The 95,725-nt window shown below is 73.6% G+C and carries 74 protein-coding genes and 1 pseudogene; 29 read left to right on the top strand and 46 right to left on the bottom strand.

Annotation, left to right across the window (positions count from 1 at the left end; genetic code table 11):
• Positions 1–2 precede the first annotated feature (2 nt).
• Complete coding sequence (locus K7787_RS15665; RefSeq protein WP_223001787.1) at positions 3–1,154, bottom strand: prephenate dehydrogenase/arogenate dehydrogenase family protein; 1,152 nt, start codon at positions 1,152–1,154, stop codon at positions 3–5.
• A gap of 5 nt (positions 1,155–1,159) precedes the next feature.
• Positions 1,160–2,209 carry a methyltransferase gene (locus K7787_RS15660; protein WP_078512129.1) on the bottom strand — a complete coding sequence of 350 codons (1,050 nt, stop codon included), beginning with the start codon at positions 2,207–2,209 and terminating at the stop codon, positions 1,160–1,162.
• 163 nt (positions 2,210–2,372) lie between these two features.
• On the opposite strand from K7787_RS15660, the gene K7787_RS15655 reads away from it, so the two are divergent.
• Positions 2,373–4,841 (top strand): excinuclease ABC subunit UvrA, encoded by a 2,469-nt coding sequence (locus K7787_RS15655; protein ID WP_223001786.1) that lies wholly within the window; start codon positions 2,373–2,375, stop codon positions 4,839–4,841.
• A gap of 42 nt (positions 4,842–4,883) precedes the next feature.
• Here K7787_RS15655 and K7787_RS15650 read toward each other — a convergent pair whose 3' ends face one another.
• The 19 genes from K7787_RS15650 to K7787_RS15560 form a co-directional block, all read right to left on the bottom strand.
• Positions 4,884–5,426 carry an alpha/beta fold hydrolase gene (locus tag K7787_RS15650; RefSeq protein WP_223001785.1) on the bottom strand — a complete coding sequence of 181 codons (543 nt, stop codon included), beginning with the start codon at positions 5,424–5,426 and terminating at the stop codon, positions 4,884–4,886.
• A 13-nt stretch (positions 5,427–5,439) separates the two neighbouring features.
• Positions 5,440–6,531 carry an SAM-dependent methyltransferase gene (locus tag K7787_RS15645; protein WP_247720930.1) on the bottom strand — a complete coding sequence of 364 codons (1,092 nt, stop codon included), beginning with the start codon at positions 6,529–6,531 and terminating at the stop codon, positions 5,440–5,442.
• 133 nt (positions 6,532–6,664) lie between these two features.
• Positions 6,665–7,708, bottom strand: a complete 1,044-nt coding sequence (locus K7787_RS15640; RefSeq protein ID WP_164387959.1) for a methyltransferase — start codon at positions 7,706–7,708, stop codon at positions 6,665–6,667.
• 37 nt (positions 7,709–7,745) lie between these two features.
• Positions 7,746–7,943 carry an MbtH family protein gene (locus K7787_RS15635; protein ID WP_019985359.1) on the bottom strand — a complete coding sequence of 66 codons (198 nt, stop codon included), beginning with the start codon at positions 7,941–7,943 and terminating at the stop codon, positions 7,746–7,748.
• A 64-nt stretch (positions 7,944–8,007) separates the two neighbouring features.
• Positions 8,008–10,359, bottom strand: a complete 2,352-nt coding sequence (locus K7787_RS15630) for a M20/M25/M40 family metallo-hydrolase (protein WP_223001784.1) — start codon at positions 10,357–10,359, stop codon at positions 8,008–8,010.
• Entirely contained in the window at positions 10,356–11,471 is a 1,116-nt protein-coding gene (locus K7787_RS15625) for a 3-methyl-L-tyrosine peroxygenase-related protein (RefSeq protein ID WP_223001783.1), read from the bottom strand. Before K7787_RS15625 ends, K7787_RS15630 begins: the two co-directional genes overlap by 4 nt.
• A 3-nt stretch (positions 11,472–11,474) precedes the next feature.
• Positions 11,475–15,935, bottom strand: a complete 4,461-nt coding sequence (locus tag K7787_RS15620; protein WP_223001782.1) for a non-ribosomal peptide synthetase — start codon at positions 15,933–15,935, stop codon at positions 11,475–11,477.
• Positions 15,932–19,264 (bottom strand): non-ribosomal peptide synthetase, encoded by a 3,333-nt coding sequence (locus tag K7787_RS15615; RefSeq protein ID WP_223001781.1) that lies wholly within the window; start codon positions 19,262–19,264, stop codon positions 15,932–15,934. The genes K7787_RS15620 and K7787_RS15615 overlap by 4 nt, the downstream gene beginning before the upstream one ends.
• Positions 19,265–19,299: 35 nt before the next feature.
• Complete coding sequence (locus K7787_RS15610; protein ID WP_223001780.1) at positions 19,300–24,537, bottom strand: non-ribosomal peptide synthetase; 5,238 nt, start codon at positions 24,535–24,537, stop codon at positions 19,300–19,302.
• 151 nt (positions 24,538–24,688) lie between these two features.
• On the bottom strand, positions 24,689–25,741 hold the full coding sequence (locus tag K7787_RS15605; RefSeq protein ID WP_247720929.1) for a methyltransferase: 1,053 nt from the start codon (positions 25,739–25,741) through the stop codon (positions 24,689–24,691).
• Positions 25,742–25,956: 215 nt separating this feature from the next.
• Positions 25,957–27,231, bottom strand: coding sequence for a methyltransferase domain-containing protein (locus K7787_RS32120; RefSeq protein ID WP_223001779.1), 1,275 nt, complete (start codon positions 27,229–27,231; stop codon positions 25,957–25,959).
• Positions 27,228–27,725, bottom strand: a complete 498-nt coding sequence (locus K7787_RS15595; RefSeq protein ID WP_009191810.1) for a pyridoxamine 5'-phosphate oxidase family protein — start codon at positions 27,723–27,725, stop codon at positions 27,228–27,230. The genes K7787_RS32120 and K7787_RS15595 overlap by 4 nt, the downstream gene beginning before the upstream one ends.
• Before the next feature lie 105 nt (positions 27,726–27,830).
• On the bottom strand, positions 27,831–28,301 hold the full coding sequence (locus K7787_RS15590; protein ID WP_223001778.1) for an ester cyclase: 471 nt from the start codon (positions 28,299–28,301) through the stop codon (positions 27,831–27,833).
• A gap of 114 nt (positions 28,302–28,415) precedes the next feature.
• On the bottom strand, positions 28,416–28,868 hold the full coding sequence (locus K7787_RS15585; RefSeq protein ID WP_169436204.1) for a pyridoxamine 5'-phosphate oxidase family protein: 453 nt from the start codon (positions 28,866–28,868) through the stop codon (positions 28,416–28,418).
• Positions 28,869–28,897: 29 nt separating this feature from the next.
• Entirely contained in the window at positions 28,898–30,325 is a 1,428-nt protein-coding gene (locus K7787_RS15580) for an FAD-binding oxidoreductase (protein WP_247720928.1), read from the bottom strand.
• Positions 30,326–30,512: 187 nt separating this feature from the next.
• The gene (locus tag K7787_RS15575) at positions 30,513–31,964 is read right to left on the bottom strand and encodes an MFS transporter (protein ID WP_223001776.1); all 1,452 of its coding nucleotides are present in this window, start codon (positions 31,962–31,964) and stop codon (positions 30,513–30,515) included.
• 28 nt (positions 31,965–31,992) lie between these two features.
• Positions 31,993–33,522: an FAD-binding oxidoreductase gene (locus tag K7787_RS15570; RefSeq protein ID WP_223001775.1), complete on the bottom strand. Its 1,530-nt coding sequence runs from the start codon at positions 33,520–33,522 to the stop codon at positions 31,993–31,995.
• Entirely contained in the window at positions 33,519–35,075 is a 1,557-nt protein-coding gene (locus K7787_RS15565; RefSeq protein ID WP_223001774.1) for an FAD-dependent monooxygenase, read from the bottom strand. The genes K7787_RS15570 and K7787_RS15565 overlap by 4 nt, the downstream gene beginning before the upstream one ends.
• Positions 35,072–36,481, bottom strand: a complete 1,410-nt coding sequence (locus tag K7787_RS15560) for a cytochrome P450 (RefSeq protein WP_247720926.1) — start codon at positions 36,479–36,481, stop codon at positions 35,072–35,074. The genes K7787_RS15565 and K7787_RS15560 overlap by 4 nt, the downstream gene beginning before the upstream one ends.
• A gap of 264 nt (positions 36,482–36,745) precedes the next feature.
• On the opposite strand from K7787_RS15560, the gene K7787_RS15555 reads away from it, so the two are divergent.
• Positions 36,746–38,074: an FAD-binding oxidoreductase gene (locus tag K7787_RS15555; protein WP_223001772.1), complete on the top strand. Its 1,329-nt coding sequence runs from the start codon at positions 36,746–36,748 to the stop codon at positions 38,072–38,074.
• 110 nt (positions 38,075–38,184) lie between these two features.
• On the opposite strand, the gene K7787_RS15550 is transcribed toward K7787_RS15555, so the two are convergent.
• Positions 38,185–41,403 (bottom strand): AfsR/SARP family transcriptional regulator, encoded by a 3,219-nt coding sequence (locus tag K7787_RS15550; protein ID WP_308036368.1) that lies wholly within the window; start codon positions 41,401–41,403, stop codon positions 38,185–38,187.
• Between the two features lie 196 nt (positions 41,404–41,599).
• Between K7787_RS15550 and K7787_RS15545 the strand changes: the two genes are divergently transcribed.
• Both K7787_RS15545 and K7787_RS32115 read left to right on the top strand, forming a co-directional pair.
• Positions 41,600–43,318: an asparagine synthase-related protein gene (locus tag K7787_RS15545; protein ID WP_223001771.1), complete on the top strand. Its 1,719-nt coding sequence runs from the start codon at positions 41,600–41,602 to the stop codon at positions 43,316–43,318.
• A 105-nt stretch (positions 43,319–43,423) separates the two neighbouring features.
• Positions 43,424–43,993 (top strand): helix-turn-helix domain-containing protein, encoded by a 570-nt coding sequence (locus tag K7787_RS32115; RefSeq protein WP_009191798.1) that lies wholly within the window; start codon positions 43,424–43,426, stop codon positions 43,991–43,993.
• A gap of 47 nt (positions 43,994–44,040) precedes the next feature.
• Here the strand turns inward: K7787_RS32115 and K7787_RS15535 are convergent, their stop codons facing one another.
• The 3 genes from K7787_RS15535 to K7787_RS15525 all read right to left on the bottom strand — a co-directional run bounded on the left by K7787_RS15535 (position 44,041) and on the right by K7787_RS15525 (position 46,870).
• Positions 44,041–44,856, bottom strand: a complete 816-nt coding sequence (locus tag K7787_RS15535) for a hypothetical protein (protein WP_223001770.1) — start codon at positions 44,854–44,856, stop codon at positions 44,041–44,043.
• 596 nt (positions 44,857–45,452) lie between these two features.
• Entirely contained in the window at positions 45,453–45,995 is a 543-nt protein-coding gene (locus K7787_RS15530; protein ID WP_239115906.1) for a hypothetical protein, read from the bottom strand.
• Positions 45,996–46,177: 182 nt separating this feature from the next.
• A complete protein-coding gene (locus K7787_RS15525) occupies positions 46,178–46,870 on the bottom strand; it encodes an SDR family oxidoreductase (protein ID WP_223001769.1) in 693 nt (230 codons plus the stop codon).
• Between the two features lie 179 nt (positions 46,871–47,049).
• Between K7787_RS15525 and K7787_RS15520 the strand changes: the two genes are divergently transcribed.
• The gene (locus tag K7787_RS15520; protein ID WP_223001768.1) at positions 47,050–47,979 is read left to right on the top strand and encodes a helix-turn-helix transcriptional regulator; all 930 of its coding nucleotides are present in this window, start codon (positions 47,050–47,052) and stop codon (positions 47,977–47,979) included.
• Between the two features lie 111 nt (positions 47,980–48,090).
• Here K7787_RS15520 and K7787_RS15515 read toward each other — a convergent pair whose 3' ends face one another.
• A complete protein-coding gene (locus tag K7787_RS15515) occupies positions 48,091–48,621 on the bottom strand; it encodes a MarR family winged helix-turn-helix transcriptional regulator (RefSeq protein WP_164390751.1) in 531 nt (176 codons plus the stop codon).
• A gap of 58 nt (positions 48,622–48,679) precedes the next feature.
• Here K7787_RS15515 and K7787_RS15510 point away from each other — a divergent pair, with 58 nt between their 5' ends.
• Positions 48,680–49,624, top strand: coding sequence for an amidohydrolase family protein (locus K7787_RS15510; RefSeq protein WP_223001767.1), 945 nt, complete (start codon positions 48,680–48,682; stop codon positions 49,622–49,624).
• A 128-nt stretch (positions 49,625–49,752) separates the two neighbouring features.
• Here the strand turns inward: K7787_RS15510 and K7787_RS15505 are convergent, their stop codons facing one another.
• The gene (locus K7787_RS15505; protein WP_223001766.1) at positions 49,753–50,718 is read right to left on the bottom strand and encodes a pirin family protein; all 966 of its coding nucleotides are present in this window, start codon (positions 50,716–50,718) and stop codon (positions 49,753–49,755) included.
• 225 nt (positions 50,719–50,943) lie between these two features.
• Here K7787_RS15505 and K7787_RS15500 point away from each other — a divergent pair, with 225 nt between their 5' ends.
• Complete coding sequence (locus K7787_RS15500; protein ID WP_197073867.1) at positions 50,944–51,234, top strand: tetratricopeptide repeat protein; 291 nt, start codon at positions 50,944–50,946, stop codon at positions 51,232–51,234.
• A gap of 123 nt (positions 51,235–51,357) precedes the next feature.
• On the opposite strand, the gene K7787_RS15495 is transcribed toward K7787_RS15500, so the two are convergent.
• Together K7787_RS15495 and K7787_RS15490 are read right to left on the bottom strand one after the other, a co-directional pair.
• Positions 51,358–52,350 carry a M56 family metallopeptidase gene (locus tag K7787_RS15495; protein WP_223001765.1) on the bottom strand — a complete coding sequence of 331 codons (993 nt, stop codon included), beginning with the start codon at positions 52,348–52,350 and terminating at the stop codon, positions 51,358–51,360.
• Between the two features lie 509 nt (positions 52,351–52,859).
• Positions 52,860–53,231, bottom strand: a pseudogene (locus K7787_RS15490) (BlaI/MecI/CopY family transcriptional regulator); the annotation flags it as partial.
• A gap of 132 nt (positions 53,232–53,363) precedes the next feature.
• On the opposite strand from K7787_RS15490, the gene K7787_RS15485 reads away from it, so the two are divergent.
• On the top strand, positions 53,364–54,011 hold the full coding sequence (locus K7787_RS15485) for a peptide deformylase (RefSeq protein WP_223001764.1): 648 nt from the start codon (positions 53,364–53,366) through the stop codon (positions 54,009–54,011).
• A 10-nt stretch (positions 54,012–54,021) separates the two neighbouring features.
• On the opposite strand, the gene K7787_RS15480 is transcribed toward K7787_RS15485, so the two are convergent.
• Positions 54,022–55,449: a dihydrolipoyl dehydrogenase family protein gene (locus K7787_RS15480; RefSeq protein WP_223001763.1), complete on the bottom strand. Its 1,428-nt coding sequence runs from the start codon at positions 55,447–55,449 to the stop codon at positions 54,022–54,024.
• A 96-nt stretch (positions 55,450–55,545) separates the two neighbouring features.
• On the opposite strand from K7787_RS15480, the gene trxA reads away from it, so the two are divergent.
• Positions 55,546–55,977 (top strand): thioredoxin, encoded by a 432-nt coding sequence (trxA, locus tag K7787_RS15475; RefSeq protein WP_372456646.1) that lies wholly within the window; start codon positions 55,546–55,548, stop codon positions 55,975–55,977.
• Between the two features lie 263 nt (positions 55,978–56,240).
• Here trxA and K7787_RS15470 read toward each other — a convergent pair whose 3' ends face one another.
• Positions 56,241–57,275, bottom strand: a complete 1,035-nt coding sequence (locus K7787_RS15470) for a LacI family DNA-binding transcriptional regulator (RefSeq protein ID WP_169436243.1) — start codon at positions 57,273–57,275, stop codon at positions 56,241–56,243.
• A 220-nt stretch (positions 57,276–57,495) separates the two neighbouring features.
• Here K7787_RS15470 and K7787_RS15465 point away from each other — a divergent pair, with 220 nt between their 5' ends.
• Both K7787_RS15465 and K7787_RS15460 read left to right on the top strand, forming a co-directional pair.
• Positions 57,496–58,185, top strand: a complete 690-nt coding sequence (locus tag K7787_RS15465; protein WP_164390504.1) for a TetR/AcrR family transcriptional regulator — start codon at positions 57,496–57,498, stop codon at positions 58,183–58,185.
• A 191-nt stretch (positions 58,186–58,376) separates the two neighbouring features.
• Complete coding sequence (locus tag K7787_RS15460) at positions 58,377–59,516, top strand: FAD-dependent oxidoreductase (RefSeq protein WP_223001762.1); 1,140 nt, start codon at positions 58,377–58,379, stop codon at positions 59,514–59,516.
• 101 nt (positions 59,517–59,617) lie between these two features.
• Here the strand turns inward: K7787_RS15460 and K7787_RS15455 are convergent, their stop codons facing one another.
• A complete protein-coding gene (locus K7787_RS15455; RefSeq protein WP_247720924.1) occupies positions 59,618–60,358 on the bottom strand; it encodes a TetR/AcrR family transcriptional regulator in 741 nt (246 codons plus the stop codon).
• Positions 60,359–60,501: 143 nt separating this feature from the next.
• On the opposite strand from K7787_RS15455, the gene K7787_RS15450 reads away from it, so the two are divergent.
• The 4 genes from K7787_RS15450 (at position 60,502) to K7787_RS15435 (ending at position 64,318) form a co-directional block, all read left to right on the top strand.
• Positions 60,502–61,065: an NAD(P)H-dependent oxidoreductase gene (locus tag K7787_RS15450; protein WP_009191782.1), complete on the top strand. Its 564-nt coding sequence runs from the start codon at positions 60,502–60,504 to the stop codon at positions 61,063–61,065.
• 289 nt (positions 61,066–61,354) lie between these two features.
• Positions 61,355–62,332: an alpha/beta hydrolase gene (locus tag K7787_RS15445; protein WP_223001761.1), complete on the top strand. Its 978-nt coding sequence runs from the start codon at positions 61,355–61,357 to the stop codon at positions 62,330–62,332.
• A 124-nt stretch (positions 62,333–62,456) separates the two neighbouring features.
• Positions 62,457–62,675: an NfeD C-terminal domain-containing protein gene (locus K7787_RS15440; protein ID WP_169436247.1), complete on the top strand. Its 219-nt coding sequence runs from the start codon at positions 62,457–62,459 to the stop codon at positions 62,673–62,675.
• Between the two features lie 134 nt (positions 62,676–62,809).
• Complete coding sequence (locus K7787_RS15435; protein WP_223001760.1) at positions 62,810–64,318, top strand: SPFH domain-containing protein; 1,509 nt, start codon at positions 62,810–62,812, stop codon at positions 64,316–64,318.
• A 13-nt stretch (positions 64,319–64,331) separates the two neighbouring features.
• On the opposite strand, the gene K7787_RS15430 is transcribed toward K7787_RS15435, so the two are convergent.
• Together K7787_RS15430 and K7787_RS15425 are read right to left on the bottom strand one after the other, a co-directional pair.
• Positions 64,332–64,769 (bottom strand): hypothetical protein, encoded by a 438-nt coding sequence (locus tag K7787_RS15430; protein ID WP_019985403.1) that lies wholly within the window; start codon positions 64,767–64,769, stop codon positions 64,332–64,334.
• Positions 64,766–65,614 (bottom strand): helix-turn-helix transcriptional regulator, encoded by an 849-nt coding sequence (locus K7787_RS15425; RefSeq protein WP_223001759.1) that lies wholly within the window; start codon positions 65,612–65,614, stop codon positions 64,766–64,768. The genes K7787_RS15430 and K7787_RS15425 overlap by 4 nt, the downstream gene beginning before the upstream one ends.
• Positions 65,615–65,721: 107 nt before the next feature.
• Between K7787_RS15425 and K7787_RS15420 the strand changes: the two genes are divergently transcribed.
• Positions 65,722–66,282 carry a cupin domain-containing protein gene (locus tag K7787_RS15420; RefSeq protein ID WP_223001758.1) on the top strand — a complete coding sequence of 187 codons (561 nt, stop codon included), beginning with the start codon at positions 65,722–65,724 and terminating at the stop codon, positions 66,280–66,282.
• A 113-nt stretch (positions 66,283–66,395) separates the two neighbouring features.
• Positions 66,396–66,842, top strand: a complete 447-nt coding sequence (locus K7787_RS15415; RefSeq protein ID WP_019985406.1) for a type II toxin-antitoxin system PemK/MazF family toxin — start codon at positions 66,396–66,398, stop codon at positions 66,840–66,842.
• 85 nt (positions 66,843–66,927) lie between these two features.
• Here K7787_RS15415 and K7787_RS15410 read toward each other — a convergent pair whose 3' ends face one another.
• Positions 66,928–67,734 (bottom strand): TIGR02452 family protein, encoded by an 807-nt coding sequence (locus K7787_RS15410; RefSeq protein WP_223001757.1) that lies wholly within the window; start codon positions 67,732–67,734, stop codon positions 66,928–66,930.
• Between the two features lie 390 nt (positions 67,735–68,124).
• Here K7787_RS15410 and egtA point away from each other — a divergent pair, with 390 nt between their 5' ends.
• Genes egtA through egtD form a run of 4 tightly spaced genes read left to right on the top strand, consistent with a single transcriptional unit; the run spans position 68,125 to position 72,591 of the window.
• Positions 68,125–69,465, top strand: a complete 1,341-nt coding sequence (gene egtA, locus K7787_RS15405) for an ergothioneine biosynthesis glutamate--cysteine ligase EgtA (RefSeq protein ID WP_223001756.1) — start codon at positions 68,125–68,127, stop codon at positions 69,463–69,465.
• The gene (gene egtB, locus K7787_RS15400) at positions 69,462–70,841 is read left to right on the top strand and encodes an ergothioneine biosynthesis protein EgtB (RefSeq protein ID WP_223001755.1); all 1,380 of its coding nucleotides are present in this window, start codon (positions 69,462–69,464) and stop codon (positions 70,839–70,841) included. Before egtA ends, egtB begins: the two co-directional genes overlap by 4 nt.
• Entirely contained in the window at positions 70,841–71,632 is a 792-nt protein-coding gene (gene egtC, locus K7787_RS15395) for an ergothioneine biosynthesis protein EgtC (RefSeq protein ID WP_223001754.1), read from the top strand. The genes egtB and egtC overlap by 1 nt, the downstream gene beginning before the upstream one ends.
• The gene (gene egtD / locus K7787_RS15390) at positions 71,629–72,591 is read left to right on the top strand and encodes an L-histidine N(alpha)-methyltransferase (RefSeq protein ID WP_223001753.1); all 963 of its coding nucleotides are present in this window, start codon (positions 71,629–71,631) and stop codon (positions 72,589–72,591) included. Before egtC ends, egtD begins: the two co-directional genes overlap by 4 nt.
• An 88-nt stretch (positions 72,592–72,679) precedes the next feature.
• Here the strand turns inward: egtD and K7787_RS15385 are convergent, their stop codons facing one another.
• The gene (locus tag K7787_RS15385) at positions 72,680–73,939 is read right to left on the bottom strand and encodes an extracellular solute-binding protein (RefSeq protein WP_169436255.1); all 1,260 of its coding nucleotides are present in this window, start codon (positions 73,937–73,939) and stop codon (positions 72,680–72,682) included.
• Between the two features lie 264 nt (positions 73,940–74,203).
• Between K7787_RS15385 and K7787_RS15380 the strand changes: the two genes are divergently transcribed.
• On the top strand, positions 74,204–74,419 hold the full coding sequence (locus tag K7787_RS15380; protein WP_027758690.1) for a dodecin: 216 nt from the start codon (positions 74,204–74,206) through the stop codon (positions 74,417–74,419).
• 57 nt (positions 74,420–74,476) lie between these two features.
• On the opposite strand, the gene K7787_RS15375 is transcribed toward K7787_RS15380, so the two are convergent.
• A complete protein-coding gene (locus tag K7787_RS15375; RefSeq protein ID WP_009191770.1) occupies positions 74,477–74,968 on the bottom strand; it encodes a phosphatase domain-containing protein in 492 nt (163 codons plus the stop codon).
• Positions 74,969–75,108: 140 nt separating this feature from the next.
• Between K7787_RS15375 and K7787_RS15370 the strand changes: the two genes are divergently transcribed.
• From K7787_RS15370 to K7787_RS15350, 5 genes are all read left to right on the top strand, one after another.
• On the top strand, positions 75,109–75,342 hold the full coding sequence (locus K7787_RS15370) for a hypothetical protein (RefSeq protein ID WP_043261583.1): 234 nt from the start codon (positions 75,109–75,111) through the stop codon (positions 75,340–75,342).
• Between the two features lie 108 nt (positions 75,343–75,450).
• A complete protein-coding gene (locus K7787_RS15365; protein ID WP_223001752.1) occupies positions 75,451–76,449 on the top strand; it encodes an LLM class flavin-dependent oxidoreductase in 999 nt (332 codons plus the stop codon).
• Between the two features lie 99 nt (positions 76,450–76,548).
• The gene (locus K7787_RS15360) at positions 76,549–78,540 is read left to right on the top strand and encodes a serine/threonine-protein kinase (protein WP_223001751.1); all 1,992 of its coding nucleotides are present in this window, start codon (positions 76,549–76,551) and stop codon (positions 78,538–78,540) included.
• A gap of 70 nt (positions 78,541–78,610) precedes the next feature.
• Entirely contained in the window at positions 78,611–79,705 is a 1,095-nt protein-coding gene (locus tag K7787_RS15355; protein WP_308036367.1) for a DNA polymerase III subunit beta family protein, read from the top strand.
• A gap of 123 nt (positions 79,706–79,828) precedes the next feature.
• Entirely contained in the window at positions 79,829–82,207 is a 2,379-nt protein-coding gene (locus tag K7787_RS15350) for an ATP-binding cassette domain-containing protein (protein ID WP_223001750.1), read from the top strand.
• Here K7787_RS15350 and K7787_RS15345 read toward each other — a convergent pair.
• From K7787_RS15345 to K7787_RS15325, 5 genes are all read right to left on the bottom strand, one after another.
• On the bottom strand, positions 82,165–83,133 hold the full coding sequence (locus tag K7787_RS15345) for a lysophospholipid acyltransferase family protein (protein WP_223001749.1): 969 nt from the start codon (positions 83,131–83,133) through the stop codon (positions 82,165–82,167). The two genes, K7787_RS15350 and K7787_RS15345, sit on opposite strands and share 43 nt — an antisense overlap.
• Complete coding sequence (locus K7787_RS15340) at positions 83,133–83,918, bottom strand: GNAT family N-acetyltransferase (RefSeq protein WP_009191763.1); 786 nt, start codon at positions 83,916–83,918, stop codon at positions 83,133–83,135. The genes K7787_RS15345 and K7787_RS15340 overlap by 1 nt, the downstream gene beginning before the upstream one ends.
• 243 nt (positions 83,919–84,161) lie before the next feature.
• On the bottom strand, positions 84,162–84,911 hold the full coding sequence (locus K7787_RS15335; protein WP_019985419.1) for a succinate dehydrogenase/fumarate reductase iron-sulfur subunit: 750 nt from the start codon (positions 84,909–84,911) through the stop codon (positions 84,162–84,164).
• A complete protein-coding gene (locus K7787_RS15330; protein ID WP_164387776.1) occupies positions 84,908–86,857 on the bottom strand; it encodes a fumarate reductase/succinate dehydrogenase flavoprotein subunit in 1,950 nt (649 codons plus the stop codon). Before K7787_RS15330 ends, K7787_RS15335 begins: the two co-directional genes overlap by 4 nt.
• 1 nt (position 86,858) lies before the next feature.
• On the bottom strand, positions 86,859–87,530 hold the full coding sequence (locus tag K7787_RS15325; RefSeq protein ID WP_019985421.1) for a succinate dehydrogenase: 672 nt from the start codon (positions 87,528–87,530) through the stop codon (positions 86,859–86,861).
• Positions 87,531–87,649: 119 nt separating this feature from the next.
• On the opposite strand from K7787_RS15325, the gene K7787_RS15320 reads away from it, so the two are divergent.
• Positions 87,650–88,537 (top strand): LysR family transcriptional regulator, encoded by an 888-nt coding sequence (locus tag K7787_RS15320; RefSeq protein WP_164387777.1) that lies wholly within the window; start codon positions 87,650–87,652, stop codon positions 88,535–88,537.
• A gap of 314 nt (positions 88,538–88,851) precedes the next feature.
• Here K7787_RS15320 and K7787_RS15315 read toward each other — a convergent pair whose 3' ends face one another.
• Complete coding sequence (locus tag K7787_RS15315; protein WP_223001748.1) at positions 88,852–89,748, bottom strand: NAD(P)H-binding protein; 897 nt, start codon at positions 89,746–89,748, stop codon at positions 88,852–88,854.
• A gap of 175 nt (positions 89,749–89,923) precedes the next feature.
• Between K7787_RS15315 and K7787_RS15310 the strand changes: the two genes are divergently transcribed.
• On the top strand, positions 89,924–90,760 hold the full coding sequence (locus K7787_RS15310; RefSeq protein WP_223001747.1) for a LysR family transcriptional regulator: 837 nt from the start codon (positions 89,924–89,926) through the stop codon (positions 90,758–90,760).
• Positions 90,761–91,051: 291 nt separating this feature from the next.
• On the opposite strand, the gene K7787_RS15305 is transcribed toward K7787_RS15310, so the two are convergent.
• From K7787_RS15305 to K7787_RS15295, 3 genes are all read right to left on the bottom strand, one after another.
• Positions 91,052–93,193 (bottom strand): putative bifunctional diguanylate cyclase/phosphodiesterase, encoded by a 2,142-nt coding sequence (locus tag K7787_RS15305; RefSeq protein ID WP_009191758.1) that lies wholly within the window; start codon positions 93,191–93,193, stop codon positions 91,052–91,054.
• Positions 93,190–94,002: an SAM-dependent methyltransferase gene (locus K7787_RS15300; RefSeq protein ID WP_164387780.1), complete on the bottom strand. Its 813-nt coding sequence runs from the start codon at positions 94,000–94,002 to the stop codon at positions 93,190–93,192. The genes K7787_RS15305 and K7787_RS15300 overlap by 4 nt, the downstream gene beginning before the upstream one ends.
• Before the next feature lie 342 nt (positions 94,003–94,344).
• Entirely contained in the window at positions 94,345–95,307 is a 963-nt protein-coding gene (locus K7787_RS15295) for an SCO0930 family lipoprotein (protein ID WP_223001788.1), read from the bottom strand.
• Between the last annotated feature and the right edge of the window lie 418 nt (positions 95,308–95,725).

The following is a 95,725-nucleotide window of genomic DNA, read 5'->3' as shown; positions in this document are numbered from 1 at the left end:
CGTCACGTCAACTCCTTCAGGGGATCGGGCCGGACGGGGGCGGAGCGCGCGAGCCGCGCCGGCCAGCCGCGGGCGCGCAGCGCCGCGGCCAGCTCCGCCGCCCGGGCGGGGCCGACGAGCAGTTCGGCGGTGCCGAGCAGGTGGTCGGGCCCGTGCTCGATCGCGACGTCCCTGACGCTGACGCCCTCGGCGGCCACGTCCGCGAAGAGCCGGGCCAGTTCCCCGGGGGCGTCGCGTACGGTGACCGCGACCGTGCCGACGGCGCGCACGGGCGTCGGCGCGGGCCGTTCGGCTCCTCTGGCGAGGAGGGCGTGCAGACGCCGCAGGGCCGGCGCGGCGCGCTCGGCGTCGGTCTCGGTCTCCGTCTCGGTCTCGGTACCGAGGCCGGTCTCGGTACCGGCCTCGGCCGAGGCGAAGGGCTCCAGCGCCGCCATGGCCTCGTGGATGCCGGCGTCCAGGGCGCCGAGGTGGCGCAGGACCGCGTCCGCGTTCCCCGCGAGGAGGGCGCCCCAGGGCTCCGGGGCGGGAGACGCCGGGCGGGCGGGAGGGAGGCCCCGGTCGGCGAGCGGATGGCGAACGGCCGCGTCCTCGGACATCAACTCCTGCAGCAAGTAAGGTAGGTGTATAGTCCTGGCGACGATGTCGTCATGGCGCGCGGCGTCCACGAGGACGGGTGTCGCCCCGCAGAGGGCGACGAGTTCCAGCACGTCGTTCAGGGCCCGGGTGCCGGTGGCCTCGGTGGGCGTGAGCGCCCAGGGCCGGTCGCGGAGGAGGTCCTCGCGGGCGGCCAGCGCTCCGGTGTGCTCCGGTTCCGCCATCGGGTGGCCGCCGACGTAGCGGGTCATGTCGCAGGAGGCCCGCAACGCCTCGCGCTGGGGCCGCAGTTTGATGCCCGCCACATCGGTGTACGACCGGGCCGCACCCGTCTTCTGCAGGCGGCCGAGGGTCGGGGCGACGTCGTCCGGGGGCACGTCGAGCACGGCCACATCGGGCGGTGCGGCCGGCGGTTCGGCGGAGCCGGCGCCCAGGGAGACGGCGACGCGCAGGGCGTTGCGGTCGCCGTCCGCGAGGTGCACGGTCACGCCCGCCGCGCGCAGGGCCAGCGCCACGGAGGTGCCGACGCAGCCGGTGCCGACGATCAGCGCCGAGCGCACCGGCCTCAACCGGCCTTCGGGAAGCCCGCTTCGACGCAGGCCATCCCGCTCGGCAGACGGCGGACGCGGACGTCGACGCAGCCCGCGGACTCCAGGAGCCGGACGAACTCGCCGCCGGTGCGCTCCCGGCCGCCGTGACCGCCGAACAGCGACATCATGTACATGTCCAGCAGACCGCCGTACTCGTAGCCCTCGGCGCTGTCCCCGTGGTCGCGCAGGACCAGGTCGACCACGATCAGCCGGGCGTGCGGCGGCGCGGCGGCCGCGCAGCGGCGCAGAACGGCCCGTGCGTCGTCGTCGCCCCAGTCGTGCAGGATGTGCGAGAGCAGATAGACGTCGCCGCCGGCCGGGACGGCGTCGAAGAAGTCGCCGGCGACCACCGTGCACCGCTCCGCCAGGTCCGCTTCGGCGATTCTCCGCTCCGCCAGTGCGGCGGTTCCGGGCAGATCGAAGACGATTCCGCTGGAATCCGGAAACCGTTTCAGCGCCTCGACGAGAAACGCCCCGTCGCCGCCCCCGACATCCACGATACGGGCGCCGCCGAGATCGAGGGCCGACAGGATCTCGTCCAGTTCCAGCGCCAGCCCCTGGGCCTGGGAGTCGCCGAACGCCGCCCGTACCTCCGGTTCCTTTTCCAGGTACTCGAAGAAATCGGCACCGAATACGTCGCGGAACGCGGGCTCGCCCCGCCGGACGGTCTGCGGCAGCCGCGCCCACACGGCGCCGACGACGCCGGAGACCAGGAGGGCCGAGGGGCGCGCGGAGGCGGGCGCGTCCCGGCACAGGGTCCGGCCGAGCGCGGTCAGTTCGAACACGCCCTCGGCGGGCTCGGCGAAGACGCCGTACATGGCCAGTCCCCGCAGCAGACGCCGCAGGGAGGAGACGTCCGCGTCCGCGGTGGCCGCCAGCTCGGCCACGTCCTTGGGGCCGTCGGCGAGCAGGTCCGGGACGTCGAGCCGGACCACCGTGCACAGGGCGCTGGACAGGAGGTGCCCGAAGAGCATCTGCCGCATGCGCCGGGCGTCGTCGACTTGCTGCTCCGTCAGTATGCGCACGGGCCCTCCCGTCGTACGGCTGCGGTGTCCGGCCTTCCCCAGGGAATCTGCCTGCCCGGCGCCGGGACCGGTGGATGACCGAAAGACTCCTGACAGAATCGACGCCCTCCCTATACTGGGCCTCCGTCGGATCCGGCCGCTTACAGGGAGAGTTGAGGACGGCGTGGTCGAAGTAATTCCGGAGGACCAGATCACCGAATGGATCACGGTGACCGGGGCGCGTACGCACAATCTCCGCGGCGTCGACGTCCGTATTCCGAAAGGAAAAATCGTCGCGTTCACCGGTGTCAGCGGAAGCGGGAAATCCTCGCTCGCCATCGACACCCTGCACGCGGAGGCACAGTTACGGTATCTGGAAGGCATCTCGCCGTTCGTGCGGCAGTATCTGGCGCCCAAGGACCGGCCGCAGGTGGAGCGCGTGGCGGGGCTCTCCCCCACCCTGGCGGTGGACCAGCGCAAGCTGAACCACAACTCCCGGTCCACCATCGCGACCATGACCGGCCTCGACGCCTATCTGAGCCTGCTCTTCTCGCGCATCCCGCACTTCGCCGCCGACCGGCCCGCCGACGCTCCCCCGGTCTCCGGCAGGTCCTTCGACAAGAACACGCCGGAGGGCTCCTGTCCGGACTGCCTGGGCGCCGGCGGCGTCCCCTACCCCGATGTGGACCTGATCGTCCCGCGTCCCGAACTGCCCCTGATGGAGGGGGCGTCGCCCTGGTTCGGCAAGCTGATCTCCCCCGAGCAGGCGGCGGTCCCCTCGCTGGCCCGGCACTTCGGCGTCGATCTGTCCGTGCCCTGGCGCGAGCTGCCCGAGCGGTTCCGGGACGCGCTGCTGTACGGGACCGGTGACGAGGCGATCCGGGTCAGCGTGAAGGTGTCCGGCAAGAACTCCAGCGCCTCCTGGACCTGGGACAACCAGCAGCCGCTGCGCGGGGCCGTCGCCGAGGTCGAACGGCTCTTCCGGGCGGCGAAGACGGAGACCGCCAAGCAGCGCTATCTGAAGTTCATGCGGCAGGTGCCGTGCGCCGCGTGCGAGGGCACCGGGTACGGGCCGGTGGCGCGCACCACGCGGCTCGCCGGGCTGTCGTTCGTGGACGTGACGGGTCTGCCGGTGGCCGATCTGCGGTCCTGGACGGACCGGGTGGGCCAGGGGCTGGGCCGCACCCAGCAGGAGATCGCCGAGACCCTGCTGCCCGAGATCGCGGCCCGGCTCGATCTGCTGTCCCTGCTGGGGCTCGGCCATGTGCAGCTGTCCCGCAACGCTCCCTCGCTCTCCGGCGGGGAGCTGCAGCGGGCGCGGCTCGCGGCGCAGCTCAGCACCGCGCTGACCGGGGTCGTCTTCGTTCTGGACGAGCCGAGTTCGGGGCTGCATCCGGCGGACAAGGAGCCGCTGTTCGCGATGTTCGAGCGGCTGCGGGACGCGGGGAACACCGTGTTCCTGGTGGAGCACGACCCGGAGCTGGTGGCGCGCGCCGACTGGGTGGTGGACCTCGGTCCCGGGGCCGGTCAGCAGGGCGGGGAGCTGATCGCGTCCGTGCCGCCGGCGGAGCTGGCCCGGCATCCGCGCTCGGTCACCGGCCGCTATCTCGACCCGGCGGCCCGGCGCGTCGTCCGCTCCCCGCGCCCGGTCGGCGACGGCACGCGCTGGCTGACCCTGGAGAAGGTCGCCGTCCACAATGTGTCGGTGGACCGGGCCGCGTTCGCGGTGAACCGGCTCACCTGCATCACCGGGGTGAGCGGCAGCGGCAAGAGCAGTCTGCTGCACGGCGGTCTCGCGGCCGGGGTGCAGGCGGCGCTGGCCGGTGAGGCGTGCGAGGCGGTGGGCGCGATCGACGGGCTCGACGCGGTCTCCTGGAGCGTGGTGGTCGACCAGGAGCCGATCGGGCGCACCCCGCGCTCCAACCCCGCCACGTACACCAAGGCGTTCGACGGGATCCGCAAGCTGTTCGCCGGGACGGACGCGGCCAGGGCACGCGGGCTGACCGCCACGTCGTTCTCGTTCAACGCGGAGGGCGGCCGCTGCGAGACGTGCCAGGGGCACGGGCAGCGGCAGGCGGACATGCACTTCCTGCCGTCGCTGTGGGTGACGTGCGAGGCCTGCGACGGGCGGCGGTTCGGGTCGGAGGTGCTGGCCGTCTCCTACAAGGGGCACACGGTCGACCAGGTGCTGGACCTGACCGTGGACACGGCGGCGGAGCTGTTCGGCGACGACGCCGGGGTGGCGCCGGCGCTGCGCGCCATGCGCCAGGTCGGCCTGGGCTATCTGCGGCTGGGGCAGAGCGCGACCGAGCTGTCCGGGGGCGAGGCGCAGCGGCTGAAGCTGGCGACCGCGCTGATGCGGGGCGCCAAGCGGCTCAGCCGGGGGCTGGTGATCCTGGACGAGCCGGTGACCGGGCTGCACCCGGCGGACATGCAGGTGCTGGTCGACGCCTTCGAGGTGCTGCTGGACGGCGGCAGCACGGTGGTCGTCGCCGAGCACGACCTGCACTTCGCGGCCTGCGCCGACTGGATCCTGGACATGGGTCCGGGCGGCGGCGCGGCGGGCGGCCGGCTGCTGCACCAGGGAGACCCGCGCGGCGGGCTGGACTGGGACAGTCCCACGGCCCGGCATCTGGCGCGGATCGCCCGCTGACCGCGTCGCGGGAACACCGCCGGGCGGTGTTCCCGCGACGGGTCACCCGTAGGTCAGCCGCAGGTACTCCAGCAGTTCGGGGAACTCCCGCTGGTGCAGGAAGTGCCCGCCGCCGGGGATCTCGAAGGCGACCGCGTCCAGTGCCTCGACCACGGTCTCGAACTGGCCCTGCGGGATGAAGGGATCGCGGTCGCTGTGGAACACGGCGACGTCCTCCTGGTTGGACCGCACGGCCGGCCAGTCCCAGGGTTCGTCGAAGTAGCCGCTGCCGCGCTCCAGTTCGTCGTCGAGACGGGTGTACGGGCACACCAGGACCGAGCCGCGGATCTTCTCCCGCTCGGCGTACCGGATCGCCGCGACCGCGCCGGAGGACCAGCCGAGCAGCACGTCGTCCGGCCCGGCGCGCAGATGGTCGCGCAGGAAGGCCAGCCAGTACTCCCGGCGGGCCGCGATGGAGTCCGGGAAGGTCTGGAACTCGGTGGCGAAGCCGAGGTTGCGCAGCTCGTCCCGCAGCCACGGGGTCCAGGCCGTGGCCCAGTGCATGGTGCGGTTGCCGTGGATGTAGATGATGCGTGGCCGCGCCATGTGCCCTGCCCCCCTACTCCCCCTCGCGCGGCGAGCCGAGGACGAACAGCCACTCCAGCGGATGCCCGAACTCGATCTCGCTGAGGACGGTGAACCCGGCGTCGGCGAAGTGCCGGCGCTGTGCGGCATGGGTCTGCAGACCGATGCCCATGACGTCGTGGAACAGCTCGTAGGCCAGGGTGAACAGCGGGGTGACGGGCGCCCGTTCGCCCGGCTCCTCGGTGAACCCGTCGGCCACGACGACGTGCCGGGCCGCCGGGAAGGCCTCCCGGAAGGCGGTCAGGAAGGGCCTGCCGCCGACCTCGCCGCCCACGAAGTGGTGCAGGATGAAGTAGGAGGTCACCAGGTCGGCCTCGGCGACCTGCGGGTAGGCCGCCGGGTCGGAGACGACGTCGAGCATGTCGGCCTGGACGATGGTGATCCGGTCGTCCAGGCCGGCCCGCTTGACGTTCTGGCGCGCCAGCTGGCAGGCCTCGGCGTTGACGTCGACGCCGATGCCCGTGGTGCCGGGCCGGGACTCCACCAGGTGGATCAGCCGGGTGGCGGCCCCGCAGCCGATGTCGGCGGCGTGGGTGAAGGCCAAACCGGCGGTGGCCTCGTCGAACAGGGGCTTCTGGAAGGTCCAGTTCTGCGCGCAGCCCAGGGCGGTGAGGTGGCCGTCCTGGAGGGCGCCGCTCGCGAAGGAGTCGCGGCCGAGGGCGAGCGAGTCCAGGCTGCGGAACACGTCCCCGAACCCGCCGACGGTGGCGGTGAAGTAGCCGCGCACCCGGTGGGCGTGCCGGCCGCGCGACGTGGGGGCGACCTCGGCGCGGGCCGGGTCGTGGGCGAGGAGCCCGGCGCGGTCGGCGGAGCGCAGCAGCGGGACGAGGACGTCGGGGTCGGTGCCCGTGTCGGCGGCCAGCCGTGCGACCGGCACCGCGCCGCCCCCCGCCGCGCCCGGGCCGTCGTACAGGTGGTCGAGCACTCCGGTCCTGATCAGCGAGTAGAGGACATAGGTGCCGATGAAGCCGTTGAGCAGGTCGGCCACGGCGGCGTCGTCCGCGGCCGGTGCGCGGGTCGGGGCGGGCGTCGGGGTACGGGTGGGTGAAGCTCGGTGTGGTGACATCGAAGGGCTCCCATCGGGCGCTTGCTCGCAGCGCCTCGGGTCGGGGCACGCCGGGGCGACGACTGGCCGGCCGTGCGGGGATCGGGTGCGGGCCGGGGTGGGGCGGGGCGCTCCCCCGCCCCACCCCGGGCGGTCACTTCACGGCCGTGATGATGCCGTGCGGCGTCCATCCCGTGTCGGCCTTGCGGGTGATCTTCGCCCCCTGGAAACCGGCCTCCTGGAGCCACTGCTCGTACTGCTTCCAGGCGTAGATCATGCCGCCCTTGGCCGGCAGCGCGGCGAAGTAGACGCTGTCGAGCGCGGCCATCAGCGGCCCGTCGCCCTGGTCGTCGGAGACCGAGCTGAAGATCACCAGCCGGCCGCCGGGGGCGAGCGCCTCGTACGCCTTCTTCATCAGGGCGATGTTCTCCTCGGGCTCCCAGATGACCATCTGGTGGGAGAAGAGGACGCAGTCGACGCCCTGCGGGAACGGGTCCTGGAACATGTCGCCCTCGTGGACGGTGATCCGGTCGGACAGGCCGTTCTCCTCGATGCGCCGGCGGGCGATGGGGCCGGAGGCGGGGATCTCCATCACCGTGATCTTCAGGTGCGGGTGGGCGTGGGCGAGGGCGATGGCGTTGACGGCGTCGCCGCCGCCGGCGTCCACCACCGTGCGCACCGAGCCGAAGTCGCCGTTCTCCAGCAGGAACGGGTTGGACAGCTCCGACCAGGAGCGCATGTAGCGGTAGAAGACGCGCTCGATGTCGGGGTTCTCGTGGAAGCGGTGGTACAGGTCGCGGCCGACGCCGCGGATGCGCCGCAGGCCCACGTTGGTGTTCTGGCGCAGGGACTCGGTGAAGTCGGCCTGGGCCTCGTAGACGATGTGGGCCTCGAAGGCGACGACGCTCGCGAAGATGGACCACTGGCCGTCGGTGAACAGCTTCTCGATCACCGGGGCGTTGCGGTAGCGGCCGTCCTCCTTGACCGTGATGCCGAGGGAGGTGGTGCCCAGCAGCAGGATGTCGGTGGCGCGCTCGGCGAGCCCCAGCTCCTGGCGGATGTCCTCCTTGGCGAGGTCGGGCTTGTCCTGCAGCAGCTCGAACAGGCCGAGTTCGCAGCCGGCGTTGAGGTACTGGAAGGAGGCGTGCCCGAACAGGATGGGGGTGAGGCCGTCCATCGTCAGCGGGGTGGCGGTCATGTCGTTTCCTTTCGGATGAGAGGGCGGGCGTCGGGTGTCAGCGCAGGGACTTGGGGCGCATGTCGGTCCAGATCTCGTCGATGTGGGCCAGGCAGTCGGCGCGGGGGCCGGTGAAGCCCTCGTCGTGCCAGCCGTCGGGGGTGTCGCGGTCGACGGGCCAGACGGAGTACTGCTCCTCGTCGTTGACGACGACCTTGCAGGGGACCGTCGAGTTCTCTTCCAGGAAGCCGGGCACGGCTGTTCCTCCTTGGGCCGGTCGGTGGGGGTTCGGTCGGGATGTCCCGCGGGGCGGGCGCGGATCAGGCGAGGGCCGTCGAGGCGCTGACCCAGGTGGCGTTGCAGAGCATGCCGCTGCCCAGGGCGGGTGCGGGCAGGGCCGGGCCGGGCGGGCCGTCGCCGGGCGGCAGCGCCCCGGGGGGCACGCCGTCGGTGCGGTCCATCAGCCGGAGCCGCAGGGGTCCGTCGTCCGCCACGGTCACCGTGACGGTGCGCCCCTCGGCCGGCAGTCCGTAGAGCCACAGGCTCCAGTCGTCGTCCTCGCCGCCGCGCCCTTCGCCCGGGCAGCCGTCGACCTCGTAGTGCAGGACGCGGGCGCCGTCGAGGAAGAGCACCGCTTCGGCGGCTCCCCGCCGGGAGGCGAGGCAGAGGGTGACCGTGCGCCGCCCGGCGGAGGCGTCGGTACTGGTCACCACCGCGGCCGGGGCGGCCAGTTCGGCCGGGGCCGTCTCGGCGTGGAAGTACCGGTGGTCCTCCTCGCCGAAGAACTCGGGCAGCGGGCCGTGCTCGGGAGCGCCGGGCGCGCCCGGGCCGGCCACCGTCTCCGGCTCGACCGAGGCGAGCACCGCCCGGCCCCGGTCGGCGTCGAGGGCGTAGAGCACCCCGCGGTAGCGGGCGCGGTCGCGGCCGGGCCGCAGTCCGGCCGCCGCCAGGGCGAGCGCGGCGACGGCCAGGGCGGCGGGCAGCGGCCGTCCCAGGGCGGCGGTCAGCGCGCCCAGCGGCGCGTACAGCGCCATGCACACCCAGGAGGTCACCAGCGAGGGCACGGCCGACAGCCGCTGCGACAGGGCCGTGTAGGTCAGGGCGACCAGCGGGCCCATCAGGCAGACCGGGCCGGCCGTGACCAGCGCCAGCCCGGCGAGGGCGGAGGGCAGCGGCCCGTGGCCGATCAGCGCGAGCCCGGCGGCGCACCCCAGCAGCGGCCAGCTCAGCAGATAGCCGAGGCAGGGTGCGGCGCGGGCGGTGAGCAGCATGGGCAGCAGCCACCACACCGTGGCGCCGGCCGCGAGTTCCAGCGGGTGCCCCGTCCGGCCGAAGGCCCACGCGAGCAGGGTGTGGGCGGCGAGGTTCGCGGCGACGATCCCGCTCAGGAAGAGCCCGCCGAAGCGGCTGGGGTGCCCGTAGTACGCGAACTCCGGGCGGCGCGCCCCGAGTCGGGCGCCGGCCGTCTGGGCCGCCAGGGCCACGGCCGCCGTCGGCAGCAGGGCCGCCGCGGCGCCGAGCGCGGTGATCCCCGCGTCCAGGGCCCGGCCGCGGACCAGCAGCGCCAGGGCGGCGAGCCAGATCACGGCCGTGGCCGCGGCCAGGGGCACGGTCCAGCGGGCCGGGTAGCGCACCAGCCGCCCGGTGGGCAGGGTGAAGAAGACGGTCTCCTCCCCCTCCGCGCCGCGCAGCGCCGCCAGGTCCGCCTCGCCGAGCCGGCGGGCCAGGGTCAGCGCGTACGAGCCGTGGTGCTGGAGGGTCTGCGGCTCGACTGCCTCGGGTGTGTCCGAGGCGCTGTGGTAGTGCGTGTAGCCGCCGATGTGGGCGAAGTTGAACCCGGGCGCCCCGGCCCGCTCGAAGACGCTGAAGTCGGTCGCGTTCGGCATCCGCTTGTACACCTCCCGGAACAGCGAGGAGGTGTACTGGTGGGCGGCGGCCCGTTCGAGGTGCCGGTAGGCGGCCCGGGCGTTGCGCCCGGTCTCGAACATCAGGGCGGGGCCGCGGCTGCCGCGCGCCTCGAAGTTGAGCACCACGCCGATCCGTTCGCGCAGTTCGTGCCGTTCGACGAAGGCCCGCGCGCCGAGCTGGCCGATCTCCTCCGCGTCGGTGAACAGGAACACCACGTCGTTGGCGAGCTTGCCGCGGGAGCCGGCCAGGGCCCGCGCGGTCTCCAGCAGGGCGGCGACCGCGACCGCGTTGTCGTTGGCGCCGGGGCTGGCGGGCACCGTGTCGTAGTGCGCGACCAGCACCACCGCGGGGCGCCGCGAGGCGCCTTCGGCCCCCGGCAGCACGGCGACGACGTTGGCCACGTCGGCGGCGATGCGCACGGTGGCGCCCGGGCGCATCCCGTCCGACTCGTCCACGACGGTGGCCCGCTGGACCTCGCAGGTCAGCCCCAGCCCGGTGAGTTCGCGGACCAGGTGCGCGCGGACCCGGCGGTGTTCGGCGGAGCCGAGGGGGCGCGGCGCGCGGGCGATCTCCCGTACGTGGCGCAGGGCCCGTTCGGCGGAGAACGCGTCCCCGGGGGCCTCCTCGGGAGCGGCCTCCGGGCGGCGCAGCATGCCGGCGGCGAGCAGTGCGGCGGCTCCCAGGAGGGCGGCCGCCGCCCCGGCGGTGGCGCCGAGGGGCGCCAGCGTCTGCCCGGCGGCGGCCGGGGCGGGCCACGGGCTCACGGCTGCTCCTCCCGGCGGCCGCCGCGGGGGCGGCGACCGCTGACGAGCTGGCCCCGCGAGCGCCTGAAGCGTTCCAGGGTGGCGACCGCGGACTCGTTGGTCCGGTCGGCCATGAGCACGCTGGAGGTGTCGCTGCCCACGAAGTGCGAGCAGACGCTCTTGTGCGCCTGGTACGCCTCGTCGAGGGCCTCGGCGAGCCGCCGGTGGTCGGCCGCGAGCAGCGGGGGCAGGTCGCCGAACAGCGGGCGCAGGTCGCTGAGCACCCGGATGAGGTACTCGTGGTCGCGCCAGCGCAGGCCCGTCATGTCCGGCGGTGCGCTGGGCGGGATCAGGGTCGGGCGCACCCGTACCGTGTAGGCGGAGTACGGGAAGTCGCCGGTGAAGGTGAGGGCGGCGCCGGAGCCCCGCATCAGCGTGGTCGCCAGGGCGAGGAACTGCCGGGCGCGTTCCGGGTCGCCGGCGCGCAGCCGGTCGCCCATGCAGTGGCAGGCGACGACCATGCCCTGGACCAGGGCCATGAACACGCGGTGGCCGCGGGTCCAGCGGCGCAGCGCGTCCGCCTCGCCCATGGTGTGCGCAGGCAGCGGCCGGGGCGCCCGCGGGGTGCCTTGCGCGGCCTCGGCCCGGTGGACCGGCGTGCCGGAGTACAGGGCGAACAGGGCGCCGAAGGCCAGGTGCAGACGGTGCAGTTGCGCGGCGGGCAGCGAGGTGCCGGTGGTGCTCTCCTCCTCGCACAGGACGAGGTAGGCGTGCGCGGTGGAGCGGCGCAGCAGGTGCAGCGCGTCGCCGCGTACCCGGACGATGGCGAAGGCCTCGTCGTTGGCGCGGTTGCCGGGGGACTCGTCGGGGTCCGTGCCGACGGGCTCCGGGTCGGGCAGGGCTTCGTCCAGGAGGGCGACGGCCTCGCGCGCCCGGTCCTGGGTCTTCTCGTCGGGTCCGTCCAGGAGGGCCTCGGCGAGCGCCGCGAGCTGCGGGGCGGCGGGTCCCGAGGCGGTGTCGCCGAGTTCTTCCACCGTGCGCGGCAGGTCCTGCGGGCGGAGCAGGTGGAAGGGGGTGAGCGGCTGCATCCGGGTCTCCTCCTCTCGCGGGTCGTCAGGTCGGTCGGTGGGCATGGGTCACACGCTCCGGCCGTACTTCGCCCGCATCTGCTCGGGCGATTCGAGGTGGCCCTGGTCGATCAGGTACTGCAGGACCAGGTGGGCCTGCTTCTCGTCGGCCGGCGGGCAGACGACGTCGCTGCCGCGCAGGGCGCGCAGGGTGTTGCGGCATTCGACCTCCGGCTGCACCAGGTGGATGAGCCGGGGGTCCAGCGACTCCTGCGGGTCGGCCTCGGCGTCGCGGATGAGGGGGACCATCGAGTACAGCGGGTGTCCGGGCGGGACCTCCAGGGCCCGTTCGCGGGCGTCCTCGAAGGGCACGATGTCGAAGTCGTAGCCGAAGGTCCTGATCCAGTCGCAGAACTTGCGGATGCTGACCGGCGCGGGGTTGAACAGGTGGTAGAAGTCGCCGATGGCGTCCGGCTGGAGCGAGATGTGCACGGTGGCGTCGGCCACGTAGTCGACGGGCACGGCGTCGAGGATGCGCGGGTACTCCGGGACGATGCCCATGGCGGCGAAGCCGCGGAAGGAGACGACGAGGTAGTCCTCGGCCTGGGTGGCGCCGGTGGCGGTGTGGCCGAGGATGAGGCCGGGCCGGTAGATGCTGACGGGGACGCCGCGTTCGCGGGCGATGTCGGCGATCTTCTCGGCCACCCACTTGCTGCCGGTGTAGCCGCCGGGGTCGTCGTTGGGGCGGGCGAGGGCCGTCGCGTCCTCCAGGAGCGGGCGCGGCATGTGCGAGGCGAGGACGACGTCCGCGGTGGAGATGTGGTGGAAGGCCTTGAGCCGGGTGGTGCAGGCCAGCCGCAGCAGTTCCTGGGTGCCGCCGACGTTGGGCTTGCGCAGCGCCGAGTACGGATAGACGAAGTTGACGGTGGCGCCGCTGTGGTAGACGGCGTCGAGGGTGCCGGCGAGTTCGGTCCACTTCTCCTCGGAGAGCCCGACGCGGGGCCGGCCGAGGTCGCCGGGCAGCGGCCGGATCCGGGCGGCGTAGCTCTCGTCCCAGATCAGGTAGCGCTGCATCGTCTCGCGCAGCCGCCCGAGGGCGGCGGTCTCGTCGGCGGCCCGGACCAGGCAGTACACGTCGGCGCGGGTGCGCCGCAGCAGCGACTGGAGCATGAACGCCCCGAGGTAGCCGGTGGCCCCGGTCAGCAGGACGGCGCGGGGGTCGAAGCACCGCGCGTGCGGGAGGCCGTCGGGCCGGATGTCGTCGGCGAGGACGGCGTCCTTCTCCAGCATCCGGATCTGCCGGTCGACCAGGGCCTCGCGCAGGTCGCCGCTGCGGTGCTCCTGCACGGCCGCCGCGACGCCCTCGACGGTGGGCGTCTTGAACAGCTGGTGCACGGGCAGGTCGATCTCGAACCGGTTGACGAGCTGGGACGCGAGCCGGGCCAGCATCAGCGACGAGCCGCCCGCCTCGAAGAAGTCCTGGTCGACGCCGACCGCCGGGAGCTGGAGCGCCTTGGCGAACAGGGCCGCGATCTCGGTCTCCAGCTCGGTGCGCGGCTGGGCGAGGGCGCCGGTGTCGACGGTGCTCACGTCGCCGGGGGCGGGGAGGGCCTTGCGGTCGATCTTGCCGTTGGGGGTCTTCGGGAACTCGTCCAGGACGACGATCACGGACGGCACCATGTAGGCGGGCATGGACTCGGCGAGGTGGGCCTGGAGGGTGTGCGGGCGCAGCTCGCTGCCGCGGGTGCGGGCCACGTAGCCGATGAGCCGGCGGTCGCCACTGGCCTCCTCGCGGGCCACGGCCACGGACTCGCGGACCTCGGGGTGGCCGGTCAGCGCGGTCTCGACCTCGCCGAGTTCGATCCGGTAGCCGCGGATCTTGACCTGGGTGTCGGCCCGGCCGAGGAACTCGATGGTGCCGTCGGCGGTGTACCGGCCGAGGTCGCCGGTGCGGTACAGGCGCCGGCCGGGGGCGCCGAACGGGTCGGGCACGAACCGGTCGGCGGTCAGTCCGGGACGGCCGTGGTAGCCGCGGGCGAGGCCGACGCCGCCGACGCAGATGTGCCCGGCCACTCCGGGCGGCACCGGCTGGGCGTTGTCGTCGAGGATGTAGGCGGTGAGGTTGGCGACCGGCCGGCCGATGGGCGCCGCCTCGGGGTCCTCGGTGCGCTCGCACACCCAGGCGGTGGAGTCGACGGTGGTCTCGGTGGGGCCGTAGAAGTTGATGAGTTCGGCGTTCCTCACCCGGGAGAAGACGCTGCGCTGGAGGGCGCCGGTCAGGGCCTCGGCGCCGCTCTGGACGTAGCGCAGTTTGGTGCAGCGCTCGATGCCGGGCTCCTCCATCAGCACGGAGTTGAGCGAGGGCACCGCCGCGTAGACGGTGATCTCCTCCTCTTCGAGGAGCCGGACCAGGGCCTTGGCGTCGTACTTCTGTCCGGGCGGGGTGATGATCACGCTCGCGCCGGCGAGCAGCGGCCAGAAGGTGGCCCACAGGGAGGGGTCGAAGCTGAAGGAGTGGTTCTGCAGGACCCGGTCGTCGGGGCCGAGCGGCCAGCGGCGCTGCCGCCAGGTGAGGTTGTTGACGGCGCCGCGGTGGGTGAGCATCACGCCCTTGGGGCGGCCGGTGGAGCCGGAGGTGTAGATGAGGTAGGCGAGCTGCCCGGGGTCCACCTCGACGTCCGGGCGGTGCCGGGGCGAGCGGGCGATCCGCGGCCAGTCCTCGTCGATGAGGACGCGTTCGCGGTCGAAGACGAGGCCCCGGGTCAGTTCCCACTGGGTGATGAGGACCTGGGTGTCGCTGTCGGTCAGCAGATAGCCGAGGCGTTCGGCCGGGTACTCGGGGTCGAGGGGCACGTAGGCGCCGCCCGCCTTGAGCACGGCGAGCATGGCGATCACCATCTCCACGGAGCGTTCCAGGCAGATCGCCACCCGGGACTCGGTGCCGACCCCTCGGTCGCGCAGGTGGTGGGCGAGCTGGTTGGCCCGTTCGTCGAGGTCCCGGTAGGTGACAGAGACTCCGCCGCAGCTGACGGCGAGGGCGTCGGGAGTGCGTGCGGCCTGCGCCTCGACCAGCTGGTGGATGCCCAGGTGTGCGGGGAATTCCTCCTCGGTCCGGTTCCAGGTGTGCAGCACCAGCTCGCGCTCGTCGGCGTCGAGCAGGGGCAGTTCGGCGACCGGCCGCCGGGGGGCGCGCACGGCCTCGTGGAGCAGGGTGGTCAGGTGGGAGAGCATCCGGCGGACGGTGCTCGCGTCGTGCAGGTCCGTGTTGTAGTCCAGGCGCAGCAGCAGCCCGTCCTCGTCGCGTACGGCCTGGAGCGCGAGGTCCACGACGGTCCGTCCGGCGGGCAGCGCCCGGGGGGTGACGGTCAGGTCCGGCGCGGCCAGCGACCAGCGGGCGTCGCGGAAGTCGAACATGGCCTGGAAGAAGGGGGTGCGGCTGACATCGCGGGAGGAACTCTGCAGTTCGTCCACGAGGGTGCCGAACAGGATCTCGGCGTGCGCGCCCGCCTCGGTGCGGGCCCGGTCGGTGAGGCGTACGGCGTCCTCGAAGCCGGGTTCGCCGGACAGGTCGGTGCGGATCACGAGGGTGTTCGCCGCGGGGCCGGCGAGGTCCGGCCAGCGCTCCCCGCGGACCGAGGTGCGCACGCCGACGGCTATGTCGGACTGCCCGGCGTACCGGGACAGCAGCGTCTGGAACGCGGCGAGGAGCACGGACTCGCCGTCGGCGCCCAGCCGCTCGGCGAGCCGGTCCAGGTCCGCCGCGGCCGCCGGGGACACGGCGGCGGTCACCGAGTCGCCCGGGTAGGTCTTGGCCGGGGGACGGCGCCGGTCGGTGGGCAACTGCAGGACGGGGACCCCGGCGAGCCGCTGCCGCCAGTGGTCGAGCTGCCGCGCGGTCTCCGGGGCCTCGGTCCGCTCCAGCCGCCAGCGGGCGTAGTCGCTGTACGGGGCGGCGGCGGGCGCGGGGGCGTCCGCGCCGCCGGTGAGGACCCGGCGGTACTCGGCGACGAGGTCGCGGATCAGCAGGTCCGGGGTCCACTCGTCGGCGATCAGCTCGTGCGCGGTGAGCAGCAGCACATGGTCGGTCGCCGAGGTGCGCAGCAGGAGCACCCGGAGCAGTTGCCCGGCGAACGGGTCCAGCGGGGTGTCGAATTCGGCCCGGGTGTGCCGGGCGAGGAACTCCTCGGCGGACTCGCCGGCCGTGGGGGTGTGCTCCACGAGGCGGGCCTCGCTGACGGTGTGCACCACCCGCACCACGCGCCCGGCGAGTTCGGTGAAGGAGCTGCGCAGCAGTTCGTGCCGGCCGGTCAGGGCGGCCAGGGCCTGCTGGAGGGCGGCGACGTCGAGGGCGCCGCTCAGCCGGTAGCCGCTGACGCGGTGGACCGGCATCCCCGGCTCCATGTTCATGAGCATCAGCAGACGCCGCTGCTCCGGGGAGAGGCTGGCCGCGTGCTCGACGTTCTGCGAGGACAGTAACCGGGCGAGGAGTTCGCCGTGGGCCTGGTTCGGCTCGTCGATGGATGTGGTCACTTCTCTTCCTCCTGCGAATGGTCGAGCGACTCGCGCGTGACGGACGCGTATGCGTGGAGCAGCCGGTCGAGCTGTGTGTCGTCCACCTCGTCGAGGAACGACTGGATGCGACGGGACTCCTCGTCGGCTCCCAGCTGTTTCTGCCGGCCCTCGGCGATCAGGGCCGCGAACCGGGCCGGGGTGGCCTCGGTGAACACCTCGCGGACGGGGACGCGGACCCGGAATCGCTCACCGAGGATGTGGGCCATACGACCGGCGAGAAGGGAGTCCCCGCCGAGTTCGAAGAAGTTGTCGTGGACGCCGATCTGCTCGGCCGGGAGATCGAGAAGGCCGGCCCAGATGCGGAGCACTTCCTCCTCGGTCTCGTCGCGCGGGCCGACCCGGTTTCCGGAGACGACGGTCAGGCGTTCCGCCGAGGGCAGCCGGCCTCGGTCGATCTTTCCGTTCGGGGTGCGCGGCAGCCGGTCCAGGAAGACGAACCCCGCCGGGACCATGTAGGCGGGAAGCCGCTGCGCCAGGAACTCCCGCAGGGCGCGGGCGAGTTCCGTGCCGGTGGGAGTCGTGCTGGTGGGGGCCGTGCCGGTGGGAGTCGTGCTGGTGGGGGCCGTGTCGGCCGGTACCGCGTATCCCACGAGCCGGTCGCCGGTCGGGCCGTCGGACCGCACCTGGACGACGGCTTCGCGCACCGCCGGGTGGGCGTTCAACTGGGTCTCGATCTCGCCGAGTTCGATGCGGAAGCCGCGTACCTTGACCTGATGGTCCGCCCGGCCCACGAACTCCAGATGCGTGGCGTGCTGACGCACCAGGTCACCGGTCCGGTAGAGCCGAGCGCCCGGCTCGTCACCGAAGGGATCGGGCAGGAACCGCTCCGCCGTCAGCGACGGACGCCCCCGATAGCCACGGGCGACCCCCGCACCACCGATGCACAACTCCCCCAAAACCCCGAACGGCACCGGCCGCATCGCCGAATCCACCACGAGAACATGGGTGTTGTGGATCGGCCGGCCGATCGGCACCGGGTCCAGCGTCCCCTCACCCAGCTCCGCACCCGTCGAATACGTCGTCGTCTCCGACGGACCGTACAGATTCAGCACCCGCCCCACACCCAGCGAGCGCAACCGGCCCACCAACTCCGCCGCGAACGGCTCCCCCGCCATACACACCGTCCCCACACCCGCAGGAAACCCACCCCCCGCCACCAACTCCGCCACCGCCGACGGCACCGCATTCACCAACGACACCGGCACACTCACCGACGACAACTCCAACGCATTCCCCACCAGCACCACCGACCCACCCGACGTCAACGGAGCGAACAACTCGAACACCGACAGGTCGAAACACACCGACGTCACCGCAGCCACCGCCGACAACTCGCCCGCGTCGAACGTCTCCCGCGCCCACGCCAGCAGATTCAGCACACTCCCCTGCGCGATCTCCACACCCTTCGGCACACCCGTCGACCCCGACGTGTACAACACATACGCCAGATCGCTCCTGCCGACCGCGACTCCCGGAGCAGCCACCGAGGCGGAGAAGTCCACCTCGCCCAGCAACACCACCGGACACCCGGCCTCCACACCCGCCGGCATCACACCCGCACGCGACACCACCACCGAAAGCCCCGCATCCCCCACCACCGCCACCGTCCGCGCCGCCGGATACACCGGATCCAACGGCACATACGCCGCCCCCGCCTTCCACACCCCCAACAACACCGCCACCAACTCCACCGACCGCGGCAGACACACACCTACGACATCCCCACGCCCCACCCCACGCGCGGCCAGCATCCCCGCCACACCCGAAGCCCACGCATCCAACTCCCCATACGACACCACACGCTCACCATCACGCACCGCCACCCGCCCCGGCCAAGCAGCCGCCACCCCCTCGAACACCCCATGCACCGACACCCCACCCACCGACGCCACCACACCCCGACCACCGGCCACCACCACCCCGCACTCCCCCTCGCCCAGGAGGGAGAGGTCGCTGACCGGGCGGTCCGGGTTCTCGGCGACGAACTCCAGGGCGCGCCGGTAGTGGCGGACGAGGCGTTCCACGCCGGCCCGGTCGAAGAGGGCCGTGTTGTACTCGGCGCGCAGGGCCAGCTCGTCCTCGCCGTCCACGACGAACAGCGAGAGGTCGAACTTCGCGGTGCCGCTGTCTCCGTCGATCCGGGTGAGTTCCACTCCGCCGAGGGAGAAGGTCGTGTACGCGCTGTCCTCCAGCGCGAACAGGGTCTGGAAGAGCGGGTTGTGGCCGGGGGTCCGCTCGGGGTGGAGTTCGGCGATCAGGTTCTCGAAGGGGACGGCCTGATGCGCGTAGGCGTCGAGGCAGGTGCGCCGGGTGCGGGCGATGAGTTCGGCGACGGTCGGGTCGCCGTCGAGGTCGCTGCGCAGCACCACGGTGTTGGCGAAGAACCCGATCGTCTGCTGGAGTTCGGGCCGGGTGCGGTTGGCCATCGGGGTGCCGACGAGGAAGTCGCTCTGGCCCGTGCTGCGTTCCAGCAGGAGTTGCAGCGCGCTGTACATGACCATGAACAGGGTGCTGTCGTGCTCTTGGGCGCGGCGCCGCAGGGCCCGGGAGAGGCCGGCCGGGAGGATGTCGCGGACGGTGTCGCCCTGGAAGGTCTGGACGGCCGGCCTGGGGTGGTCGGTGGGCAGGTGCAGCAGGGTCGGCGCGCCGTCGAGCCGCTCACGCCAGTGGTCGAGCAGGCCCCGGAACTCCTCGCTCTGCTCCCACTCCCGCTGCCAGACGGTGAAGTCGGCGTACTGGAGGCCGAGTTCGGGCAGTCTCGGTTCCTCGCCCGCGCTGATGGCCCGGTAGCTCTCGGCGAGTTCGGCCAGGAGCAGGGAGACGGACCAGGCGTCGGCGACGATGTGGTGCAGGGTGGCCAGCAGGATGTGGTGGCCGTCGGGCAGTTCGAGCAGGGTCATGCGCAGCAGCGGACCGTGCTCCAGCGAGAAGGGCCGCCGCGACTCGCGGGCGGAGATCCGGTGGGCCTCGGCGCGTCCGCCGTCCCCGTCGCGGTCCTCCACGGCGACCACCGACACGGTGACCTGGGCGCCGGGCACCACGGCCTGCACGAGTCGTCCCTCGTGGTGGACGATCCGGGTCCGCAGGGACTCGTGGCGGGCGACGACGTGGTTGAGGGCGCGCTGCAGCACGACCCGGTCGAGGCGGCCGTCGGCCTCGAAGGCGGCGTGCAGGTGGTAGGCCGCGCCTCCGGAGGCGTCGAGTTCCCGGAGGAACCACAGCCGTTCCTGGCCGGAGGAGGCCGGGAAGACGAAGGTACCGGTCAGGGCGTGCTCCGTGCTGCTCATCGTGGCGTTCCTCTCTGCGACGGATGCGGCTGGGGTCACCGTGGGGAGGCGCTGGGCCGGAAGGGCGTGCGGGCGGCCCGTGGGATGACCGCCGGCGGGGCGGTGGCGGTCCGGGCGTAGCGCGCGAGCTGTTCGACCGTCCGGGCCTCGAAGACGGCCCGCAGGGAGGCCTCGATGGCGAACTCCTTGCCGAGGAGCGCCGCGAGACGGCTGGCGAGGAGGGAGTTCCCGCCGATGTCGAAGAAGTTGTCGTGGACGCCGATCTCGTCGGCCGGGAGATCGAGAAGGCCGGCCACGATGCGGGTCACCCGCCGCTCGGTGTCGTCGCGGGGCGGGACGCGGTCACCGGAGCCCACGGTCAGGCGCTCGGCCGACGGGAGCCGGCCTCGGTCGATCTTTCCGTTCGGGGTGCGCGGCAGCCGGTCCAGGAAGACGAACCCCGCCGGGACCATGTAGGACGGGAGGCGCTGGGCGAGGAAGTCCCGCAGTTCGCGGGCGAGATGCCCGTCGCCGCTGCCGCCGGCCGGCACGACGTGACCCACCAGCCGGCGCCCGGCCTCGCCCTCGGCGCGGACCTGGACGACGGCCTCGCTCACGGCGGGATGCGCGCCGAGGACGGTTTCGATCTCGCCGAGTTCGATGCGGAAGCCGCGTACCTTGACCTGATGGTCCGCCCGGCCCACGAACTCCAGATGCGTGGCGTGCTGACGCACCAGGTCACCGGTCCGGTAGAGCCGAGCGCCCGGCTCGTCACCGAAGGGATCGGGCAGGAACCGCTCCGCCGTCAGCGACGGACGCCCCCGATAGCCACGGGCGACCCCCGCACCACCGATGCACAACTCCCCCAAAACCCCGAACGGCACCGGCCGCATCGCCGAATCCACCACGAGAACATGGGTGTTGTGGATCGGCCGGCCGATCGGCACCGGGTCCAGCGTCCCCTCACCCAGCTCCGCACCCGTCGAATACGTCGTCGTCTCCGACGGACCGTACAGATTCAGCACCCGCCCCACACCCAGCGAGCGCAACCGGCCCACCAACTCCGCCGCGAACGGCTCCCCCGCCATACACACCGTCCCCACACCCGCAGGAAACCCACCCCCCGCCACCAACTCCGCCACCGCCGACGGCACCGCATTCACCAACGACACCGGCACACTCACCGACGACAACTCCAACGCATTCCCCACCAGCACCACCGACCCACCCGACGTCAACGGAGCGAACAACTCGAACACCGACAGGTCGAAACACACCGACGTCACCGCAGCCACCGCCGACAACTCGCCCGCGTCGAACGTCTCCCGCGCCCACGCCAGCAGATTCAGCACACTCCCCTGCGCGATCTCCACACCCTTCGGCACACCCGTCGACCCCGACGTGTACAACACATACGCCAGATCGCTCCTGCCGACCGCGACTCCCGGAGCAGCCACCGAGGCGGAGAAGTCCACCTCGCCCAGCAACACCACCGGACACCCGGCCTCCACACCCGCCGGCATCACACCCGCACGCGACACCACCACCGAAAGCCCCGCATCCCCCACCACCGCCACCGTCCGCGCCGCCGGATACACCGGATCCAACGGCACATACGCCGCCCCCGCCTTCCACACCCCCAACAACACCGCCACCAACTCCACCGACCGCGGCAGACACACACCTACGACATCCCCACGCCCCACCCCACGCGCGGCCAGCATCCCCGCCACACCCGAAGCCCACGCATCCAACTCCCCATACGACACCACACGCTCACCATCACGCACCGCCACCCGCCCCGGCCAAGCAGCCGCCACCCCCTCGAACACCCCATGCACCGACACCCCACCCACCGACGCCACCACACCCCGACCACCGGCCACCACCACCCCGCACTCCCCCTCGCCCAGGAGGGAGAGGGCGGAGGTGCTGGAGTCGGGGGCGGCCACGGCGTGCCGGAGCAGGTGGGTGAACTGTGCGGCGAGGCGCGCCACGGTCGTGCGGGTCACCTGGGTGTGGTCGTAGGCGAACGTGCCGCGCAGGCGGTCGCCGACCTTGGCCATGGTGAGGGAGAGTCCGAACGGCGCCGGTGCGGGCGTCACGGGCACCGTTTCGGCGTCGTGGCCCGCCCACGCGGTCAGCGGGCCGGGGACGTTGAGGGCCGCCGGGGCCAGGTCGGCGCCGGCGCGGCTGCCGCCGCGGTACATCCCGAAGGAGACCTGGACCAGCGGTGTGCGGCCCGGGCGCCGTTCGGGGGCGAGCCGTCCGACCAGCAGGCCGAAGGGGAAGCGGTGGTGTTCCAGTGCCCCGGTCACCACGCCCGCGGTGCGCTGGAGCAGGGTGCGGAAGGCGGGGTCGTCCGTGAGGCCGACGCGCAGCGGGACGGTGTTCAGGCTGTAGCCGACGGCCGTGTCGGCGCCCGGCCAGGTGCGGTCGGCGACATGGGTGCCGACGACGAGGTCGTCCATGCCGGTGGTGCGGTGCAGGAGCGCGCAGAAGGCGGCGAGCAGGGTGGCGAAGACGGTCGTCCCGTGGTCGCGGGCGCATCGCTCGATGTCGGCGGTGAGGCGCGCGGGCAGCTCCACCTCGTGCACCGGGCCGGTGTCCGTCCGGCCGGCGGCGTCCGCGTGGTCCTCGGGCGCGGCTTCGGCCGGGAAGCGCAGCTCCGGCAGGGGGCCGGCCAACTGCCGCCGCCAGTAGGCCCAGTCGTCCTCGGCGGCGGGGCTGTCGAGGTAGTCCCGCTCGGCTGCGGTGTGGCGGCTGTGCGGGGTGGCGGGGGCGAGAATGGGTTCCCGGCCGTCGCGGGCCGCGGCCAGGAGTTCCGCCAGTTCGTCGGTGAGCAGGCTCAGCGACCAGTGGTCGGCGACGATGTGGTGCACCGCGATCAGCAGGACGCGGCTGTCGGGGGTCTCCTCGAACAGGGCGGCGCGCAGCAGCGGCCCGCGGGCCAGGTCGAAGGGGGCGGTGGCCTGGCGCTCCAGGAACCTGGCCAGTTCCTCGGGTCCGCCGGTGGCGGTCGTCCAGGCCAGGTCCTGGTGCGGGCGGACGACGCGTATCGGTTCGCCGTCGGCCGTGTCGAACACGGTGCGCAGGGCCTCGTGGCGGTCGGTCAGCCGCTGGAGGGCGTGCCGTACGGCCTCCGGGTCGAGCGGGCCGCGCAGCCGGACGGCGCGGGCGATGGTGTGGGCGGGGTCGCCGGGGTGGAGCCGGTCGAGCAGCCAGAGCGCGCGCTCGCCGTGCGTGACGACGGGGGTCGGGGCCCGCCCGGCCTCGGTGTCGTCGCCGGGGCGCGGTGCGCTGTCGGTCGTGGGTGTGCGCTCGGCCTGTTCCACCCGGTCGGCGAGGGCCTTGAGGCTGGTGCAGGCCATCAGGTCGGCGAGCGGGACGCGGACGCCGAGGTCGCTCTCCAGCCGTTGCCGGAAGGCGACGACGGCCAGGGAGTCGAGTCCGTGCTCGACCAGTCCGCCGTCCGCGTCCCCGGCGGGCGCGACGCCGCCGAGTTCGGTGATCAGCGCCGTCAGCCGGCCCCGGACTCCGTCCTCGGCGGGGCGGGGGCGGGCGGCGGCGGGCAGGAGCCGGGGCAGCGTGTCCTGCTCGTAGGCATCGCGGGTGGCGCTGCGCTGGATCTTTCCGCTGGAGGTCTTGGGCACCGAGCCGCGCTCGACCAGGACGACCTCGTCCAGGGCGAGTCGGCAGGCGGCGGTGACGGCCGCGCGGACGGCGTCGACGAGCGCCGGGGCGTCGGCGGGGGTGACCGCCGGGCGGACCTCGGCGACCAGGACGACACGGCCGTCCGCGGTCTGGACGGCGGCGCTGCAGCCGGGGCGCAGGCCGGGGTGGGCGGCCTCGGCGTTCTGCTCGACCTCCTGCGGGAAGTGGTTGCGTCCGCGCACGATCAGGACGTCCTTGCGGCGGCCGGAGACGAACAGCTCCCCGTCCGAGCGGAAGCCCAGGTCGCCGGTGCGCAGCCAGCGGACGCCCGGCCGGCCGGGCAGCGCGGCGCCGAAGGTGCGTGCGGTGGCCTCGGGCGCGTTCCAGTAGCCGCGGGCGACGCTGTTTCCGGTCACCCAGATCTCGCCCACCCGTCCGTCGGGCAGGGCGGCGCCGGTCTCGGGGTCCACGACGGCCACGTCGAGTCCGGGCACCGGGGCGCCGACGCCGACCAGTTCCAGCGGTCGGGGGCCGTCGGCCGCCGGTGCGGGCTGTGCCCTGACCGCCTCGTTCCGGGTGAGGGCGGCGCGGTCGAAGAGGGCCGGGGAGCGCTTCGCGCCCTTGGCCGGGCCCGCCACGATCAGGGTGCTCTCGGCGAGGCCGTAGCAGGGGTAGAAGGCGCTGCGGCGCAGGCCGGACGGCTCGAAGGCGCGCAGGAAGGCGTCGATGGTGTCGGGGCGGATGGGTTCGGCGCCGCAGAAGGCGAGTTCCCAGGTGCTGAGGTCGAGTCGAGCGCGCTGTTCGGGGGTGGTGCGGCGGACGCACAGCTCGTAGGCGAAGTTCGGGCCGCCGCTGCACGTGGCCCGGGTGTCGGAGATCAGCTTGAGCCAGCTGACGGGGTCCTGGAGGAAGTCCTGCGGGGACATCAGGCCGACGGGGAAGCCGCAGCGGACGGGGGCGAGGATGCCGCCGATGAGTCCCATGTCGTGATACGGCGGCAGCCAGATCGCCCCGCGGCTGCCGGAGTGCAGGGCGAAGGCGTCGGCGATGGCCGCGGTGTTGTGGAGCAGGTTGGCGTGGGTCAGGACGACGCCCTTGGGGTCCGCGGTGGAGCCGGAGGTGTACTGGAGGAAGGCCGGCTCGTCCGGCCGTACGTCCACCGGGGTCCAGGAGGGGTCCGGGGAGTTCTCGGCCTCGGCGGCGTCGGGGGTGCCCAGCCAGGACAGTTCCCGCAGCTCGGGAAAGTCCTGGCTGAGCGTGCGGACGTCGGCGACGAGGTCCCGGGTGGTCAGCGCCAGCCGGGCACCGGAGTCCCGGGCGATGGCGCGGATCCGGCCGAGCGACCGCTCCCAGCGGGCGAGGTCCGGCGGGTAGACGGGCACCGCGAGCACCCCGGCGTACAGGCAGCCGAAGAAGGCGGCGACGTACTCGGGGCCGGGCGGGTAGAGGAGCAGGGCCCGTTCCCCGCGGGCGTCCCCGAGCTGCTGTGCGACCGCGCGCGCCGCCCGGTCGAGTCCGGCGTAGTCCGTCCGGTGCGTGTCCGGCCCGCCGGTGGCGCCGGCGGCCCGGTGGAAGGTGAACGCCTCGTCGGCCGGGCGGGTGCGGGCCCGCTCCTGCAGCAGTTCGGAGAACGTCAGCACGTCAACCTCTCAGGAACGTTCGAGTCGTTGTCCGTCACGGAGGACGGCGCGGCTCACCTGCCGGACGAGCGCGCCGGGCCGGATCAGCGGGAGCAGTCCCGGATGGCGGCTCGCGTACCGGAGGAACCGGCCGGCGAGCCGGGCCGCGGTCTCACGCCTGGTGGCCACGGCCGGCCGCGGAGTACCGGATCAGGTACATGTGGGAGTAGCCGGTGGGTGTGGTGGCGGTCAGGTCCAGGCCCGCCGCGCGCCCGATCTCGCGGAACTCCTCGAGGGTGCGCTCCTTGCCGCCGAGCAGCAGCAGGATGCGCAGGTTGGCGTCGGCGACGTGGATCTGGTGCTGGTCCTCGGCGGAGAGGATGCGTTCGAGGACCAGGACGTCGCCGTCGGGGCCGGCGGCCTCGGCGCAGCGGCGCAGGATGCGGATCGCGTCCTGCTGGTTCCAGTTGCGCAGGATGTTGGTGAGGACGTAGACGTCGCCGCCCTGCGGCATGGGGTCGAACAGGCTCTGCCGGACGAGGGTGCAGCGGTCGCCGATGGGGCCGAGGGAGCCGGCGGCCGAGGTCGCCGTCTCGCGCGGGTCCTCGACCAGGATGCCGCGCATGTCGGGGAAGTGGGTGAGGAGTTCGTGCAGGAGGGTGCCGGCTCCGGTGCCGCCGCCGACGTCCACGATGAGCTTGTGCGCGCCCCAGTCGAAGGAGTCGCGGATGTCGGGGCCGAACCAGCGGGTGTGGTCCGCCATGAGCGTGTTGAAGGACAGCTCGGGGTCGGGGTAGTCGTCCTGGTCCTCCCAGAACCGCCGGCCGAACACGTCCTCGTAGACGGTCCTGCCGGTGCGCACGCCCTGTTCCAGGCGGGCGGTGACGGCGTCCAGCTTGGCCCCGAAGCCGTTCTGGTCGAGGAAGCGGCGCAGCTTCATGGGGTGGTCGTCGCGGAAGAACTCGCCCAGTTCGGTGACCTGGTACTCGCCGGGGGCCTCCTCGCAAAAGACGCCGAGCACGGAGAGGTAGCGCAGCAGCCGGCCGAGGACGTCGGGGTCGCTGCCGGTGAGCTGGGCGAGTTCGGACACCTTGGTGGTGCCGGCGGCGATGTGGTCCGGCAGCCGGAGGGTCGAGGCGACCCGGACGGCCCACGGCCCCATCAGACTGGAGATCTTGGCGACCTCATTGGCCAGTTCCTGGTCCACAGACTGCTGTTCCGTCATCCGCTGCCTCCGCATGTCGGGCCGTTCCCGAAGGGGCCGTTGCCTTTCCTCTGGAATGGTGGCGGGGAAAGCGGCGCCCGCGGGGACCGCGGACAGAAAGGCGACCGAGAATCCGGGGGGAATGGAAAAGAGGGCCCGCCACGGAAGTGACGGGCCCTCGTGGGGCGGCCGGTGAGAAAGCCGGGACGCCCGAAGAACATCAACCGCGCGCCGGATCAGCGGGGTTTGCGTCCGGATATCAGCAGGAATCCCATTTCCTGGAGATCGTCGGCCTGTTCGGTGACCGCGATGACCTCGTCCAGTTCCTTCTCGCCCATGACGGGGGCGAGGGCGTCTCGCGACGCCCTGAGCAGCCGGGCGTAACGGGCGCGGGTGGGCCACACGTGGGGGCTGATGTCCTCGGTGCCGGCCGGTTCGATGCCCGCCGCCCTCAGTTCCGCGAGATACGCGTCGAGGTCGGTGAGGGTCTCCACCATGGCGATGCGGCGCAGGTCGGCCAGGATCGGTTCCTTCTCGTGCGGCACCGGCGCGCGCAGATAGAAGTCGGAGCCCTCGAAGCGCCCGCCGGGCTTCAGCACCCGGCTGATCTCGCGCAGCGCGAGCGGCCGGTCCGGGATCTGGTAGAGGAACTCCATCGAGCAGACCGCGTCGAAGGAGTCGTCGGGGAAGGGCAGCGCCATCACGTTGCCGTAGCGGAAGGAGACCCGGTCGGCGAGGTCTTCGGCGGCCGCGGCGGCGTTGGCGAGTTCGATCTCCGACTCGGTGATGGACACCCCGACCACGGCCGCCCCGCTCGCCTTGGCCAGCCGGATGCCGGGGGCGCCGATCCCGCACCCGAGGTCGAGCACCCGCTCCCCGGGCCGGGCGTCGATCCGGCCGATGAGCAGGTCGGTCATCCGGTCGGCCGCCTCGGTGATCGGGGCGTTCGGCGGGAGGTCCTTCCAGTAGCCGTGGTGGAGGGTCGATTCCAGCGCGCGGGACACCTCGGTGTAGGAGCCGGCCCAGTCCTCGTCGCCGCCCTCCCCGACGCCCTCGTCGCCGTCGCCGGTCCGTTCCCCGCCGGTCAGGTCCCGCCTGACCTTGCGCGCGATGGGTTCGAGCGCGGGCCAGGGGAAAGTGTCGGGCACGCTCAGGCCCCGGTCGGCGAGGTAGCGTGCGGCCGCCCGCTCGACCTGGGCCACGTCCCCGTGCATCCGGGAGATCACCCGGGCCGGGCGGAACGCCCAGCCGCCGTCCTCGCCCACCAGGTCACCGGTGACGGCCAGGGTGTGCTGGACGTCGAAGTTGTCGTCGTGGGTGTGCCAGAGCAGCCAGGCCGGTCCGGCGACGGCGGGCACGCCCTCGGGGATCTGGACGTGGAAGAGGTCGCGGGCGCGGTCCTGGCGCGCGTACGTCCGGACGCTGAAGGGGAATCCGTCCGGGTCGCGGAAGCTCAGCACGGGGCGGGCGAAGAGGTGCAGGTGTGCGTCGATCTCGTCCCACAGGTTCACCGCACACGCTCCAGTCGCTGGTCGCCGTTCGGGTCGTGCCGCAGGGTGAAGACGCGTTCGGGGGCCACCGTGATCCGTACGCGCCACATGAAGGCCGGCGAGATCGACGCGTGGGCGTCCGGGCTGAGCGCCAGCGCCTCGATGGCGTAGGGCTTGCGCCGGAAGAACTCCTCCCAGAAGTCCTCCAGTCCGCTCACCCCGAGGACTTCCTCGCCGACCGTCGCGCGGCCCTGCACGAGGACGTCGGGGGGTGCGTGCAGTCCGCTGCCGGCGAATTCGGAGAAGAGCAGCGAGACCCGGTCGTCCCGCCGCATGTTGTAGATCTTCTTCGGCAGTCCGATCCCGGTGACGAGGTGGAACTCGGTGTTCTCCGGCCGCCACATGGCCATCACGGGGAAGGTGACCGGCCCGCCGTTCTTTCCGACGGTGGACAGTTCACAGGACAACGCTTTCTCGAATACGCGGGTGACTTCCTCGGGAAGACTGGCGGGCATGCGCTCTCCCAGGGCTGCGGACGGGCACGGGGCGGTGGAGCGGGTGGGAGCCGGGGGGACCGAGAGGCGGCGCGGGAGCGCCACCGTCGGCCCCGCAAGCCCGGATCAGGACCCGGCCGCGTTCTCCTGGAGGAACCACTGGCAGCCGTTGTAGCCGGCGGCCTCCAGCTGCTTGAGGCCCTCGACCTGGTCGGAGTTGGCCCACAGCTCGGCGACCTTGCCGTCCCGCAGGCGCAGGATGTCGGTGTGGTAGACCCGTATGAGCTTGCCGAGGGGGGCGCCGACGTCGGGCAGACCGCCGGCGTAGCGGCCGCTCATGAGCCAGCGCGCCGAGATCAGGTCGCCGTCGACGATGGGCCCCAGGACGAGGGTCGCCGTCAGGTCGTCGAAGAACGAGACGCCCTTGGTCCACCATTCGGTGAGTTCCTCGGCGCCGTTCACCTCGCGCTCGGGCCAGTGCCCGACGAAGTCCGGGGTGACGAGTTCCTCGATCGATTTCCTGATGGTCGGGGCGTCGCCGCCCCACACGTCCTGGAGCCAGCGAAGGTAGAGCTCCTGTGCGACTTCCCGCGACATGCAGGGTCCTCCTCGGGAACAGCAGGCAAGGGGGTTGCCCGATTCAAATCCAATCTAGCCAGCGGGAATTGCCGTCCCAAGGAATCCGTCGGAGTTCTGTCGGCCCTTTCGCCGTCACCTGCGGCGGCGGCGCAGTCCGCGGTCCGGGTGCCAGGTCTCCAGGACCAGATGGTCCTCGGTGGGGGCGATCGTGAGGTAGGTGATCTCGGTGACGGCGATGCGGAACCGGTGGCTTCCGCCGGGCCGGTCGGGGTCGGTCGACTCGTGGGCCACACCGGCGAGTTTGGCGTCACCGACCCATGCGCCCTGATGGGTGTCGGGGATGTCGATCGTGCCGCAGTGCAGGGCCAGTCGCGGATCGCGGCGCAGATCCCGGGCTTTCACGGAGCCGGCGATGCAGCCGAGCCAGAGTTCGTCCTCGGCGAAATCCAGCTCGGTGGCGCTGATGCGCGGGGCGCCGCTCTTTCTGATCGTCGCGAGCGTGCACTGCTTGGTCTTCTGGAAACGCTGACGGACCCGTGCCGCGAACTCCGGTTCCCGGGCCGTCACTTCGTGCCACCACATCATGCCGGGATCATGCCACAGCCGGGCGGGCGTCAGTCGCCGATGCTCTGCGGATAGCGGAAGAAACGTTCCGGGTCGTAGCGGCGCCGCACGTCGCGCAGCCGCGGGTAATTCGCGCCGTAGTAGCTGCGGTGCGGATCGGGCAGGTCCGGGTCGGGGAAATTCACATACGAATGGCCGTTTGCATACGGGTCGATGACGGCGAATCCGCGGTGCACCCAGGCGAGCGCGGCGGCCGTCGTCTCGGCGGGGCTCGCCGAGTCCAGGAAGCCCGCCGCGTACCCGGCGTGGAAGAGCGCGTCGCGGTGCGGGTAGGCGGTGTCCCCGGGTGCGGGGACGTTGGCGGCGCCGCCCAGCGCCCGGAAGGTGAGGGCGCGGAAGAATCCCGGCGGGCTGTCCGCCTCCAGCACCTCCAGCGCCTGGCTCACCGCGCCGCCGGTCAGCGGGGCGGCGAGCATCCGGCTGCGGTCCCGCGCGAAGGCGTGCCGGGGGATGGCCGCCTCGGGGTTGTGGCCGGCCAGATGGGCCTGTGCGGTCGTCCAGCCCTCGCAGCCGAACTGCCGCATCATCGCCGCCCGGTACGGCAGCTCCTCGTACGCCGTCGTGGCGGGCGGCCGTCCGGCCGCGGCGATCAGCGCGGCCAGCTCCCGCTCGAACTCCCCGGCCGGGCCCAGATATCCGCCCTGCACCAGGAGTTGCGGCGGCGCGCCCTGCCCCGCGTCCAGCGACAGGGCCACCAGCGTGGACGCCAGCCAGTCCGGGCCGTGCACGGTCCACCGCTGCCAGGCCTCGACCACCTCCACGGCGTGCTCCCACGGCCAGGACAGCTCGTAACAGACGATGCGGGGCACCGGGTTGGGGCGTATCTCGAGTTCGGTGACGACGCCGAAGTTGCCTCCGCCGCCGCCGCGCAGCGCCCAGAACAGGTCCGGGTGGTTCTCCGCGTCGCAGCGCAGGACCCGGCCGTCGGCGAGCACCACCTCGGCCGAGACCATCCGGTCGCTGCCGAGCCCGAACGCGCGGGTCTGCCAGCCGGTCCCGCCGCCGAGGCAGTAGCCGGCCAGGCCGACCGAGGCGTCGGAGCCGGCCGCGATCTGCAGTCCGTGCGGGGCGAGTGCGGCGATGGCGTCGACGGCCTGGAGGCCGGGGCCGACGCGCACCGTGTCCGGCCCGATCCGCACGTGGTCGATCCGCGAGACGTCGACGACGAGTCCTTCGGTGGTCGACCAGCCCGCCAGGCTGTGGCCGCCGCTGCGCGGGGTGGCGTGGACGCCGTGCTCGCGGGCGAACAGCAGGCAGGTGCGCACGTCCTCCACCGTCGCGCAGCGGGCGACGGCCGCCGGGCGGATGTGGTCGTACTGGCCGAGGGCGACGCGGGCGGCCTGCCGGTAGTCCGCGTCGTGCGGCAGGACGAGACGGCCGGACAGATGCGAGCGCAGCCCCGTCCAAGCCCGCGACATCGTGGTGCGCACCCTGTTCCCCGCCCTTCGTCCGCGCTCGCGGCGGCCACTCCTGCGGCCGTCCTCGTACGCCGACCCTAGGAAGGAGCGGTGCGCGGCGGCGCGACGGCGACAGAAGGCCGACAGGTGACCGGACGTGAAGGAACCGCCGGACCGGGTCCGGCGGTTGCCTGGAGGACGGCTCAGGTCAGGAGGAGGCCTCCTGCGCCTCGCCGATGTCCTGGGGTTCGGCCGGTGCGGTCTCGGCCGGCTTCCGGATACGGACCGCCAGCGCCGCGATGGCGACGGAGACCAGCGGCATGACGACCGCGCCCCGGTATCCGGCGTGGTAGCCGGACAGGAGGTCGGCGCCGCCGGTGTGGCCGTCGCCGGTGACGGTGGCCGCCACGGTGACGAACGCCGCGAGTCCGAGGGTGATGCCCACCTGCTGGGAGGTGCTCACCAGACCGGAGGCCAGGCCCTGTTCGGACGGGTCGACGCCCGAGGTCGACACGATCATGGACGGGGCGAAGGCGGTGACCGAGCCGAGGCTGGTCAGGATGATGCCGGGCAGCACGTCGACGGCGTAACTGCCGTCCAGCGGGGCGCGGCTGAGCCACAGGGCGCCGATCGAGGCGCTGATGCCGCCCGCGATCAGCAGGGCCTTCGGCCCGATCTTGTTCATCAACGGCCCGGTCTGCCGGGCGAGTACGGCGCTGAGCACGGTGACCGGCGCGAAGGACAGACCGGCCTGCCACGGGCTCAGCTCCAGGATGTTCTGGAGGTAGAGCGAGGTGAAGAAGATGACCGCGGCGGGCGATGCCGCGTTGATGACGCTGATCACGTTGCCGGCGACGACGTTGCGGTTGCGGAAGATGCCGAGCCGGACGAGCGGGGCGCTCTGGCGGCGTTCGACGACCGTGAAGACGATCAGCAGGATCACGCCCGCCGCCGCGACGAGCAGCGCCGGCCCGGTGCCGTTGGCCTTCGCCGAGGTGACGGCCAGGATCAGGAGGATCATGCCCGCGGTGAGGGTGACCGCGCCCGCCAGGTCCAGTCGTTGGCGCTCCGGCGGCCGCTGCTCCGGCGCGAGCCGGCGGGTCAGCACCAGGCACACCACGCCGATCGGCACGTTCAGCAGGAACGCCCAGCGCCAGCCGAGCGTGTCGGTGACGACTCCGCCGAGGGCGTAGCCGGTGACGGCGCCCAGGGAGGCGACCGACCCCCAGATCGCCATCGCGCGGTTGCGTGCGCGGCCCTCCTCGAAGGTGGTGGTGAGCAGGGCGAGCGAGGACGGGACGACCAGGGCCGCGCCGAGGCCCTGGAGGCCGCGCGCGGCGAACAGCTGCCAGCCGCTCTGCCCGGCCGCGCACAGCGCCGACGCCAGGGTGAACAGGGTGAGGCCGGCCAGGAAGATCCGCCGTTTGCCGAGGAGGTCCGCCGCGCGGCCGGCGAGCAGCAGGAAGCCGCCGAAGGCGACGGTGTAGGCGGTGGTCACCCACTGGAGCTGGACGGGGTCGATGCCCAGGCTGTCCTGGATGTGCGGGTAGGCGATGGTCACGACGGTGACGTCGACCGTCACCATCAGCTGGGTGATGCTCAGGACTAAGAGAGTCGCGCGCTGCCCGAGTCGTGCGGGCCCCGGCGCCTTCGTTGACACAGTGTTCTCCTTTCGGGTCACCGGTCTCTCACAGTTCGATGCTCTGCGGCCGGTGGAAGAAGGCATCGGGATCATAGTGGCGCTTGACCCTGCGCAGGCGCGGGTAGTTCGCGCCGTAGTAGGACGTCTGCCAGTGCGGCAGTTTCAGGTCGGGGAAGTTGATGTAGGCCGGTCCGCTGCGGTGCGGATCGATCACGAGCATGCCGTCGTCGACCCAGCGCTCGGCGGCGGCATGGCTCTCCTGGAAGTCGTCGGCGTGCAGGAAGCCGGCCGAGTATCCGGTGAAGAACCGGGCCGAGCGGTGGACGAAGGCGGTCTCGTCGGGGCGCACCCGGCCCGCGGCGCCGCCGAGCGCGTACATGGACAGGTTGTGGAACTGGCCCGCGTGCCGGCCGCCCTCCAGCGCGGCGAGGGCGGCCTCGGTGTCGGTGGCGCCGAGGGGGTCCGCCAGCAGGCGGCCGGTGGCGACGATGACCTCGTGCCGTGGCACGGCGGCGACGGGGTTGTCGCCCTCCAGGTGGCATTCCGCGGCCGTGCCCGAGCAGCCCCACAGGCTCATCATCTCGGCCTGGTAGCTCTGTTCGCGGGTCTCGCGGGAGGTGGGGGCGGACCCGACGAGGGAGCAGAGCTGGTCCAGCAGGGTCTCCAGCTCGGCGCGCGGACCGGCCAGGAAGCCGCCGACGAGGGCGAGCGGCCGGACGCCCTCGGCGGCGTCGGTCAGGAGCAGGTCCAGGGTGCCGCCGAGGGCGTCCGGGCCGTTCGCGGTCCACTCCTGCCAGGCGCGGGTGACGTCGGCGGCGCGGTCCCAGGGCCAGGCGAGGTTGTACCCGGCGACCCGCTGGATGCGGGTGGGGCGCATCTCGAACTCGCTGACGATGCCGAAGTTCCCGCCGCCGCCTCCGCGCAGCGCCCAGAACAGTTCGCTGTGGCGGTCCTCGGAGCAGTGCACGACCTGCCCGTCGGCGAGCACGACCCGCGCGGACACCAGCCGGTCGGCGCCGAGTCCGCCCACCCGTGTGGTCATGCCGATGCCGCCGCCGGTGACGAATCCGCCGGGGCAGACGGTGGCGCACAGTCCGGCCGGTATCTGCATGCCGTGCGGGGCGAGCGCGGCCAGGATGTCCACGGCCTGCGCGCCGGGTCCCACGCGGACGGTGTCGGCGCCGGGTGTCACATGGGCGATCCGGGAGAGGTCGATGACCAGGCCGGTGGTGGTCGACCAGCCCGCCAGGTTGTGGCCGCCGCTGCGCGGGGTCACCGGCAGGGCGTGGTGGCGGGCGAAGAGGACGCACTCGCGGATGTCGTTCTCGGTCGCGCAGTAGGCGATGGCCTGCGGGCTGACCGCGTCGAACTGGAGCAGGGCCAGGTGCCGGGCCCGCGGGTAGTCGGGGTCGGTGGGCAGCACCAGGGAGCCGCGCAGTCTGCGCTCCAGCCGGTTCCACGGCACCCGGGCCGCCCGGTCCGTCCCGGCCGCCCAGGACGGCGCGAAGGACAGTCCGACGGTCCCCGCGGACACCAGTCCCGCTCCGGCCCGGAGCACATTCCGCCGGCTGATCATGCTGTTTCCTCCATCGCGTCGTCCATGGTCCGTTCGGGAAGTCGGGGCTCCGGGCGCTGCGGCGCCTCACCCACCCAGGTGTGCAGCGCGTCGCGCAGGCCCTCGGGGCGGGCGCCGTCGCCGGACCAGGCCACATGGCCGTCCGGGCGCAGGAGCAGTGCGGTGGGCCAGCGGCGCCGGCCGCCGGCCACGGCGCGTACGGTGCGGACGGGGCCGGCCCAGTGTCCGGCGACGGCCGCGGCCCGGCCGTCGGGGCTCTGGTCGACCAGGAGGAAGCGCTGGTCGCGCAGTTGCTCGTACAGGCGGGTGACCGAGGGTCCGGCGCCGTACAGGGGCGTGTCCGGCAGGCGTCGTCCGGTCATCCGGCCGGTTGTCGCACCGGAGGCGGGCCGGTAGCGCAGGGTCAGTCCGGCGAGGTCGTCGATCAGGGGGCGTTGCAGGGGGCGGACGCGCATCAGGCGCATGCCGGCCCAGCGGGCGGCGTTGGCGAGGGCCGAGCGCGAGGTCTCGAAGCGGAAGGCGCGGTCGGTCTGGCGCAGCACGCGCCGGGCGACGGGGGCGCGTTCGGCCTCGTAGCTGTCCAGCAGTGCGGCCGGGGCGCGGCCCTGGACCTCGGCGGCGAGTTTCCAGCCGAGGTTGAAGGCGTCCTGGATGCCCATCTGGAGGCCCTGGCCGCCGGAGGGCAGATGGGTGTGGGCGGCGTCCCCGGCGAGCAGGACGCGGCCCTCGCGGTAGCGGTCGGCGAGGCGCTGGTCGCTGCGGAAGCGGGAGGCCCACACCACCTCGCCGACGCCCAGGTCCTCCCCGAAGACGGCGAGCACACTGTCCGTCAGTTCCTGGGGCGTGACCGGCTGTTCGACCGGCAGCCGCATCCGGTCGCGGTCGAGGACGACCAGCCGGAAGACGCCGTCGTCCAGGGGGAAGACGGCGACCAGGCCGCGGGGGGCGATCCGCGCGTCCACCAGGGCGGCGGGCGGTGCGGTGAGGCGTACGTCGGCCACGACCAGCGACTCCCGGTAGGAGCGGCCGGTGAAGCCGATGCCGCTCAGCTCGCGGACGCGGCTGCGCACGCCGTCGCAGCCCACCACGTAGGCGGCGCGTTCGGTCCGGCGGTGGTCGGGTCCCCGCACCTCCAGGGTGACGCCGGTGTCGTCCTGGGTGAGGCCGGTGAGTTCGGCGTCGCGGACGATCTCCGCGCCGAGTTCGACGGCCCGCTTCTCCAGGAGTTCCTCGGTGTGGTGCTGGGAGAGGATCAGCACGTAGGGGAAGGAGGTGTCGAGCAGCGCGTAGTCGAGGTGGTGTGCGCGGTCGCCGAGCGGCTGGAGCCGCCAGGGGCGGCCGCGGTCCACGAAGGGCTCCGCCATGCCGCGCATGTCGAACATCTCCAGGGTGCGCGGCTCCAGGCCCATCGCCCGCGACCAGGCGACGCGCCGGGGGCGTTTCTCCAGCACCCGGCAGTGGACGCCGGCGGCGGCCAGTTCGCAGGCCAGGGCGAGTCCGGTCGGCCCGGCGCCGATCACGGTGACGGTCGCGGCGGCGGGGTCGGCGCTCATGCGAGCCTCACCGACTCGGTGATGTTCCCGCGTACGGGGACGGGCTCGGGGCACGCGCCGACGGGGTGGAGCACCATCGGCATGCCGTGCTCGGGCACGAACGAGATCCGCATGGCGCGGTCGACACGTGTGCCGGGGGCGAGCGCGGGGCGGAACCGCTGGAGCAGGAGGGCGAGCACGGTCTTGATCTCCAGGAGGGCGAAGTGCTTGCCGAGGCAGTGGTGGGCGCCGGCGCCGAACGGCAGGTACTCGTAGACGGCCGGCTTCAGGTCCCGCCACCGGTCGGGGTCGAAGCGCAGCGGGTCGTCGTAGAGTCCGGGCAGCCGGTGGGTGACGTAGGGGCTGTAGAAGAGCAGGGCGCCGGAGGGCAGGCGGTAGGGGCCGAGGTCCGCCTCGCGGGCGGTGTACCTGAGGAGCATGGGGGCCGGGGGCAGCAGCCGCAGCACCTCTTTGACCACGGCGTCGAGGTAGTCGAGCCGGTCGAGGTCGTCGGCGGTCGGCGCGGCGCCGCCGAGGGTGTCGCGGAGTTCCGCGGTGAGCCGGTCCAGCACGTCGGGGTGGCGGTCGAGCAGGAAGAGGGTCCACGTCAGGGTGGAGATGTTGCTGTCGTGGCAGAACGAGGTGTAGGCCTCGGCGACCAACTCCTCGTCCGTCAGGGCCGTTCCGTTCTCGTCGCGGGCCGCGATCAGCGCGGTGAGGACGTCGGAGCCGGCCGCGGTGCGCCGCTCGGCGATGAGCGCGCGCAGGCTCTCCTCGATCCGCTCGGACACGCGCAGCGCGGTGCGGAAGGTGGTGCCGGGCAGGTCGTAGGGGAACAGGAGGGTGGCGGGCGAGGCGGCGACGGCCAGGAGCCGGTCGATGAGGCGCTGAAGGCGGTCCGCCTCGGCGGGCGCGTCCACGCCGAGGATCGTGCGCATCGCCGTCCGGGTGACCAGCCGGCCCATGTCCTGGTCGATCCGGCGCGTCTCGCCGGTGCGCCAGCCGGCGAGCATTTCCTCGGTCAGCTCCGCCATGGTGTCCCGGTAGCGGACGACGCGGCGGGCGTGCAGGCCGTGCTGGACGACCCGGCGATGGCTGCGGTGCGTGTCCCCGTTGAGGCGCAGCAGGCCGTTGCTCAGCCGCAGGAAGGAGGAGTCGGCCGGCATGCGGATTTCCCGGAAGGCGTCCACGATGAACACCTCCGGTTCGGCGAAGAGCAGCCGGAGGTATTCCGGGGAGAAGACGAAGACGTGTTTGGGCCGGGTGGCGTCCCAGGCGCTTATGCCGCCGAATCTCCGGTACTGCCGCAGGAAGTATTCGGTCGGGTCCTGGAGCATCCGCAGCCCGCGGGCCTGCCACCCTCCCACCAGCGGGACGCGCGGTGGGGCGGGGAGGCGCTGTCCTGCTCCCACGCCGACTGCGGACATGGCCCCTCCCCTGGTGCGGAATCGGTGAACCCGTCGCACGCTAAGGCCGGCCGAGGGCCGGCGGCGCGGCCCTGACAGATCCCTGACCGTGTGCTTTGCAAGCCCTTCGGACGCTGCCATGTTGGGAACACTTCGACGGACGTCCGACGAGCGAGGGGTGGGGCCGTGCATTCGGCACATGTCGATTGGGACGCACTGCGACGCGGAATGGAAGGCGACATACTTCTCCCCGGCGATTCCGGATATGACCGGGCCCGTGGTCTCGTGCTCAAGCAGTTCGACGACATCCGTCCGCGGGCGGTGGTGCGCTGCCGCAGCGCCGAGGACGTCGCCGAGGCGGTCGGCTTCGCGCGGTCGCACGGCATCCGGTGCGTGGTCCGCAGCGGCGGCCACAGCTTCGCCGGCTACTCGACCGGCGCCGGCATGGTGATCGACGTGTCGGGGCTGCACCGGATCGAGGTCGCCGGCGACGTGGTGCGCGCGGGGGCGGGTACGCAGCTCGTGGACTTCTACGACGCGACGCTGCGGCACTCTCTCGCGGTGCCGACGGGCTGGTGCCCGACGGTGGCGCTGGGCGGTCTGGCCCTCGGCGGTGGCATCGGGCTGGAGACCCGCAAGCACGGCTTCACCGTCGACCACGTGCTCTCCGCGACCCTGGTCCTGGCCGACGGCCGGACGGTGACCTGCGACGAGCACCGCCACCCGGACCTGTACTGGGCGGTGCGCGGCGGGGGCGGCGGCAACTTCGGGATCGCGGTGGAGTTCGCCTTCCGGCCGGTGCCCGTGGGCGATCTGCTGGACTACCGGCTGACCTGGCCGTGGGAGGACGCGACGGCCGTGGTGGACGCGTGGCAGCGGTGGGCCCCGGACGCACCCGACGACCTGGCCTCGGTGATCAACATCGGGGTCGAGGACGCGGGCGGCGAGTCGGCGCCGGACCTCACGGTGGCGGGCGTGTGGCACGGTGAGCCGGCCGCGGGCGAGCGGCTGTTGCGGGAGCTGACGGACCGGGTCGGCCGTGAGCCCGCGTCGTGGTCGGCGACCGTGCGCGACTACCGCGCCACGATCATGGACTGGTTCGACTGCGACGGATTCACCCCGGCCGAGGCCCACTTGGTGGGCCACAACCCGGCCGCGAGGATCGAACGCTACGCCTTCTCGGTCAGCCGCGGCGGGTTCTTCGACTCCGTCGTGCCCGCGGCGGGGCTCAAGGAGCTGCTGGCCGCGGTGACGGACCGTCCGTTCGCGGGCCAGCGGCGGGATCTGAACTTCATCGCGCTGGGCGGCGCGGGCAACCGGGTGGCCCCGGACGCGACGGCGTTCGTGCACCGCGGGTCCCGCTTCTACGCCGGGTACTCGGCGGACATGGACCCGGTCGTCCCCGAGCACGGGCCGCAGGCGGCCCGTGCCTGGATCGACGGGGCGTTCGGGACGCTGTCCCGCTGGTGGTCGGGGCGCAGCTACCAGAACTTCATGGACTCCCGGCTGGCCGACTGGAGGCGGGCGTACTACGGGGAGAACCTGGCGCGGCTCCAGCGGGTCAAGCAGCGGTACGACGCGGAGCGCTTCTTCGATTTCCCGCAGGCGATCTGAGGTCCGACCTGCCCCCTTACCGTGCCGGGAGGGGTGCGGGAACGCGGCGGAACAGCCCCGGGAACGGCCTTCGCCACCATCGAACGCGTCGGTTCCGTTCACCGTTTCCGTCAGGAAGGCACCCCATGGTCAGGTTCACCGCCTTGGCGTTCGCTCTCGCCGGTCTCTTCCTCGCCGCGTCCCTCGCCGCCGGCCACGGTCTCTCCGCGCACCCCTCCGGCGGCGCCGGTCACCGGGTGGTCGCCGGCGACCAGGGGCCCGGGCTGGTGGGGCACTGAGCCGCCGGGTTCCGCGCGCCGGGTCCCGTCGGGCGTGAGGCCCATCAGGGTGAACAGTTCCTCCGCCTGACGACGCCGCCGCGCCGCCCGCACGGGATCGCCCAGGGCCTCCTCGGCCTCGGCCATCCCGTGCAGGGCGCGGGCGGCCTCCATCCGGTACTCGATGGAGAGGGCGCGTTCACAGGCCCTCTCGTGCAGTTCCCGGGCGCGCCGGTGCTCGCCGCGGTGGTGGTGGAACCGGCCCACGATGTTCTCCACGGCGGCCTGCCGCAGCACCGTCGCCTTGCACCCGACCAGCGACAGCGCGCGTTCGGCGTCCTGGCGGGCGCGTTCCCCGTCCCCGCAGCGCTGGCGGGCGGCGGCCGAGAGGGCCAGCACCAGCGCGACGTTCTCCGGCATCCGGGTCCCGTCGAGCAGCTCCCGCGCCCGCCGCAGGCAGTCCAGGGCGCCCGCCGGATCGTCCAGGCCCATGCGGGCCACGGCCAGGTCGGTGTACGCGACGGCCTCGTGCTCCGGGATGTCCAGCTTCCGGTTGAGCCGGATCGCCTCCTCGGCCGACGCCGCCGCCTCCTCGTGGCAGCCCTGCCAGGACTGGACCGTGCTGAGGTTGCTCAGCGCCTCCGCCAGCTGGCGGTCGTAGCCGGTCGAGCGGTGCAGCCGGATGCCCTGCTCCAGGTTGCGGCGCGCCTGCGCGAGATGGCCGAGCGCGCTGTGCAGCAGGCCGAGCAGATCGAGGCAGAACCCCTCGCCGGCCGGGTCCCCGATCCGCCGGGCGATCTCCAGCCCCTCCTGCGCCATCCGGATGCCCTCGCCGAACCTGCCGAGTTTCCAGTCGGCGACGGCGAGATTGCTCAGGCTGATCCGCAGGCCCTTCGGGTCCGCCAGGACGCGCGCCGAGGCGAGCGCGAGCGTCCCCATCCGGTGGAAGTCCTCGAAGTTGCCGCGCAGGTTGAGGTAGAAGCTGGTGTTGCGCGCCAGATGGACGGTCTGGGGGTGGGCGCCGAGCCGGTGGCCGGCGGCGACCGTCTCCAGGAGGGCGTAGTGCTCCTGGTCGAACCACGCCAGGGCGCGGTCGCAGTTCAGCAGCGCGGGCGTACGGGCGTCCGTCCCCTCCCACGGGCCCGCGGGCAGCGGGACCCGCCCGGGGAACAGCACCTCGCAGGCCTGGTCCGTGGCCACGCAGTAGTAGCCGACCAGACGCCGCAGCGCGGCGTGCCGCTCGTCCGGGGCCATGCCGTCCGGGGCTCCGGCGGTCCGGCGGGCGAAGCTGCGCACCAGGTCGTGGAAGGCGTAGAAGCCGCAGTCGTGCGGCTGGAGCAGATGGGCGTCCACCAGCTGTTCCAGCACGGTCTCGGCCTGCCTGGGGCCCGTCCCGAGCAGCGCGGCGGCCGAGTGGACGTCGAAGTCGCGCGCCGGGTGCAGCCCCAGCGTCTGGAAGGCGAGCCGGGTGCCGGGCGCCAGGGCCCGGAAGGACAGGCTCAGCACCACCGCCACGCTGCGGTCGCCGGCGGTCAGCTCGTCCAGCCGGGCGTCCTCGTCCCGCAGCCGCTCGACCAGGTCCCGCACCGCCCACAGCGGTCTGCGCCGCAGCCGCGCCCCGGCGATGCGCAGCGCCAGCGGAAGCCGCCCGCACAGCTCGGCCAGCGCGGCCGTGGCCTCGGGTTCGGCCGTGGTACGGCCCTTGCCGACGGTCTCGGCGAGCAGCGCGACGCTGTCCTCCAGGGACATCTCGCCGACGGCGGTCCACTCGGCGCCGTCGAGGTGGATCAGGACCCGGCTGGTGACCAGGGCCAGGCAGCCCTGCGAGGCGGGCAGCAGCGGGCGCACCTGGGCGGCGTCGGCGGCGTTGTCGAGGACGAGGAGCACCTCGCGGCCGGCGAGCAGCATCCGCCACAGCGCGACCCGTTCGTCCAGGCCGTCGGGTATCCGCTCGCCCGGGACGCCGAGGATGCGCAGCAGGCAGTCGAGCACCGTGCCCGGGCTGGACGGCTGCTCCTCGCAGCTGAAGCCGCGCAGGTCGACGTAGAGCTGGCCGTCGGGGTAGCGGTCGGCCAGGGCGTGCGCGGCGCGGACGGCCAGCGCCGTCTTGCCGGAGCCGCCCATGCCCTCGACGGCCAGGACCGCGGCGGCCGTCCGGCCGACGGCCGCGCCCCGCTCCAGCAGCCAGGCGAGTTCGGCGTCGCGGCCGGTGAAGTCGGTCAGGTCGTTGGGCAGGGTGCACAGCGTTCCCCAGGCGGGGGCCGGGCCGCGGACGGCGGGCACGGCGGCCGGGGCGGGGCCGGACGCCGCGAGTTCGGCGGCGCCGCCCCGCAGGATGTTCTCGTACAGCTCGGTCAGGCGCGGCCCGGGATCGACGCCGAGTTCCTCGGCCAGCAGGGCGCGCGCGTGCGCGTACTCCTCCAGTGCCTCGGCCTGCCGGCCCGACTGGTGGAGGGCGAGCATCAGCAGGCCGCGCAGCGTCTCGCGCAGCGGGTGGGCGGCGACGAGTTCCCTGAGGTCGCCGACGAGTTCGCCCGCCCGGCCGAGGCGGAGGCGGATCTCCAGGAGCTGTTCGGTGGCGGTGAGCCGGCGTTCCTCCAGGACCGCCGAGGCGGCCGCGATGGCCCGGCCGCCGTCGCCTCCCATGACCGGGCCGCGCCACAGGGCCAGGGCCGCGGTCAGCTCCTCGGCGGCCTGCTCGGCGCGCCCGTCGGCCAGGGCGGCCCGGGCGCGGCGCAGGCCCTGGAGGAAGAGTCCCAGGTCGGTCTGGGAGGGGCGGACGACGGCCCGGTACCCCGTCCCCTCGGTGATGATGAGCCGGTCGCCGCCCGGCAGGCAGCGGCGCAGCGCGGCGACGGACTTGCGGATCTGGTGCGCGGCGGTGGCCGGCGGGTCGTCGTGCCAGGCGGCGTCCACCAGCCGGGACACGGACACCACGCTGTTCGCCTCGAGCAGCAGCATGACCAGGACCCGCTCCTGGATGGCACCGCCGAGCCGGATCCGCTTCCCGTCGTACCAGCATTCAAGAGAGCCGATCAGTCGTACGCAGACATGACTGGCATCGTCTTCCACGGTTACCCCCTCTTCCGTGCTGTGCTCCAGGTCACTTGGCGTGACATCCGAGCACACGTTCCCGGGGACGCACCAGATGGCGTACCGGCCGACGTGGAACGGCGCTCGGTGCGGCCGGGAGCGACGCGGGAACGGTTCGGGAACGCGCCGTGCCAGATTGACGGCCGTTGGTACGAGCCACCTTCCCGGAGCACTGATGAGCCAGCTCGGCACCGCGGGGGGCGATCGCCTCCGAGGATCCTTCAGCACCCGCGCCGACGGCCGGCCCGACCGCGCGACGGACGACATCGCCGTGTGGGTCGAGGGCCGGATCCACAACAGCGCCGAGATCCGGGCGAAGCTGGCCGGGCGCGGCGGGGACGGCCGCCCCTCCTCCGGCCTGCGCTGTCTGCTGCGGTCGCTGTACCTCGCCCACGGCGCGGACTTCGCGCGGGGGCTCGACGGCGAGTTCGCGGTCGTCGTCGCCGACCGCCGGGGGCCGCGCAGGCTGGTGGCCTGTACCGACCGGTCCGGTGTGCGGCGGCTCTACTACACCTGGCGGCCGGAGGAGCAACGCGTGCGGTTCGCCACGGAGTTGCCCGCGCTGCTCGGCATGGCCGGGGTGGACGTCGCGGAGCACGAGGGCGCGCTGGACGCCTACCTCGCGGCGGGCGCTCAGCTCGGCGAGCACACCATGTTCCGGGGTGTGAAGGTGCTGCCGCCGGGGGCCGCCCTGCTGGTCTCGCCGGACGGGCCGCGGCTGCGGACGCGGCCCGAGGAGGACACGGAGCCGGCCCGCGCCGACCCGACGCGGCGGCCCGGCGCCCGGCTGCGGGCCCTGCTGCACGAGCAGTTGCTCGGCCTGCCCGCCGCGGACCCGGTCGCCGTGATCACCTCCGGCCGGCCCGGCGCCGACCTGCTGGCGAGGGTCGCGGCGGCCTCGGGGCGGCCGTTCCACGTCTTCCACGGCGGCTGGCCGTCCGCCGCGCGGGGCATCGCCGGGGTGCCCCGGCCCGGCCGGACGCCGCGGACCATCCACCACTGGGTGGAGGTGCGGCCGGACACCGTCCCCGACCGCCTGTGGCGCCCGCTGGGGCAGCTCGGCCAGCCGCACGCCGACCCGGAGCTGCTGCTCACCCACGTCCTGTGCAGCGCGGCCCAGGAGGCGGGCAGCCGCACCATCGTCGCCGGCGGCGGGGGCGACGAGCTGTTCGCCGGTCACCCGCGGGTGGCGGACGCGCTGAGCGCTCCGGCGGGCCTGGCCTGGGTGCCCCGCTATCTGGACCAGCTGGCCGCCGTACCGCGCGCGCTGCGGACCCGGCTCTACACCGCCGAGTACGCCTCGTCCCTGCGCCGCCACGGGCCCGCCCTGCCCGCCGGCCTGACGGAGCTGCTCAACGACGGGGAGCACGGCCGGGCCCGCCGGGTCCTCACCGCCGAACTGCGGTACGTACTGCCCGCTCAAGGCCTGCGCGTCCTGCCCCCGCCGGCCCGTTCGGCCCCGGTGCTGCCGTACTGCCGCCCCTCGGTGGTCCGGCTGGCGACCTCGCTCGCGGACCGGGACGCGACAGCGCCGCGGCCCGCCCAGGTGCTCGCCGAGGCCGCCCGCGGCCTGCCGCTCCTCGGCCCGCCGCGCCCCGCACCGGAGATCTTCAGCCCGGAACTGACCCGCGCGCTGGTCCCCGGCCGGCCCCTCGGCGACCTGGCGCGCGACGTCCTGTCGGACGCGGACCTCAGGGCCGACGGCCGGCTCCGTCCGGACCGGGTCGCCGCCCTCTTCGCCAGGCAGCGCATGCAGCCGACCGCCCTGGTGGCGCGCACCCTGTGGGCCCTTCTGGTGCACCGGCTGTGGCGGCACCGCTTCTTCGGCCCGTCCCGCTACCCCCAGGACGCCGGCGAGGCGTCCGCCGTCTCCCCGCTCGCCCCCGGTCCCTAGAACCTCTCGCCCGTTCGGGCCGGGCCCGCGGGCCCCGACCTGGCCTGAACCGAACGGAACTCCCCGTCCCGCCCGATCCGCCCCGCGCAGAGAGGACGTACCGCCATGACCGCTGCGCCCAGCAGCGCGCCCGTCGAGATACAGCACCCTTCCCTGAAGAAGGACGTCAACATCCTCAGGTGGCCTGCCGAGAGGCAGTTGCGCGAGCAGTGCCGCAGGCTCGGTCTGCTGCGCCTCCTCGTGGTCGAGCGCAACCACGAGCCGCCCACCTGTGCGGACGTGCGCGAGGACTGGATCCGGATGCCGGCCACCCCCAAGGACTTCCAGGCCCGCATCACCGCCCTCCAACTGCGCGGCGTCTCCCACACCGTTCCCCATCTCGACCAGGACGGCATCCTGCGCATGGGAACGGCCGCCGTCGCGGTCTCGCCCCGGGAGGCCCAGCTGCTCCAGGTGCTGATCCAGCGCTTCGGCCGGACCGCCGCCCGCGAGGAGTTGCGCGCCCATCTGTCCGAGGACGGCAAGGAGGCCAGCCGCAACGCCCTGGACCTGCACATCAAACGCCTGCGCCGCCGGGTGCGCCCGCTCGGCCTGTCCATCCGCACGGCCTGGGGGCGCGGCTACGTCCTGGAGTACGAGAACCCGAACCAGGCGGCGCGCGGTGCGGGCATCTGAACCACCGCGCACCGACGCCCGGCCTCCGCGCTCCACCGCCTGCGGCCTCATCCGCCGGGAGCGCCACGAGAGGCCCGTCGTGGACCGCCCGCGGAGCGCTCCGCTTCAAAGGCCACGATCCGGTCCGGCACCGAGAAGTCCGCAGCGCAGTCCGGGCACGTCGTGCGGCCGAACGGGCGGGTCAGACGGTCCGCGGCCGCCGGTCGCCCGGCCGCGACGGCCAGAGAGCGCAGCCGGGACGCCATCGGCGGCAGGTCCGCCGGGACCGCCGCGCGGACCCCGGTGAGTACGGGGCCTTCACGGCCGAGGCCCCGGAAGAGCGCGTCCGCGTGCCGGCGGCGAGTGCCTTCCGGCTGCTGGGAGAGGTCGATCTCCAGGCTCCCCGCACAGGAGGGGCACACCACGGACTGCGCATCGCGGCGCAGGTTGCGCCTCCAGACGGGAACCCCTTCGAAGGCCAGCAGGTTCTCCAGCCAGTACAGGAAGTCGTCCTCGTCGCCGTCGAAGGGCCGCGCCGTCACCTGGTCCCGTGTCAGCCGGTGCAGCTCGGCGACCGCGGGCGGGTAGCGGCCCTGGACGTAACCCGGTGGGTGAAGCTGCTGCTCCTCGGTGACGACCCGTCCGGCCAGGGCGAGGGCCTGCCGGCGCCCGCCCGGCACACGGCCGGTGGCGATGTCCGCGAGAACGGGCAGGGCGGCGAAGCTCGCCGGGTACACCGTCCCCTGGTGGTAGAGAGAAGCCCACAGGTCCTCCCATGCCACCTCGGCCAGGTCGGGATCACAATCACCGGCCTCGGCGAAGAGCCGTGGCAGGTCGGACGCGGGTCCGTAGGCGTGGTTGAGACGGGACCAGTCGAGGGTCATGCCCGCGATCGTCCCAGCCGCACGGCGACCGTGGTCACCCGCGTCCCTGTTCGTTCGGGGCGATGTCCGACGGCGGCTTGGCCGACAGGCCGGCAACTGCCGACCGGAGGGCGGTGGCGACCGGTCGGTGGACCGGTGGCGGGCGACTGGGAGGTCGGTGGCGGCCTCCGTGGGAGCCTCGCCGATCCGGTTCCGCCCGGTTCTGCCCCTGCCCGCGCCGCCCGTGACGCCACGAGGGGGCCGGGGGTCCGGAAGTCGTCCTCTGAACGGCCGGGTGCGGTAGCTCGCGCCGCGGTCTTCTGTAAGGGCGGCGGGAGTCGAGGTCCGGGCGCCCGTCACCGTGAGGGAGATCCACCATGGCCCGAGACCAGCGGAGCCGGAGCTGCGGGATCCAGCGTCACAGCGGGCGACGCCGAGGCCCGCGGGCGGTGTCCCGGCGCCTTCGCCAGCCTGCTCAGCCACCTCACCACCCCCGGCCCGGACTTCCCCATCGTCTCCCCGTGCCCCACCCGCAGGCCTGCCGGACGAGAGGCTTACGAGAGCAGGTCCGAAGGCTCGGTGGCCTTCACACCATGACCCGGCCGGCGGAGTACGCCTCAGCCGCGCCGGAGCGCGTCCACGGCGGCCTGCCGGATCCTCTTGGTCCGGCCTCTTCGAGAGACGACACGCAGGACGTCCCGGTCGGTGCTCGCCTCGGCGGCTCTCCGTTGGAGCCAGTCGGACCAGCCGTCGATGAGATCACCGACGGCCTCTGCCGACATGTCGTCCCGTCCGAGGGATTCCAGCACGGCGAGCTCCCGCGCCCGGCGCGCCGAGAAGCCGCGCACGGCCGCCGGGAGGAGCCCTATCCATCGCTCGCGTGCGTCTTTCGGGACGCGTTCCAGTACGTCGCCGACGACTGCGGACGCCAGAGGACCGTCCGGTTCCCGGGCCACCGCCTCGAACAACAGCGGCCATGCGGCGGGGGTGTCCATCGCCGCCCGGTAGAGGGACCATCGAACGTGACCGTCGGCGTACGAGGCTTGGTCCTCGTACCGGCCGACGGCCTGCGCGAGCCGCGACAGCACCTCGGGACCCCGGGTCATGCCGGCCAGCCAATCAGCACGCCCCGCGGCGATCAAGACCCGCAGGCCGGCCATGCCCTCCATCCGTCCCAACGCCGCGTCGGCGTCCTCGTGTTTCCGGGCACGGTAGCGTCCACCCCCCGGCGGCGCAGCCGATGCGGCGGTCGTGGCCGTACTGCCGGCCCGCCCACCCGTGACGAAAACACGGGAGGAAGGCGCCGAGTGGGTGTGCGGCGTGGTGTGACGGCCGAGCGTGGTCAGACGGGCTGGCCCATGGGCCGGATGGTCAGGGTGTTGAGGTCGACGGTCGCCGGCTGGTCGAGGGCGAAGCAGATGGCCTCGGCGACCGGCTGGGGAGGCAAGGCGAAGGGGGGAACGCCGGCGCCTTGCCAGAAAGGTGTGTCGATCATGCCGGGGTTGACCAGAGTGACACCGATGCCGCGGGTCGTGGCGTGCAGGCGCAGGTTCTCGGCGAGTCCGGTGGTGGCCCACTTGGTGGCCGAGTAGAGATTGGCGGGAGAGTTCTTCAGCCCGGCGACGCTGCCGATGAGCACCAGCCGTCCGCCCGTGGCCTCCAGATGGGGCAGAGCGGCATGGGCCAGCAGGGCGGGGCCGAGGACGTTGGTGAGGACCATGGGCGACCACAGTGTCGGGTCGCCGGCCCCGATGGAGTCACCGGACATGAACCCGGCGTTGGCCACCGCCGCGTCGAGGGCGCCGAAATGCGCCACGGTACGGGTCACGGCCGACTCGGTGGCCTGCCAGTCCGCCGCGTCCGCGACAAGACCCAGCAGCCGGTCGGGGTGCCCGGCTTCGTCGAGGAACGCCTTCAGTCTGCTCTGGTCGCGGCCGGTGACTGCCACGCGGTGGCCGCGGTCGAGGAGCAACCGCGCGGTGTGGGCGCCGATACCGCTGGTCGCGCCGGTGATCAATACGGTCTTGCCGGCCATGGTCATGCTCCTCCTAAGGCGGGGATGGGGGACGGCGGACGGCGGCCCTCGGTGAAGGAGTGCCGTTCAAGTCCGCCGGCCCCATGCAACCGGCGCCGTCAGCGGCGGGGAAGGTCGCGTTCATGGGGGGTACAGACGCAACCTCTCTCCGCCGGCCGGACCATGGGTACCGTGGGCGAATGAACCCTCCGTCCGGAAACCACACCGGGAGTCACACGGACAACCGCTCGGACATCCGCGGCTTCCTCGTCAGCCGACGCGCCAAGCTCGTCCCGGAGCGGGTCGGACTGCCCACCGGCCGACGCCGCCGGGTTCCGGGACTGCGGCGCGAGGAGGTCGCGGCCCTCGCCGGCGTGAGCACCGAGTGGTACACACGGCTGGAGAAGGGCCACATCAGCGGTGTCTCCGAGGACGTGCTGGAAGCGGTCGCGCGGGCTTTGCTCCTCGACGAGGACGAGCGCACCTATCTGCTCGAGCTGGCCAGAGCGGCTCGCCCCGCCCGCCGCAGGTCGCACCGCCGCAAGGACGTCGAGATCCCGCCTCCCGTCCAGTGGATGGTGGACTCCATGACCATGGCCCCCGCCTTCGTACGCACCGGCCGTCTGGACATCGTCGCGAGCAACGCGCTGTGCAGGGCCCTTTACTCACCGATGTTCGACAGCGACACCACCGGCGACCGCGGCTGCGCCAACTTCCCCCGTTACTTCTTCCTCGACCCCGGTTCCCGCGACTTCTTCGCCGACTGGGAGGAAGGCGCGAGAGCCACGGTCGCGGTGCTCCGCGCCGAAGCCGGACGTGAACCCCACGACCGGGCGCTGCGCGACCTCGTCGGCGAACTGTCCTCGCTCAGCCCCGACTTCCGCACCCTGTGGGCCAGCCACGACGTCCGCATCCGTCACGAAGGCGTCAAGCGGCTGAACCATCCCGAAGTCGGCCGTGTGGAGATGACCTTCCGCTCCCTGGACCTGCCCCTGCCTCAACGGGCCGTCCACGACCTGATCGTCTACACGGCCGAGCCCGGCACCGTCTCGGAGGACCGCCTCAGAGTCCTCGCCAGTTGGACGGCACCGGGAACCTCCCCTGCGAAACCGATCCGCCCGCCCCGCTGACCTCATGCGTTCATGAGGCGGGCGCACGGCGTTCTCAGTCCTGTAGGAGAGAAATCGACCGGCCATCACGCCGTCACGGCGGGTGCGGGCGCCCCGGTCCCGGCAGCGGCGTCAGCGCTGTCCGGTCTGTCTCCCGCCGGGGCGCGGGACGGTGTCGCCGATGACGCCGGCGAGACGCTGGAGCTGAGCGGCGAGTTCGCGGCGTTCCAGCGGCGTGAAGTGCGCGAGCGCCTCTGACTGGCGTGCCCGCAGTTCCGTCCGCATCGCCGCGAGCCGGTCGGCGCCGTCCGCGGTGAGGCGGACGAGGACCTGGCGGTCGTCGTGCGGGGAGCGCTGCCGGGTGACCACGCCTGCCGCTTCGAGCTGTTTGAGCATGCGGGTGGCCGTGGGGACGCTGACCTCGGCGACGGCGGCGAGCTTGCCGACCGGCAGCCCGTCGCCGCCGGCGTCCTCGGACAGGGGTTCCAGCAGGGTGAGCTGCGCCATGGAGAGCCCGGCGCCGGAGCGCCCGACGGTGGCCGCCCGTGAGCGGCGCATGGCATAGAACAGCCGGTCAGCGGCCTGCGCCAGCTCCCTGACGCCCGCCTCGCCCCCGGTCGGGTCCTGGTGGTCGCCCGCTTCGTGCTTGTTCCTCTCGCCCATGGCTGTTAGCTTACCGAATGAAGTCATTAGCAAGCTAATCTTTAGGAGACTTCGAGTCATGGACTTCCCGGAACGCATCGACGTCCACCAGCACATCGTCCCGCCGGTCTGGGCCGAGACCCTGGCCGCGCGCGGACTGGACTCCGGCGGCTGGGCCATCCCGGCCTGGAGCCCCGGGAGCGCGATCGCGATGATGGACGACCAGGGCATCGCCACCGGCGTCCTGTCCGTCACCGCGCCCGGCGTCCACCTCGGCGACGACGCCGACGCCCGCGGCCTGGCCCGCGCCGTCAACGAGTACGGCGCCGAGGTCGTCAAGGACCACCCCGACCGCTTCGGGCACTTCGCCGGCATCCCGCTTCCCGACGTGGACGGCGCCGTCGCCGAGGCCGTGTACGCGCTCGACGTCCTGGGCGCCGACGGCGTGGTCCTGATGTCCAACGCCCACGGCAAGTACCTCGGCGACCCGGACTTCGAGCCGTTGTGGGCCGAGCTGGACCGCCGCTCGGCGAACGTCTTCGTCCACCCCGCGCAGCCCCCGATGACGCTGCTGTCCGGCACGCCCGCCCCGCTCGCGGACTACGTCTTCGACACCACCCGCACCGCGCTGAACATGGTGCTCAACGGCGTCATGGACCGGTACCGCGACGTGCGCGTCATCCTGTCGCACGGCGGCGGTTTCCTGCCCTACGCCGCCTACCGCTTCTCCGGCCTGACCTCCACCGTCGTGGACCGCAGCCGCGAGGCGGACGACATCCTGCGCGACCTGAAGCGGTTCTACTTCGACACCGCCCTGTCCGCCAGTCCCTCCGCCCTGCCGGCCCTGCTCGCCTTCGCCGAGCCCGGCCACGTCCTGTACGGCAGCGACTGGCCGTTCGCGCCGCAGGAGGCCGGCTCCTACTACAACCACTTCCTGGAGACCTACCCGGACTTCACCCCGGGCCAGGCCGAGGCCGTCGACCGCCGCAACGCCGAGGCGCTCTTCCCCCGCCTCGCCCGCTGACCGAACACTCCACCGCACACCCCGCCGTCGTCAGCGAGGCATGGGTGCACGGGGGTCGCGAAACGAGCGGCACGACTCGGCGAGCCCTCCCCTGTCGACCACCGCCGACGCCCAGGCGTTTGGCCAGGTCAGCGCACCCGTCCACGCGGCTTCAGCGGCAACGCCGGCAGTTCGGGGGCCGGCAGCGGAGCCCCGTCGTACCCCTTCACCTCCCCGAATCGTGTCCCGTCCATCCAGTCGCGGCGGGCCTGTTCGATCTCCTGTTGGCTGCGGCCGATCCAGTTCCAGAACATGATCAGCTCCTCCTCGAACGGTTCGCCGCCCAGGAGCATCACGGACGCGTCCGCGTCGGCGCGCAGGGGGAGTTCGGTGCGGCCGCAGCCGAGGTAGAGCATCGAGCCGGGCAGGACCGGGACGCCGTCGACGTGGGCCTCGCCGGACATGGACAGGACGGCGTACTCGAAGTCCGGATCCAGGGGCAGGCGCACGTCCGCGTCCCGGGACAGCGCGAGGTCGGCGCCCACGATCGGGGTGTACGCCGTGCCCGGCGACCTCGCGCCGTCGAGGTCCCCGAGGAGCAGCGTGGCCCTCAGGCCCGGCGCCGTGACGGTCGGCAGGTCGGCGTGGTGTTCGAAGTGCGGGTCGGTGTGCCGGTGGGCGTCGGGCAGGGCGACCCACAGTTGCGCTCCGTGCAGGAGACGCGCGTGCGGCCTGGGGCTCTCCTCGGAGTGGCTGATGGCCCGGCCGGAGGTCATCAGGCCCAGCTCGCCGGGGCGGATCGTCTGCAGGCTGCCGGTCGAGTCGCGGTGCAGCACCTCGCCCTCCTTCAGCCAGCTCACCGTCTGCAGACCCATGTGCGGGTGCGGCGGCACCTGCATGCCGGGCTCGTCGGCGATGTCGTCGGGACCGTAGTGGTCGACGAAGCACCAGGCGCCGACCATGCGGCGGCCCAGGTTGGGCAGCAGCCGGCGGACCTCGGTGGACTCGCCGAGCTGGACCCGGCGCGGGCTGAGGAGCTCGCGCACGGGCTCCGCCACCACGAACCCGCGGCCGCCGCACACCGCCGGCACCGCCTGGCGATCAAGGTTGCTCATGGGTCCCAACCTAGACCCGCGCGGGTCGTCGCGTCAGCGCGCCGGGCGCGGCGCGGGCCGGCGTCGGGGCCGCCCTGCCGATGACCGGGCCTCCGGGCCCACCCTCGCGTGATAGTGGAATATTCAACCAATCGGGTCGGTTGTGGGCGTCGAAGGAGGTCGGAAGTGAAGACGACGACGTACTACGACCACGGAACCGCGGCCGAGCGCTGGGAGCGGGCCCGGATGTTCTTCGACGCCCGGAACTACGCCGGTGCGGCGCGGGTCCTGGACGGGCTGGTCGAGGAGGTGCCCGAGCAGACCGGCCCCCGGCTGCTGCTGGCGCGCGCCTACTACCACTCCGCCCAACTGCACCGCGCCGAGGCCGAGTTGCGCCTCATCGTGGAGCGCGACCCGGTGGAGTCCTACGCCCGGCTGATGCTCGGCCGCACGCTCCAGCGACAGGGGCGGCACGAGGAGGCCGCCACCCATCTGCGGATCGCCTCCGCGCTCGCGGGCGAGTTCGAGGAGGTGTAGGTCCCGGCGGCGCGCGTAAGTCGCGGGGGCGTGTGGGGCCGCGGAGACGTGTGGGCCGCTCTGGGGGCTCCCCGGTCGCGTAGGCGCACGTAGGTTCTGGGGGTGGGTGAGTCCCCGGGAACCTCACAGGGGCGTCGCGGCGTACAGGGTGAGGAACAGGGTGACCGCGGAGTTCGCCGAGGACATCGCGGAGACCGCCGTACCGGCCGCGGCGCCCCACGCGGCGGCGCCGACCGCCGTGCACACCGGTGGCCAGCGCCGTACGGCGGGCGCGGGCGCCAGCAGGGCCGCGACGCGGCGCGGCACCGGTCCCACGGCGGCCAGCGCGGGGAGGGTGGGCGCGGGCGCAGCGGGCGTCAGCAGCGCCGCCTTGCCGATCGCGCGGGCCACCGCGCGCCGGTCGCCGACCGCCTGCGCCGCCGCCTCGTCGGCCCATCGCTCGGCGGTGTAGAGGACGGCGGAGCGCAGCGGGCGCAGGAACGGGTTGGCGCGGGCCGCCAGATGGACGGCGAGCAGGTGGCGGTGGTGCCGGGCGGCCAGGTGGGCGCGTTCGTGCGCGAACAGGGCGCGCCGTTCGGCGGGCCGGAGACCGGCGAGCAGGGCGGTGGTGACGACGATCCTGCCGGAACCGTCGGAACCACCGGGACCACCGGGACCACCGGGACCACCGGGACCACCGGGACCACCGGGACCACCGGGCAGTGCGTACGCGTACGGCGTGTCGTCGGGCAGTACGACGACACGCCGACCGGGGAGCCCGCTCAGCGCCCGCCGGGCGCGCCGGGTGACCCGCCGGTGCCGCCACAGGGTGCGGCCGCAGGCCGTCGCGACCGCGGCCAGGGCGGGGATCGCCGCGCGGCCGGCGATGCCGTCGTACGGGACGGCCGCGCGCACCTCGGGGTCGGACCAGCCGTCCGGCAGCGGGTTGCCGGGCAGTTGCGCGGTGCCGACCACCATGAGCAGTGCGAGGCAGAGCGTGCTGCACACGGACATGACCACCGCCACCGCGGTCAGCAGCCGGGTGGCGGTGCGCGGATGCAGATGCAGCTCGGCCAGCCGGGCCACCGGCCAGGCGGTCAGCGGCAGCACCAGCGGCAGAAAGACGAAGATCCCCACGCCGTCTCAGCCCTCCACGGTGTCGCCTGCGGCGGGGGCGGTGGCGGTGGCGGGCGTCAATCGGGTGATCGGCGTGGCCGCCGCCGCCCGCGCCGCTCGCCGGGCCGGCCCGCCGGTCACCGGCGCTCCTCTCGGCGGCCGCCCGTCTCGGCCCCGCGGGCCGCACCGCGACGGCCACCCGCCTCGTCCTCCGTGCCGACGACCTGACCGCCCGCCTCGGCCTCCGTCCGGACGACCTGACCGCCCGCCTCGGCCTCCGTCCGGACGACCAGGCCGCCCGCCTCGTCCTCCGTCCGGACGACCAGGCCGCCCGCCTCGGCCGCCGTCCCGACCGCTCGGTCGCCCGCCTCGTCCGCCGTCCGGCCCGCCGCCTCGGCACTCGCCCGGCCCGCCGCCTCGGCCTCCGTCCGGCCCGCCGCCTCGGCCTCCGTCCGGCCCGCCGCCCCGGTACTCCCCCGGTCCGCCGGCGCGGGCAGCGGTGTGGTCGGTGGGTCCGCCGTCGGTTCGGCCGCCGTGTCGAGCAGGGCGCGCAGTACCTGTTCGTCGCCCGGGGGCAGGGCGGTGACGAAGCTGGCGAGGACGGCCTCGCGGTCGCGTTCGCCGTCCAGCAGGCGGCGCATCCGCAGCGCCGCGAGCCGGGCGACGTCCGCGGTCGGCGTCCATACGAAGGAGCGGCCCCGGCGCTCGCGGGAGACCACGTCCTTGGCGAGCAGCCGGGTGAGGATGGTGACGACGGTGGTGTAGGCGAGGTCGCCGCCGAGGCGTTCCTGCACCCAGGCCGCGGTGACCGGGCCGTCCGCCTCGCGCAGCGCGCCGAGGACCTGGCCCTCCAACTGGCCCTGGCCACGCCGGGCGGCTCCCCGCCGGTGCTGCGCCACCATGTCCGTGTCTCCCTCCGGCGTCGGCGTGTCGCACCACGCTACTGCACGCCACCGGGCACGCCGCCGGGCACGCCGCCGCGCGTTCACGCGGGCGTCGGCGGGCCGGGGGGCGGGCCGTGGCATGCTGGCGCGATGGCTTCTCCGAGTGCGCGTACGCCCCTTGCCGAGCAGGTCGAGGAACTCCTCGCCGCAGACGGCCCGTTGCCCATCGTCTCCGCCGGCGACCCCGTGCTGCGCCGCCCCGCCGAGTCGTACGACGGGCAGTTGGCGCCCGAGTTGCTGGCCCGGTTCGTGCAGGCGCTGCGGGTCACCATGCGCACGGCGCCGGGTGTGGGACTGGCCGCCGTACAGGTGGGCGTGGGGCTGCGGATCGCGGTGATCGAGGACCCGGCGCCGGTGCCCGAGGAGGTGCGGGTCGCCCGCGAGCGCGTGCCGCAGCCGTTCCGGGTGCTGGTCAACCCGTCGTACGAACCGGTCGGCGCGCGCCGGGCCGCGTTCTTCGAGGGCTGTCTGAGCGTGCCGGGCTGGCAGGCGGTGGTGGCGCGCCACGCCGAGGTGCGGCTGCGCGCGCGGGACGAGCACGGCCGTGCGGTGGACGAGGTGTTCACCGGCTGGCCGGCCCGTATCGTGCAGCACGAGACCGACCACCTCGACGGCGTCCTGTATGTCGACCGGGCCGAGCCGCGCTCGCTCGCCTCGAACGAGGCCATGGCCGCCCGCTGGACGCAGCCGACCCCGGAGGCGGCCGCCCGCGCCCTCGGCTTCGAACTCCCGGGCTGAAAAGGCGAATTCAGCCCCGGTATGCCTCCAGCAGGCGCAGCCACACCTCGCTGATGGTCGGGTAGGACGGGACCGCGTGCCACAGCCGGTCCACGAGGATCTGCCCGGCGACGGCGACGGACGCCGAGTGCAGCAGTTCGCCGACGCCGGGGCCGACGAACGTCACCCCGCGCAGGATTCCCTCGTCCAGGTCGACGACCATGCGGGCGCGGCCCCGGTAGCCCTCGCCGTACAGTCCCGCGCCGGCGACCGAGGACATCTCCACGTCGACGGCGCGGACCCGGTGGCCGGCCTGTTCCGCCTCGGCCAGCGACAGGCCGACGGCGGCGGCCTCCGGGTCGGTGAAGACGACCTGCGGGACGGCGTGGTGGTCGGCGGTGGCCGCGTGGGCGCCCCACGGGTCCGTCTTCAGCGGGGCGCCGGCGGCGCGGGCGCCGATGGCGTCGCCCGCGATCCGCGCCTGGTACTTGCCCTGGTGGGTGAGGAGCGCCCGGTGGTTGACGTCGCCGCACGCGTACAGCCAGTCGGTGTCCTCGACGCGCAGCGTGTCGTCCACGGGCAGCCAGGAGCCCGGCTCCAGGCCGGCGGTGTCGAGGCCGATGTCGTCGGTGCGCGGGGCGCGTCCGGTGGCGAAGAGGATCTCGTCGGCCTCGATCCGGTCGCCGGAGCCGGTGACGGCCACGACGGCGCCGTTCTCGCGGGCGACCGACTCCACGGACGTGCCGGTGCGGATGTCGGCGCCCGCCTCGGTGAGGGCGTCGGCGACCAGTTCGCCGGCGAAGGGCTCCATGCGCGCCAGCAGCCCCTTGCCCCGGACCAGGACGGTGACCTCGGAGCCGAGGGCCTGGAAGACGGTGGCCATCTCGGCGGCCACCACACCGCCGCCGACCACGATCAGCCGCCCCGGCACCTCCTTGGCGCTGGTCGCCTCGCGGCTGGTCCACGGCTGGACGTCCTCGATGCCGGGCAGGTCGGGCAGCAGGGCGCGGGTGCCGGTGCACACGGCGACGGCGTGCCGGGCGGTCAGCGTGCGGACCGTGCCGTCCGGTGCGGTGACCGTGACCGTGCGCGGACCGGCCAGCCGGCCGTGTCCGCGGTACAGGTCGGCGCCGATGCCCTCCACCCAGCCGACCTGGCCGTCGTCGTGCCAGTGGGAGGTGTACTCGTCGCGGCGGGCGAGGACGGCCGCGGTGTCCAGGGGGCCGCGCACCGCCTCGCTCAGGCCGGGCAGGCGGCGGGCGTCGGCGCGGGCGATGATGGGCCGCAGCAGTGCCTTGCTGGGCATGCACGCCCAGTACGAGCATTCGCCGCCCACCAGTTCGCTCTCCACGATGGCGGTGGACAGGCCGGCCGCGCGGGTGCGGTCGGCGACGTTCTCCCCCACGGGTCCGGCGCCGAGCACCACCACGTCGTAGGCGATGTTTTCCGTTTCCGTCATGGGGTCAGTCTGGAGGGTGGTGTGCGCGGTGGCCACACGGGTACGCGCGCGGGACGGCGCTTCGCGCGCACGGAATAGTCCGTGGGGTCGGCCGTGTTGTGCCGACGGCTCACCCGACATCAGGAAGAGGATCACGCCATGAGCAGCACCGTGGAGCTCACCAAGGAGAACTTCGACCAGACGGTCACGGACAACGAGTTCGTGCTCATCGACTTCTGGGCGTCCTGGTGCGGGCCGTGCCGTTCGTTCGCCCCGGTCTACGAGAAGGCCGCCGCGGACAACCCGGACCTGGTGTTCGGGAAGGTGGACACCGAGGCGCAGCCGGAGCTGGCGGCGGCCTTCGGCATCCAGTCCATTCCGACCCTGATGATCGTCCGGGACCAGGTGGCCGTGTTCGCGCAGCCGGGCGCGCTGCCCGAGGCCGCACTGGCGGATGTGATCGGGCAGGCCCGCAAGCTGGACATGGATGAGGTCCGCAAGGCGGTCGCCGAGCAGCAGGCGCAGGCGGGGCAGCAGGGCGGCGAGTGAGGCGCACCGGCCGTCCGGCGCGCTGAATGGGTGCGTCGTGGTGAACGGGGCCCCTCCCGGTACCGGGAGGGGCCCCGTTCCGCGTTCCGGGGGCCGGAGGCGCGGGCCCCGGGGACCCCGGGAGCCGCGGACGCGCACCCGGCGACGGGGCTGGCGGGACGCGTAGGCCGGGGGCGCGGGACGCGTAGGCCGGGGCGCGGGGCACGTAGGCCGGAGTCGCGGGGCACGTACGCCGAGGGCCCGTAGCCCGCCCCGGGCGCGGGTCAGCTGGAGTCGCGGTGGACCAGCGTCGCGCCGAGCACCGGGCGGCGTTCCGGCGCGGCGGCGGGGTCGCGTACGGCGCGGTCGACCAGCTCGGCCAGGTCGCGGCCGGCCGGCAGGTCCACGTGCACGGTGCTCAGCCGGGGCCGCAGCAGCCGGCCGAGCATCAGGTCGTCGGCGCCGACCACGGCGGTGTCCTCGGGGATGCGGACGCCCTCGTCCTGCAGGGCGCGCATCAGCAGCATGGCGTACTCGTCGTTGTAGGCGAACACCGCGTCCAGGCCGAGGCCGCGCCAGCGGGCGGCGAGCCGGGCCGCGGCCGCCTCGTCGTAGCCGAGCGGCAGTTCGACGACGGTACCGTCGGTGCCGTCCAGGGCGCGGCGCACCCCGGCCAGCCGGGGCCGGGAGAACAGCTCCAGGCCGCGTTCGGCGGGCATCACCACGCCGATCCGGCGCCGGCCCCGCGCGTAAAGGTGGGCGCCGGCCCGGTGGCCGACGCTCTCGTGGTCCATCAGCAGGGCGTGGGCGCCCTCGACGGCGACGGGGCCGAGAGTGACGACGGCGCGGGCGCCGGAGCGCCGCAGCACCGCGACCCCTTCGGGGCCGATCGCGGAGCCGGGCACCAGGACGGCGACCGGCCGCAGCTCGGCCCAGGCGCGGGCGGCCTCGTCGCCGTGCAGGCCCACGCTGCCGTGCTGGACGACGGTGTAGTCCAGCCGGCCCAGCGCCCACTGGAGATCGTTGATGAACCTGCTGTACAGCGGGCCCACCGGGACGGCCGGGGCGGGCATCAGGACGATCCGGCTGTGTCCGGCCCTGAGGCTGCGCGCGGCGGCGTGCGGCACGTATCCGAGTTCTTTGGCGGCCTCGCGGACCCGGCGGCGGGTCGGCTCGCTGATGCGTACGGCGTCGGTGTTGTTCAGGACGTAGGAGACGGTCGCGCGGGAGACGCCCGCCAGGCGGGCCACATCGGCACTCGTGGGGACGGAGTGCGGTGCGGTCGACGCGGGCGCGGCGGGTTTCGGAATCTGCACCATGACGTACCGCATCTTGGCAGAAGCCCGCGCGGGCGGGACGGGCGGGTCGGGGCGTCCCGGCCGGCGGCCGATGGACCAACTCCCTTACGGCTCCGGGGCGGTGAGGTGCGTCCGGAGTCTCCGCCGGTTTCCGTCCGGGCGTGGCGGCGAACCCGGACGAGCGACGAACACGTTCGCTACGAACTTGTTCGTCACGAACATGTTCGTTACGCTCAGAGGCATGACAGGACGCCCCACCACCCCGCGCGGCCGCCGTGAGCGACCGGCGAAACCCGCCCTGACCAGGGAGGGCATCGTCGCCGCCGCCGTCGCCGTACTGCGCGCCGAAGGCCTGGACAAGGTGACCATGCGCCGTCTGGCCCAGGAACTCGACACCGGACCCGCCTCCCTGTACGTGTACGTCCGCAACACCGCCGAACTGCACGCGGCCGTCCTGGACGAGCTGCTCGGCACGGTCGGGACCGAGCCCTCGGACGGCGACCCGCGCGAGGAGCTGGAGCGGGTGCTCATCGCGTACACGACGATGCTCATGGAGCATCCGAGCCTCGCCCGGTCCGCGCTCACCGCCCGGCCCAGCGGCCCGCACTACCTGAACCTGATCGAGACGCTGCTCGGGCTGCTCGCCGCGTGCGGCGTCGCCCCGGCACGGGCGGCGTGGGGCGTGGACCTGCTGCTCCAGTTCGCCACCGCCACGGCCGCCGAGCACGCCGGCCGCGACACGTCCTCGCCCGCCGAGGGCGGCGAGGAGTGGGACGCGCTCGCGCACGCCCTGCGCACCGCCTCGGACCGCACCCATCCGCACATCGCCGCCCAGGCCGGTTCCCTGCTCTCCGGAGGGCCCGGGGAGCGCATGTCCTGGGGTCTGCGCGCCCTGATCAACGGCATCGAGCGGACCGCCCTGCCCGACTGAGCCGCACCAGCCTGTCCGGCCGGGGCGCGCCACCCTGCCCGGCCCGGGGCGCACCGCGCCGCCCGACGCACCGCGCCGCTCCGCCCGGCGGGCGCGGGCCGGCGGCCCAAGGGCGCGTACCGAGGACGCGTACCGAGAGCGCGCGCCCGCCCCCCTGCCCCGTCTTCCGACCGATCCCGAGGAGGATCCCCATGACCACCGCACCGCACCACCCCATAGCCGTGATCGGCGCCGGACTCAGCGGCCTCACCCTCGCCCGGGTGCTGCACGTCCACGGCATCGAGGCGGCCGTCTTCGACCTCGACGCCTCCCCCGGCGCCCGCACCCAGGGCGGCATGCTCGACATCCACGAGGACTCCGGGCAGGAGGCGCTGCGGGCGGCGGGGCTGCACGACCGGTTCCTGCGGCTGGTCCACGAGGGCGGCCAGGCCACGCGGGTGCTCGACAAGGACGCCGTGGTCCATCTGGACGAGGCGGACGACGGCACCGGCGGGCGGCCCGAGGTCGACCGCGGGGAGCTGCGCGACCTGCTCCTCGGCTCGCTGCCCGAGGGCGCCGTCCGCTGGGGCACGAAGGTCACCGGGGCGCGCCCGCTCGGCGGCGGCCGGCACGAGGTGAGCCTCGCGGACGGCTCCGTCTTCACCACGGATCTGCTGGTCGGCGCGGACGGCGCCTGGTCGCGGATCCGCCCGCTGGTCTCGGCGGCGCGGCCCGCCTACACCGGGGTGTCGTTCGTGGAGGTGGACCTGCCGGCGGCCGACGTACGGCATCCGGTCGCGGCCGAGGTGGTGGGCGGCGGGTTCTTCTTCGCGCTCGGCGCGGGCCGCGGCTTCCTCGCGCACCGCGAGCCGGACGGCAGCCTGCATGTGTACGTGGCGCTGCGGGCGCCCGAGGACTGGCTGGACGGCATCGACTTCACGGACCCGGAGACCGCCAAGAAGCGGGTCCTGGAACACTTCGCCGACTGGGACGAGAGTCTGCGCTCGCTGATCTCCGAGGCCGACGGGGCGCTGGTTCCGCGGCGGATCCACGCCCTGCCGGTCGGCCACCGCTGGGAGCGGGTGCCCGGTGTGACGCTGCTGGGGGACGCCGCGCATCTGATGTCGCCGTTCGCGGGCGAGGGCGCCAACCTCGCCATGCTCGACGGCGCCGAGCTGGCGGGCTTCCTCGCCGCCCGGCCGGACGACACGGAGGCCGCGCTGGCGGCGTACGAGGAGCGGCTGTTCCCGCGCAGCGAGGCCTCGGCGGCGGATTCGGCGCGCAGCGCCGAGCTGCTGTTCCGGGACGACGCGCCGCGGGGGCTGCTGGAGATGTTCGCCGGCCACGAGTGAGCCGGGCGGGGCCGCTCTCCGGGGACCGGCCCGAGACGGGTGGGCGGCCGGAGCCGCGCTCCCGGAGACGGACCCTTACGGGCGCCCGGACGGGGCCGCCCTCAGCAGTCCGTGCCCGCGCCGGTGCCGGTGCCGGCGGCGGTGGCGGTGGCGGTGGCGGTGGCGGTGGCGGTGGCGGTGGCGGTGGCGGTGGCGGTCAGACGTTCGACCAGGTCGTGCCAGCCGGTCTGGAGCCGTTCCATCGGCATGTGGCACTGCCGGGTGAGGTGGTGGATCAGGGCGGGTTCCAGGTAGCCCATCAGCGTCTGGGCGAGGAGTTCGGCGTCCGCGTCCGGGACGGCCTGCCGCAGCAGGAGCACCACGTGCCCGTACCGGACGCGGCGGGCCGGCACGATGAACCGGCGCTCCGGGCACGGTTCGGCGGCGAGCTGGAGTTCCAGGTCGGCGCAGGCGCGGCGCAGCGCGGCGCAGCCGAACGCGCGCAGCCGCTCCACCGGCGGCGCGCCGGGGCCGAGCGGGGCCGGTCCGCTGAGGAAGGAGGCCTGGAACTTCTTCTCGGAGTGGTCCAGCAGCGCCGTCAGCAGCCCGGTGCGGTCGCCGAAGCGCCGGAAGACCGTGCCCTTGCCGACCTGGGCCGCGGCGGCCACCGCCTCCATCGTGACCGCGGCGGCGCCGTGCTCGGCGACCAGGCGGGCGGCGGCGTCCAGCAGTCGTGCGCGATTGCGCGCGGCGTCCGCGCGCAGGCAGGGTTCGGCGGCGTCGGCGGTCCCGAGCTGAACCACCACCGGCGTCTTCTCTGCGGGCCCCTGAGGCGTGGGAAAGGGCGGCAGGGTGCTGGGCATGAACACAGCGTAAAGCATCGGGACTAAACTGGACCACGGTCCGGTTGTGATGGTAGAAAATTAAACGGACCTCGGTCCGCATCGTAAGTCCGGCAGTGTCACGACGCTGTCCAGTCCCCATTTCACTTTCTGGGAGTCCCCCCATGTCTGTTCGCATCCTCGCCCTCGTCGGCAGCCTTCGCGCCGGTTCCCACAACCGCCAGCTCGCCGAGGCCGCGGTGAAGCTCGCCCCCGAGGGCGCCGAGGTGGAGGTCTTCGAGGGCCTGGGCGACGTGCCGTTCTACAACGAGGACATCGACGTCGAGGGCAGCGTCCCCGAGGCCGCGGCCAGGCTGCGCGCCGCCGCTCAGGCCGCCGACGGCTTCCTCTTCTTCTCGCCCGAGTACAACGGCACCATCCCGGCCGTGCTGAAGAACGCCATCGACTGGCTGTCCCGCCCCTACGGCGCCGGCGCCTTCGGCGGCAAGCCCGTCGCCGTCGTGGGCACCGCCTTCGGCCAGTACGGCGGCGTCTGGGCGCAGGACGACACCCGCAAGGCCGTGGGCATCGCCGGCGGCAAGGTGATCGAGGACATCAAGCTGTCCATCCCCGGCTCCCTGACCCGCTTCGCCGAGACCCACCCGGTCGACGACGCCGAGGTCGCCGCGCAGCTGACCGAGGTCGTCGCCCGTCTGCACGGCCACGCCGGCGAGACCGTCGCCGCCTGAGCCCGACCGGCCACGTCGGCCGCCCCGGCCGGTTCGGCGGCGCGGGGGCGGTGACAGCCGGACGAAGGGGCCGGAGCCTTGGTGGCTCCGGCCCCTTCGTGCTGTCGCCGTGCCCTCGCCTCCGGATGTCTCCCCCCGGTCCGCGCCTCTTCGGGCGATCGCCGGCCGCCGGGGGCGGGAAACGCCGGTGCGGCGGAGGCGTCGGTGATCGGAACGGGTAGGCGGTTCCTTGGCCGTACGCGTCCGCGTACGAGCCGTCGTACGCCGCGAGGCCATGTGAGGAGACGCCATGACGCCGGTCCCGCCGCCCTTCGATCCGGAACTCGCCGCGGTGCTGGAGGGGGCGGAGGATGTGCTGCGGCCCGGCTTCACCGCCGCCGACATCGAGGCCGCCCGGCACAGCGAGGCCGCCGAACTGCCCGAGTTGCTGGACCTGACCATGGGCGGCGCCTTCGAGGTGACCGAGCACACGGCTCCCGGGCCGGCGGGCGCGCCCGATGTGCCCCTCCTCGTCTGCCGGCCCACCGCACCGCCAAAGGCCGGGACGCCCCGGCCCGTCCTCTACCACGTGCACGGCGGCGGCATGGTCCTCGGCAGCAACAAGGTCGGGATGAACACCGCCCTGGACTGGGCGCGCACGCTCGACGCGGCCGTGGTGTCGGTCGAGTACCGGCTGGCGCCCGAGCATCCGCACCCCGCGCCGGTCGAGGACGTGTGCACGGGGCTGCTCTGGACGGCGGAGCACACCGGGGAGTTCGGTGCGGACCCGGAGCGGATCGTCCTCGTCGGCGCGAGCGCGGGCGGCGGTCTCGCCGCGGCCCTGGCGCTGCTGCTGCGGGACCGCCGAGGACCCCGGCCGCTCGGCCAGTTGCTGATGTCCCCGATGCTCGACGACCGCAACGACACCCCGTCCGCCCGCCAGTTGGCGGGGGTCGACGTCTGGGACCGGACGGCCAACGAGACCGGGTGGACCGCGCTCCTCGGCGACCGGCGCGGCGGCCCCGACGTGCCGCCCTACGCCGCGCCCGCCCGCGCCGGCGACCTGTCCGGCCTGCCTCCGGCCTACCTGGACGTCGGCTCGGCGGAGACCTTCCGCGACGAGGTCGTCGCCTACGCCTCCCGGATCTGGCAGTCCGGCGGCGTGGCCGAACTCCACGTCTGGCCCGGCGCATTCCACGGCTTCGACGCCCTCGTCCCGCAGGCGGCGCTGTCGCGGTGCGCGGCCGCCGCCCGTCTGTCCTGGCTGCGCCGACTGCTGGCCGGCTGACCTCTCGGGGCGCGCGGGCGCGTGGAGTTCGCGGAGTCCGCGGGGGCCGGGCTTCCGGTCCGGGCTCCCGACGCGGCCGTGCGCGACTGCGGACGGCGGCCTGCCCGGCCCGTACGCTGGGGCCATGGACGATGCGTCGATGGTCGGGCTCGTGGGGCGGGTCACCGGGACGATCGGGCCGGGGCTCGTCGGCGAGGTGATCGTCCGGGTGCGCGGCGGCGCGGAGCACTTCCTCGCCTACCCGGCGGACGGCGAGAACCGTTTCGAGCGGGGCACGGTGGTGCTGGTGGTGGAACACCTGCCGCCGCGCACGGTGTACGTCGAGGCGGTGTACGGCGGTTGAGCGCGCCCCGGCGCAGGTGAGGGCCGTAAGCGTCAAGATTGTGACAAGGACGCGCCGGTGTCTTCACCGTGGGCCGGGCGAGGAGCACACTCCCCTCGTTCGGTGCCGAACGGGCACCAACCCAAAGGGGGCGTATGCCGATGGTCGTCGGCGTCGTGGCGGGGGTGGCGCTCGTCGCCGTGCTCGCCCTGATCGGTCTGTTCAAGCTGATGTGGCGGGTCGCCGAGCCCAACGAGGCCTTGGTCATCTCGGGTTCCAAGCACCGTACCGAGGGGCTTGAGGAGGGCATGGGGTTCCGGATCGTGACCGGGCGGGGCACGCTGGTGCTGCCCGGGGTGCAGGCGGTGCGCAGACTCTCGCTCGACCTCAACGAGACCGAACTGCACGTGGACTGCGTGACCCACCAGGGCATTCCGCTGAAGGTGCGGGGCGTGGTCATCTTCAAGGTGGGCGACGACTTCGTGTCGATCGCCAACGCCGCCCGCCGATTCCTGGACCAGCAGAAGCTGATGGCGGAGCGGGTGCACAACGTCTTCGCCGGTCATCTGCGGTCCATCGTGGGCGGGTTGACGGTGGAGGACATGATCCGCGACCGGGAGAAGCTGACCGGTCAGACCAGGGCGGCCTGCGGTACGGAGATGGAGAAACTCGGCCTGATCGTCGACTCGTTGCAGATCCACGAGATCGAGGACCCGACCGGCTACATCCAAAACCTGGCGATGCCGCACGCGGCCGCCGTGCAGCGGGACGCGCGCATCGCGCAGGCGGAGGCCAACCGCCTGGCCACGGAGGCCGAGCAGCAGTCGTTCGCGCGGATGGCCGAGGCCACCCGGGACAGCGAGATCCTCCAGGCCGGCTACCAGGCCGAGCGGGACAAGGCGGCGGCCAAGGCCAAACAGGCCGGTCCCCTCGCGGACGCGGCGGCCCGGCAGGAGGTCGTCGTCCAGGAGACCCGGGTCGCCGAGCTGGAGGCGCACCGGCGCGAGCAGCAGCTCCAGGCGGATGTGCGCAAACCGGCGGACGCCTCGGCGTACGAGAAGCGGACGCTGGCCGAGGCCGAGCGCGACGCGCGGATCTCCGCCGCCCAGGCGAAGGCCAAGGAGACGGAACTCGCGGCGGCGGCCGAGGCGACCCGGGTCAAGACGGCGGCGGGCGCGGAGGCGGAGGCCACCAAGACGCGGGGCGCGGCCACCGCGGCGGCGACCCGGGCCACCGGTGAGGCCGAGGCGGCGGCAGCGCAGGCGAAGGGCCTCGCGGACGCGGAGGCGCTGCGGGCGAAGGGGCTGGCGGAGGCGGAGGCCATCAAGGCGCGGGCGGCGGCCCTCGCCGAGAACCAGGACGCGGTGGTCGCGCAGCAACTCGCCGAGAACTGGCCCGAGATCGTCCAGGCGGGCGCCTCCGCCTTCACCAACGTGGACAACATGGTGCTGCTCAACGGCGCCGACGGCATGTCCGAGCTGTTCGCCAAGGCGCTCACCATGGGCGGCACGGGTCTGGGTCTGGCCCGTCAGCTCCTGTCCTCCATGAACCAGAACGGGCAGGCGCACAACGGGCCCGATGCCCAAGGAAGTTCGGGTACGCCGGGCGGGACGGCCGCGGCGCCCGTCACGCAGAAGGTGCCGGTGGAAGGGGGCGAGGGCTGACCGGCCCGGCCGCTCACGCCGCCGACAGGGCGATCCCCAGGGCGATCAGCACGGCGACCTTGGCGAACTCCAGGGCCACGTAGCCGAGATGGCCGCGTGAGCGGGGGCCTTCCGTACTCTCCTCGCCCGACAGGACCCGGTCGGACCTGCGGTTCAGTCGCGGCCGGACGACGGCCAGCTGAACCAGGAGCAGCGCCGCCACGGCCGCGGTCAGGGCGACGACATGCGCCGGCGCACCGCCCAGGGCGACGGCGACGATCACCACTACGGCGAGCACGGCCTCCACGAGGTTCAGCGCCCGGAAGACCAGTCGGCCGATGCCCAGGCCGATGGGGATGGTCACCCCGGGGGCGCGGAACTTCAGCGGGGCCTCCAGGAACGAGATGGCCAGGACCATCCCGAGCCAGACGAAGGTGACCGCGCTCGCGGTGGCGGCGGACGTGGCGTTCATCGGTGCACTGCCTTTCTTCCGGGGCCGGCCGACCCGTTCGCGTGGTCGGCCGGCCCTGTCGCGTGGGGGTCGGCCGGCCTCATCCCGTGGGGGTCGGCCGGTCCGTTCACAGGGACGCTGTCCGGTCCGTGCGCGGGGACGCCGCCCGGTCCGTCCCCGTCCCCGTCCGCGTGGGCGAGGCGGGCCAGGCAGGAGTCGGGCGTGGCGAACGGTTCCAGTCCGGTCGCGGTCAGCGGGGCCCGGAGCCGGGCCAACGCGCCCTGCATCAGGCCGAGATGGAGCGGGCACACCAACCCGTCGTATTCCTCGGCCAGTTCGAGGAAGGGGCAGTGCCGCAGCCGGATGCGCTCCGGCGGCCGGTCCGCGCCGCCGCCCTCGGGCGTCGGGTCGAAGCCGAGGTCGTCGAGCAGGGCGACGAGAGAGGCCGCCGCTTCCTCGGCCGTCGGCCGTCGGCGGGGCTGCGGCGGATCTACGAGGACGCCGCCCCACTCCCGGCCCGTCTCCATGGCCGACGCCCGCGCCTCGGGACCCTGAGCCGCCAGGCGGCTGAGCAGCATCCGGGCCAGCAGGCGGTAGCCGCGCGCGCCGCCGCGGTCCATGCCGGGCGTCGGGACGTACACGGTGCGGGGGCGGCCGGGGCCCTGCCGTGGGCGGCCCGGCCCGGAGAAGGACTCGGAGCGGCGTTCGACCAGTCCCTCGGCCACGAGAGCGTCCAGGTGGAACCGCACGGTGTTCGGGTGGACACCGATCCGCTCGGCCGTCTCCGCGACGCCCAGAGGTCCGCCGGCGGCGCGCAGCACGTCGAGCACTTCGCGCCGACGAGGACCCTCCCGTCCGGAGGCCATGCAGCTCACCCCTTCCCACCTGCGGAGATTTTTTACGAATCAGACCTGGAAGAATAGTAGAAGATGAGGAGGCGAGGCAGGAGACCCGAGGGAGAGAGGGGCACACCATGACGTCGTCGTCCGGACACGAGCCCGAACCGAAGCCGAAGCCGGAACCGAAACCCGCACCGGCACCGGCACCGGCACCGGAGACGGAGACGGAGACGGAGACGGAACGGGAACCGAGGGCGGGAGCCGAGCCGACGGCGGAAGCGGAGTACGGCCCGGACCCGGCGCACCGTCCGGAACCGGAACCGGAGCCCGAGCCGCGCGTCCTCTGCGACGCCCGCGCCCTGGCGGCCGACCCGCCGCTGCCCGGCGGCGTGCTGTGGAAGCTGGCCGAGGCCGGGCGCCAGCTCGACGCGAACCTCGTCCGGCTCGCCCCGGGCGGACGGGTCGCCCCGCACGCCGAACCGGAGCTGGACGTCCTGGTGTTCGTGGTCGCCGGGGACGGCGTCCTCGGCGCGGGCACGGCGGACGAGCCCCGGCCGCTGGCCGAGGGCGCGACGGTGTGGCTGCCGCACGGCTCCACCCGGAGCATCACCGCCGGCCCGGACGGCCTCGCCTATCTCACCGTGCACCGCCGCCGCCCCGGCCTGTGGATCCGCCCGCACGGCGGCGCTTCCTGACCGGTACGGCGCCGCACGACCGGCCGTCCGCCCGAGGCGGCCCGGGCGCACGGCGGTCGAGGGACCGGACGCCCGCCGTCCGGACGTACGGGCGCACGTTCTAAGGTGCCCCCGTGACTGCCTTCACCGATGAGAACGTCCCCGGCCGCTACGGCCCCGGCGCGACCACCGAGGCCGACCCGCGCGAGGTCGGCCGGGTGCGCACCGAGTACGCGCCCGCGCACGACGGCGACCCCGATCCCGGCGAGATCGTCTGGACCTGGGTGCCCTTCGAGGAGAACGACGGGCGGGGCAAGGACCGTCCCGTGTTGGTGGTGGCGCGGGAGGCGGCGGGCACGTTCCTCGCCGTCCAGCTCTCCAGCAAGGCCCACGACGGCGACCGGGAGTGGGTGCCGATCGGGAGCGGTCCCTGGGATCGGTCGGGGCGCGACTCGTGGGTGGCCGTGGACCGGGTGCTGCGGCTGCACGAGGAGGGCATGCGGCGCGAGGCGTGCGCGCTGGACCGGATGCGGTTCAACTCCGTGGTGCACCGGCTGCGCGAGCGGTACGGCTGGCACTGACCGGCCGTAGCGGGCCCCGCCCCGGCGCATCCCGCCCTGGCGGACCGGACCAGGCCCCCGCGACTCCGGCCCTCCGGTCCGCCGGTCAGGCGAACGCTCGTGCGAACGCCTCCCGCACCACGTTCCCCGGCGTGCGGTCCAGCACCCCGAACACCACCTGTTCGAAGGCGTCAGCGAACCGCCCGCCGGGGGCGAGCTGGGCCCGGAAGGCCTCCGCCACCCGCGCCGGGTCGTTGCGGAACACCCCGCAGCCCCACGCCCCGAGCACCAGGCGCCGGTAGCCGTGCGCGGCGGCCGTCTCCAGCACCCGTTCGGCGCGGACGGCGAGGGTGCGCGGCAGTGCGGCGGCGCGCTCGGGCGCGTCGCGCAGGACCACTCCGGCGTTGGGCGCCGCGGCGGTCAGGAAGCCGGCCGTGAACGGCTCGTCCAGCAGCTGTCCGCGGTCGTCGCGGAAGACCGGCACGGCGGGCGAGTGGATCACCCGGTCGGAGTAGAACGGATCGCGGTGGGCGCGGTGGTGGTCGTAGAACTCGCGGGCCCCGAGCAGACAGGTGTAGAGGGCGGAGGCCCGGCACAGGGCCTCTTCCTGGGCCTGCGCGCCGTTGAGGTAGCCGCCGCCGGGGTTGCGGGCGGAAGCGAAGTTGAGGACGGCCACCGGGCCGGTGAGCCGGCGGGCGGCGGCCAGACTGCTCTCCCCGGTGACCTCTATGGATGTCGTCACCGGTGTCCACGGCGGCACCGCCACCGGGCCCGGCCCTTGCATGCGGGTGCCGTCCCGCGCGGCCTCGACCGCCGCGGCGAGCGGCACCTCCCGCCCGTCGGCGGTGCGGTAGGCCCCCGCCATGACGATCTGCTCCGTCTGCTGCGCGATGCCGCGCAGGCGGGCGCTCATGGCGCCACCCCCGTGTGCGCCATGAGCGCGGCTCGCGCCGTCTCCCCCGTCGTGCTCATGCGCCCATGGTGATCGCTCCCGGCACCGCGCCGCAACGGAGTTTCCGCGGGCCCGGCCGTCGCCCGGAGGCCGTCGGCACCTTCGTCCGGCCCGCGCCCTGCAAACTCGGCGCGACTGTCCGGGCACACTCCGGGTACTCAGGCATGAGCTGCTTCGGGAGCACCGTGAAGTGCCGGAAAACTTCGCGGAAACGGCGATTTCGGTGCAGGATTGTCCCGTTCTGCACCCTTGTGCGAATCGGCTGAAGGGTTTTGGGTGGGACGGTGCGCGACACCGGCCGACCGTGAACCCGGAGCCGGTGGCATGGTGGAATCTCAGGAGGATCCCGACATGTCCGATTCGGCAAGCGGCTGTACGGAGCCCCGTACCGCCCTGACGGAAGCCGAGGTCGAGGCTCTGGTCAGCGGCATCTGCTTCAAGACCGGCCCGCCCCGCACCCTCGGCGTCGAAGTGGAATGGCTCGTCCATGAGCTGCGCGAACCGCGGCTCCCCGTCACACCCGAACGTCTCGAAGCGGCCTACGCCGCGCTGCGGACCGTACCGCTGAAGTCCGCGCTCACCGTCGAGCCCGGCGGCCAGCTGGAGCTCAGCTCGCCGCCCGCCGCGTCCCTGATGGAGTGCGTCGGCACGGTCTCCGCCGATCTCGCCGCCGTCCGCGCCGTACTGGCCGCGAAGGGCCTGCGGCTCGTCGGCCTCGGTCACGACCTCTGGCATCCGCCCCGCAGGTTCCTGCGCGAGCGGCGCTACGACGCGCTGGAGGCCTCGCTGGACCGGGGCGGTCCGGCCGGCCGGCACATGATGTGCACCTCGGCCTCCGTGCAGGTGTGCGTGGACGCCGGTCACGAGGAACCCGGGCCGCTCGGCCATGTGCGGCGCTGGTGGCTGGCCCACCAGCTGGGTCCGGTGCTGGTGGCCGCGTTCGCCAACTCGCCGCTGCTGGTGCGCCGGCCCACCGGCTGGCGGTCCACCCGGCAGCTCCTGTGGACGGAGATCGGCCCGGGCCGGGCGGGCGCTCCCCCGCTGGACGGGGACCCGCGCACCGCCTGGGCCCGGCATGTGCTGGACGCCCCGGTGATGTGCGTCCGCCGTGACGACGGCCCGTGGGAGGTGCCCGACGGGCTCACCTTCCGTCAGTGGGTGCGCTCGGGTGTGCCGAGGCCGCCGACGAAGGAGGATCTCGACTACCACCTGACCACCCTGTTCCCGCCGGTACGGCCGCGCGGTCACCTGGAACTGCGCATGATCGACGCGCAGCCCGGCGACGACGGCTGGATCGTGCCGCTCGCGGTGACGGCGGCGCTGTTCGACGACCCGGCCGCGGCGGAGAGCGCGTACCGGGCGGTGAAACCGCTCGCGGAGCGGGCCCTGGGCCGGCCCGCGCCGCACAATCCGCTGTGGACGGCGGCCGCCCGGTCCGGACTCGGCGACCCGGAGCTGCACGAGGCGGCGATCGCCTGCTTCCTGGCCGCCCTGGAGGCGCTGCCCCGGCTCGGCGCGAGCGACGAGGTCGCCCGGGCCGTCCGCGGCCATCTCGACCGCTACGTGCTCAAGGGGCGCTGCCCCGCCGACGATCTGCTCGACCGGCTGCCCGGCCCGGACCCCGCCCGCACCCGCCGCCCCGGCCCGGCCGGGACCGGCCCCTCCGCCCACGGGAAGGACATCCGCACATGACCGACCCCGCACTCGGCACCGCGCCCGGCCCCGGCTCCGGCCCGGCGGGCGGCGCCGGGACCGAGACCGAGACCGATCCGGAGGCGCTGCGTGAGCGTGCGCTGAGCACGCTCGTCACCGCCCGGGACCGCACCACGCTCCTCACCAGCTGTGTCGAGGAGCCCGATCTCACCGCGCAGCACTCCCCGTTGATGTCGCCGCTGGTCTGGGACCTGGCGCACATCGGCAACCAGGAGGAGCTGTGGCTGCTGCGCACGGTCGCCGGCCGGGAGGCGATGCGCCCCGAGATCGACGACCTCTACGACGCCTTCGAACACCCGCGCTCCGAGCGGCCGTCGCTGCCGCTGCTCGCTCCCGGGGAGGCCCGCGCGTACGCGGCGGAGGTGCGCGGCCGGGTCCTGGACGTGCTGGAGTCCACCGCGTTCCACGGCACCCGGCTGACCGAGGCGGGCTTCGCCTTCGGGATGATCGCGCAGCACGAACAACAGCACGACGAGACAATGCTGATCACCCATCAGCTGCGCACCGGGCCACAGGCCCTGACCGCGCCGGACCCGGAACCGGCGCCCCTGTTCACCGGCCCGTCCGAAGTCCTGGTCCCCGGCGGCCCGTTCACCATGGGGACCAGCAGCGAGCCGTGGGCGCTGGACAACGAACGGCCCGCGCACGTACGGGAGGTGGCGCCGTTCTGGATCGACACCACACCGGTGACGAACGGCGCGTACCAGGCGTTCATCGAGGACGGCGGCTACGGCGACGCGCGCTGGTGGGCGCCGGAGGGCTGGGCGCACATCCGGCGGCACGGGATCGAGGCGCCGCTGTTCTGGCGGCGGGACGGCGGGCAGTGGCTGCGCCGCCGGTTCGGCGTCACCGAGGCGGTGCCGCCGGACGAGCCGGTGCTGCACGTGTCCTGGTACGAGGCCGACGCGTACGCCCGCTGGGCCGGGCGGCGGCTGCCCACCGAGGCCGAGTGGGAGAAGGCGGCCCGCCACGACCCGGCGGACGGCCGCTCGCGGCGCTACCCGTGGGGCGACGCCGATCCGTCCCCGCACCACGCCAACCTCGGCCAGCGGCATCTGCGCCCGGCCCCGGCCGGCAGCTATCCGGCCGGTGAGTCGCCGCTGGGCGTGCGGCAGTTGATCGGCGACGTGTGGGAGTGGACGGCGAGCGACTTCCTGCCCTACCCGGGCTTCGCCGCGTTCCCGTACAAGGAGTACTCGGAGGTGTTCTTCGGGCCCGAGCACAAGGTGCTGCGCGGCGGTTCGTTCGCCGTGGACCCGGTGGCCTGCCGGGGCACGTTCCGCAACTGGGACTACCCGATCCGGCGGCAGATCTTCTCCGGTTTCCGCACCGCCCGTTCCCAGGCGGCGGCCTGATGTGCCGTCATATTGCCTGTGTGGGGCCCGAGGAGCCGCTCGGGCGGCTCCTCGTGGACCCGCCCCACGGCCTGTACCGGCAGTCGTGGGCGCCCCGGCGGCAGCGCCACGGGACGGTCAACGCCGACGGCTTCGGGGTCGGCTGGTACGCCGAGGGCGACCCCGTCCCGGCCCGCTACCGGCGGGCCGGGCCGATCTGGGCCGATCTGTCCTTCGCCGACCTGGCCCGGGTGGTGCGCACCGGCGCGCTGCTCGCGGCGGTGCGGGACGCGACCCTGTCGGGCGCGGACGCGGAGGCCGCCGCGGCGCCGTACGCCGCCGGCCGGTGGCTGTTCAGCCACAACGGCGCCGTGACCGGCTGGCCGGGCTCGCTGGCCGCGCTGTCGCGGACCCTGCCGCCCGAGGACCTGCTGGCGCTGGAGGCCCGCAACGACTCCGCGCTCGTGTGGGCGCTGGCGCTGGCCCGGCTGCGCGGCGGCGACGGGGCCGGTCAGGCGCTGGCCGGCACGGTGGCGGAGGTGGCCGCGGCGGCCCCCGGTTCCCGGCTCAACCTGCTGCTCACCGACAGCGAGACGATCACCGCGACCGCCTGGGGCGACACCTTGTGGTACCTCGCCGAGCCCGGCCGCCGCACGGTCGTGGCCTCCGAGCCCTACGACGACGATCCGCACTGGCGGGAGGTCCCCGACCGCACGCTGCTCACGGCGAGCCGCACGGACGTCCTGCTGACCCCGCTGAAGGACCTCACCGAGGACCTGGCACCCGCACCCTCCGAGGAGGCCCGCCGTTGAGCCCCTTCCGACTGACCCGCATCCTGCCCGAGGACGCCACGGCCGCCGCGCTGCGCGCCGACGTCCGGCACGGCCTGACCGCCGACCCCAAGTCCCTCCCGCCGAAGTGGTTCTACGACGCGTACGGCAGTGAACTCTTCGAGCGGATCACCGAGTTGCCCGAGTACTATCCGACCCGCGCCGAGCGGGAGATCCTCGCCGACCGGTCCGGTGAGATCGCCGCGGCGCTGCCCGCCCGCACGCTGGTCGAACTGGGCTCGGGCTCCTCGGAGAAGACCCGCTACCTGATCGACGCGTTCACGGACCTGCACACCTATGTCCCCGTCGACGTCAGCGACAGCGCGCTGCGGCAGGCCGGGCGGGCGCTGACCGCCGAGCGGCCCGCGCTGGACGTGCACGCGCTGATCGCCGACTTCACCTCCGGGCTGACGCTGCCGGACACCCCCGGCCCGCGGCTGCTGGCGTTCCTCGGCGGCACCATCGGCAATCTGCTGCCGGCCGAGCGCGCCGGGTTCCTCGCCGGGGTGCGCGCCCTGCTCTCCCCCGGCGACGCGCTGCTGCTCGGCACGGACCTCGTCAAGGACGAGGACACGCTGGTCCGGGCGTACGACGACGCGGCCGGGGTGACGGCTCGGTTCAACAAGAACGTGCTGTCCGTCGTCAACCGCGAACTCGGCGCCGACTTCGACCCGGACGCCTTCGAGCACGTGGCGCTCTGGGACCCGCGGGCGGAGTGGATCGAGATGCGGTTGCGTTCGCGCGCCGCGCAGAGCGTGAAGGTGCCCGCGCTGGACCTCGCGGTCGACTTCGCGGCGGGTGAGGAACTGCGCACCGAGGTGTCGGCGAAGTTCCGCGAGGAGCGGGTGGCGGCGGAACTGGCCGCCGCCGGCCTGGACCTCACCCACTGGTGGACGGACCGGGAGGGCCGCTTCGCGCTGTCGCTGAGCGTGGCGCGGTAGGGCGACTCCGTCTCCCGGACGACGGCCGGGCGGCACGCCCGTCAGGGGCTCCGGGCGGCCGAGCCGCCCGGAGCCCCTGGCTGTTCCGTCAGCCCAGTCCGGGGGCCAGTTCCTCGGTGATGCGCTGGGAGGCGCCGCGCGCCGCCTTCTGCGCGTCGCCGCCGGACAGGACCTTGGTCATGTACGGCTTGATCGGGTTGTCCGCCTCGACCGCCGCCCACAGCGGGGTGCTGGGGGTCGCCCGGCCGTGCGCGGCGCCCGCCGCCATGGCCGCCACCCCCTCCTCGTCGGCGACGGCGGAGGCGAGGGTCGTCTTGTTGGGGACGTAGTTCATGGTGCGGGCCAGCTCGGTGTCCCACTTCGCGCCGGTCAGGGCCGCCACGACGGCGACCGCCGCGTCCCGGTCGTCGGTGTTCCTCGGCACGATGAGGTCGGAGCCGCCGGTGAACACGGAACCCGGCCGCTCGGCGGTCTTGCCCGGCACCGGGAAGAAGCCCAACTGATCCTTGAGCGCGGGGTTCTTCTGGATGATCGCCTGGGCCAGCCCCGGCGGCGCCACGATCTGCGCCACCTTCCCGCCGGCGAACACGCCCGCCTGCGGCGGGTGTTCCTCGTCGGCGCCGACCGGCCCGTCGCCGAGCGCCTGGAGGCGCCGGTAGAAGTCCATGCCGCGCAGCGCTGCCGGGGTGTCCAGCGTGCCCGTCCAGACGCCGCCGCTCTGCTTGGCCAGTTCGCCGCCCTCGTCCCAGATGAACCCGGACAGCGTGTACCAGTCCTGTCCGGCCAGGTAGATGCCCTGGTTGCCGCCGGAGTTCAGCTTCTCGGTGGCGGCGAGCCACTCGTCGCGGGTGCGCGGCGGGGTGGTGATGCCCGCCTTCTCGAACAGGTCCTTGCGGTAGATCACGACGCGGTTCGCCGCGTACCAGGGGATGCCGTACTGCGCGGAGTTGTCCTGGCCGGGCTCGGCCAGACCGGGCAGCCAGTCCTGCATGTGCCAGTCCCGCATCGACTCCAGCGTGAGATTGGTGAGCCGGCCGTCCTGGACGTACTGGGCGACCTGGGTGTTGCCGACCTCGATGACATCGGGGCCGTCCGCCGCCTTGCCGCTGAGCGCGGCCTGCACCTTGGGGCCGATCCCCGTCCATTCCTGGATGCGGATGTCGAGGCGCAGATCGTCGTGGCTGCGCTCGAAGTCCTCGGTGAAGCGGTCCAGGAAGTCCTGCGAGGCGCTGTTCTTCATCAGCCAGACGGTGACGGTGTGCCGTCCGCCGCCGTTGCCCGGCAGCACACCGCACGCGCTGACCAGGGAGGCGGAGGCACAGACGAGGGCGAGGAGGCGACGTCTCACGAGGGGTCCTTGCTTTTCTGTCAGCGGACAGGGAGAAGATCCCGACGTGGGGGGCCGAGCACGCGCTCGTACGGGCGTGCTGGGATTTTGGTATGGACCAATGCGGAGGTCAAGTCACACAGTGGTCACGGTCCGCACACCTCGCGCCGCGGCCGGGGATACGGCACGGTGGAGTGACGTGTGACATATGTGTCACGGACGGACGGATGCGACGTCGCCGCCACCGGCGTCGTCAGCGGCGTCACCGCCGAGAGGAGCACCCGCATGAGCGACCACACCTACCGGGTCACCGAGATCGTCGGCACCTCGCACGAGGGGGTCGACGAGGCCATCCGCAACGCCGTCTCGCGCGCCTCGCAGACCCTGCGCAACCTGGACTGGTTCGAGGTGACCCAGGTCAGGGGCCAGATCGAGAACGGTCAGATCGAGCACTACCAGGTGGGCCTGAAGGTCGGCTTCCGCCTCGAGGAAGCGGGCTGAGGAGTCCGGCCTCACGGCAGACGGACGGGTGGGACGGGGCGGGGCGGGGGGGGGCCGTCAGGTCCGCCCCTGCCGCTCCTGCGCGTCCTTCAGCTCGGCGGACGGCGCGGCCCAGCGGGCGCGCAGCACCCGGAAACCCGCGGCCTCGGCGTCCGCGCAGACCAGCTCGTCGTCGTCCACGAGAACGTGGATCTCCCGGTCGCGGGCGAGCCGCCGCAGGGTCTCCAGCTTGGTGCGGCGGGCGGGCCGCCGGTCGGCGTCGCGCCGCATGTGGACGTCGCCCTCGGGCAGCCCATGGGCGGCGAGCCAGTCCAGCGTGTCCCGGCGGCACCGCTCCGGCCGCCCGGTGAGGTAGACGATCTCGCACGCGCGGGCGCTCTCCCGGGCGAGCCGTACGCCCTCCTCGATCGGCGGATCGGCGGGCGCGGCGGCGAAGAAAGCGTCCCAGTCCCGTGGCCGCCGCTGAAGGAACCGCTGCCGGTGCGCCGTGTCGGCGAGGGTGTTGTCCAGGTCGAACACGGCCAGGGGCCGCTCGCTGCTCTCCGTCACACCGCACACCCTAGGCCCCGGAACGGGCCGCCCGCCCTGCGCCGGTACGGGCCACCCGCCCGGACACGGACCGGAGCGCCGGTACGGGCCGGGCCGCACGTCCGGATGCGGGCCCGGGCGCGGCCCCCGATGCTGGGTACATGTCCGGACCACTGCCCGTGACCGTGCACCCGCCCTCCCCGACGGGCGGCCGCCGCGTGCGTGTGAACGGCGAGATCCTGGGGCTGGCCTACAGCATCGCGGACGTCGCCGAGTTCCTGCGCCGCGCCGGTCTCGACGTCGACACCGTGGAGGTCTCCGTCTCCCCGCTCATCGACTGGCGCGGCGGCGGCCCCGAGTACTGGGGCCCGGAGACCGACGACGCCACCTCCTGACGACTCCCGCGCGGGCGCCCCCGTCGGCCGCGGGGTCCGCGTGGCCGGCCCGGCCTCCCTCCCCGGGGGCGGCGGGAATCACCGGCGTCCGCCCGTGTTGAACCCGGTGTGAGTTCAGTGATCGCGAACACCCGTTTCTCCGTGCTCGACCGCTCGCGCACCCGCGAGGGCCGCCCGGCCGCCGAGGCGCTGCGGGACACCGTGGAGCTGGCGCGGGCGGCCGAGGCGCTCGGCTACCACCGCTTCTGGGTGTCCGAGCACCACGGCGTGCCGGGCGTCGCCGGGTCCGCGCCGACCGTGCTGGCCGCGGCCGTGGCCGCCGCGACCCGGACCATCCGGGTCGGCACGGGCGGGGTGATGCTGCCCAACCACCGGCCGCTGGTCGTGGCCGAGCAGTTCGGCGTGCTGGAGTCGCTGTTCCCGGGACGGATCGACATGGGGCTGGGCCGCTCGGTCGGCTTCACGGACGGGGTCCGCAGGGCGCTGGGCCGCGACAAGGAGGACGCCGACGACTTCGAGGCGCAGACGGCGGAGTTGCTGGGCTGGTTCGAGGGGACGTCGCCGACGGGCGCGCACGCCCGGCCCGCTGAGGGGCTGCGGGTGCCGCCGTTCGTGCTGGCGATGGGCGCGGGCGCGCTGATCGCGGCGCGCGCGGGCCTGCCCATGGTCATCGGCGACCTGCGCGACCGGGAGAAGCTGCTGCGCGGCGTCGACCGCTACCACGCCGCGTTCCGCCCCTCGCCGTGGGCACGGGAGCCGTACGTCGTCATCTCGGGCACGGTGGCGGTGGCGGCCACACCCGGGGCGGCCCGGCGGCTGCTGCTCCCGGAGGCCTGGTCCATGGCCCACGCCCGCACCCGCGGCACGTTCCCGCCGCTGCCGCCCGCCGAGCGCGTCGAGACGCTGCCGATGACCGCGAAGGAGCGCGGCTTCTACGAGTCGGGCCTCGCCGGCCACATCGCCGGCACCGAGGAGCAGGTGCGGGACGCGCTGGAGACGGTCCTGAAGGAGACGGCCGCGCAGGAGGTCCTGGTCACCACGAGCACGTACGACCGCGAGGCCCTGCTGGACTCGTACCGCCGGCTGGCGGGACTCTTCACGGGATAGTCCGCGTACCATCACATTCTCTGCACCGACGGCGCGGCGGGCTCAACTCCTCGCCGTGCGCGTCCCGCAGACAGGCGATCACGTGCGAAGGGACCATCTGTGAGCGACAACGGCTCCGGCGGGAGGGTCCTCCCGGCGCGTCCCGGCGACCCCGCGCGCATCGGCCCGTACCGCGTCGTCGGCCGGCTCGGCGCGGGGGGCATGGGCACCGTGCACGCGGCGCTCGCGCCCGACGGAACCCGGGTCGCGGTGAAGGTGATTCACCCCCAGCAGGCCCAAGAGCCCGAGTTCCGGGCCCGGTTCAGGCGCGAGGTGGACCTGTCCTCGCGTGTCAGCGGGCCCTACCTCGTGCCGCTGCTCGCCGCGGACGCCGACGCACAGACCCCGTGGCTGGCCACCGCCTACGTCCCCGGCCCGACCCTGAACGAGCACGTCCTGGCGCACGGCCCGCTCGGCGGGGCGAGCCTGCACGCGCTCGCGACGGCCACCGCGCGGGCCCTCGCCGACGTGCACCGCGCGGGCGTCGTCCACCGTGACGTGAAGCCGCAGAACGTCATCCTGACGCCGTCCGGGCCGCGCGTCCTGGACTTCGGCATAGCGCACGCCGTCGACGGCACCAGTGTCACCCGTACCGGCGTGATGACCGGGACGCCGGGCTGGATCAGCCCGGAGCAGTACCGCACCGGGGCCGCGGGGCCCGCGGGCGACGTGTTCGCGTGGGGCGCGCTCGTGGCGTACGCGGCCACGGGGCGGCTTCCGTTCGGGGCCGGAGCGCCCGATGTGGTCGCGTTCCGGGTGATGTCGGGCGAGCCGGACCTGGACGGCCTCCTGCAGTCACTGCGGGGCGTCGTGGAAAGGGCGTTGGCGAAGGACCCCGAGGACCGTCCGTCGGCGGCCGAGGCGGCCCGGGAGTGCGAGGAGTCGCTGGCGGTCCAGGCGACGCAGGTGGTGGACGCCCACGCGCTGCCGACCATGGCCGGGGACGTGGTCGCCGCCGTGTGGGACGTACCGGCCGGCGCCGATCCCACCTGGCACGCGCCCGCAGGCCGGTCCAAGAGGCGGGTGGTGGGCGCCGTGGTGCTCGCGGCGGCGCTCGTGGGCGGGCTGGCGGGCGGTGCGGTGGCGCTGATGCCCTCCGGCTCCGGGGGCGGCGGGCACGCGGCGGCGGACTCCGCGACCACGGCGGGGCCGGGAAAGGCGTCCGCGAGCGCGGCGCGCAGCGGCGCGACGGCGGAGCAGAAGCGGAGCACGGACACGAGCGACGGCCCGCCGACCGCCGTGAGCTGGGCCGAGGCGCGTACGGCACAGGGCGCGGGCGAGCACGACGTGGCGCAGGCGATGCTGCACGACGAAGGCACCCTCGACCTGGGTGAGGGCGCGGCCTTCACGCCGGGCGGCGTCCGCTTCCACCCGTCCCGCCGGGAGGTGTACTTCTCCTACCGGCTCTCCTCCGACGAGGCGGGGACGATGTACGCGGAGACGCGGATCGCCGGGACGATGTGCGAGTCCCTCAGGGACGTCGTCCTGCGCCTGCACCCGGACCTGCCGTACCGCACGTATGTCATGGTGAAGGAGGAGACGGGCCGCGACCCGCAGGTGACCTGGCAGGACGACTTCGTGACCAACACCCGTTGCACATCAGGCGCGGAGGACGACGACGGCGAAAACACCGGCTCCGTACCGGACTGGCAGCCCGGCGACGACGGCCTGGCACAGGCGATGATCCCCAGCACCGACGGCGACGAGATCCGCGTCGCCGACCGCGCCGCCCGGAACATCATCGAGCGGAGCAACGCGATGCGCCGGACGCTCGGCACCGACCGGACGCTCGGCAACGCGCAGATCAAGGTGGGCTTCGACCCGGGCGACTCGGCGATGTACGTGTGGTCCGACTACGTCCGCTGGAACCAGGAGCAGGTCGACACCTGGGCGGCCATGGCCGCGGGGGTGGCCTGCCGCGCCCTCGTCGCCCAGCGGGACGCGAGCGCGAACTGGCCGTACGACCGCTACGCCGTGGCGGAGGTGGGCGCCTCCGGCTATCTGATGGTCCGCTGGGGCACAGCCGACTCCTCGGCCGACTGCCCCGCCTGACACCGGGGCCGAGGTCTCCCGCCGGTCGTGACTTGACCCTCGACCTGGTCGAGGGCCCAGGGTTGCGGTCGTGGAGAACGACATGTACAGCATCGGCGAGCTGGCCCGGGAGAGCGGGCTGAGCGTGAGCGCGCTGCGTTTCTACGACCGTGCCGGTGTGCTGGTCCCCGCCCGGGTGGACCCGGCGAGCGGCTACCGCTGGTACGGCGCCGGGCAGCGCGCCGAGGCGGCGGTGCTGGCGCGGCTGCGCCGGGCCGGGATGCCGCTCGCCGACATCCGCCTCGTCCTGGCCGGCTGGTCCGGCGCCGACCCGGACCTGGTGCGGGGCCTGCTCCAGGCACACCTGCGCCGTCTCGAACGGGGCCTGTCCGACGCACGCGAGGAGTTCTCCGCGCTCCGCGCCCGACTCGACCGCAGGGAGAACCCCATGCCCGCGCTTCCCGCCACCCCCGTCCACCTCGCCCTCCCGGCCCCGGAGTTGGCCGCCGCCCTGGACGCGGTCCGCTTCGCGGCCGGTACGGACCCGGAACTCCCGATGCTCGGCGGCGTCCTGCTCGACATCGAGGACGACGCTCTGCGCGTCGTGGCCACCGACCGCTACCGGATGGCGATCGCCCGGACCCGCACCACGACCCACGACGGCCCGCACACCCAGGTCATCGCACCCCTCCCGCTGACGGACGCGATCCGCGCCCTGCTCGACGGCGAGGAGACAGCCCAACTCGTCGTGGAGGGCGACCGCTTGACGCTGGACACCGGAGACCGTCGGACGACCGGCTGGTGCCTCGACCACGACTTCCCCGACTACCGCCGCCTCCTCGACCTGCCGACCGGACGCCGCGCCCGCATCGACACGGCCGCTTTCCGCACGGCCCTGGAGACCGGCCCGGTCCACGCGAGCGAGCCACGCCAGCAGGACGGCGCGCCCCGCGACCTCAGCGTGCTCAGGGTGACGGCCGACGGCACGGTGACCGTGTGCGGGGACGGCGACGACACGTCCGACACCGTCGCCTTCGACCGCGACTACCTGCTGCACGCCCTGACAGCAGCGGCCCGCCCCACCCTGACCCTGGAGTTCGGCACCCCCGCCACACCCCTGGCCGTCCGCCGCCCCGACGACGAGGACACGTTCTCGATCCTGATGCCGGTGCGGCTGAGCGAGTAGGCGACGATGGACGGCCTGAGGCGGCGCGCCTCAGCCGGGGTGGGCGGTGCTCGGCGGGAGGCGGCGGTCGGGGGCGCGTAGAATGGTGGGGTTTGTCCGTCCCTATGTTCGGAGTGTCGTCACATGTGCAGCAGCCACGACCCCTACGTCCGTGTGCGTGGTGCCCGGGAGCACAATCTTCAGGGGGTGGACGTCGATGTTCCGCGGGACGCGCTGGTGGTGTTCACCGGGGTGTCGGGGTCGGGGAAGTCGTCGCTGGCGTTCGGGACGGTGTACGCGGAGGCGCAGCGGCGGTACTTCGAGTCGGTGGCGCCGTATGCGCGGCGGCTGATCCATCAGGTGGGGGCGCCGAAGGTCGGGGAGATCAGCGGGCTGCCGCCGGCCGTGTCGTTGCAGCAGCGGCGGGCCGCGCCGACCTCGCGGTCGTCCGTCGGGACGGTGACCAATCTGTCCAACTCGCTGCGGATGCTGTTCTCGCGGGCCGGGGAGTATCCGCCGGGTGCGGAGCGGCTGGACTCGGACGCCTTCTCGCCGAACACCGCGGCCGGGGCCTGCCCGGAGTGCCATGGGCTCGGACGGGTGCACCGCACGAGTGAGGAACTCCTCGTCCCCGACCCATCGTTGTCCATCCGCGAGGGCGCGATCGCCGCGTGGCCGGGGGCCTGGCAGGGCAAGAACCTGCGGGACATCCTGGACGCCCTCGGCTACGACGTGGACCGGCCCTGGCACGCGCTGCCCGCCGAGCAGCGCGAGTGGATCCTGTTCACGGACGAGCAGCCCGTGGTGACCGTGCACCCGGTGCGCGACGCCGACCGCATCCAACGGCCCTACCAGGGCACGTACATGAGCGCCCGGCGGTATGTGATGAAGACGTTCGCCGATTCGAAGAGCCCGACGCTCAGGGCCAAGGCCGAGCGGTTCCTCGCCTCCGCGCCGTGCCCGGTGTGCGGCGGCAGCAGGCTGCGGCCCGAGGCGCTGGCGGTCACCTTCGCGGGGCGCACCATCGCCGAGCTGGCGGCGCTGCCGTTGTCCGAGCTGGCCGGGAGTCTGCGCGGCGCCGGCGAGGTCGCCCGGGTTCTGACCGACGACCTCAAGTCCCGTATCGCGCCCGTCGTGGAGCTGGGTCTCGGCTACCTCAGCCTGGACCGTGCGACGCCCACCCTGTCGTCGGGCGAGCTGCAACGGCTGCGGCTCGCCACGCAGTTGCGCTCGGGGCTGTTCGGTGTGGTGTACGTGCTGGACGAGCCGTCGGCGGGACTGCACCCGGCGGACACCGAGGCCCTGCTGGCGATGCTGCGGCAGCTGAAGGCGGCGGGCAACTCGGTGTTCGTGGTGGAGCACCATCTCGATGTCGTACGGGGCGCGGACTGGGTCGTGGACGTGGGGCCGCTCGCCGGGGAGCACGGCGGGCGGGTGCTGCACAGCGGGCCCGTCGCCGAACTGGCGGGCGTCGCCGGGTCGGCCACCGCCCGTTTCCTGTTCGGGCGCACCGAGGAGCCTGTTCGTCAAGTCCGGTGCGGGCATGGCACGTTGAAGGTCGGGCCGGTGAGCCGGCACAACCTGCGCGCGGTCACGGCCGAGTTCCCGCTCGGCGCGTTCACCGCCGTCACGGGTGTGTCCGGGTCGGGGAAGTCCACGCTCATCGGTGAGATCACCGAGGACCTGCCCGGCGTCGGGCGGCTGGTCCGCGTCGACCAGAAGCCGATCGGGCGCACCCCGCGCTCCAACCTGGCCACCTACACCGGTCTGTTCGACACCGTGCGGAAGGTGTTCGCCGGCACGGACGAGGCCCGCGCCCGCGGGTACGGGGTCGGGCGGTTCTCGTTCAACGTGTCCGGCGGGCGGTGCGAGACCTGTCAGGGCGAGGGCTTCGTGAGCGTGGAGCTGCTGTTCCTGCCGAGCACGTACGCCCCGTGCCCGGACTGCGGCGGCGCCCGGTACAACCCCGAGACGCTGGAGGTGACGTACCGGGGGCGGAACATCGCGCAGGTGCTGGATCTGACGGTGGAGGCCGCGGCGGAGTTCTTCGCCGACAACCCGGCCGTCTCCCGCAGCCTGGGCGCCCTGCTGGACGTCGGCCTCGGCTATCTCCGGCTCGGGCAGCCCGCGACCGAGCTGTCCGGCGGCGAGGCGCAGCGGATCAAGCTGGCGAGCGAGTTGCAGCGCGGGCGGCGCGGGCACACCCTCTATCTGCTCGACGAGCCGACGACCGGGCTGCATCCCGCCGATGTCGAGGTGCTGATGCGGCAGTTGCACGGGCTGGTGGACGGCGGGCACACCGTGATCGTGGTCGAGCACGACATGTCCGTCGCCGCGGCCGCCGACCACGTCGTCGACCTGGGGCCGGGCGGCGGCGACGCGGGCGGCCGGATCGTGGCGGCGGGCACTCCGGCGGAGGTGGCCCGCACGGCGGGCAGCGCCACGGCGCCCTATCTGGCGCGGGCGCTGGACGGAGGGGGCTACGGGGACGGCAAGGGCGGCGGGGCTGCCGGACGTCGCTGAGACGGGGCTGACGGACCTCGCCGAGTGCCGGGCCGGGGACGGAACCGAGACCGTTCATCGGTCCCTGTGCGCGGAGCCGGGGAGTCCCTCATGACCCCCGGTTCGCCGACCGTAGGCGTACCGGCGGCACCACCCAGCCCCGCGCACGGCCTCGCCCCGTCGTCGGGCTCGGCCGCGCGGGCCAGGGTGCGGCGGTCGGGGTGGGCGCCCGGCGGGACGGCGGGGCGTATCTCGACCTCGGCCGTCAGGCCGCGGGCCGAGAGCACCCGCCACACCGACGCCAGGAGGGTGTCGTCGCCGACGAAGGCCGGTGCGGTGCTGGCCTCTCCCCCGGCCTCCAGGTAGCGGATGCGGACCGGCTGCACCGGTACGCGGGCGTCCAGCGCGGCCTGGAAGACGGCCCGGTGGAAGCGGCCTCGGGCCCGCCCGCACCAGGTGCTGCCCTCGGGGAACGCCGCGACCGCCGAGCCCCCGCGCAGCGCCGCGGCGATCCGGGCGACGGTGTCCGGCAGGGCGCGCAACCGGTCGCGTTCGATGAACAGGGCGCCGCCGCGCGCCACGAGCGCCCCCGCCACCGGCCAGCGGCGGATCTCGGTCTTGGCGAGCATCCTGGCCGGGCGCACCGCCGCCAGCAGGGGGATGTCCAGCCAGGAGACATGGTGGGCGACCAGCAGGAGGCCGCCGGCGGGGGCGGCGGGGCCGGTGACGCGGACGCGGACTCCCGCCGCGCGCACGATCGCCCGGCACCACCGTCTGATCCAGTCGGCCGGTACGCGGCGGCCGAGCGGCGAGAGGGCCACCCCGGCGAGCAGCAGTGCCAGGACCGCCGTGAGCCGCAGGACGGCGCGCGGTACGGCCGCCGCCGAGCCCGTCGCCTTCACGCACGCCCCCGGGGTGCAGGGGGCGGTGGGCAGCCAGGCGCTCATCAGGCCGGGACGAGGGAGAGGAAGTGCCGCAGATAGCGCGGGTTGACCTGGCGCATCGACAGCAGCACGTACAGGTCGGCGACGCCGAAGTCGGGGTCGTGGGCGGGTTCGCCGCACACCCGGGCGCCCAGGCGGAGGTAGCCGCGCAGCAGGGCGGGCAGCTCGGTGCGGGGCGCGGGCCCGGCCGGGCCGGTGGCCGCGGGGCGCGGCGTCCACGGCAGCAGCGGGCGCACCCGGTGCTCCGGCGGCGCGAGGTGTTTGGCGGCGACCCGGTTCCAGGTGGCCGTGGCGAGGGCGCCGCCGTCGGCGAGGGGTATGGAGCAGCAGCCGGCGAGCCATTCGTGGCCGCGGTCGACCATGTAGCGGGCCAGTCCGGCCCAGATCAGGCCGATGACCGTGCCGTCGCGGTGGTCGGGGTGCACGCAGGAACGGCCGACCTCGACCAGGCCGGGGCGGATGGCGTCGAGCCGGGTGAGGTCGAACTCGCTCTCGGCGTAGAGGCGTCCGGCGACGGCGGCCCGCTCGGGCGGCAGCAGGCGGTAGGTGCCGACGACCTGTCCGGTGCCGGTGTCGCGCACCAGCAGGTGGTCGCAGTACGCGTCGAAGGCGTCGATGTCGTGGCCGGGCTGCGGGGTGGTGAGCAGGGCGCCCATCTCGCCGGCGAAGACGTCGTGGCGCAGCCGCTGCGCGGCCCGTACGTCCTCCTCGTCGCGGGCCAGGCCGACGGTGTAGCGGGTGGGGGCCGTGGGCTGTGGGGGGCTGGCGAGTGCGGTGCCGCCGGTCATGGGTGCCTCCTGGTCGCGGTCCGGTGCGGAAGACGGGTGCGGAAGACGGACGGGGACGGCGGACCGGCGGTGCGGTCCGTCGTCCCTGTTCTCCCGATGCCGGCTGTCCTCAGCGTGACCGGTGCCAAGAGGGCGGGTGTGCGGTTGTTGAATGCCCGGGGTGCCTGGCGGGACCGGGGATGAGCACCACTCCCGGTCCCGCCCGTCCGCACCCTGTCGGCGAACGTGTGTCGGCGGTGCGGGCTACCGCTTGGCCGCCTTGCGGGTGGCCCGCAGCCACTCCTTGTTCATGCTGGTGATGGAGACCAGGGGGATGCCCTTGGGGCAGGCGGTGGCGCACTCGCCGGCCAGGGTGCAGCCGCCGAAGCCCTCCTCGTCCATCTGGGCGACCATGTCCAGGACGCGGGTCTCGCGCTCGGGCGCGCCCTGCGGCAGGACGCCCAGGTGGTTGACCTTGGCGGAGGTGAAGAGCATGGCCGCGCCGTTGGGACAGGCGGCGACGCAGGCTCCGCAGCCGATGCACTCGGCGTGCTCGAAGGCGAAGTCGGCGTCCGGCTTCGGTACGGGTGTGGCGTGGGCCTCGGGGGCGGAGCCGGTGGGGGCGGTGATGTAGCCGCCGGCCTGGATGATCCGGTCGAAGGCGGAGCGGTCGACCACCAGGTCCTTGACCACCGGGAAGGCGGCGGCCCGCCACGGCTCGATGTCGATGGTGTCGCCGTCCTGGAAGGACCGCATGTGCAGCTGGCAGGTGGTGGTGCGCTCGGGGCCGTGCGCGTCGCCGTTGATGACGAGGCTGCACGCGCCGCAGATGCCCTCGCGGCAGTCGTGGTCGAAGGCGACCGGGTCCTCGCCGGCGAGGATGAGCTGTTCGTTGAGGACGTCCAGCATTTCCAGGAAGGACATGTCGGGCGAGATGTCGTCCACCTGGTAGGTGGACATGGCTCCGTCGGCGCCGGCGTTCTTCTGCCGCCAGACGCGCAGGGTGAGCTTCATGCGTAGCTCCGCTGGGTGGGGTGGACGTACTCGAAGACCAGGTCTTCCTTGTGCAGGACGGGAGCCTCGCCGGTGCCCGTGAACTCCCAGGCGGCGGCGTAGCCGAACTCGTCGTCCTTGCGGGCCGCCTCGCCGTCGGGGGTCTGGGACTCCTCGCGGAAGTGGCCGCCGCAGGACTCGGCGCGGTGCAGGGCGTCGAGGCACATCAGCTCGGCCAGTTCCAGGTAGTCGACGATGCGGTTGGCCTTCTCCAGCGACTGGTTGAACTCCTCTCCGGCGCCGGGGACCTTGATGCGCCGCCAGAACTCCTCGCGGATCTGCGGGATGCGCTCCAGCGCCTTGCGCAGTCCGGCCTCGGTGCGGGCCATGCCGCACAACTCCCACATGAGTTCGCCGAGTTCACGGTGGAAGGAGTCGGGGGTGCGGTCCCCGTCCACGGACAGCAGCAGGTTGAGGCGGTCCTCGGTCTCGGCCAGGACCTCCTGGACGACCGGGTGGTCGTCGGTGACCGGCTCCTGGCGCGGGTGGCGGGCCAGGTAGTCGTTGATGGTGGCCGGCAGGACGAAGTAGCCGTCGGCCAGGCCCTGCATCAGCGCGGAGGCGCCGAGGCGGTTGGCGCCGTGGTCGGAGAAGTTGGCCTCGCCGATCGCGAACAGGCCCGGGACGGTGGTCTGCAGGTCGTAGTCGACCCACAGGCCGCCCATCGTGTAGTGCACGGCGGGGTAGATCCGCATGGGCACCTGGTACGGGTCCTCGTCGGTGATCCGCTGGTACATGTCGAAGAGGTTGCCGTACTTGGCCTCGACGGCCTTCCGGCCCATCCGCTTGATGGCGTCGGCGAAGTCCAGGTAGACGCCCTGGCCGCCGGGGCCCACACCGCGGCCCTCGTCGCACACGTTCTTCGCGGCGCGGGAGGCGATGTCGCGCGGGACGAGGTTGCCGAAGGAGGGGTAGATGCGCTCCAGGTAGTAGTCGCGCTCGTCCTCGGGGATCTCGTTCGGCGGGCGGGTGTCGCCCTTGGCCCTGGGGACCCAGATGCGGCCGTCGTTGCGCAGCGACTCGCTCATCAGCGTCAGCTTGGACTGGTGGTCGCCGGTGCGCGGGATGCAGGTGGGGTGGATCTGGGTGAAGCAGGGGTTGGCGAAGTAGGCGCCGCGCCGGTGCGCCCGCCAGACGGCGGTCGCGTTGGAGTTCATGGCGTTGGTCGACAGGTAGAAGACGTTGCCGTAGCCGCCGGAGGCGAGGACGACCGCGTCGGCGAAGTAGGTGTCGATCTTCCCGGTGATCAGGTCGCGGGCCACGATGCCGCGGGCCCGGCCGTCGACGACGATCAGGTCGAGCATCTCGGTGCGCGGGTGCAGCTCGATGTTGCCGGCGGCGACCTGCCGCGACAGCGCCTGGTAGGCGCCGAGGAGCAGTTGCTGGCCCGTCTGGCCGCGGGCGTAGAAGGTGCGGGAGACCTGGACGCCGCCGAAGGAGCGGGTGTCGAGGAGGCCGCCGTACTCGCGGGCGAACGGCACGCCCTGCGCCACGCACTGGTCGATGATCTCGACGGAGATCTGGGCGAGGCGGTGGACGTTGGACTCGCGGGAGCGGAAGTCGCCGCCCTTGACGGTGTCGTAGAACAGCCGGTGCACCGAGTCGCCGTCGTTGCGGTAGTTCTTGGCGGCGTTGATGCCGCCCTGGGCGGCGATGGAGTGGGCGCGGCGCGGGGAGTCCTGGTAGCAGAACTGGACGACGCGGTAGCCCTGTTCGGCGAGGGTGGCGCCGGCGGAGCCGCCCGCGAGGCCGGTGCCGACGACGATCACCGTCTGCTTGCGCCGGTTGGCCGGGTTGACCAGCTTGGCCTCGAAACGGCGCTTGTCCCAGCGCTCGTTGATGGGGCCGGCGGGGGCCTTGGTGTCGGCGACGGGCTCGCCGGTCGTGTATGCGGCGTAGGAGGTCATGTCAGCTCACCACTCCGGTCATGACGCCCACCGGTACGGCGATGAAACCGGCCGTGAGCAGCAGTGCGAGGACGTCGGCGACGGTCTTCAGGGCGCGGTCGCGGGCGCGGCTGCCGACGCCGAGGGTCTGGGCGGCGCTCCAGAAGCCGTGCCGGATGTGCAGGCCGAGCGCCAGCATGGCGACGATGTAGATCACGTCGCCGTACCAGGTGGAGAAGGTGTCCACGACGTTCTGGTACGGGTGGCCCGGCTGGAAGCCGCCGGAGTGCACGGTGCCGGTGGTCAGGTCGAGCAGGTGCCACACGATGAACAGGCCGAGGATGATCCCGCCCCAGCGCATGGTGCGGGTCGCGTAGCTCGCCCGGGGCCGCTTGTGCACGTACTTGTTCGGGCGCGCCTTGATGTCGCGGCGGCTGAGCTGGTACGCGCAGACGGCGTGGGCGACCACGGCGGCCACGAGGACGACGCGGATCAGCCAGAGCGTCCACTCGTAGTGCATGAACGGCTCGCCGACGGTGCGCAGCCAGTGGGCGTAGTGGTTGAACTCACCCGGCCCGAAGAAGATCTTCAGGTTCCCGATCATGTGGGCGACCAGGTACAGCAGCATGATCAGGCCGCTGACCGCCATCACGGTCTTCTTGCCGACGGTCGAGTCCCACACGGTACGCGCCATGGACGGCCGTCGGTCCGTCCGCGTTGCCAGAGCCATGGGGACGACGCTAGGGCCGAACGGCCCGATCGGTCCAAGACATGGTCCGCCTTGTTTCGATAGGGGTGGGCTATCGTGGCCGGGTGCAGTTCCAACAGCTCCAGTACTTCGTGGCGGTGGCCGAGACCCGCCATTTCACCCGGGCCGCCGAACTGGTCCATGTCGCCCAGCCGTCGCTGTCCCAGCAGATCAAGGCGCTGGAGCGGGAGCTGGGCGCGGATCTCTTCCTGCGGGCGCGGGGCAACATCACGCTCACCGACGCCGGGGAGGCGCTGCTCCCGCTGGCCCGGCGCATCCTCGCCGACGCGGACACCGCCCGGCACGAGGTGCTGGAGCTGGCGCAGCTGCGGCGGGGGCGGGTGCGGCTGGGGGCGACGCCGAGTGTGTGCACCGGGCTGCTGCCGGATGTGCTGCGCGCCTTCCACGACCGCTATCCGGGCGTCCACCTGCTGGTGGAGGAGAGCGGCTCGCACGATCTCGTACGGCATCTGGCGCGCGGGGCGCTCGATCTCGCCCTGGTGGTGCTGCCGCTGCCCTCGCCGTCGCCCGCGCTGACCACGGTGGAGCTGCTGCGGGAGGACCTGGTGGTGGTGTCCTCGCCGGAGGCGGCGGCGCCCGGCGGGGAGGGGCGGCGGACGGTGCGGATCGCCGATCTGGAGGGGGAACGGCTGGTGATGTTCCGGCACGGGTACGACCTGCGGGAGCTGACGGTCGCGGCGTGCCGGGCGGAGGGGTTCGAGCCGGAGTTCGCGGTGGAGGGCGGGGAGATGGACGCGGTGCTGGGTTTTGTGCGGGCGGGGCTGGGGGTGGCGGTGGTGCCGCGGATGGTCGCCACTCGGTCGGGGCGGGGGTTGCGGGTGACGGCGTTGGCCCGGCCCGGTCTGCACCGGACCATCGCGCTGGCGCACCGCAGTGATGTGGCTCCGCCTCGGGCGGCTCGGGAGTTGCAGCGGATGCTGTTGGAGCGGTGAAGTGTCCTCCGGGGGTTTGAGCGGTTTTGGGTGGTTGCTCGGTGTTTTCGGGTGCGGGTGTGTGGGGTGGTTGGGCGCGCCGTTCCCCGCGCCCCTTGCGGGGCGTTTCGGTGAGTTGTCGGGTGCGGGTTCGTGGGGGTTGAGCGCGCCGTTCCCCGCGCCCCTTGCGGGGCGTTCGGTGGGTTGTCGGGTGCGGGTTCGTTGGGGTTGAGCGCGCAGTTCCCCGCGCCCCTTGCGGGGCGTTCCGTCGGGCTTTCGGGTGCGGGTGCGCTGTGGCTGGGCGCGCCGTTCCCCGTGCCCCTTGCGGGGGTGGGTCAGGTTGTTCGGGTGGCCGGCTTCAGGGTCTCTTCGCACCACTGGTGGAAGCTCGTCGGGGCCGTGTCCGGGGTGCTGGGGGTTCCGATGCCGTAGAAGTCCTGGTCGTCGAGGGCCTGGGCCATGTCGGCCAGGCCCTGGGCCCAGGCCTCGGAGGCCCCGAGGCGCAGCAGCGTCTCGCGGTACTCCGCCGGGGCGGTCCGCCGTACCCGGACGGGGCGTCCCAGCACCTCGGAGACGACACCTGCCATCTCCTCGGTGGTCAGCGCGTCGGGGCCGACCGTGGGGACGTCCCGCTGACCGCTCCAGGAGCCGTCGAGCAGCAGCCGGGCCGCCGTGGCCGCGATGTCACGGGTCGCGCAGGTGCGCAGGACGCGGTCCCGGCCCATGGCCAGAGCGAACTCGCCCCGGTCGCGGATCGACGGGACCTGGCCGAGCAGGTTCTCCATCAGGAAGGGCGGGCACAGCGCACGGTAGTGGACGCCCGTCGCGCAGATCCGGTCGTCCATGGCCAGCGAGGCCGAAATCTGCCCGGCGTTCTTCGCCACGCCCCGCCCCAGCGTGGAGACGGCGACCACGCGTTCCACCCCCTGGGACCCGATCACCTCGCACAGCGCCTCGGTGAAGGCGGCGAAGTGACCCTCCACGCTGTCCGCCCGGAAGACCGGCGGCACCAGCCAGAACACCCGGTCGGCGCCCGCGCAGGCCGCGGCGAGGACACCGGGGTCGGCGTGCGAACCCTGGAACACCTCCGCGCGCTCCCGCGCCCGCGGGGTCAGCCGCTCCGGGTCGCGGGCGATGACACGGAGCCCGCCCACCGCGTCGTCCGGGGCGTCGAGGAGGCGGTCGAGCAGTTGCCGGCCGATCTGGCCGGTCGGTGTGGTCACAACGATCACGTCGAACTCCGGGGAGGGGTATTGGGGGGTGAACAGGACGCCTGTACGGCGGCTTGGGCGGGGGCGTGGGAACGGCCCCGGCACGACTCGATCCTGCGTCGTGGCGCGGTCGAACTGAAGGATCGTTCCGGTCCGGGTTGTTACCTTGGGGGTCATACCGAGGAGAGGGGGCGTCGTGGAATCACGTCCGCTGCGCTACTTCGTCGCCGTCGCCGAGGAGCTGAACTTCGCCCGTGCGGCGGAGCGGCTGGGCATCTCGCCGCCGCCGCTGTCCCGCGCCATCCGGCTGCTGGAGGCCGATCTCGGCGTCACCCTGTTCGAACGGACCACCCACAGTGTGGCGCTGACCCGGGCCGGCGAAGTGCTGCTCACGGAGGCGCGGATCGCGCTGGACGCCCTGGAGGCGGCCGGGCACCGGGCGCGGCGCGCGGCGGCCCCGGCGCGGGAACTGGTGCTCGCGGTGAAGGCCGACGGCGACGCCGGGCTGCTGGAGCCGATACTGAAGCGGTACGCGGACGAACCCGGGTCCGTGCCGGTCGCGGTCCGGCTGTGCGGGTGGCGTGAGTCGCCCCGGCTGCTGCGCCGGGGCGAGGCCGATGTGGCGCTCGTGCACGAGCCGCACGACCGTACCGGCCTCGACAGCGAGACGCTGGCCGCCGAGCCGCGGGTGGTCGCGCTGGCGGCGGACCATCCGCTCGCCGCCCGCGCGGTCCTCGCTCTCGGCGACCTCGAACCCCTACCCGAGGACGCGTTCGGGCCGCGCGTGCGGGCGCACGGCGAGGGGCACGACCTCGCGCAGGTGCTGACACTCGTCGCGCTGGGCGAGACGGTCCGGCTGCTGCCGGCCTCCGTCGCCGGGCGCTATCCGCGGCCCGGCGTCGTGTACCGGCCGGTCCCGGACGCGCCGCCCGCCGTGCTGGCGATCGCCTGGCCGCAGCAGTCCCGTTCGACGGCGGTCGCGGCGCTGGTGCGGGCCGCGGTCGCCGCGGCCGGGGCGGTACGGCCGCCGTGAGGGGGGCTCCGCCGGCTCGTACGGGGCGGGCCCCTCGGGGCCGGGTGCGCAGTTCCCCGCGCCCCTCAGGGGGCGTTCCGTCCGGCTTTCGGGAGCGGGTGCGTGGGGGCTGAGCGCGCCGTTCCCCGCGCCCCTTGCGGGGCGTTCCGGCACGTTGTCCCGTGCGGGTGCGTGGGGGCTGAGCGCGCCGTTCCCCGCGCCCCTTACGGGCGCTTCGCCGCGTTGTCCGGTGCGGGCTCGTCGGGGCTGGGCGCGCCGTTCCCCGCGCCCCCGACAGGGGCGCGGGGCGGGTCAGCCTGTGGCGTCTGCCAGGGCCAGTTCGTGGAGGCGGTCCGGGGGGCCCGGGCGGGCGTAGTACCAGCCCTGGGCCGTGTCGCAGCCGAGTATGCGCAGTTGCTCGGCCTGCGCGCCGGTCTCCACGCCCTCGACGGTGACCGCGAGGTCCAGGCTGTGGGCCAGGGCCACGATGCCCTCGACGATCTTCAGATCGACCGGGTCGGCCGGGAACTGCTGCATGCTCCGGGTGAAGGAACGGTCCAGCTTGAGCACGCTCACCGGCAGCCGGCGCAGATTGGCCAGGTTGGAGTAGCCGGTGCCGAAGTCGTCCAGGGCGATGTCGACGCCCATCTCGGCCAGCCGGTGCAGCGGTTTGAGCACGTCGTCGTCCGCGCCGATCAGCGCCGACTCGGTCACCTCCAGGCACAGCGCGTCGGGCGCCACCCCGGTGCGCTCCAGGATGTCCACGGTGTCCTGGACCAGGCCGGGATGCTGGAGCTGGCACGGCGAGAGGTTGACGTTGATGCGCAGCGAGCCCTCCGCGCCGTCGCCGTACAGTTCGCGCCACTTGCCGGCCTGGCGGACCGACTGTTCCATGACCCAGCGGCCCAGCGGGACGATCAGCCCGGTGTGTTCGGCGAGCGGGATGAACCGGTCGGGGCCGAGCACCCCGTGCTGCGGGTGCAGCCAGCGCACCAGCGCCTCCGCACCGCGCACGCTGCCGTCGCCGAGGCGCACCAGCGGCTGGTACTCGATGAAGAACTCGCCCCGGTCCAGCGCGGCGGGCAGCGCCGTGGTCAGTCCGTGCCGGGTGATGGCGCGGGCGTCGGCCTCCGGGTCGGCCAGCTCGAAGCGGTTGCCGCCGGCCGACTTGGCCCGGTACATGGTGATGTCGGCGCTGCGCAGCACCTCCGCCGCGCTGCGCTCCCCCACCGGCCCCTCCACGACGCCGATGCTGCCGCGCACGGTCAGCTCGCGGCCGTCGATGCGGATCGGGGCGACGAGCGCGTTCATGATGCGGGCCGCGAGTTCGTCCACCTCGCGCCGGCTGTCGGGGCCGGTGGTCAGCGCGACGAACTCGTCGCCGCCGAGCCGGGCCACCATCTCGCCGGGTGCGGTCGCGCACGACTGGAGCCGGTCGGCGACCTCGACCAGCAGCCGGTCGCCGGCCGCGTGCCCGAGGCTGTCGTTGATGGTCTTGAAGCCGTCGAGGTCGAGGTAGCACAGGCCGAAACGGCGGCCCTCGCCCGAGTTGAGCGTCTTCTCCAGCCGCTCGAAGAACAGCGTGCGGTTGGGCAGCCCGGTCAGCGCGTCGTGGGTGGCCTCGTAGCGCAGCCGCAGGTTGAGCAGCCGCCGCTCGGTGGTGTCCTCCATCAGCGCCAGCTGGTACTGCGGGTTGTTGTCGGCGTCGCGCAGCAGGGAGACGGTCAGGTTGGTCCACAGGACCGTGCCGTCGGGCCGGTAGAAGGCCTTCTCCACGTGGTAGTGCTCGCGTTCGCCGCGCACCAGCTCCTCGTAGAGCCGCCAGATCTGCGGCGCGTCCTCGGCGTGCGTCCACTCCTGCACCTTGCGGCCGCGCATGGTCTGCTCGGAGCCGCCGAACATGCGCAGCAGCGCGCCGTTGACCTGGAGGATGTTGCCCTCCAGGTCGGCGATGCCGATGCCTATGGCCGCGCCCTCGAACACCGCCCGGAAACGGGCCTCGCTGGCGTGCAGCGCCTGCGCGACGACCCCTTGGGCGCGCAGCGCGGCCTGGGCGATCGCCTCCTGCTCGGCGAGGGTGCGCTCGCGCAGCGCCCGTGCGAACCCGGCGGCCATCGCGTGCTGGAGCCGCGAGGAGCGGGCGCGCAGGTCCTCCTGGTCGCCGTCCTCGCCGCAGTAGAGCACGAGGTAGGCGTCGACGCAGTCCAGGGAGCGGCTGAGCGCCTCGGGGGCCGTGCAGTGGGCGTCGACGAGCGCGGCGCCGACCGCCTCGCCCTCGGCGGCGTCGAAGGCTCTCGCCCGCAGCGCCCGGCTCAACCGGCGGGCCAGCGGCAGCAGTTGCTCCTCGAACTCGGGGCGGGTCAGCGAGGTGGAGGTCACCGGGAAGACCGCCCGGCTCCAGATCGTCGTGAGCCGGCGCAGCCTGTCCTCCGGCCCGTCCGGCTGCGCGCTCACGCCGTACGTCCCACGCCGGCGAAACCGGAGAAGGCGTAAGGATCCTCGTCCTCCGGCGCCGTCTCGGGCCGCCAGAGCGGCATCGGCACCAGTCCGGGCTCCACCATGTCGTACCCCTCGAAAAACCGCGCGATCTGTTCGCGCGAGCGCATGATCAGCGGGTTGCGGATGTCCTTGTACACGTCGACCGCGCCCTCGCTGCGCTCCGGCGGCAGCGGGATCCCCTCGTACGAGGCGTGCGTGAGGACGAGCAGGCTGCCGGGCGCGAGCGCGTCGCGCAACTCGGCGACCGCAGCGTACGGGTCGTCCGTGTCTTCCACGAAGTGCAGTATGGCAACGAGAAGCAGCGCCACTGGCCGATTCACGTCGATCAGGGCGCGCAGCCGGGGGCTCTCGAGGATTTCCCGGGGCTTGCGCAGATCGGCCGCGACCACGTCGGCGTCGTCGTTGCCGGCCAGGACGGCCTCGCTGTGGGTGACGGCCACCGGGTCGTGGTCGACGTACACCACGCGGCTGCCGGGGCGGGCCGCCTGGGCGATCTCATGGACGTTGCCGAAGGTGGGGATGCCGGAACCGATGTCCAGGAACTGGGTGACGCCCTCGTCCAGCGCGAAGCGCACGGCGCGCCGCATGAACGCCCGGTTGGCCTGCATGATCTTTGGCAGTCCCGGCAGGTGTTCCATGGCCTTGCGGGCGGCTTCCCGGTCGACCTCGAAGTTGTGCGAACCGCCCAGGTAGTAGTCGTAGATGCGGGCGACGCTCGGCACCGAGATGTCGATGCTCCGCGGCGCCCAGGCGGGACGCTCCATCTGCTCTCCACAACGTAGGCGATCCGGTGTTCGAGCTGAGGCTACTGATCGCCCGCCGAAGGAGCGAGCGGAAACGGAAATTGACCATCCGTTCCCGGTCACCACCTGCGCTCACGCGCCCGTCCGGCCCGGCATCGGGGTGGATTGCCGCCGATGTGCGGGCATGGTGCGGCACGCGCCGATACGTCGCCGAACATGGCGAACCGCCCCCTCCGTGCGGTGCGGAGGGGGCGGCCCGGTCCATGGCGCGCCGTCGTGCTCGTCCGGTGCTTCGGTGTTCCCGTCAGCCCTCCCTTCGCTGCTGCGGCACCGGGGGACGGACGATCGGCCCTGGGGAGGTGATCACTTCTTGGGCGCGCCGACCGGCTTTCCGTCCGGGGAGACGGCGTACCAAGTGCCGCCGATTCCCTGGCCGTTGACGTCTCCGGGCAGCTTGTCGCCGGAGTAGGTGTAGATCGGCCAGCAGTTGACGGTCATCTGCTTGACGCCGTCCGGCCGGGTGAAGCCCATCAGGCCCTTCTTCCGCACGCCCTTGGTGTCGTTCCCGGGCACGGGCGCCACGGCCGGCCACTTCTCCAGGCAGGCGCCGGTGCAGGCGGAGACCGGCTTGGGCCAGGCCTCGTCCTTGAGGAAGCGGTAGACCGTCATGCCGTTCTTGTCGACGACGATGTCGCCGAGTTCGGTCTTCTTCACCGACAGGCCCGGCAGGTCGGCCAGCGACGCCTTCTTGCCGTTGGGCGCGAGCGCGTACCACTTGCCGCCCACGCCCTGGCCGCCGACCTGACCGGCCTTGGTGTCCTTGGCGTAGCGGTACGCGGGCCAGCCGCCGATGGTGAGCTGCTTGCTGCCGTCGGAGCGGGTGACCTCGCCGAGCATGGCCTTGTCGACACCGGCGCCGGCGGTGGCGTCGTCGGCGGGGACCGGCGGCCAGGCCGTGGCGCAGTCGCCGTCGCAGTTGGACTTGGGCGGCTCGGCGGTGTCCTGGTCGAAGCGGTACAGGGTCATCCCCGCACTGTCCGTCAGCACCTTGCCCAGCTCGGCGTTGTCGGTCACGGCGAGCTGCCCGGCCGGCTTGGCGGCGGAGCCCTGCTGTCCGTCGGCGCCGTAGCCGTTGCCGGCGCCCGTGCCGGTCTGGCTGCCGATGCCGGCGCCCGCGCCGGAGCCGCCGAGGCCGTTCGCCGGGGCCGTCGCCCCGACGTTCTGGCTGCCCGCCGCGGGGGCGCCGTCCTGACCGCACGCCGTCGTCAGAGCCAGAACGGCCGCCGCCGTCGCCACGAGCGAGGCGCTCCGCCAGGAGGTCTTCATCGTCAACTCCCCATAATCACAAGGGTGTTGCAGCGCCCTGCTGCGCCGCCGCACGACATTGGTTACGCATCGCGGGGGCGGTCGCGTTCAACGGCGGCGCGAATTTCTTCCCGGGGGATGCGATGTGTTTCGGCCGACCCGGACGGGGCGGCTGCCAGAGCGACGGCTCATGGAGGGCGGTTCCGGACGGGCATCGCCGGTTCCGGGAGGGGGTGGCTTCGGTGCGGGCGGCACTCCTCGACCTCCGGGCGGGACGCCCCGATCTCCGGGCAGCGCGCTTCGGTCTCCGGGCGGGACGCCTCGACCTCCGGGCGGGACGCTTCCGTCTCCGTGGGTGTCGGGGCGTACGCACGTCCGGTTCCGCGACGGCCCCGCGGCCCGTGCCGCAAACCCCGGTCCGCCCTATTTCCCCAGTTCG

The organism is Streptomyces sennicomposti (assembly GCF_019890635.1).
GTDB lineage: Bacteria > Actinomycetota > Actinomycetes > Streptomycetales > Streptomycetaceae > Streptomyces > Streptomyces sennicomposti.
Note: the sequence above shows the minus strand (reverse complement) of the source record. Positions and strands in the feature narration are given on the sequence as shown.

What these genes read in the sequence shown, in the direction of transcription:
- K7787_RS15325 (WP_019985421.1), bottom strand. Translation starts at nt 87,530, where the DNA reads ATGGCGCGTACCGTGTGGGACTCGACCGTCGGCAAGAAGACCGTGATG.
- K7787_RS15585 (WP_169436204.1), bottom strand. Translation starts at nt 28,868, where the DNA reads ATGATGTGGTGGCACGAAGTGACGGCCCGGGAACCGGAGTTCGCGGCA.
- K7787_RS15440 (WP_169436247.1), top strand. Translation starts at nt 62,457, where the DNA reads ATGGACGATGCGTCGATGGTCGGGCTCGTGGGGCGGGTCACCGGGACG.
- K7787_RS15530 (WP_239115906.1), bottom strand. Translation starts at nt 45,995, where the DNA reads ATGGCCGGCCTGCGGGTCTTGATCGCCGCGGGGCGTGCTGATTGGCTG.
- K7787_RS15535 (WP_223001770.1), bottom strand. Translation starts at nt 44,856, where the DNA reads ATGACCCTCGACTGGTCCCGTCTCAACCACGCCTACGGACCCGCGTCC.
- K7787_RS15335 (WP_019985419.1), bottom strand. Translation starts at nt 84,911, where the DNA reads ATGAAGCTCACCCTGCGCGTCTGGCGGCAGAAGAACGCCGGCGCCGAC.
- K7787_RS15650 (WP_223001785.1), bottom strand. Translation starts at nt 5,426, where the DNA reads ATGGCGCGGCCACGCATCATCTACATCCACGGCAACCGCACCATGCAC.
- K7787_RS15570 (WP_223001775.1), bottom strand. Translation starts at nt 33,522, where the DNA reads ATGATCAGCCGGCGGAATGTGCTCCGGGCCGGAGCGGGACTGGTGTCC.
- K7787_RS15480 (WP_223001763.1), bottom strand. Translation starts at nt 55,449, where the DNA reads ATGACGGAAACGGAAAACATCGCCTACGACGTGGTGGTGCTCGGCGCC.
- K7787_RS15455 (WP_247720924.1), bottom strand. Translation starts at nt 60,358, where the DNA reads ATGCCCAGCACCCTGCCGCCCTTTCCCACGCCTCAGGGGCCCGCAGAG.
- K7787_RS15560 (WP_247720926.1), bottom strand. Translation starts at nt 36,481, where the DNA reads ATGTCCGCAGTCGGCGTGGGAGCAGGACAGCGCCTCCCCGCCCCACCG.
- K7787_RS15565 (WP_223001774.1), bottom strand. Translation starts at nt 35,075, where the DNA reads ATGAGCGCCGACCCCGCCGCCGCGACCGTCACCGTGATCGGCGCCGGG.
- K7787_RS15465 (WP_164390504.1), top strand. Translation starts at nt 57,496, where the DNA reads ATGACAGGACGCCCCACCACCCCGCGCGGCCGCCGTGAGCGACCGGCG.
- K7787_RS15515 (WP_164390751.1), bottom strand. Translation starts at nt 48,621, where the DNA reads ATGGGCGAGAGGAACAAGCACGAAGCGGGCGACCACCAGGACCCGACC.
- K7787_RS15605 (WP_247720929.1), bottom strand. Translation starts at nt 25,741, where the DNA reads ATGACGGAACAGCAGTCTGTGGACCAGGAACTGGCCAATGAGGTCGCC.
- K7787_RS15435 (WP_223001760.1), top strand. Translation starts at nt 62,810, where the DNA reads ATGCCGATGGTCGTCGGCGTCGTGGCGGGGGTGGCGCTCGTCGCCGTG.
- K7787_RS32115 (WP_009191798.1), top strand. Translation starts at nt 43,424, where the DNA reads ATGACCGCTGCGCCCAGCAGCGCGCCCGTCGAGATACAGCACCCTTCC.
- K7787_RS15525 (WP_223001769.1), bottom strand. Translation starts at nt 46,870, where the DNA reads ATGGCCGGCAAGACCGTATTGATCACCGGCGCGACCAGCGGTATCGGC.
- K7787_RS15500 (WP_197073867.1), top strand. Translation starts at nt 50,944, where the DNA reads ATGTTCTTCGACGCCCGGAACTACGCCGGTGCGGCGCGGGTCCTGGAC.
- K7787_RS15520 (WP_223001768.1), top strand. Translation starts at nt 47,050, where the DNA reads ATGAACCCTCCGTCCGGAAACCACACCGGGAGTCACACGGACAACCGC.
- K7787_RS15460 (WP_223001762.1), top strand. Translation starts at nt 58,377, where the DNA reads ATGACCACCGCACCGCACCACCCCATAGCCGTGATCGGCGCCGGACTC.
- K7787_RS15300 (WP_164387780.1), bottom strand. Translation starts at nt 94,002, where the DNA reads ATGGAGCGTCCCGCCTGGGCGCCGCGGAGCATCGACATCTCGGTGCCG.
- K7787_RS15295 (WP_223001788.1), bottom strand. Translation starts at nt 95,307, where the DNA reads ATGAAGACCTCCTGGCGGAGCGCCTCGCTCGTGGCGACGGCGGCGGCC.
- K7787_RS15340 (WP_009191763.1), bottom strand. Translation starts at nt 83,918, where the DNA reads ATGACCGGCGGCACCGCACTCGCCAGCCCCCCACAGCCCACGGCCCCC.
- K7787_RS15625 (WP_223001783.1), bottom strand. Translation starts at nt 11,471, where the DNA reads ATGCCCACCGACCGACCTGACGACCCGCGAGAGGAGGAGACCCGGATG.
- K7787_RS15595 (WP_009191810.1), bottom strand. Translation starts at nt 27,725, where the DNA reads ATGCCCGCCAGTCTTCCCGAGGAAGTCACCCGCGTATTCGAGAAAGCG.
- K7787_RS15510 (WP_223001767.1), top strand. Translation starts at nt 48,680, where the DNA reads ATGGACTTCCCGGAACGCATCGACGTCCACCAGCACATCGTCCCGCCG.
- K7787_RS15410 (WP_223001757.1), bottom strand. Translation starts at nt 67,734, where the DNA reads ATGAGCGCCCGCCTGCGCGGCATCGCGCAGCAGACGGAGCAGATCGTC.
- K7787_RS15350 (WP_223001750.1), top strand. Translation starts at nt 79,829, where the DNA reads ATGTGCAGCAGCCACGACCCCTACGTCCGTGTGCGTGGTGCCCGGGAG.
- K7787_RS15425 (WP_223001759.1), bottom strand. Translation starts at nt 65,614, where the DNA reads ATGGCCTCCGGACGGGAGGGTCCTCGTCGGCGCGAAGTGCTCGACGTG.
- K7787_RS15505 (WP_223001766.1), bottom strand. Translation starts at nt 50,718, where the DNA reads ATGAGCAACCTTGATCGCCAGGCGGTGCCGGCGGTGTGCGGCGGCCGC.
- K7787_RS15615 (WP_223001781.1), bottom strand. Translation starts at nt 19,264, where the DNA reads ATGAGCAGCACGGAGCACGCCCTGACCGGTACCTTCGTCTTCCCGGCC.
- K7787_RS15580 (WP_247720928.1), bottom strand. Translation starts at nt 30,325, where the DNA reads ATGTCGCGGGCTTGGACGGGGCTGCGCTCGCATCTGTCCGGCCGTCTC.
- K7787_RS15545 (WP_223001771.1), top strand. Translation starts at nt 41,600, where the DNA reads ATGAGCCAGCTCGGCACCGCGGGGGGCGATCGCCTCCGAGGATCCTTC.
- K7787_RS15640 (WP_164387959.1), bottom strand. Translation starts at nt 7,708, where the DNA reads ATGACCGCCACCCCGCTGACGATGGACGGCCTCACCCCCATCCTGTTC.
- K7787_RS15470 (WP_169436243.1), bottom strand. Translation starts at nt 57,275, where the DNA reads ATGGTGCAGATTCCGAAACCCGCCGCGCCCGCGTCGACCGCACCGCAC.
- K7787_RS15450 (WP_009191782.1), top strand. Translation starts at nt 60,502, where the DNA reads ATGTCTGTTCGCATCCTCGCCCTCGTCGGCAGCCTTCGCGCCGGTTCC.
- K7787_RS15590 (WP_223001778.1), bottom strand. Translation starts at nt 28,301, where the DNA reads ATGTCGCGGGAAGTCGCACAGGAGCTCTACCTTCGCTGGCTCCAGGAC.
- K7787_RS15445 (WP_223001761.1), top strand. Translation starts at nt 61,355, where the DNA reads ATGACGCCGGTCCCGCCGCCCTTCGATCCGGAACTCGCCGCGGTGCTG.
- egtC (WP_223001754.1), top strand. Translation starts at nt 70,841, where the DNA reads ATGTGCCGTCATATTGCCTGTGTGGGGCCCGAGGAGCCGCTCGGGCGG.
- K7787_RS15330 (WP_164387776.1), bottom strand. Translation starts at nt 86,857, where the DNA reads ATGACCTCCTACGCCGCATACACGACCGGCGAGCCCGTCGCCGACACC.
- K7787_RS15485 (WP_223001764.1), top strand. Translation starts at nt 53,364, where the DNA reads ATGGCTTCTCCGAGTGCGCGTACGCCCCTTGCCGAGCAGGTCGAGGAA.
- egtA (WP_223001756.1), top strand. Translation starts at nt 68,125, where the DNA reads ATGTCCGATTCGGCAAGCGGCTGTACGGAGCCCCGTACCGCCCTGACG.
- K7787_RS15645 (WP_247720930.1), bottom strand. Translation starts at nt 6,531, where the DNA reads ATGTCACCACACCGAGCTTCACCCACCCGTACCCCGACGCCCGCCCCG.
- K7787_RS15370 (WP_043261583.1), top strand. Translation starts at nt 75,109, where the DNA reads ATGTCCGGACCACTGCCCGTGACCGTGCACCCGCCCTCCCCGACGGGC.
- K7787_RS15345 (WP_223001749.1), bottom strand. Translation starts at nt 83,133, where the DNA reads ATGAGCGCCTGGCTGCCCACCGCCCCCTGCACCCCGGGGGCGTGCGTG.
- K7787_RS15380 (WP_027758690.1), top strand. Translation starts at nt 74,204, where the DNA reads ATGAGCGACCACACCTACCGGGTCACCGAGATCGTCGGCACCTCGCAC.
- K7787_RS15420 (WP_223001758.1), top strand. Translation starts at nt 65,722, where the DNA reads ATGACGTCGTCGTCCGGACACGAGCCCGAACCGAAGCCGAAGCCGGAA.
- K7787_RS15430 (WP_019985403.1), bottom strand. Translation starts at nt 64,769, where the DNA reads ATGAACGCCACGTCCGCCGCCACCGCGAGCGCGGTCACCTTCGTCTGG.
- egtB (WP_223001755.1), top strand. Translation starts at nt 69,462, where the DNA reads ATGACCGACCCCGCACTCGGCACCGCGCCCGGCCCCGGCTCCGGCCCG.